The 115,343-nt window shown below is 64.2% G+C and carries 91 protein-coding genes (1 of these 91 running past the window's edge); 46 read left to right on the top strand and 45 right to left on the bottom strand.

The annotated features are described in order from the left end of the window. Positions 1-1,816: the 5' portion of a TonB-dependent receptor gene (locus tag ACODSP_RS11605; protein ID WP_488965754.1), read on the bottom strand. The gene continues 410 nt to the left of window position 1, outside the view; only the first 1,816 of its 2,226 coding nucleotides appear in the window; its start codon is at positions 1,814-1,816; its stop codon lies off the left edge, out of view. Between the two features lie 262 nt (positions 1,817-2,078). Next, positions 2,079-3,038, bottom strand: a complete 960-nt coding sequence (locus ACODSP_RS11600) for an alpha/beta hydrolase (RefSeq protein ID WP_488965753.1) — start codon at positions 3,036-3,038, stop codon at positions 2,079-2,081. A 176-nt stretch (positions 3,039-3,214) separates the two neighbouring features. Here ACODSP_RS11600 and ACODSP_RS11595 point away from each other — a divergent pair, with 176 nt between their 5' ends. Then, a complete protein-coding gene (locus ACODSP_RS11595; RefSeq protein WP_488965752.1) occupies positions 3,215-3,982 on the top strand; it encodes an AraC family transcriptional regulator in 768 nt (255 codons plus the stop codon). Between the two features lie 7 nt (positions 3,983-3,989). Here ACODSP_RS11595 and ACODSP_RS11590 read toward each other — a convergent pair whose 3' ends face one another. Genes ACODSP_RS11590 through araD form a run of 5 tightly spaced genes read right to left on the bottom strand, consistent with a single transcriptional unit; the run spans position 3,990 to position 9,049 of the window. Beyond that, the gene (locus ACODSP_RS11590; RefSeq protein ID WP_488965751.1) at positions 3,990-4,739 is read right to left on the bottom strand and encodes an SDR family NAD(P)-dependent oxidoreductase; all 750 of its coding nucleotides are present in this window, start codon (positions 4,737-4,739) and stop codon (positions 3,990-3,992) included. After that, complete coding sequence (locus ACODSP_RS11585) at positions 4,736-5,608, bottom strand: SMP-30/gluconolactonase/LRE family protein (protein ID WP_488965750.1); 873 nt, start codon at positions 5,606-5,608, stop codon at positions 4,736-4,738. The genes ACODSP_RS11590 and ACODSP_RS11585 overlap by 4 nt, the downstream gene beginning before the upstream one ends. Next, the gene (locus ACODSP_RS11580) at positions 5,605-6,492 is read right to left on the bottom strand and encodes an aldose 1-epimerase (protein WP_488965749.1); all 888 of its coding nucleotides are present in this window, start codon (positions 6,490-6,492) and stop codon (positions 5,605-5,607) included. The genes ACODSP_RS11585 and ACODSP_RS11580 overlap by 4 nt, the downstream gene beginning before the upstream one ends. Positions 6,493-6,494: 2 nt before the next feature. Continuing rightward, complete coding sequence (locus ACODSP_RS11575) at positions 6,495-7,298, bottom strand: HpcH/HpaI aldolase family protein (protein WP_488965748.1); 804 nt, start codon at positions 7,296-7,298, stop codon at positions 6,495-6,497. 8 nt (positions 7,299-7,306) lie between these two features. Next, on the bottom strand, positions 7,307-9,049 hold the full coding sequence (gene araD, locus ACODSP_RS11570; RefSeq protein WP_488965747.1) for an L-arabinonate dehydratase: 1,743 nt from the start codon (positions 9,047-9,049) through the stop codon (positions 7,307-7,309). 200 nt (positions 9,050-9,249) lie between these two features. On the opposite strand from araD, the gene ACODSP_RS11565 reads away from it, so the two are divergent. The 8 genes from ACODSP_RS11565 (at position 9,250) to ACODSP_RS11530 (ending at position 18,316) form a co-directional block, all read left to right on the top strand. Next, a complete protein-coding gene (locus ACODSP_RS11565) occupies positions 9,250-9,537 on the top strand; it encodes a UxaA family hydrolase (protein WP_488965746.1) in 288 nt (95 codons plus the stop codon). Positions 9,538-9,550: 13 nt separating this feature from the next. Then, positions 9,551-10,726, top strand: coding sequence for a UxaA family hydrolase (locus tag ACODSP_RS11560; RefSeq protein WP_054166165.1), 1,176 nt, complete (start codon positions 9,551-9,553; stop codon positions 10,724-10,726). Continuing rightward, entirely contained in the window at positions 10,723-11,727 is a 1,005-nt protein-coding gene (locus ACODSP_RS11555) for an Ldh family oxidoreductase (protein WP_488965745.1), read from the top strand. The genes ACODSP_RS11560 and ACODSP_RS11555 overlap by 4 nt, the downstream gene beginning before the upstream one ends. A 171-nt stretch (positions 11,728-11,898) precedes the next feature. Then, a complete protein-coding gene (locus ACODSP_RS11550; protein ID WP_488965744.1) occupies positions 11,899-12,825 on the top strand; it encodes a hydroxyacid dehydrogenase in 927 nt (308 codons plus the stop codon). Continuing rightward, complete coding sequence (locus tag ACODSP_RS11545) at positions 12,822-13,841, top strand: YeiH family protein (protein ID WP_488965743.1); 1,020 nt, start codon at positions 12,822-12,824, stop codon at positions 13,839-13,841. The genes ACODSP_RS11550 and ACODSP_RS11545 overlap by 4 nt, the downstream gene beginning before the upstream one ends. Positions 13,842-13,882: 41 nt before the next feature. Continuing rightward, positions 13,883-15,214: a spinster family MFS transporter gene (locus ACODSP_RS11540; RefSeq protein ID WP_054166169.1), complete on the top strand. Its 1,332-nt coding sequence runs from the start codon at positions 13,883-13,885 to the stop codon at positions 15,212-15,214. A 34-nt stretch (positions 15,215-15,248) separates the two neighbouring features. Beyond that, positions 15,249-16,751 (top strand): glycerol kinase GlpK, encoded by a 1,503-nt coding sequence (glpK, locus tag ACODSP_RS11535; RefSeq protein ID WP_488965742.1) that lies wholly within the window; start codon positions 15,249-15,251, stop codon positions 16,749-16,751. After that, a complete protein-coding gene (locus ACODSP_RS11530) occupies positions 16,748-18,316 on the top strand; it encodes a glycerol-3-phosphate dehydrogenase/oxidase (protein ID WP_488965741.1) in 1,569 nt (522 codons plus the stop codon). The genes glpK and ACODSP_RS11530 overlap by 4 nt, the downstream gene beginning before the upstream one ends. A 137-nt stretch (positions 18,317-18,453) precedes the next feature. On the opposite strand, the gene ACODSP_RS11525 is transcribed toward ACODSP_RS11530, so the two are convergent. Together ACODSP_RS11525 and ACODSP_RS11520 are read right to left on the bottom strand one after the other, a co-directional pair. Continuing rightward, entirely contained in the window at positions 18,454-19,170 is a 717-nt protein-coding gene (locus ACODSP_RS11525; RefSeq protein WP_488965740.1) for a GntR family transcriptional regulator, read from the bottom strand. 128 nt (positions 19,171-19,298) lie between these two features. Then, positions 19,299-20,744, bottom strand: coding sequence for an NAD-dependent succinate-semialdehyde dehydrogenase (locus ACODSP_RS11520; protein ID WP_488965763.1), 1,446 nt, complete (start codon positions 20,742-20,744; stop codon positions 19,299-19,301). A gap of 182 nt (positions 20,745-20,926) precedes the next feature. On the opposite strand from ACODSP_RS11520, the gene ACODSP_RS11515 reads away from it, so the two are divergent. Further along, on the top strand, positions 20,927-23,233 hold the full coding sequence (locus tag ACODSP_RS11515; protein ID WP_488965739.1) for a TonB-dependent receptor: 2,307 nt from the start codon (positions 20,927-20,929) through the stop codon (positions 23,231-23,233). A 365-nt stretch (positions 23,234-23,598) separates the two neighbouring features. Here the strand turns inward: ACODSP_RS11515 and ACODSP_RS11510 are convergent, their stop codons facing one another. Continuing rightward, positions 23,599-25,224 carry a long-chain fatty acid--CoA ligase gene (locus ACODSP_RS11510; protein WP_488965738.1) on the bottom strand — a complete coding sequence of 542 codons (1,626 nt, stop codon included), beginning with the start codon at positions 25,222-25,224 and terminating at the stop codon, positions 23,599-23,601. Positions 25,225-25,388: 164 nt separating this feature from the next. Here ACODSP_RS11510 and ACODSP_RS11505 point away from each other — a divergent pair, with 164 nt between their 5' ends. Together ACODSP_RS11505 and ACODSP_RS11500 are read left to right on the top strand one after the other, a co-directional pair. Next, the gene (locus ACODSP_RS11505) at positions 25,389-27,413 is read left to right on the top strand and encodes an alpha-glucosidase (protein ID WP_488965737.1); all 2,025 of its coding nucleotides are present in this window, start codon (positions 25,389-25,391) and stop codon (positions 27,411-27,413) included. Positions 27,414-27,583: 170 nt separating this feature from the next. Then, complete coding sequence (locus ACODSP_RS11500; protein ID WP_488965736.1) at positions 27,584-28,807, top strand: MFS transporter; 1,224 nt, start codon at positions 27,584-27,586, stop codon at positions 28,805-28,807. 4 nt (positions 28,808-28,811) lie between these two features. Here ACODSP_RS11500 and ACODSP_RS11495 read toward each other — a convergent pair whose 3' ends face one another. Genes ACODSP_RS11495 through ACODSP_RS11480 form a run of 4 tightly spaced genes read right to left on the bottom strand, consistent with a single transcriptional unit; the run spans position 28,812 to position 33,650 of the window. Further along, positions 28,812-30,257 carry an FGGY family carbohydrate kinase gene (locus ACODSP_RS11495; RefSeq protein ID WP_488965735.1) on the bottom strand — a complete coding sequence of 482 codons (1,446 nt, stop codon included), beginning with the start codon at positions 30,255-30,257 and terminating at the stop codon, positions 28,812-28,814. Next, positions 30,250-31,650, bottom strand: a complete 1,401-nt coding sequence (locus tag ACODSP_RS11490) for an FAD-binding oxidoreductase (protein ID WP_488965734.1) — start codon at positions 31,648-31,650, stop codon at positions 30,250-30,252. Before ACODSP_RS11490 ends, ACODSP_RS11495 begins: the two co-directional genes overlap by 8 nt. Position 31,651: 1 nt before the next feature. After that, a complete protein-coding gene (locus tag ACODSP_RS11485) occupies positions 31,652-33,220 on the bottom strand; it encodes a glycerol-3-phosphate dehydrogenase/oxidase (RefSeq protein WP_488965733.1) in 1,569 nt (522 codons plus the stop codon). Between the two features lie 55 nt (positions 33,221-33,275). Beyond that, a complete protein-coding gene (locus ACODSP_RS11480) occupies positions 33,276-33,650 on the bottom strand; it encodes a hypothetical protein (RefSeq protein WP_488965732.1) in 375 nt (124 codons plus the stop codon). Between the two features lie 72 nt (positions 33,651-33,722). On the opposite strand from ACODSP_RS11480, the gene ACODSP_RS11475 reads away from it, so the two are divergent. Beyond that, positions 33,723-33,995 carry a type II toxin-antitoxin system ParD family antitoxin gene (locus ACODSP_RS11475; RefSeq protein WP_488965731.1) on the top strand — a complete coding sequence of 91 codons (273 nt, stop codon included), beginning with the start codon at positions 33,723-33,725 and terminating at the stop codon, positions 33,993-33,995. Beyond that, complete coding sequence (locus ACODSP_RS11470; RefSeq protein ID WP_488965730.1) at positions 33,992-34,297, top strand: type II toxin-antitoxin system RelE/ParE family toxin; 306 nt, start codon at positions 33,992-33,994, stop codon at positions 34,295-34,297. The genes ACODSP_RS11475 and ACODSP_RS11470 overlap by 4 nt, the downstream gene beginning before the upstream one ends. Here the strand turns inward: ACODSP_RS11470 and ACODSP_RS11465 are convergent. The 3 genes from ACODSP_RS11465 to ACODSP_RS11455 are packed head-to-tail and all read right to left on the bottom strand — an operon-like array spanning position 34,264 to position 36,269. Then, positions 34,264-34,845 (bottom strand): hypothetical protein, encoded by a 582-nt coding sequence (locus ACODSP_RS11465; protein ID WP_488965729.1) that lies wholly within the window; start codon positions 34,843-34,845, stop codon positions 34,264-34,266. The two genes, ACODSP_RS11470 and ACODSP_RS11465, sit on opposite strands and share 34 nt — an antisense overlap. Further along, complete coding sequence (locus tag ACODSP_RS11460; protein WP_488965728.1) at positions 34,826-35,830, bottom strand: sterol desaturase family protein; 1,005 nt, start codon at positions 35,828-35,830, stop codon at positions 34,826-34,828. The genes ACODSP_RS11465 and ACODSP_RS11460 overlap by 20 nt, the downstream gene beginning before the upstream one ends. A 22-nt stretch (positions 35,831-35,852) precedes the next feature. Beyond that, positions 35,853-36,269, bottom strand: coding sequence for a hypothetical protein (locus ACODSP_RS11455; RefSeq protein ID WP_488965727.1), 417 nt, complete (start codon positions 36,267-36,269; stop codon positions 35,853-35,855). A gap of 157 nt (positions 36,270-36,426) precedes the next feature. Between ACODSP_RS11455 and ACODSP_RS11450 the strand changes: the two genes are divergently transcribed. Beyond that, complete coding sequence (locus tag ACODSP_RS11450; RefSeq protein WP_488965726.1) at positions 36,427-37,827, top strand: coniferyl aldehyde dehydrogenase; 1,401 nt, start codon at positions 36,427-36,429, stop codon at positions 37,825-37,827. Next, positions 37,824-38,735, top strand: a complete 912-nt coding sequence (locus ACODSP_RS11445) for a LysR family transcriptional regulator (RefSeq protein WP_488965725.1) — start codon at positions 37,824-37,826, stop codon at positions 38,733-38,735. The genes ACODSP_RS11450 and ACODSP_RS11445 overlap by 4 nt, the downstream gene beginning before the upstream one ends. Positions 38,736-39,103: 368 nt before the next feature. Here ACODSP_RS11445 and ACODSP_RS11440 read toward each other — a convergent pair whose 3' ends face one another. Then, complete coding sequence (locus ACODSP_RS11440) at positions 39,104-39,946, bottom strand: phytanoyl-CoA dioxygenase family protein (RefSeq protein WP_488965724.1); 843 nt, start codon at positions 39,944-39,946, stop codon at positions 39,104-39,106. A gap of 27 nt (positions 39,947-39,973) precedes the next feature. Here ACODSP_RS11440 and ACODSP_RS11435 point away from each other — a divergent pair, with 27 nt between their 5' ends. Together ACODSP_RS11435 and ACODSP_RS11430 are read left to right on the top strand one after the other, a co-directional pair. Next, complete coding sequence (locus ACODSP_RS11435) at positions 39,974-40,873, top strand: LysR substrate-binding domain-containing protein (protein WP_488965723.1); 900 nt, start codon at positions 39,974-39,976, stop codon at positions 40,871-40,873. An 87-nt stretch (positions 40,874-40,960) separates the two neighbouring features. After that, entirely contained in the window at positions 40,961-41,779 is an 819-nt protein-coding gene (locus ACODSP_RS11430) for a sugar phosphate isomerase/epimerase family protein (protein WP_488965722.1), read from the top strand. A 183-nt stretch (positions 41,780-41,962) separates the two neighbouring features. Here ACODSP_RS11430 and ACODSP_RS11425 read toward each other — a convergent pair whose 3' ends face one another. Continuing rightward, positions 41,963-42,598 carry a TetR/AcrR family transcriptional regulator gene (locus tag ACODSP_RS11425; protein WP_488965721.1) on the bottom strand — a complete coding sequence of 212 codons (636 nt, stop codon included), beginning with the start codon at positions 42,596-42,598 and terminating at the stop codon, positions 41,963-41,965. A gap of 148 nt (positions 42,599-42,746) precedes the next feature. Between ACODSP_RS11425 and ACODSP_RS11420 the strand changes: the two genes are divergently transcribed. The 4 genes from ACODSP_RS11420 to ACODSP_RS11405 all read left to right on the top strand — a co-directional run bounded on the left by ACODSP_RS11420 (position 42,747) and on the right by ACODSP_RS11405 (position 49,451). Beyond that, positions 42,747-43,919: an aromatic ring-hydroxylating oxygenase subunit alpha gene (locus ACODSP_RS11420; protein ID WP_488965720.1), complete on the top strand. Its 1,173-nt coding sequence runs from the start codon at positions 42,747-42,749 to the stop codon at positions 43,917-43,919. 31 nt (positions 43,920-43,950) lie between these two features. Beyond that, positions 43,951-45,555: a phytoene desaturase family protein gene (locus ACODSP_RS11415; protein ID WP_488965719.1), complete on the top strand. Its 1,605-nt coding sequence runs from the start codon at positions 43,951-43,953 to the stop codon at positions 45,553-45,555. 140 nt (positions 45,556-45,695) lie between these two features. Further along, positions 45,696-46,988, top strand: a complete 1,293-nt coding sequence (locus tag ACODSP_RS11410) for an amino acid permease (protein WP_488965718.1) — start codon at positions 45,696-45,698, stop codon at positions 46,986-46,988. Positions 46,989-47,114: 126 nt separating this feature from the next. Further along, positions 47,115-49,451 (top strand): Orn/Lys/Arg family decarboxylase, encoded by a 2,337-nt coding sequence (locus tag ACODSP_RS11405; RefSeq protein WP_488965717.1) that lies wholly within the window; start codon positions 47,115-47,117, stop codon positions 49,449-49,451. A 55-nt stretch (positions 49,452-49,506) separates the two neighbouring features. Here the strand turns inward: ACODSP_RS11405 and ACODSP_RS11400 are convergent, their stop codons facing one another. Further along, on the bottom strand, positions 49,507-50,292 hold the full coding sequence (locus tag ACODSP_RS11400; RefSeq protein ID WP_488965716.1) for a 2-keto-4-pentenoate hydratase: 786 nt from the start codon (positions 50,290-50,292) through the stop codon (positions 49,507-49,509). 165 nt (positions 50,293-50,457) lie between these two features. On the opposite strand from ACODSP_RS11400, the gene ACODSP_RS11395 reads away from it, so the two are divergent. The 3 genes from ACODSP_RS11395 (at position 50,458) to ACODSP_RS11385 (ending at position 55,635) form a co-directional block, all read left to right on the top strand. Next, entirely contained in the window at positions 50,458-51,237 is a 780-nt protein-coding gene (locus ACODSP_RS11395; protein WP_488965715.1) for an IclR family transcriptional regulator, read from the top strand. Between the two features lie 203 nt (positions 51,238-51,440). Continuing rightward, on the top strand, positions 51,441-53,546 hold the full coding sequence (locus tag ACODSP_RS11390) for a TonB-dependent siderophore receptor (RefSeq protein ID WP_488965714.1): 2,106 nt from the start codon (positions 51,441-51,443) through the stop codon (positions 53,544-53,546). A gap of 103 nt (positions 53,547-53,649) precedes the next feature. Further along, positions 53,650-55,635 (top strand): PepSY domain-containing protein, encoded by a 1,986-nt coding sequence (locus tag ACODSP_RS11385; RefSeq protein WP_488965713.1) that lies wholly within the window; start codon positions 53,650-53,652, stop codon positions 55,633-55,635. A gap of 21 nt (positions 55,636-55,656) precedes the next feature. On the opposite strand, the gene ACODSP_RS11380 is transcribed toward ACODSP_RS11385, so the two are convergent. Next, the gene (locus tag ACODSP_RS11380) at positions 55,657-56,775 is read right to left on the bottom strand and encodes a C45 family autoproteolytic acyltransferase/hydrolase (RefSeq protein WP_488965712.1); all 1,119 of its coding nucleotides are present in this window, start codon (positions 56,773-56,775) and stop codon (positions 55,657-55,659) included. A gap of 141 nt (positions 56,776-56,916) precedes the next feature. Between ACODSP_RS11380 and ACODSP_RS11375 the strand changes: the two genes are divergently transcribed. The 7 genes from ACODSP_RS11375 to ACODSP_RS11345 all read left to right on the top strand — a co-directional run bounded on the left by ACODSP_RS11375 (position 56,917) and on the right by ACODSP_RS11345 (position 65,853). Then, entirely contained in the window at positions 56,917-57,831 is a 915-nt protein-coding gene (locus ACODSP_RS11375; protein ID WP_488965711.1) for a GntR family transcriptional regulator, read from the top strand. A gap of 79 nt (positions 57,832-57,910) precedes the next feature. Further along, a complete protein-coding gene (locus tag ACODSP_RS11370; protein ID WP_488965710.1) occupies positions 57,911-59,470 on the top strand; it encodes an ABC transporter substrate-binding protein in 1,560 nt (519 codons plus the stop codon). A 5-nt stretch (positions 59,471-59,475) separates the two neighbouring features. After that, the gene (locus tag ACODSP_RS11365) at positions 59,476-60,417 is read left to right on the top strand and encodes an ABC transporter permease (protein WP_488965709.1); all 942 of its coding nucleotides are present in this window, start codon (positions 59,476-59,478) and stop codon (positions 60,415-60,417) included. 11 nt (positions 60,418-60,428) lie between these two features. Next, positions 60,429-61,250, top strand: a complete 822-nt coding sequence (locus ACODSP_RS11360; protein ID WP_488965708.1) for an ABC transporter permease — start codon at positions 60,429-60,431, stop codon at positions 61,248-61,250. Positions 61,251-61,261: 11 nt separating this feature from the next. Next, positions 61,262-62,986 carry an ABC transporter ATP-binding protein gene (locus tag ACODSP_RS11355; protein WP_488965707.1) on the top strand — a complete coding sequence of 575 codons (1,725 nt, stop codon included), beginning with the start codon at positions 61,262-61,264 and terminating at the stop codon, positions 62,984-62,986. A 78-nt stretch (positions 62,987-63,064) separates the two neighbouring features. After that, entirely contained in the window at positions 63,065-64,441 is a 1,377-nt protein-coding gene (locus ACODSP_RS11350) for an aminotransferase (RefSeq protein WP_488965706.1), read from the top strand. Continuing rightward, positions 64,441-65,853: an NAD-dependent succinate-semialdehyde dehydrogenase gene (locus ACODSP_RS11345; protein WP_488965705.1), complete on the top strand. Its 1,413-nt coding sequence runs from the start codon at positions 64,441-64,443 to the stop codon at positions 65,851-65,853. The genes ACODSP_RS11350 and ACODSP_RS11345 overlap by 1 nt, the downstream gene beginning before the upstream one ends. Positions 65,854-65,877: 24 nt before the next feature. On the opposite strand, the gene ACODSP_RS11340 is transcribed toward ACODSP_RS11345, so the two are convergent. From ACODSP_RS11340 to ACODSP_RS11325, 4 genes are all read right to left on the bottom strand, one after another. Then, entirely contained in the window at positions 65,878-66,984 is a 1,107-nt protein-coding gene (locus ACODSP_RS11340) for a glycoside hydrolase family 68 protein (RefSeq protein ID WP_488965704.1), read from the bottom strand. 43 nt (positions 66,985-67,027) lie between these two features. After that, positions 67,028-68,329, bottom strand: coding sequence for an alpha/beta hydrolase family protein (locus ACODSP_RS11335; protein WP_488965703.1), 1,302 nt, complete (start codon positions 68,327-68,329; stop codon positions 67,028-67,030). Continuing rightward, positions 68,319-69,824 carry an alpha/beta hydrolase gene (locus ACODSP_RS11330; protein WP_488965702.1) on the bottom strand — a complete coding sequence of 502 codons (1,506 nt, stop codon included), beginning with the start codon at positions 69,822-69,824 and terminating at the stop codon, positions 68,319-68,321. The genes ACODSP_RS11335 and ACODSP_RS11330 overlap by 11 nt, the downstream gene beginning before the upstream one ends. Before the next feature lie 69 nt (positions 69,825-69,893). Beyond that, positions 69,894-72,035, bottom strand: coding sequence for a TonB-dependent receptor (locus ACODSP_RS11325; protein WP_488965701.1), 2,142 nt, complete (start codon positions 72,033-72,035; stop codon positions 69,894-69,896). A 699-nt stretch (positions 72,036-72,734) separates the two neighbouring features. Between ACODSP_RS11325 and ACODSP_RS11320 the strand changes: the two genes are divergently transcribed. From ACODSP_RS11320 to ACODSP_RS11310, 3 genes are all read left to right on the top strand, one after another. After that, positions 72,735-73,979, top strand: coding sequence for an SGNH/GDSL hydrolase family protein (locus tag ACODSP_RS11320; RefSeq protein ID WP_488965700.1), 1,245 nt, complete (start codon positions 72,735-72,737; stop codon positions 73,977-73,979). Between the two features lie 132 nt (positions 73,980-74,111). Next, on the top strand, positions 74,112-76,451 hold the full coding sequence (locus tag ACODSP_RS11315; RefSeq protein ID WP_488965699.1) for a TonB-dependent receptor: 2,340 nt from the start codon (positions 74,112-74,114) through the stop codon (positions 76,449-76,451). An 80-nt stretch (positions 76,452-76,531) separates the two neighbouring features. Beyond that, complete coding sequence (locus tag ACODSP_RS11310; RefSeq protein WP_488965698.1) at positions 76,532-77,032, top strand: DUF3237 family protein; 501 nt, start codon at positions 76,532-76,534, stop codon at positions 77,030-77,032. 12 nt (positions 77,033-77,044) lie between these two features. Here ACODSP_RS11310 and ACODSP_RS11305 read toward each other — a convergent pair whose 3' ends face one another. Continuing rightward, positions 77,045-78,058: a LacI family DNA-binding transcriptional regulator gene (locus ACODSP_RS11305; protein WP_488965697.1), complete on the bottom strand. Its 1,014-nt coding sequence runs from the start codon at positions 78,056-78,058 to the stop codon at positions 77,045-77,047. 81 nt (positions 78,059-78,139) lie between these two features. Between ACODSP_RS11305 and ACODSP_RS11300 the strand changes: the two genes are divergently transcribed. The 4 genes from ACODSP_RS11300 to ACODSP_RS11285 all read left to right on the top strand — a co-directional run bounded on the left by ACODSP_RS11300 (position 78,140) and on the right by ACODSP_RS11285 (position 84,569). Further along, entirely contained in the window at positions 78,140-79,309 is a 1,170-nt protein-coding gene (locus ACODSP_RS11300) for a cytochrome P450 (RefSeq protein WP_488965696.1), read from the top strand. A 105-nt stretch (positions 79,310-79,414) separates the two neighbouring features. Beyond that, positions 79,415-80,614: an MFS transporter gene (locus ACODSP_RS11295; protein ID WP_488965695.1), complete on the top strand. Its 1,200-nt coding sequence runs from the start codon at positions 79,415-79,417 to the stop codon at positions 80,612-80,614. A gap of 137 nt (positions 80,615-80,751) precedes the next feature. After that, positions 80,752-83,640 carry a TonB-dependent receptor plug domain-containing protein gene (locus tag ACODSP_RS11290; protein WP_488965694.1) on the top strand — a complete coding sequence of 963 codons (2,889 nt, stop codon included), beginning with the start codon at positions 80,752-80,754 and terminating at the stop codon, positions 83,638-83,640. Positions 83,641-83,654: 14 nt separating this feature from the next. Next, on the top strand, positions 83,655-84,569 hold the full coding sequence (locus ACODSP_RS11285; RefSeq protein ID WP_488965693.1) for an alpha/beta hydrolase family protein: 915 nt from the start codon (positions 83,655-83,657) through the stop codon (positions 84,567-84,569). 131 nt (positions 84,570-84,700) lie between these two features. Here ACODSP_RS11285 and ACODSP_RS11280 read toward each other — a convergent pair whose 3' ends face one another. Genes ACODSP_RS11280 through ACODSP_RS11260 form a run of 5 tightly spaced genes read right to left on the bottom strand, consistent with a single transcriptional unit; the run spans position 84,701 to position 93,049 of the window. After that, positions 84,701-85,783 (bottom strand): amidohydrolase family protein, encoded by a 1,083-nt coding sequence (locus tag ACODSP_RS11280; RefSeq protein WP_488965692.1) that lies wholly within the window; start codon positions 85,781-85,783, stop codon positions 84,701-84,703. A gap of 15 nt (positions 85,784-85,798) precedes the next feature. After that, on the bottom strand, positions 85,799-87,241 hold the full coding sequence (locus ACODSP_RS11275) for an NAD-dependent succinate-semialdehyde dehydrogenase (protein ID WP_488965691.1): 1,443 nt from the start codon (positions 87,239-87,241) through the stop codon (positions 85,799-85,801). Between the two features lie 48 nt (positions 87,242-87,289). Next, positions 87,290-88,750, bottom strand: coding sequence for a carotenoid oxygenase family protein (locus tag ACODSP_RS11270; protein WP_488965690.1), 1,461 nt, complete (start codon positions 88,748-88,750; stop codon positions 87,290-87,292). Between the two features lie 37 nt (positions 88,751-88,787). Further along, a complete protein-coding gene (locus ACODSP_RS11265) occupies positions 88,788-90,116 on the bottom strand; it encodes a spinster family MFS transporter (protein ID WP_488965689.1) in 1,329 nt (442 codons plus the stop codon). Between the two features lie 59 nt (positions 90,117-90,175). Then, complete coding sequence (locus ACODSP_RS11260; protein ID WP_488965688.1) at positions 90,176-93,049, bottom strand: TonB-dependent receptor domain-containing protein; 2,874 nt, start codon at positions 93,047-93,049, stop codon at positions 90,176-90,178. Positions 93,050-93,624: 575 nt separating this feature from the next. Here ACODSP_RS11260 and ACODSP_RS11255 point away from each other — a divergent pair. Further along, positions 93,625-95,046, top strand: coding sequence for a carotenoid oxygenase family protein (locus ACODSP_RS11255; RefSeq protein WP_488965687.1), 1,422 nt, complete (start codon positions 93,625-93,627; stop codon positions 95,044-95,046). A gap of 45 nt (positions 95,047-95,091) precedes the next feature. On the opposite strand, the gene ACODSP_RS11250 is transcribed toward ACODSP_RS11255, so the two are convergent. Then, the gene (locus ACODSP_RS11250) at positions 95,092-96,438 is read right to left on the bottom strand and encodes an MFS transporter (RefSeq protein ID WP_488965686.1); all 1,347 of its coding nucleotides are present in this window, start codon (positions 96,436-96,438) and stop codon (positions 95,092-95,094) included. A gap of 300 nt (positions 96,439-96,738) precedes the next feature. On the opposite strand from ACODSP_RS11250, the gene ACODSP_RS11245 reads away from it, so the two are divergent. From ACODSP_RS11245 to ACODSP_RS11235, 3 genes are all read left to right on the top strand, one after another. Beyond that, on the top strand, positions 96,739-97,296 hold the full coding sequence (locus tag ACODSP_RS11245) for a MarR family winged helix-turn-helix transcriptional regulator (RefSeq protein ID WP_054169212.1): 558 nt from the start codon (positions 96,739-96,741) through the stop codon (positions 97,294-97,296). Positions 97,297-97,440: 144 nt separating this feature from the next. Then, complete coding sequence (locus ACODSP_RS11240; protein WP_488965685.1) at positions 97,441-97,995, top strand: nuclear transport factor 2 family protein; 555 nt, start codon at positions 97,441-97,443, stop codon at positions 97,993-97,995. Continuing rightward, positions 97,995-98,864, top strand: a complete 870-nt coding sequence (locus ACODSP_RS11235; RefSeq protein ID WP_488965684.1) for an alpha/beta hydrolase — start codon at positions 97,995-97,997, stop codon at positions 98,862-98,864. The genes ACODSP_RS11240 and ACODSP_RS11235 overlap by 1 nt, the downstream gene beginning before the upstream one ends. Here the strand turns inward: ACODSP_RS11235 and ACODSP_RS11230 are convergent. Then, the gene (locus ACODSP_RS11230) at positions 98,805-99,368 is read right to left on the bottom strand and encodes a VOC family protein (protein ID WP_488965683.1); all 564 of its coding nucleotides are present in this window, start codon (positions 99,366-99,368) and stop codon (positions 98,805-98,807) included. The genes ACODSP_RS11235 and ACODSP_RS11230 overlap by 60 nt on opposite strands. A gap of 15 nt (positions 99,369-99,383) precedes the next feature. After that, positions 99,384-100,505, bottom strand: a complete 1,122-nt coding sequence (locus tag ACODSP_RS11225) for an alpha/beta hydrolase family protein (RefSeq protein ID WP_488965682.1) — start codon at positions 100,503-100,505, stop codon at positions 99,384-99,386. A gap of 53 nt (positions 100,506-100,558) precedes the next feature. Between ACODSP_RS11225 and ACODSP_RS11220 the strand changes: the two genes are divergently transcribed. Continuing rightward, the gene (locus ACODSP_RS11220; protein WP_488965681.1) at positions 100,559-101,356 is read left to right on the top strand and encodes a helix-turn-helix transcriptional regulator; all 798 of its coding nucleotides are present in this window, start codon (positions 100,559-100,561) and stop codon (positions 101,354-101,356) included. Between the two features lie 14 nt (positions 101,357-101,370). Here ACODSP_RS11220 and ACODSP_RS11215 read toward each other — a convergent pair whose 3' ends face one another. The 7 genes from ACODSP_RS11215 to ACODSP_RS11185 form a co-directional block, all read right to left on the bottom strand. Further along, positions 101,371-102,321: an MBL fold metallo-hydrolase gene (locus tag ACODSP_RS11215; RefSeq protein ID WP_488965680.1), complete on the bottom strand. Its 951-nt coding sequence runs from the start codon at positions 102,319-102,321 to the stop codon at positions 101,371-101,373. Beyond that, positions 102,318-102,527 (bottom strand): DUF2783 domain-containing protein, encoded by a 210-nt coding sequence (locus ACODSP_RS11210; RefSeq protein ID WP_488965679.1) that lies wholly within the window; start codon positions 102,525-102,527, stop codon positions 102,318-102,320. Before ACODSP_RS11210 ends, ACODSP_RS11215 begins: the two co-directional genes overlap by 4 nt. A gap of 20 nt (positions 102,528-102,547) precedes the next feature. Then, positions 102,548-104,149 (bottom strand): FAD-dependent oxidoreductase, encoded by a 1,602-nt coding sequence (locus tag ACODSP_RS11205; protein ID WP_488965678.1) that lies wholly within the window; start codon positions 104,147-104,149, stop codon positions 102,548-102,550. Positions 104,150-104,272: 123 nt separating this feature from the next. After that, entirely contained in the window at positions 104,273-105,997 is a 1,725-nt protein-coding gene (locus ACODSP_RS11200) for an acyl-CoA dehydrogenase family protein (protein ID WP_488965677.1), read from the bottom strand. Positions 105,998-106,040: 43 nt separating this feature from the next. Then, positions 106,041-106,472 carry a YybH family protein gene (locus ACODSP_RS11195; protein ID WP_488965676.1) on the bottom strand — a complete coding sequence of 144 codons (432 nt, stop codon included), beginning with the start codon at positions 106,470-106,472 and terminating at the stop codon, positions 106,041-106,043. Further along, a complete protein-coding gene (locus ACODSP_RS11190; protein ID WP_488965675.1) occupies positions 106,469-106,837 on the bottom strand; it encodes a nuclear transport factor 2 family protein in 369 nt (122 codons plus the stop codon). The genes ACODSP_RS11195 and ACODSP_RS11190 overlap by 4 nt, the downstream gene beginning before the upstream one ends. A gap of 22 nt (positions 106,838-106,859) precedes the next feature. Further along, positions 106,860-107,348: a DUF3237 domain-containing protein gene (locus tag ACODSP_RS11185; RefSeq protein WP_488965674.1), complete on the bottom strand. Its 489-nt coding sequence runs from the start codon at positions 107,346-107,348 to the stop codon at positions 106,860-106,862. 157 nt (positions 107,349-107,505) lie between these two features. Here ACODSP_RS11185 and ACODSP_RS11180 point away from each other — a divergent pair, with 157 nt between their 5' ends. Together ACODSP_RS11180 and ACODSP_RS11175 are read left to right on the top strand one after the other, a co-directional pair. After that, positions 107,506-109,170 (top strand): CocE/NonD family hydrolase, encoded by a 1,665-nt coding sequence (locus ACODSP_RS11180; RefSeq protein ID WP_488965673.1) that lies wholly within the window; start codon positions 107,506-107,508, stop codon positions 109,168-109,170. A gap of 49 nt (positions 109,171-109,219) precedes the next feature. After that, entirely contained in the window at positions 109,220-109,702 is a 483-nt protein-coding gene (locus ACODSP_RS11175) for a DUF3237 family protein (RefSeq protein WP_054169199.1), read from the top strand. Between the two features lie 151 nt (positions 109,703-109,853). On the opposite strand, the gene ACODSP_RS11170 is transcribed toward ACODSP_RS11175, so the two are convergent. From ACODSP_RS11170 to ACODSP_RS11155, 4 genes are all read right to left on the bottom strand, one after another. Continuing rightward, a complete protein-coding gene (locus ACODSP_RS11170; RefSeq protein ID WP_488965672.1) occupies positions 109,854-110,033 on the bottom strand; it encodes an FAD-binding protein in 180 nt (59 codons plus the stop codon). A gap of 76 nt (positions 110,034-110,109) precedes the next feature. Continuing rightward, a complete protein-coding gene (locus tag ACODSP_RS11165) occupies positions 110,110-112,341 on the bottom strand; it encodes a TonB-dependent receptor (RefSeq protein WP_488965671.1) in 2,232 nt (743 codons plus the stop codon). Positions 112,342-112,549: 208 nt separating this feature from the next. Next, a complete protein-coding gene (locus ACODSP_RS11160; protein ID WP_488965670.1) occupies positions 112,550-114,367 on the bottom strand; it encodes a flavin-containing monooxygenase in 1,818 nt (605 codons plus the stop codon). 181 nt (positions 114,368-114,548) lie between these two features. Then, positions 114,549-115,199, bottom strand: a complete 651-nt coding sequence (locus ACODSP_RS11155) for a GntR family transcriptional regulator (protein ID WP_488965669.1) — start codon at positions 115,197-115,199, stop codon at positions 114,549-114,551. Between the last annotated feature and the right edge of the window lie 144 nt (positions 115,200-115,343).

Here is a 115,343-nt window from a genome sequence, read left to right as displayed (position 1 = left end):
CGCTGCTCTGGATATCCAGGTTGGCCGTCGCCTGCCAGGTGGCCGACATTTCCAGCCCCTTGATGGAGGCGGCGGCCCCGTTGGAGGCATAGTTGAAATTGTCGGGCGTCAGCAGACGCAACTGGATATCGGTCCAGTCGACATAGAAGGCGGTGGCGTCCAACAGCAACTGCCCATCGGCCAGGGTGGCGCGCAGGCCCGCCTCGTAGTTCTTCAGGCTGTCGCTTTTCGATCCGCTGGGGATCGGGAAAGCGGACAGGCCGGACCCGTTGGGTGTGCCGAAACGGAAACCCTCTGAATAGAGACCATAGACCATCAGCGTTTCGCTGGGCTTGTAGGTGATGGACAGCTTAGGCGAGAAGCCGTCTTCCTTGGTCTGGGTGCGTTCCACCAGCGGATTGCCGGGGTAGGTGGAGAAGCCGATTGTGGTGGAGGTGCTGGTCACCTCCATCTTGAACAGACGGCCACCCGCCGTGACCTTCAGTTCCGGGGTGATGGAATAGGAGGCTTCACCAAACAGGGCGCTCTCCTCCCCCTTCAGGTCGGTGTAGAAGGCGTTGAAGATGCTGCCATCGGGCGCGATGATCGCGCCCTTGCCGGGGCCATATTTGGGCGAGGCATCGAAGGCGGCGGCGGCACCATTGGCACCCAGCTGTTCATAAAGATGCTTGTCACTTTCGAAATACATGGACCCCAGCAGCCATTCAAAGGCGCCATCGCCGTTGGACGCCAGACGCAGCTCGGCTGACTTGCCGTCGCTGTCACCGCCCGACCGCACATAAAGCGGGTTGGTGATGTTCAGGCCCAGATCGGCATTATAGGCGGCGCGATAGGGGGTGAAGTCGAAGACAAAGCCCTGGTTCTTCTTCTGATAGGCACCCAGCGCCGTCAGGGTCGCAAAGCCCAGATCGCGGTCCAGGCGCAGGCTGTGGATTTCCACATCGGTGTCGTTGGTTTCCGGCAGGGCGCTGGAACGACCGAAGCTGCCATAGGTCGGGTTGCGGTAGGGCGCATCATCCGCCGCCGTCTTCTGATAAAGGCTGAGCCAGGAAACCTCCGTCAGGTCATCGGGCGTCCAGACAACCGACAGGCGGCCACCGCCGACATCGATATCGCTGGAGCCCTTTTCCCCCGTGCCGGCATTGTCCAAATAACCCGGATCGCGGCGGAAGGTGCCGACGGCGCGCACTGCCAGCTTATCCTCCACCAGCGGCATGTTCAGCATGGCCTTGCCGGTCCAGCCGATATCGGCGTTGCGGGTACGCGACAATGTGGTTTCGATGGCGGCGTCCGCCTTCGTGGCATCGGCCTTGTTGGCGATATAGTTGACGGCACCACCCATGGAAGCCGACCCGAACAGCGACCCCTGCGGCCCGCGCATCACCTCCACCCGGTCCACATCGAAGGCGTCGATATCGGGGATGACGATGGTCCAGCCGGGTTCAGTCAGCGGGACCTCATTGATGTAATAGCCCGTGGTGCCCTGCCCCTGCACATTGCCGGAATTGGTGGCGACACCACGGATCACGACATGCGACGTGCCGGGTTGGAACTCATTGAACACAACGCCGGGCGTGCGCTGGATATAGTCGGCGAAGCTCTGCGCGCCGATGGCTTCCAGCTGCTTGCCGGATACGGCGGAAACGGAGCCGGAAACGTCGCGCACGCTCTGCTGCCGCTTGGTGGCGGTGACGATGATTTCTTCCAGCAGAATGCTTTTATCGGTGGTGGCTGCCTCCTGTGCTGTCGCCGCCAGGGGCGCCAGCGCAGCGGTGCAGGATAGGATGAGGGTGCGGTACCAATGGCTATTGGTCATGTCGAGGATCCCTGTTCTGTTCATGGTCAGGGCCGTAGCCGGCCTCTCTTCATGGTTCAGCCTATGCCCTTCCCGGCGGCCCGGCACACCCGCGTAGGTCATTTACTCTCGCGTTTGGGCCAATTGGGAAACATCTGTATCGGGCCGCCACATGGCGTTGCAGCATGCAGATGCCCTCGCCGGTCGCAGGGCGACAGGATTGATAAAGCTGTGGTTTCACCAGATGCCATGCCGGATGGTGACATCCCCCTGCTGCAACGCGTCAGGACCTTTGCAGGTGCCGGGACAGCCAGGCCGACGCCTCTGTGAAGGCACGGTCGGCCAGCGGGGAAATGGAAACCGCCTCCAGGAAACTGTGGCTGGCGCCATCATAGAGGCTGGCACTGACCGGCACACCAGCACTACGGAGCAAAGCTGCCATGGCCAGATTGCCATCCACCAGGATGTCGCAAGCTGCGATGCACAGAAAGGCGGGCGGCAGGCCCGACAGATCGGCCCGCAGCGGCGCCGCCAGCGGGTTGTCATAATCCGCCGCCCCGCGCAGATAGGCATCCCAGAACACCACCATTTCGGCACTGTTCAGCATATAGCAATCCGAACCATACCGTTCGTGCGACGCCGTGACGGCATGATCGAAGGCACCATAATTCAGGACCATGGCATCCAGAACCGGCTTGCCCTGCCGCCGCAGCATCAGATTGGCGGCCACCGCCATATTGGCACCGGCACTGTCGCCACCGATGGCGATGCGGGCGGGGTCAAGGCCGGGTCCGGCGGCACCGGCGCGGACCGCGTCCACCACCTCCACAATCTCTTCCAGCGCGGTCGGGAACTTCGCCTCCGGCGACAGGCTGTAATCCACGCCGATGACGGCAATACCGGCCCGGGCCGCATATTCGCGCATCAGCCGGTCATGCGTATCCAGGCTGAACAGCATCCAGCCGCCGCCATGGATATAAAGCATGACGGGGAGGTCGCTACCGATGGACGGTTCATGGATGCGTGCGCGCACACCGCGATCCCCCAGACGCATTTCCCGCGTCCGGGCCATGACCGGGCCGCCCTTTGTCCAGGGTGCCCGCACCGTTTCCGCCACCTGCCGCCGGTCGGCCAGCGTCTGCCCCGGCAGCGCCGGGTGAGCGGCATAGCCGCTACTGATGGCCTGATGGAAACGACGGATATCGGGGTCCAGATCCTCGGCGGCCTTGATCACTTCACTCACAAACCAAACTCCCGGCTATCGGCATGGGCCGAATGCTACGGGAGGCGGCGGCACCCCTGCTTGCCGGAGCGGGCCAATCATTGATGCAAATGGGCCGTTCAAGCCCTGTGAGCTTGACCCGGAAGCCACGATCCCCATTCTTCTACCGTGTCCGGGCCATCATTCAGGGAAGGAAGATGAAACGCAGTGCCGATTATCTGACCACGCAGCGGCCCGTGATCGCGCTGCAGGACGAATATCCCGCCGGTTTCGTCGATCCTTTCCACAGCCATCAGCACACCCAGCTGCTGTACGCGTCTGCCGGCGTGATGTCGGTGGTGACCGACCGCACGTCCTTCGTGCTGCCGCCGCAACGCGCCCTCTGGCTGCCGGCGGGCACACCGCATGAAGTGTCCTGCCGGGGACCGGTATCGCTGCGCACCCTTTATATCGACCCGGCGCGCGACCGGCAGACGGACGGATGCCGGGTGATCGAGGTGTCGGATTTCCTGCGCGCCCTGATCCTGGAAACTGCCGGCTTTCCGCCCGATTATGATCTGGAGGGCCGGGAGGGGCGGATCGTCGCCCTGCTTCTGGACGAGATCGAGCGGATGCCCAACGCGCCCTATGAGGTGCGGATGCCCGTGAATGAACGGCTGCTGCGTGTCTGTCGCGCCATCCTGACCGAACCCGCCGACAACCGCGACCTGGATGATTGGGCACGGCTGGCGGGGATGAGCCGCCGCACCTTCACCCGCCTGTTCAAGCAGGAGACGGGCATGGGTGTCGCTGTCTGGCGACAGCAGGTGCGGCTGATGGAGGCGCTGTCGCTGCTGGCCAGCGGGCGGCCCGTGACGCTGGTCGCCTTCGATGTCGGGTATGACAGCCCCAGCGCCTTCACGGCCATGTTCCACCGCACCTTCGGCGTACCACCCAGCCTGTACCAGATGCGCGAAGGACCCTGACGGCGGATCAGTTCTGCGTCAGGCCCGCATCGACGATGAAATTGGCACCCGTGCAGCCGGCACTTTCATCGGATGCCAGGAACAGGGCCATGCGGGCCACATGATCCGCCGTCAGGCGGAATTTCAGGGCCTGCAGGTCGATGAATTGCTGGTTCAGCTCAGGCGTCAGCCACAGGGCCGACTGACGGTCAGTCAGGACTGCGCCCGGCACGATGCAATTCACCCGCACGCCCCCCGGCCCATATTCGCGGGCCAGCGTCCGGGTCAGGCCGTTGATGGCGGCCTTCGACGTCGTATAGCTGACCATGCCGGGCCGCCCGCGCATCCAGGAGATGCTGCCCAGCATGATGATCGCCCCCTGCCCGCGCGCCATCATGGCGGGGGCGGCGGCCTGACTGGCGAAGAACTGATGATCCAGGTTCAAGGACAGCATGCGGCGCCAGCTTTCGGGCTCCACCTCCCCCACCACCTGCCGGTCATCCTTGCCGGCATTGTTGATCAACACCCCGATCCCACCGCTGGCCTGTTCGATATCGGCGATGGCGGCGCGCAGGGCGGCAATATCGGTGATGTCGCAGGGCACGAAACGGGCGCCGGTACGGTCCGCCATGGCCGCCCCGGCATGGACGTCGATATCGATGAAGCTGACCCGTGCGCCCTGCGCCGCGAACGCCTCCACCATCGCCCCGCCGATGCCCGATGCGCCGCCAGTGATCAGGACGGAACGGCCTTCCAGGCTGTGATAGCGCACGTTCATGGCAGGCTCTCCGGGTTACAAAGTGTATTGGACAGGCCGGGAACATCGACCGGCATGGCGAACAGCGCGCCATCCATCGGCCCCTCAAAGCCGGCGGCCACACTGGTGACATACAGGGTCTTGGCGTCCGGGCCACCGAAACACGGCATGGTGGGGCAACGGGCCGGGGTGCGGTATTCCGCCATCAAGCGACCATCGGGATCATAACGCTGCACCCGCCCGCCCGCATAAAGGGCGGTCCAGTAACAGCCATCCGCATCCACCGCCGCCCCGTCGGGGCGTCCCCGGTCCGGGGCATCGGGGTCCAGTTGTGCGAACAGGCGCCTGTTGGCGACCTGACCACTGGCCGGGTCGTAATCATAGGCATGGATGGCGAAACGCGGCGTGTCGGAATGGTAGAGCGTGCGCCCATCGGGGGAGAAGGCCAGCCCGTTGGAGGTCAACAGGCCGCCGAACAGCAGACGCAAGCCCCCCTTTTCCAGACGGTAGAGACCGCCGCGCGAACCGGATTTCGGTTCATCAATGGTGCCGATGATCAGATGTCCCGCCGGATCGACGCGGCCATCATTGAAACGGGTATCGGCGGGATCGGTCGGGTTGGCGGCCAGCATCGGCCCCACCGTCCCATCAGCATCCAGCCGGTAGATGCCTGTCCGCATCCCGGCGACATAGCCGCCACCGGCCAGCGGTACGACACAGCCGGGATGTTCGGGCAGGTCCAGGCTGGACAGGGTCCCGTCGGCAGGGTGGTAGCGGTGAAGCTGCCGTCCCTGAATATCGACGAAGGACAGGACACCCGTCCCCCCATCCCAGACGGGACATTCCCCCAGCCGGGTACGCAGGGGAAGCACAGGGGTAAATTCACTCATGCCAAAGGCTCCGCATTGATACGAACCACCCCGGACAGGCTGGCACCGGGGGCCAGGATGGCCATGGGCGGCAGTTCGGGCTGGTTCAGGGCATTGGCGCCGTGGGTCACCGGCTCCACCGCGAAAAAGTCACGGCCCGCCGGGGTATAGACCCGCAAGGTGCCGAAAATCCGGTCTGCCCGCAGACTGACCAGCAGGCCGGGCACCGATCCGGTCATATGGGCGATGCCGGCCCAGCCGGGGAAATCACCATCCACGACGCTGTCATCCAGGTGCCGTCCGTGGCGGAAATCAGGGTCCGGCGGCATGATCACCCTTTCCGGCAATCCATCGGCCCCGCTGCGCCAATAGGACAGGGACGAAAAGCGCAGCATCGTTCCGGCACCCCGCCGGAAGAACGGGTGCAGGCCCATGCCAGCCGGGGCCATGCCTGGACTGTCATTGGTCAGGTCCAGACCGATTTCCAGGCCGGTATCGTCCAGCCGATACGCCATCCGCGCGGTGAAGGCATAGGGCCAGTCGCCCTGCCCGTCCGTTGCCGGCTGGTGCGACAGACGCAGACGGACATGGGTATCGGACTGTTCATCCACCACCCATTCACGCTGCCAGCCCAGCCCATGCAGCGGGTGGGTGATGTCGGGCGTGTTGCGCAGGACGTGGTGCCAGCGACCAGCGAACAGAAAACGGCCATCGGCGATGCGGTTGGCATAGGGCAGCATAGGATAGCAGGCGGTGCGCCGCACCTGCCCGGTCGCCACGGCATCGGCAGGCGTGGGCCGCATGATATCGGCGCCATCACGCGACAGCGACAGAAGCGCACCACCAATGGCGGGCGCCACTTCCGCCCGCATGCCGCCCGCCGCCAGCGTGATGACCGCCGCCATGGTCAGTAGGGACCTGTGATGACCGGGGCCGTCGGTGCCTGTCCGCACAGCGCCGCCTGCCATTCAACGGCGCGGCCCGTCATCATGGCAATGTCCGACGCTACGGCGGCGAAGCTGTAGCCGTAGGTGACGAAGCGCCCCACCATCTCCGGATTGGGCCCGACAATGCCGATCGGCTTGCCCGCCTGTTTGGCCAGGGTTGCGGCTTCCGCGATCTTGGCCTGCACCGCCTCGTGCCCCACCTGCCCGATCATGCCCATGGCGGCGGACAGGTCGCCCGGCCCCAGGAACAGGGCATCGACACCGGGCACGGCGGCGATTTCCGCCACGCGCGAGACAGCCCCCGGCGTTTCCAGCTGCACGATGACCGCAACCTCGTCATTGGCGCGCTTCAGATAGTCGGGCACGCGGCCATAGCGTGACCCGCGATGCACCGCCGCCACCCCGCGCACGCCATCGGGCGGATAGCGGGTGTAGGAGACGGCGGCCCGCGCTTCGTCTGCATTCTCCACAAAGGGCAGCATGACGGTGCGGGCACCGGCATCCATCACCCGCTTCACCAGCACCTGATCATTCCAGGCCAGCCGCACGATGGCCTGCGCCGGTGTGCATTCGATGGCGCGCAACAGGTTGGCGAGGTCCGGCATCTCAATGGGCACATGCTCCATATCCACGACCAGGAAGTCGAAGCCGCAATGGCCCATCGCCTCCGCCGTGCTGGGCGCGCCGGACATCAGCCAGGTGCCCGTCAGCAGGCGGGACGTATCGGCCATTTGCCGCTTTAGCGGGTTCAGGGGTTCGTGCATCGGGTTCCTCAATAGATCGGCGGTTCCGGAACCTTGGCGGTACCGGCCAGGAAATCGAAGTCGCAGCCCTGCGGCGCCTGGGTCACATGCGCCTTATACAAAGCCGCGTAGGAGCGTTCATAGAGATTGGCGGGCGGCGTCCAGGCCGCACGGCGGCGGGCCAGTTCGTCTTCATCCACCAGCATGTCGAGCGTGCCGGCCACGGCATCCAGCCGGATCAGGTCTCCCGTCCGGACCAGCGCCAGAGGGCCACCCACCGCCGCCTCCGGTGCCGCATGCACGATGCAGGCACCGTAATGGGTGCCCGACATGCGGGCATCGGAAATGCGCACCATGTCGCGCACGCCCTGGGCCAGCAGCTTCTTCGGGATGGGCAGATTGCCCCATTCCGGCATGCCGGGCGCACCCACCGGTCCGCCATGGCGCAGGATGATGACGCTGTCGGCATCGACATCCAGGGCCGGATCATCAATGGCGGCCAGCATCTGGGCATTGCTGTCGAACACGATAGCCTTACCCGTATGGCGCAGCAGGCGGGGATCGGCAGCCGATGATTTCATCACCGCCCCATCGGGGCAGAGATTGCCGCGCAGCAGCGCCAGGGTGGCCCCGCGTTCCAGGGGCACCACGGGGTTGGACGCGTCGCGGATAACATCGTCATCATAGCATTCGGCTTCCGCAATCTCCTGCCCCAGGGTCCGGCCCGTGACCGTCAGGCAATCCAGCGACAGGTGGTCCCGCAGCTTCCACAGCAGCGCCCGCATGCCGCCCGCGAAGAAGAAATCCTCCATCAGGGCATTGCCCGACGGGAACAGATTGGCGCAGACGGGGATGCGTTTGGCGGCGTCGGACAGATCATCCAGCGACAGCGCCACCCCGGCGCGGCCCGCCATGGCCATCATGTGCACGGCGGCGTTGGTCGATCCGCCCAGCGCCATATAGGCGGTAACACCATTCAGGAAGGCATCTCGGGTCAATATCTTCTGTGGCGTCAGATCGTCGGCCACCATCGCCACGATCCGTTCACCGCAGAGGGACGCCATGCGGCGATGGCCGCTATCGACCGCAGGGATGGAGGATGCGCCCGGCAGCATCATGCCCATGGCGTCGGCGATGCCCGTCATGGTCGATGCCGTACCCATGGTGTTGCAGGTGCCGATGGACCGCGTCATCCGCGATTCCAGGTCCAGCCAATCCGTCGGCGTGATGTTTCCGGCCCGCAGCTCATCCCAATATTTCTTGGTATGGGTACCCGCCCCCGTCTTTGTACCGCGCCATTGCCCATTGGCCATCGGGCCGGCAGGGCAATAGATGGCCGGCAGCCCGGCACTGATCGCCCCCATCAAAAGCCCCGGCGTGGACTTGTCGCACCCGCCCAGCAGCACGGCCCCGTCAATGGGGTGGGAGCGCAAAAGCTCCTCCACCTCCATGGCCAGGAAGTTGCGGTAGAGCATGGTGGTGGGCTTCACCATCACCTCCCCCACGCTGAGCGCCGGCAGTTCCACCGGATAGCCGCCGGCCCGCAGCACCCCGCGCTTCACGGCGTCGGCCACATCGCGCAAATGGATGTGGCAGGGGCTCATCTCGCTCCAGGTGTTCACGATGGCGATCACCGGGCGGTCCATGAACTCTTCCCGCCGCAGCCCCATCTGCTGCGTCCGCTGCCGGTGGGCGAAGCCGCGCATGTCGGGGGACGCGAACCAGCGGGCGCTGCGCAAGGGGCGTTTCGGGTCGGATGGCGGGTTCGTCATGTCACCAGCTCTTATATAAGACCAATGACAGATGGGGCGCTTTTCGGGGCAAAGTCAATGCGAAAATCGGCGGAATACCGCCATTCCTGAAAATCATCAAAAACCCATCTTGCCAAGCGCCAAACGTTGTGGGCTTATGTGTCTTATATAAGACTTCACAGTTCAAACGAACACCGCCAACGAACAAGGGGAGGCTCCAAGTGGGCGCACCACATCTTCTGGTCCATGACCGGCGCGACAATGTCGGCGTCGTCGTTGTGGAGGGGTTGCAGGCCGGCACCAACATGCTGTGCGTCGTGACCGAGGATAACAGCGAGTTCCGCACGACCGTGAACCAGGACGTGCAGATCGGCCACAAGGTGGCACTGCGCGATTTCGCGGTCGGCGAAACCGTCATCAAGTATGGCGAGGATATCGGCAAGGTGGTGCAGCCCATCACCAAGGGCGCCCATGTCCATACCCATAATCTGAAAACCAAGCGCTGGTAAGGGAACCCGGATCATGAATTATGCTGATCTGAAGATCTGGGGCTATCGTCGCGAGAATGGCCGCGTCGGTGTTCGCAACCATGTCGCCATCCTACCGCTGGACGATATTTCCAACGCGGCGTGCGAGGCGGTGGCCGCCCATATCCAGGGCACCATCGCCCTGCCCCACTCCTATGGAAGGTTGCAGTTCGGCGCCGACCTGGACCTGCATTTCCGCACCATCATCGGCACCGGCGCCAATCCCAACGTGGCCGCCTGTGTCGTGATCGGGATTGAGGAGGGCTGGACCCAGAAGGTGGTGGACGGCATCGCCGCCACGGGCAAGCCGGTCGCCGGCTTCTGGATCGAAGGCAATGGTGACATCGCCACCGTCGCCGCTGCTTCCCGCAAGGCCAAGGAATTCTCGCAATGGGCCTCTGAACGGGTCCGCACCGAATGCCCGCTGTCAGAGGTATGGGTGGCGGCCAAGTGCGGGGAGAGCGACACGACCACGGGTCTGGCCTCCTGCCCCACCGTCGGCAACATGTATGACAAGATGGTGGAGCTGGGCCTTTATGGCTGCTTCGGCGAGACGTCAGAACTGACGGGGGCCGAACATCTGGCCGCCGCCCGCGCCGCCAGCCCGGAAGTAGCCGCCAAGTTCATGAAGACCTGGCAATCCTATCAGGATGACGTGATCGAGGCGCACAAGACCTCCGACCTGTCCGACAGCCAGCCGACCAAGGGCAATATTGCCGGCGGCCTGACGACGATCGAGGAAAAGGCCCTGGGCAATCTCGAAAAGATCGGCAAGAAGACCAGCTATATCGACGTGCTGGAACCCGCGGAAGCGCCGGCCAAGGGGCCGGGTCTGTACTTCATGGACACCTCTTCCGCCGCCGCCGAATGCTGCACCCTGCAGGCCGCCGCCGGCTATGTCGTTCATTGCTTCCCCACGGGCCAGGGCAATGTGATCGGCAACCCGATCATGCCGGTCATCAAGATCACCGGCAACCCGCGTACCGTGCGGTTGATGAGCGAGCATGTGGACGTGGACGTGTCCGGCATTGTGCGCCGTGATATGACCATCGATCAGGCGGGCGACGCCTTGATCGACATGATCGCCCGAACCTCCAACGGTCGCCTGACAGCGGCGGAAGCCCTGGGGCATAAGGAGTTCGTGATGACCAAGCTGTACCGGTCGGCATGAGCACGGTCACGCTCAGCCTGGAAGAAGCACACCATCTGGCAATGGGGGCGCTGGTCAAGGCCGGCGTCGCCCCGGCCAACGCGGCGGCAACGGCATCCGCGCTGGTGGCGGCGGAGGTGGATGGGCAGGCCGGTCACGGAATGTCCCGCGTCCCCTCCTACACGCTGCATGCGCGGGTCGGGAAGGTGGATGGCAATGTCGTGCCGGTGGCCGTCACGGCGGGGGAGGCCGGGGTCCGCATTGATGCGGGCCATGGCTTCGCCTATCCCGCCGTCGATCTGGCCATTGAACGGCTGTTGCCGCTGGTGGCACGGACTGGTGTCGCGGCAGCCGCCATCCACCGTTCCCACCATTTCGGACAGGCCGGGCGGCATGTCGAACGGCTGGCCGAACAGGGTCTGGTGGCCTTCGCGTTTGCCAATACACCGGCGGCCATGGCCCTGCCCGGCGGACGGCGGTCGCTGATGGGCACCAACCCCATCGCCTTCGCAGCGCCTATGCCGGGACGCGCCCCGCTGGTCATCGACATGGCCCTGTCGGTGGCGGCGCGCGGCAAGATCATGGCGGCGAGCAAGGCCGGCAAACCCATTCCCGAAGGCTGGGCAATGGATGCCGATGGCAACCCGACCAATGATGCCAAGGCAGCCCTGGGCGGATCGCTGCTGCCCATCGGCGGGGCCAAAGGGGCGGCACTGGCGCTGATGATCGAGGTCATCTGCGCGGCGCTGGTCGGCGGCAATTTCGGCTGGAATGCCAGCGGCTTCTTCGATGGTGATGGCGGCCCGCCCGATTTGGGACAGTTGCTGATCGTGCTGGACCCCGCACGCTTCGGCGGTGACGGTTATGCCGACCATATGGCGCATCTGCTGCTGACGGTGGCCGGTGAGGCCCCGGCCCGTCTGCCGGGCGACCGGCGGCTGGCACTGCGGCAGAAGGCGGCGGCAGACGGGGTGACCATCCCGGCGGCGCTGCATGCGGAGATTTTGGGGCTGATGGGGTAACCCTCACCCTCCCATTGACTGGCGTCAATGGGCCCCTCCCTCTCCCACCTTCGTGGGCGAGGGGGTCAATTTCGCCCCTCGCCCGCCTGGCGGGAGAGGGAGGGGCCCAAGCCGGAAGGCTTGGGAGGGTGAGGGAGTACCCCGCCCGAACACCATATCGAGAGGCAAACCATGCCCGACATCGTCATTACCGAATTCATGGACGAGGATGCCATCGCCAATGTCCTGGCGGGCCATGACGTCCTGTATGATCCCAAGCTGGTGGATCAACCCGAAAGACTGGCCGCCGCACTGGTCAATGCCCGTGCCCTGGTGGTGCGGAACCGTACGCAGGTGCATCAAGCCCTGCTGGATCAGGCGCCGAAGCTGAAGGTCGTGGGGCGGCTGGGCGTCGGGCTGGACAATATCGACATGGCAGCCTGTGCCGCCCGCAATATCATTGTGCGGCCCGCGACGGGGGCGAATGATCTGGCTGTGGCCGAATATGTGATTACGGCGGCGCTGATGCTGCTGCGCCGGTCCTGGTTCGCCTCTGCCCGCGTGGCGGCGGGCGAATGGCCGCGCACCGACCTGATGGGACGGGAAGCGGCGGGCAAGCGGCTGGGTTTGGTCGGCTATGGCGCCATCGCCCGGCTGACGGCGCAGAAGGCCCGCGCCTTGGGCTTTTCCGTCGCCGCCTATGATCCGCACTTGCCGGAAAAGCATCCGGCCTGGGTGCAGGTGGAACGGCAATCGCTGGAAACCCTGCTGACCACCGCCGATGTGGTCAGCCTGCATGTGCCCCTGACCCCGTCTACCACCAACATTATCGACAGCGCCGCCCTGGCGCGCATGAAGAAGGATGCGATCCTGATCAATGCCGCGCGCGGCGGCGTGGTGGACGAAGCGGCCCTGTGCGCCGCGCTGATGGCCGGAAAGCTGGGCGGGGCGGCATTGGATGTGTTCGCGACCGAGCCGGTGACGGCGGCGTCAGGTGCTGTGTTCAAGGATGTGCCCAACCTGATCCTCACCCCCCATATCGCCGGCGTCACGGATGAGAGCAATGCCCGCGTCAGTGAGGTGACGGCGCGTGCGGTGCTGGAGGAACTGGGGACATGAGCGTGGCCGCCGCCCCTGCCCCCGGCAACCGTCTGGAATGGGCGCGCGGCGTCCTGCCCGGTCTGATCGCCACCATCGTCGTGGCCCTGGCGGCAACATACCTGTCCGACCATTACAACGCCCCGTCGATGGTCTTCGCCCTGCTGCTAGGCATGGCGCTGAACACTCTGCCGGGCGAACCGCGCTATGCCCCCGGCATTGCTTTGTCGGCCCGCACCTTGCTGCGGATTTCCGTGGCGCTGCTGGGACTGCGCATCACATTTGCGCAGGTCGGCGACCTGGGCTGGTCCACAGCGGCCATGGTGGCCTGCGCGGTGCCGCTGACCATCGGGTTCGGCTGGGTCCTGTCAAAGCTGACGGGGGTTGGTGGCCGGTTCGGCGTGCTGTCGGGCGGGGCCGTGGGCATCTGCGGCGCCTCCGCCGCCATGGCCATTGCCGCCGCCTGGCCCCGCCGGGATAGCGAGCGCGATACCGTCGTCATCATCGCCTGCATCACCAGCCTGTCGACCATGGCCATGCTGGCCTATCCGGCCATCGGCGGCTGGCTGGGGTTGGATGCTGTACAGGCAGGCCGGTTCTTCGGTGGCTCCATCCATGACGTGGCGCAGGTGGTGGGGGCCGGGTACAGCCAGTCACCCCAGGCCGGCGATACGGCGACGGTGGTCAAGCTGATGCGGGTGGCCATGCTGCTGCCCGTCGTCGTTGCCATCACCCTGCTGGCGGCCCGCCGCCGCACCGCCGATGATGGCGAGGCCAAGGTAACCCCCCTGCCCGGCTTTCTGATCGGGTTCGTGGTGCTGGCTTTCCTGAATGGCATGGGCTGGGTGCCCGCACCGGTCACCTCGGCCCTAACGGAACTGTCGCGCTGGCTGCTGCTGATTTCCGTCGCGGCACTGGGCATGAAGACATCGGCCAAGGACATCATGGAGGTGGGGCGCGCCGCCATTGCCATGGTTGTGGCGGAGACGGCCTTTATCGCCCTGTTCGTGCTGGGCTGGATCGAACTGATCGGCTGAATTCTGAACGATACAAATAAAAATCATCGGGAGGCAGAAACGTGCAGCAGAGCCAACAGGCCGGGCCCCCGCCCGTCAGTGACGGGTACCGACGCTACGCGCTTTGGGTGCTGCTCATCATCTACATCCTGAATTTCCTGGACCGGCAGATCGTCGCCATCCTGGCCGAACCCATCCGGCAGGAACTGCATCTGGCTGACTGGCAGCTGGGCGTGATGACGGGTCTGGCCTTTGCCTTGTTCTACACGTTCCTGGGTATTCCGATTGCGCGCGTCGCGGAACGCGGCAACCGCCCCCTGATCATCGCAGCGGCGGTGGGAACGTGGAGCGGTTTCACCATGCTCTGCGGTTTTGCGCAGAATTTCGTACAGCTGGTGCTGTGCCGGGTCGGTGTCGGGGTGGGAGAGGCCGGATGCACCCCACCCGCCCATTCCCTGATCAGCGATTATACGCCGCGTGAACGCCGCGCGTCGGCCCTGGCCTTCTATTCGCTGGGTACGCCGCTGGGCGGGCTGTTCGGCATGGTGCTGGGCGGATTGATCGGCGATGCCTGGGGCTGGCGCACGGCCTTTCTGGTGGCCGGCGCGCCGGGCATCCTGATGGCGATTGTCGCCGCCCTGACATTGCGTGAACCGCGCCGGCAAATGCTGGCCGCCGACCTTGCCGCCCGGCGGGCATCGGCACCCAGCCTGCGCGAGGCGCTGGTAGAGCTGAAGGGCAAGCGCGCCTTCTGGCTGATCGCCTTCGGGGCCGCCATCAAGGCCTTCATCGGTTATGGCGCCGCTTCCTTTCTGGCTCCCTTCTTCTTTCGCAATCATTCCGAAAGCCTGACCGACATGGCCGATGGTTTCGGGCTGGGCGTGGCGGGGTTTCTGGGCGTGGCCCTGGGTCTTATCCTGGGCCTGACCGGTGCCGTGGGCACCTGGCTGGGCGGATATCTGGCGGACAAGCATGGGGCCAAGGACCTGCGCGCCTATATGTCCATTCCCGCCGTATCGACGGCCCTGGGCATCCCTTTCTATATGGTCGGTCTGACGGTGGAGGATACGACGCTGGCCCTGATCATGCTGGCCTTCCCGCCCGTGTTGAACACGCTCTGGTACGGGCCGGGCTATGCGGCGGTGCAGGGGTTGGTGCGGCCACAGACGCGGGCGACCGCCACGGCAGTACTGCTGTTGATCATCAATCTCGTAGGGTTGGGACTGGGGCCGCTCGGCGTGGGCGCCGTGTCGGATCTGTTGAGCGGGCCGATGGGTCTGGGCAAGGCGGAGGGCGTGCGCTGGTCGCTGGTGATCTTTACCCTGTTCGGCTTTCTGGCCTCCACCTTGTTCTGGATGGCACGTAAGACCTTGCGGGAAGAGACGGTAAGTTGAGCGTATAAGGGACAGGCAAAGGGGAGGAACGACCATGACCGACCATATCCTGGCCATTGACCAGGGGACGACGGGAACGACCGTCATCATCTTTGACCGCGAAACGCATATTGTTGGCCGCGCCTATACGGAGTTCACGCAGTTCTATCCGCAGGCGGGATGGGTGGAGCATGATGCGGCGGAGATCTGGCGGGTAACGCTGGATACGGCGGGTAGGGCGCTGTCTTCTGCCGGACTGTCGGCGCGGGACCTTCGCGGGATCGGCATCACCAACCAGCGCGAGACGGTGCTAGCCTGGAACCGGCATACGGGCGAGCCGGCGCATCGCGCCATCGTCTGGCAGGACCGCCGCACCGCGGCCTTCTGTGACGATCTGCGGTCGCGCACAGGCGTGACGGAGATGATCCGTGCCAGGACCGGTCTGGTCATCGACCCGTACTTTTCCGGCACCAAGCTGCGCTGGCTGCTGGAGAACGTCCCCGGCCTGCGGGCAGGGGCGGAGAAGGGCGACATCCTGTTCGGCACCATCGACAGTTGGCTGATCTGGAACCTGACGGGCGGGGCCGCCCATGTCACCGACCCGTCGAACGCGGCGCGCACGCAGCTCTACAATATCCATGCCGGCGATTGGGATAGCGAGCTTCTGGCCCTGATGGATGTACCGGCGCGCGGCCTGCCGGAGGTGCGGTCATCATCGGCTGTGCTGGGCCATACCACACCCGACGGATTCTTAGGCGCCGGCGGCATTCCCATCGCGGGCGTGGCGGGGGATCAGCAGGCGGCCCTGTTCGGTCAGGCCTGCCATGGGCCGGGATTGGCCAAGAACACTTATGGCACCGGGTCCTTCCTGCTGATGCATACGGGTTCCAGTACGTTGCGTAACCCTGGCCCGCTGCTGTCGACCGTGGCCTGGCGCATCGGGGATCAGCCGCTGGAATATGCGCTGGAGGGGGCGATCTTTGTCACGGGCGCCGCCGTGCAATGGCTGCGTGACGGGCTGGGCCTGATTGCGGCGGCTTCGGAGACGGAGGAGTTGGCCCGCTCCATCCCGCAGAATGACGGGGTCTATTTCGTGCCGGCCCTGACGGGCCTGGGTGCGCCGCATTGGGACCCGTATGCGAGAGGCCTGATTGCCGGGCTGACGCGCGGCACGGGCCGGGCGCATCTGGCGCGGGCGGCCCTGGAGGCCATGGCCTATCAGACCCGCGACGTCACCCGCGCCATCGAGGCGCAGACGGGCATCGCACTTACCGAACTGCGCGCCGATGGCGGGGCCGTGGGCAACAGCTTCCTGATGCAGTTCCAGGCCGACCTTCTGGGTGTGCCGGTGGAGGTGCCGCGCGTGTCGGAGACGACGGCCCTGGGGGCGGCCTATCTGGCCGGGCTGGCCACGGGCCTGTGGCAGGACCGCGACGAAATCCGCGCCACCTGGAAACTGGCAAGCCGGTTCGAGCCTGGGATGAAACCGGCGGAGCGCGAGCAGCTTTATACGCAATGGACAAAGGCCGTAGAGAAATCACGCGGATGGGCGGCATGAACATGGGATTGAACCGGGCAAGCGGGATCGCTGCCCTGGCCGCTGGCGGCGTCTGGGACCTTGTCATCATTGGCGGCGGGGCCACGGGCCTGGGCACGGCGCTGGACGCCGCCGCACGCGGGTACCGTACGCTTCTGCTGGAAGGGCATGATTTCGCCAAGGGCACTTCGTCGCGCGCCACAAAGCTGGTGCATGGCGGGGTGCGCTATCTGGCGCAGGGCAACATCCCCCTGGTCCGCCACGCCCTGCATGAACGTGGCCGGCTGCTGGCCAACGCGCCGCAGGTGACACGGCGGCAGGGCTTTGTCGTGCCCTGCTATCGCTGGTGGGACATGGTCTTCTATGGCGCGGGCCTGTTCGCCTATGACCTGCTGGCAGGCAAACTGGGCCTGGGGCCCTCGCGCCTGCTGTCACGCAAGGAGGTCATGCGGCGGCTGCCGACCGTGAAGACCGACGGTCTGGTGGGTGGCATCCATTATTACGACGGGCAGTTCGACGACAGCCGCCTAGCCATCACCATCGCCGCCAGCGCCGCCGACCATGGCGCCACCCTGCTGAACTATGTCCGCGTCACGGGCCTGCTGAAGGCCGGCGGACGCATCGCAGGCGTGACGGCCAAGGATATGGAGACGGGTACCGACTACGCCATCCAGGCCAAGGCCGTGGTGAATGCCGCCGGTATTTTCATGGATGACATCCGGCACATGGACCGGCCCGATCTGGCCGAGGGTCTGTCGCTGAGCCAGGGTATCCATATCGTGCTGGACCCCGGTTTCCTGGCCAGTGATGACGCCATCCTGATCCCCAAGACCGCCGATGGCCGCGTGCTGTTCGTGCTGCCCTGGCTGGGCCGTACCGTGATTGGCACCACCGACACGCCGATCCCGACGGCCAGCCTGGAGCCGCGCGCGCAGGAGGCGGAAATCCAGTTCCTGCTGGACCATGCGGCGGAATATCTGACGCGGGCCCCGGCCCGGTCAGACGTGCTGTCGGTCTTTACCGGCATCCGCCCCCTGGTGAAGGTCAAGGGCGCCTCGGGCACGTCGGCGGTGCCGCGCGACCATGTGCTGATGGTCTCGGACAGCGGCCTTGTCACCATCACCGGCGGCAAATGGACCACCTATCGCGAGATGGCCGAACAGACGGTCGACGCCGCCGCAAAGGCCGGCGACCTCGTCCCCAGCCCCTGTTCCACGAAGGATCTCCGCCTGCACGGCTGGGCGCCGCGCGACAGCGCCGCCGGCGACCCGCTGGCCGCCTATGGTGCCGATGCCCCCAAGGTCCGCGCGGTCCTGGCCGAGCAGCCGGGCTGGGACGCCCCCATGCATCCCGACCTGCCCTATGCGCTGGGCGAGGCCGCCTACGCCGCCCGCCACTTGATGGCCCGCACGGTGGAAGACGTCCTGTCCCGCCGCACACGCGCCCTGCTGCTCAACGCCCAAGCCGCTGTTGCCGCCGCACCCGCAGTCGCACAGGTGTTGGCCGCCGAACTGGGCCGCGACGAGGCATGGGTGGAAGCGCAGGTGGCCGAGTTCACAGCACTGGCGGGGGTTTATCGGGCGTAGCGCGGATTAGCGAAGCGTAATCCGCGGAGCCAAACCGGAGAGCGGGTTTCCGCGGATTACGGCTGACGCCTAATCCGCGCTACGCAAAAGCCGAATGGATCGACGTGCAGATAGCGGCGTTCAAAATCGGGCGCAGGTCAGCTCAACGTCACCGAATAAGTGAGGTCGCGGGCGTAGACGCGGCTGAGGCGCCATTCAACGCGACGGTCCTGTAGTGACAGGGCTACGCGGTCGATGCACAGGATCGACGCGCCGACGGGTGCGTTCAGCAGGCGCTGGTCGTCGGGCGTCGACAGGTCCGCACGCAGTTCCTCATTGGCGGAGACGATATTGATGCCGAAATCGGTTTGGTAGAGCGAATAGAGCGTGTTGGGCAGCGGCATCCGGTCCTCGATCTTCGGGAACAGGGCCGAGGGCAGGATGATGCTTTCCCGGATCGTTGGTTTGCCATCGACCAGCCGGACGCGGTTGATCTCCACAACCTTGGCGCCCTTGGCCAGATCCAGCTTCTGCTGGTCGGCCACGCGGGCGGCGCGCACGCGCACGCTCTGCTCCCCCATGGTGGGGGTGACGCGTTCACCGCCGGGCCGCACCATGCGGAAGAACCGGAACAAAGACCGTTCCTGGGTATTTTCCGCAATGAAGGTACCCTTGCCCTGATGCCGGACCAGCAGTTTTTCCGCCGTCAGCGCATCCAGCACCTTGCGCATCGTGCCCTGACTGACCCCCAACTCGCGGGCCAGCGCATGTTCGCTGGGAATGGCTTCGCCCGGCCGCCAGACACCTTCCGCCACCTTGTTGACAATGATGTCGTACACTTGTCGATAAAGGGGACGGTAACCGGGGGCGTCCATGAGGCGGAGGCATCCTTTGCAACGGGATAAGACTTATATAAGATAAAACAGTTCTGACGCATTTCATCAAGGGTTTTGGGACCGGTGGCGGAGCGGACGGTGTCGCAGCCCGCTCCGCCGTGGACAGTTTATCCCAACCCACCGATGCAGGCATATTTCAGCGTGGTGTAATCATCGATGCCATGGCGCGAACCCTCCACGCCGACACCTGATTCCTTGTGGCCGCCAAATGGCGCGACCTCGGTGGTGATCAGCCCTTCATTGATGCCGACCAGACCGTAATCCAACCCCTCCATCATCCTGAATGCCCGGCCCAGATCCCTGGTATAGACGTAGGAAGCCAGCCCGTATTCGGTGTCGTTTGCCATGCGCAAGGCATCGGCCTCCGTCTCAAACCGGAAGATGGGGGCCAGCGGGGCGAAGGTTTCATCGCGCGCGACTGCCATGTCGGATGTCGCACCGGCGATCAAGGTCGGCTGGAAGAAGCTGCCACCCAGGGCATGCCGCGCCCCACCCGTCACCACGCGTCCGCCCTTGGCGACGGCGTCGGCGATATGTTCCTCGATCTTGCGAACGCCCCCCATGTCGATCAATGGACCCTGCACCACCCCATCCTGAAGCCCGTCACCGACCTTCATGGCCGACACAGCCGCTGCCATCCGTTCCACAAAGGCATCATGGATGCCGGACTGCACAAGGATACGATTGGCGCAGACGCAGGTCTGGCCAGTATTGCGGAACTTGGCCAGCATGGCGCCAGCCACTGCGGATTCCAGATCGGCATCATCGAACACGATGAAGGGCGCATTGCCACCCAGTTCCATGGAAACCCGCTTCATATGCGCCATGGCCTTGGCCGCCAGCGCCTTGCCCACCGAAGTGGAGCCGGTGAAGGTTATTTTGCGCAGCAGCGGATTCTCGCACATTTCCGCCGCGATCTCCGCCGCCGAGCCGGTGACGATATTCAGCACGCCAGGCGGGAACCCCACCTGCTCGGCAAGCACCCCGATGGCCAGGGCGGAATAGGGCGTCTGGGTCGCGGGCTTCACCACCATGGTGCAGCCCGCCGCCAGGGCCGCCCCCAGCTTGCGCGCGATCATGCTGTTGGGGAAGTTCCAGGGCGTGATCGCCCCCACCACCCCCACCGGTTCACGCACCGCCAGCAGACGGCGGTTCTTCCAGGGGGACGGAATGACATCGCCGTAAACGCGCCGCGCCTCCTCCGCGAACCAGCGGATATAGGCGGCACCCAATGTCACCTCGCCCACGGCCTCGGCCAGCGGTTTGCCCATTTCCAGGGTCAGCAGACGGCCCAGCTCGGCCTTGTTGGCCAGAATGGCATCATGCAGCTTCATCATCAGATTGGCGCGGTCCGCCGCCGTCCAGGTCCGCCAGTCCTGAAAGGCACGGTGGGCGGCGTCGATGGCGGTCTTCGTCTCTGCCCGGCCACCACGCGGTATTGATCCCAGCACATCACCTGTTGATGGATTGGAAACAGCGATTGTGGCGCCATCCATGGCATCCTGCCAGACGCCATTGATGAGGCATTGCTGGCGCAGCAGCGGGTGGGACATCGGCATCTCCGGTCTTCCTTCTTCCGTGTGGCGGGCGTCGCGGCGCCCCATAATCGGGCTGGACGAGTATCTATTCCAACTCTTATATAAGATACAACTCTTGTCTTACCCAAGACCATGCGGTAGGAATGATGCAACCCCGCCAACAAGGGGAGCCGACAATTGAACAGGGAGGAAATGACATGCAGCATGCAAAGCATCTGAGACGGCTTGCGGCCGGCACGGCCATGGCGGTGATGGGCCTGTCCGGCTCCGCTGTCGCGCAGAACAGTGCCGATGGTGGCTTTCTTCTGGAAGAAATCATCGTGACGGCCCAAAAGCGCGTCCAGAACCTGCAGGACGTGCCCGTCGCCATCAGCGTGGTGACCGGCGATCAGCTGGAACAGGCCAACATCAATTCCGCAGAACAGCTGTTCCAGCGCGTACCGACCATCACCTTCCGCAAGGGCAACACCAACAAAGACAGCGCCATCTCCATCCGTGGTGTGGGCACGATCTCCTTCGCGTCGGGTGTGGAGCCGTCGGTATCGACCGTCATTGACGGCGTCGTCTATGCCCGCGCCGGACAGCAGACGGCCGACTTCCTGGACCTGGAACGGGTTGAAGTGCTGCGTGGTCCGCAGGGTTCGATCTTCGGCAAGAACGCGTCAGCCGGTGTGGTGAACATCACCACCCGCTCCCCCTCCTCCACGCCCAAGGGCTTTGCCGAGGCCTCCTATTACGAGGGCAACGAATACCGCCTGAAGGCCGGCGTCTCCGGCCCCCTGTCGGACAAGCTGTCGGGGCTGGTCACGGGTTTCTTCAGCCATTTCGATGGAAACGGCAAGAACGTGTTCAATGGCCATGACGTCAACGGCTACGAACGCTATGGCGCCCGTATGAAGCTGGTGCTGGATGCCACGGAGAATGTGACCTTCACGGCCATCGCCGACTATGCCAAGGGTAATGACAATGGCTATGCCGACAGTATCGGCACGGTTTTCCCCGGCGCCTATCAGGACCAGATTTTCAAGCCGTCGCTGGCCCCGCTGACGCCGGGTGCCAAGAACAAGGATATTGACAACGATCTGGACCCCAAGACGCGGGACAAGAATTCCGGCGTCTCCTTGCAGGCCGATATCGACCTGGGCGCGGCGGCCATCACCTCCATCACCGCCTACCGCCACTGGTATAATTATCAGCAGCGCGATGGTGACTTCCGTTCCGACGCACCGCTTTACGTCGCCACCGGCGCGGCGGCCAGCGATGTCCGCTCCCACGACCGGGGCGACCTGTCCTTTGATCAGTTCACGCAGGAACTGCGTATCGCCTCCACGGGTCAGAACTTCATCGATTACGTGGCCGGCGTTTACTACTACACCACCAAGGAAGTGGACTTCTTCAACCGTACTGTCACCGCCTGTACCGCAACCACCCTGGCGGCGGTGAATGGGTTGCTGCCCTGCCGGGCAGGCGCATCGACCTTCACCACCAATGAAGGCAATGCCGATTTCACGACCAAGCTGAAGAACTATGCGGCCTTCGGTCAGGCGACGGTCAATTTCACGGATGATTTCCGCGCCATCCTGGGCGGTCGCTATACGGAGGACAAGGTCTCCTTCGACTTCGCCCGCCGTTCCACCTCCACCGCCGCCTTCCCCGGCGTGCGTCCGGCCTTCGCCGCCAGCGGCACCACCAAGCAGGATGGCATCTCCGGCAATGCCGGCCTCCAGTATGATTTCGCCGACGATATCATCGGCTATGCGACATATACCCGTGGCTATAAGGGTCCGGCGCTGAATGTCTTCTTCAACATGATTGGCACTGACACGCTGCCCATCTCGGAAGAGACGTCCAACGCCTATGAAGCCGGCCTGAAGACCCGTTTCCCTGAAGCAGGCCTGATGCTGAACCTGGCTGCCTTCAAGACCGTCTATGACGGGTATCAGGCCAATAATCTGGAACTGGTGGCAGGGCAAGTGGTGACCCGCCTGACCAATGCCGGCTCCGTGTCGACCCGCGGTCTGGAAGCCGACTTTACCTGGGCCGCCAGCCGCGACCTGGAATTCAATGGCGGCGTTTCCTACACCAAGGCACGCATCGACAAGTTCAAGTGCCCGACCACCAACCCCACCTGCGCCGACGCCATCAATGGCAAGCAGCTGCCCTTCTCCGCCAAGTGGAAGGGATCGGTCACCGCCGATTGGCGCCTGCCGGTCGAACTGCCCAACGGCGATCTGAACCTGTCGAACACGGTACAGTTCACGTCCAAGCAGGGGTTCGACATCAACCAAAACCCCAATGCGGTCCAGAGCGGCTATTCCACCTGGGATGCCGTTCTGGCCTGGACGTCGGATGATGACAAATATCGTCTGTCGCTGGTCGCCAAGAACATCACCGACAAGCAGTATGTGATCCTGCGTATTCCGAACGGCACCGCCTTCATGCGTCAGATCACGCCGCGCGACGCCGAGCGTTATTTCGGCGCCTCCGCCCGGGTCAATTTCTGATCCGGGGTTCAGTCCCAACAATATGCCTTCTCCACCCCCGGTGCCGTCCCTGGCACCGGGGGATTTTTTATTGGAGCGTATTCCTCAATCGCCGTCGCTGCATCCGCAGCTCGGGCTTACGCCGCACGTGCGGCGCGGCGGCGGTCGCCGCCGGAGCTGTTTCCGGTCAACCGAAAACAGCTCTAGAGCGAACTTCTTTTGACTGGAACCGCGTTTTCATCGTCATCCCGGCGAAAGCCGGGACCCAGCGTGAGGCGCGGTCAGCGCCGATATGACTCTCGTCGCGGCAGACGCGGCTCTACGCTGGGTCCCGGCTTTCGCCGGGATGACGATAGGGGGGCGATTCCAGTCAACGTAAACCCGATCTAGCGGGTGGCGAGCATGGCGCGCAACACCTTCTTGTCGATCTTGCCCGTCGCACCCAGCGGCATGGCGGATACGAACATCACATCATCGGGGATCTGCCATTTCGACAGGCGTCCCTGAAAATGCGCCAGGAATTCCGCCGCCGTGGCATCCGTTTCCGGCTTCAGCTGCACCACAAGCAACGGGCGTTCATCCCATTTGGGATCGGGGATGGCGATGGCGGCGCAGAGGGCGGCCTTGGGATGGCTGGAGGCGATATTCTCGATCTCCAGCGAACTGATCCACTCGCCGCCGGACTTGATCACATCCTTGGCCCGGTCGGCGATGCGCATGAAGCCGTAGCCATCGATATCGGCGATGTCGCCCGTATCGAACCAGCCATCTGCGTCCAGCACCTGCCCGCCATCGCCATGCAGATAGCCACCGGCCACCACAGGGCCGCGCACCTGCAGGCGTCCCATCTGCTGCCCGTCATGGGGCAGATAGGTGCCGTCCTGTCCGCGCAGGGCCAGATCGATGCCCAGCGGCGGGCGGCCCTGGCGGATGCGATAAGGCATCTGTTCCTCAAACCCCGTCCCCGCTAGTTCGGGGACCAGCTTGAAATGCGTACCGATGGGGGAGGTTTCGGTCATGCCCCAGGCGTGGCGCGCCTCCAACCCATAATCGTGCAGCCGGCGCAGCACCGCTTCGGGACAGGCGGCACCGCCGATGATGACCCGGCGCAACGGCCCGAAATCGCCGCCATGCCGCTCCAGATGCTGGATGATGGCCTGCCAGATTGTGGGCACGGCGGCGGCAAAGGTTACCCCCTGCCCATGGATGAGGTCCAAGAGCGAGGCCGGGTCCAGCCGCGATCCCGGCAATACCAGCTTGCATCCCACCGCCGCCGTGGATAGGGGAATGCCCCAGGCATTGGCATGGTACATGGGCACGATGGGCAGGGCCACGTCACGCACCGACAGGCCCATGACATCGGGCTGCAACGTCATCCACATATGGATCATGGTGGAGCGGTGGGAATACAGCACCCCCTTGGGATTGCCCGTGGTGCCGGAGGTGTAGCAAAGGGCCGCCGCCTGACGTTCATCGAAATCGCCCCAGGGGCGCCCATCATCACCATGCGCGGCGATCCAGTCCTCGTAGGCGATGGCCTGTGGCAGCAGGGCGCGGTCCACATCCCCCTCGCCGCACAACAGAACCACATGGGTAACGGTGGGGCAGTCGGGCAGTATATCAGCCACCAGGCCGGCAAAGACCGGATCGGCCAGGATCACGCGATCGCCGGCATGGTTGATGATGAAACGCAGCTGGTCCTTGAACAGGCGCGGGTTCAGCGTGTGGCAGACGGCCCCCAAACCCATGATGGCGAACCACGCCTCCAGATGCCGGTCGCTGTTCCAGGCCAGTGTCGCCACCCGATCACCCAGCCCCACGCCCAGCCCGCGCAGAGCCGTGGTCAAGCAGCGGGCACGGGTGCGCAGGGTGGCATAATTTGTAACGGACAGTGCCCCGTCCGCCGAAGCCTCCACCCGCCGCGACACCACGGGCCGCGCCCCATCCCAGCGCGCGGCATGATCGATGATCCGGTTCACGGTCAGCGGCCAGTCCTGCATCAGCCCGAACATGCGTTCCTCCCTTTAGCTTTTCGCCCTCATTTCCTCATTCCCAACCCGATGGCTGGACAGGGTGGCTTCTTAAGTCTTATATTAGACATAAGAGTACGGATAAATAGAAAGCCAGACGCCGGGCGCACCCCGCCGCGCATGGACTATTGAGGGAAGGGAACGACATGCAATTGGTTGAGACGGATGGCGGCTTCGACCTGATCCTGGCAGGTCGCAATATCCTGCGCCACCGATCTGATGCGCCGTGCCTCTATGTCGGTCGGGGTGACCCGCGTGTGGAGATGTATCACGGCCATTTCGACATCGAGGATAATGTCGAGGAGCGGGTGGGCCTGCGCCACGCGACCCTGACACGTGACAGTGATGGCAATGCCCGCATCGCCCTGTCCATCGCCTCGTCCCTGCCGCCGCTGGTCACCCTGACCCTGTCGGGTGGCGCGCAGGATGCCCGCATCCGCATCGACGCCATCGACCCTACGCTCAACCGCCTGTGGCTGAGGGTTGTGGCGGAAAAAGGTGAGCATGTCTGGGGTGGGGGTGAACAGCTCTCCTATTTCGACATGCGTGGCCGCCGCTTCCCGCTCTGGACGTCGGAACCCGGCGTGGGCCGGGACAAATCCACCCTGCTGACCTTCCAGTCCGATCAGAAGGGCAAGGCCGGCGGCGATTATTACAAGACCAACTATCCGCAGCCGACTTACCTGTCGTCACGCCGCTACGCCCTGCATATCGACACTACGGCTTACAGTGCCTTCGATTTCCGCAAGGACGGCTGGCACGAGCTGGAAATCTGGGCCGCACCGGTGACGATCGAGCTGTGGGCGCGCGATGCCTTCACCGATCTGGTCACGGCCCTGTCCGACCGGTTCGGGCGGCAGCCTCCCTTGCCCGACTGGGTGCTGAAGGGCGCCATCGTCGGGTTGAAGGACGGGGCGAAAAGCTTCGAACGGCTGGAGAAATATGCCGCATCCGGGGCCGCCCTGTCCGGCCTGTGGTGCGAGGATTGGGTGGGCTTGCGCATCACCAGTTTTGGCAGCCGCCTGTTCTGGGACTGGAAATGGAACGCCACGCGCTATCCGGGCCTGGATGTGAAGATCAAGGAGCTGCATGAACGCGGCATCCGCTTCCTGGGCTATGTGAACCCCTATCTGTGCGTTGATGGCAGCTTCTTCCCGGAAGCGGAAGCGGCGGGGTATCTGGCCAGGAAGCTGGACAGCGACGAGACCTATACGGTCGATTTCGGGGAGTTCGATTGCGGCGTGGTGGATTTCACCAACCCTGCCGCCGCCGCCTGGTTCGCCGAACGCGTAATCGGGCAGAATATGCTGGATTTCGGCCTGTCCGGCTGGATGGCGGATTTCGGGGAGTATCTGCCGACCGATGTCCGGCTGCATGACGGCACGCCCGGCATGCTGGCCCATAATGCCTGGCCCGTCCTGTGGGCAGAGGTGAATGCCCGTGCCGTGGCCAACCGGGGCAAGACGGGTGAGGCATTGTTCTTCATGCGCGCCGGCTATAGCGGGGTGCAGCGACACTGCCCGCTGCTCTGGGCCGGTGATCAATCGGTCGATTTCAGCCGGCATGACGGCATCGGCACGGTCATCACGGCGGCCCTGTCATCGGGCCTGCTGGGCAATGCCTATCATCACAGCGATATCGGCGGTTACACCAGCCTGTTCGGCAATGTCCGCACACCGGAACTGATCATGCGCTGGTCGGAAATGGCCGCCTTCACCGCCGTGATGCGCGGTCATGAAGGCAACCGCCCGCGTGAGAATGTGCAGATCGACGAGGATGAACAGGTCCTGGCGCATTTCGCCCGCATGACCCGCCTCTATGCCCATATGGCCCCCTATCTGCGATCCCTGTCGGAAGAGGCGGTGGCGACGGGCCTGCCGGTGCAACGTCCACTGTTCCTGCATTTCCCCGACGATCCCGCCACGTATGCCCTGCAGGAAAGCTATCTCTATGGCGCCGACCTTCTGGTTGCGCCCGTCATTCAGCCGGGTGTGGACCGTTGGACGACATATCTGCCGGCCGGAACCGATTGGGTGGAGGTCTGGACGGGCAGCGTGCATGCCGGTGGGCAGACGGTGACGGTGGATGCACCGTTGGGCAAGCCGCCATTATTCTACCGCCAGGGCAGTGCCTGGACGGCGCTGTTCACGGGCATCAGGGGTATAGGCTAATCCACTCCCCGTCATCCCGGCGAAAGCCGGGACCCAGGGCCGTAGGATCCAACCTCAACGCCGCTAAGATCAAAGCTGCCGAGAGATCGGGCTTGTGGCCCTGGGTCCCGGCTTTCGCCGGGATGACGAAAAGAAGATTGCATCAGCAAGCCAACGACAAGGACGACCCCATGCGTTTCGGCATTCACCGTACCCTGCTGCTGGCGCTCGTCATGATGGCGGGCATCCTGAACTACACGGACCGGCAGATCATCGCCGTGCTGAAACCCATGCTGGAAAAGGAACTGGGATGGAGCGATGCAGACTACGGCACGCTGGTCGCCCTGTTCCAGGGGGCGGCAGCCGTCGCCTTCGTCTTTGCCGGCTGGATGATCGACCGCATGGGCTGGCGCGTTGGCAATCCCGCTGCGGTCGGGTCGTGGAGCCTGGCCGCCATCGTCCACGGCATGGCGACCACCCTGACGGAGTTCAAACTGGTCCGCGTGGCCCTGGGTGCGACCGAGGCTTTGGGCACACCGGCAGCCATCAAGACCGTGTCTATCTGGTTCCAGGCCAACGAACGGTCGCTGGCCTTGGGTTTCGTCAATGCGGCGGGCAATATCGGGGCCATCATCGCCCCCCTGGCGGTGCCCGTCATCGCGCTGACTTATGGCTGGCGGTCGGCATTCTACATCATGGGTGGGCTGGGTCTGGTGTGGGTCGTCGCCTGGTGGGCCTTGACCCGCCTGCCCTATTTCCAGACACCCCCGACCCCTGTCGCCGTCACAGGCGGGGCCAAGGTGTCGTGGGGTCAGGTCCTGACAGACCGCCGCACCTGGGCCTTTGCCGGGGCCAAAGTGTTTTCCGATCAGGTCTGGTGGTTCCTGCTGATGTGGATGCCGGACCTGTTCACCCGCGTCTTCGGGCTGGACATGCGCAGCTTCGGTGTGCCGCTGGCCACCATCTATGCCATCGCCGCCTTCGGGTCGCTGACCGGCGGCTATGTGTCGGGCCGCATGCTGGCGGCGGGCATGAGCATCAACCGTGCCCGCAAGCTGACCCTGCTGATCTGCGCCTTGCTGGTTCTGCCGGTGCCGCTGGTCCTGCTGGTGCAGAATTACTGGCTGGCCGTGGCGCTGCTGGGCCTGACGCTGGCGGCACATCAGGGCTTCTCCGTGAACCTGTTCGCCACGGCCACCGACATCATCCCGCAAGGCCGGATCGCCACCGTCATTTCCATCGGTGCGCTGTGTGGCAATCTGGCGGGCATGGCGGTCCTGCAGGCCGCCGGCTGGGTGCTGGCGACGGGCGGGTCCTACTCCCCCATGTTCGCGCTGGTGTCCGTGTCCTACCTGCTGGCACTCGGCTGGCTGCATCTGATGCAACCGGTGCTGAAGCCAGCGGAGGCGGAGTAAGGGGTCAGGCTAGGGCGACCTTGGCCCAGGCCTGATAGGTGGCTTCCGCTTCGTCCCGGCTCATGCGCGGCGTGAATTCCGCATCATAGCGGGCGAAGCTGGGCAGATCGCCGATCTCAATCACGCCGACACCCAGGCCGGCGGCGATGGCGGCACCATAGGCCGTTGCCTCCTTCACAAGATGCCGGCGGACGGTCAGGCCCAGTGCATCCGCCTGCATCTGCAACAGTGGCGCGCTGGCGCTGACACCCCCATCCACGGGCAGGTGATCGGGTGTTGAAAGACCCGGCGTGGCGGCCACGGCGCGGGCAATTTCCATCATGCGGAAGGCAAGGCCCTGCAAGGCCGCGCGGGCCACATGGGCACGGCAAGCCCCGGCATCCAGGCCGGAGATCAGGGCGCGTTCATGAAACCGCCCGTGCGGTGCGCCCAGCCCCTGCAGCGAGGGGCGAACGATAACGCCGCGCGTGTCCGGCACGCTGGCGGCGGCATCCGACAAGGCGGCGGCATCGGCAAACATGCCCATCTCCTGGCACAGCCAGGTCAGGAAGGCGCCGCAACTGATCACCATGCCCTCCACACACCAGGAAATCTGGTCGCCCGCCTTTGTCATGGCCTGGATGGGTATGGTGCGATGCGGGCTGACCGGGTTGGCACCGGTGGACGCCATCAGGACGCCCGATGTGCCATAAGTGGCTTTCCAGGCCCCCGCCGACAGCCGCCCATGGGCCAACATGCCCGCCTGCTGATCCGCGATGACCGCCGTCACGGGCACGGATGCGCCGAACAGCGATGGTTCGGTCCTCCCGATGGGGCCCCAACTGTCGGTGATGGCGGGAAACAGGCCTAGCCCCAGCCCCTGATGCGCGATCAGGGTGGGGTTCCAACCGGCATGGTCAGGATAGCCAATATAGCCCGACAGCCACGCCGATCCGATATCGGTGACATGTGCCCCGCCACCCGTCAGGCGGAAGATCAGATAGCTGTCCAGCGTGCCCCAGCACAGGTCACCCCGCCCCATGCGGGCACGGCCATCGGGGACGAGATCCAGTGCGGCTTCCAGCTTCGCCGCCGGCACCTGCGGCCACAGCATGAAGCCGGCAGAGCGCAGCTGCTTGTACCGGTTCATGCCGCGCAGATCGCTCCAGACCAGGATCGGGGCCATGGGACGCCCGGTGGCGCGATCCCACAGGACCGTGCTGGACCGCTGCGACGTCACGCCGATGGCGGCCACGTCCTGCATGGAACGCCCTGCCTGATCCAGTGCGCGGGCGATGACCGCCCGGCAGATGGCCCAGACCTGTTCCCCATCCTGTTCCACCCTTCCAGGCGCCGGGAAAGCGGATGGGATAGGCTGCTTGGCCCCCGCCAGCACGGTGCCGCCCGCATCGATCAGCAGGGCACGGGCACCCGTGGTGCCGCAATCAAGGGCCAGCAGCAGTTCAGGCATCGGGGATCAGGTTGCCTGGGTTCATGATCCCGTTCGGGTCCATTGCCGCCTTCAACCGGCGCAGCAGGGCCACGCCACCGGACCCCAGATCATGAGCCAGATAGGGTTTGCGCAGCCGGCCCGCACCATGATGGTGCGCCACCCCGCCGCCATGGCGGGCCGTGGCCTCCATAATGCGGCGCCAGCATTCGAAATAGGCGGGTTCCATGGAGCCTGTATCCTCGAACGTCGCGGCGAAGGAGAAATACAGATTAATCCCGGAACGGTAGACATGGGAACTGTGCGCCGATGCATTGATGACGCCGTCAACCCCGTTCAGGTCGTGGATGACATCATTGTAGATGTCGGCGATCTGTGTCCAGGTGCCAGAGATTTCGGCGGTATCGGCGACATAGCCGCGTTCGAACATGTCCTTCCAGGTGGGCACATGGTTACGGCGCGCCAGCCATTGTTCGGCCGCCGCCGGATCACCCGGTTCCAGCCCCGCCGCCGCCGCGATGACGGCGATGGCGGGCATCTCCGCCTCCACCCGTTCGCGCGGACCTTCATGCACCATCAGCAACAGGGACTGGCCATCGCGTTGAAAATCCTTGAACAGTCGGCGAACCTCCCGACCATCATACTGGCGCATCACGGGCGGCTTCCAGTCGGCCTGGATGATCCGCCGCTGCGCCTCGAACCCCGCCTCCATGTCCTTGGCGAAGAAGATGGAACATTGGCGGAAGGGTGCGGCCCGGCGCAGCGACAGGGTGACGCCGGTGACCACGCCCATCGTCCCCTCCGCCCCCATCAGCAGGTGGCGCAGGTCCGGCCCCGCTGCTGCGCGCGGTGCCTTGCCCATTGTGACGATATCGCCATTGGGCATCACCGCCTCCACGGCATAGATCATGTCCTCGATATTGCCATAGGCGGTGGAGAACTGGCCCGAGGCGCGGGTGGAGACCCAGCCGCCAACGCTGCTGATCCCGATCGATTGCGGCCAATGACCGATGGTTAGGCCATGGGCCGCCACCGTTTCTTCCGCCAGCAGCCCGTTCATGCCGGCATCGAAGCTGGCCAGCAGGTTCGTCTCATCAATGAACCGCACCGACGCCATGCCGCCCATGTCCAGCAGGATGGCCTCCGGCGTCGGCTCCACCCCGCCGCAGACACCACTGCCCAGACCGAAAGGGATCAGGGGAATGCGCCGTTCATTGGCAAACAGTACGACCTGACGGACATCGGCCACGCTTTCGGGCCGGACCACGATGCCGGGGGCGGGCACAGGCTCACCGCGCCAGTCGCGCAGATGCTTCACGCACCATTGATCATAGCGGCGGGCGCGCAGCGTTTCGGCGTCGCCCAGCACCTTGTCGCGGCCAATCCGTTCGGCCAGTTGGGTAGCGATAGTCATGTCATTCTCCCCCCGGTCCGGGCGACAGGGCCCGCCGGCTGTTCCGGTCCAGTTGCAGGCAATGATGGATTTCGGTGGCCCGGCGGCGTTCATCCCAACCCAGCAGCCGGCCCATGGCCTCTGCTGCCGGGGCCAGGGCTGCGCGGCCCGCGTCGGTGTCGAACCATGCCCTGGCACTGCGCCGGACCCAATAATCCTCCAGCGTCGCGGCCCCTTCATGCAGGACGGCCTGGCGGGCCTCCGCCGCCACATCACCGCCGGCGGCACGGATCAACGTGGCCTCCGTGCCGTAAAGACGGTCCAAGCGGTCATCGCCATCCAGAACGCGCTCCCCACCGGGCAGGGGCAGGTCCGCCGTCAGGCAGGGCGGCGAACGCCGGCCCAACCGCCCCGCAACCTCATCCACAATGCGAGACGCCATGGCGCGATAGGCCGACAGCTTGCCGCCCGCGATGGCGATGACACCGCTGGGGCCGACCCACATCTCATCCTTGCGCGACACTTCCGTCGCCTTCTTTCCCGCCTCCCCGATCAGGGGGCGGATACCGGCCCACAGGGAAACGATATGCTGGTCCCGGATGGTGGGCACATCTATAGCGGCCTGGGTGGCATTCAGCAGATAATCGATATCGGCACGGCCAATCTCCGGCCAGTAATCGACACCGGGCTGGAACTGGTCCGTGGTGCCCAGATAGGTGAAGTCCCCACGCGGGACAGCAAAGATATTGCGCTTGTCCGGCGCGCGCAGGATCAGCGTGGATGCCACCGGCAGCACACCGCGCGGCAGCACGATATGGATGCCCTTGGAGATGGAGAGCCGGCGGTCGCCATCTCCCGCCGCCAACGCCCGCACCCCATCCACCCAGGGGCCGGCGGCATTCACGACGACCCGCGCCCTGACGCGGGCCGCCTTGTCCTCACCCACCAGGGTGGAGCGGGCGATCAGGCCGACGGCCCGCCCGCCCTCCTCCAGCAGGCTTTCCACCCGCGCATGGTTCAGGACCAAAGCCCCGGCAGCGGCGGCAGAGCGCACATTGGCCAGGGTCAGGCGGGCATCGTCGGTCAGGAATTCCGGATAGGCGACGGCACCGTTCAGCCGATCGCGGCGCAGACGCGGTTCCCGCCGCGCCAGTTCCTCCAGGCCCCAGACCTCATGCTGCTCCGCCGCTGGCACCGCACCCAGCTTCTCAAAGCTCCACAGGGCGGCACGCAGCTTGGCCTGCGTGGTCAGCGACGTGGTGGGAATGACGAAGGGTGTGATGCGGGCCAGATGCGGGGCGATGCGGCGCAGCACCTGCCGCTCGGACGCACTTTCTCGGACCAGGGCCACATCGCCCTGGGCCAGATAGCGCAGGCCGCCATGGATCATCTTGGATGACCGGCTGCTGGTGCCCGACGCGTAATCCTGCGCCTCCAGCAGGGCGACGGACAGGCCGCGCAGGGCGGCATCACGAGCGATCCCCGCCCCTGTGATGCCGCCGCCGATGATAACCAGATCGAAGGTTTCCACCTCCAGCCGGGCAAAGCTGGCGGCGCGTTCGCCCGTATTCAGGCTAGCCCCCGTGCCCATCGCTTTCCCTCCGTCCCTGGTTGCTGTCCGTCAGACGTTAGGGGAATTGCGATACCTATGGTGATGCGTTCTGGGAAACAGCCCGGTCCCGCCGCATGGCCAGTGCCGTCCAGATGGCGCCTGAGAAATCCACCAGCCCGAACAGGATCAGCAGGCCCGGCGCCAGACCGGCCAGAACCAAGCCCGAAAAGCCCACCAGGACAATGACCCGCGTGACCACCGTGATCCGCTGGAACGCCACCCCATCGGCACCGGCATGATAGTAAAGCGCCAGATTGAAGACGATGATCCCCAGGACCCGTATCCAAGGCTCTTCCGTCGGGGCCAGTCCCAGCAGGGCCAATAACAGGTTGGGGACCAGCAGCAGGATCAGACCATTGGCCCCCAGATAGAGGGCGAACAGACGCAACGACAGGGCAGCACGGGTCAAGGCAGGGTCTCCGTCTTGGCAGGCTTTGGCAAAAAATGGCATGATAGGGATCGGATTGAGAGGGAGGCCGCGATGGCGACCATGAACGTTTCGGTGCCCGACCGCATGCGCGACTGGGTCCAGTCCCGTATCGACAGCGGCCAATATGCCAGCGTCAGTGACTATATCCGCGACCTGATCCGGCGGGATCAGGTGGAGCAGGTGGATGCCTTAGTTGAAATCGAAGCTGCCATCACTGAAAGCCTGGAAGACGTCGCGGCCGGTCGGGTGGAAACGGTCGAGGCCGTTCGTGCAAGACTTGAAGCGAAGTATCTTGCCATGGCGAAGGAGCGTGAACAGGCGTGAGGGTCGAACTCTCCCAACGCGCCAGTCGCGATCTCGAAGAAATAGCGAACTATATCGCTATCGACAATCCGCGCCGTGCCGCGTCATTCGTCAATGAACTGACAGCTAAGGCGGAGGCTATTGGCCTGCAACCTCACAGTTGGCCCCTGCTGCGAGTTCGAGTGACAAACGACATCAGGCAGCGCATCCATGGAAGCTACCTGATCCTTTATCGCGTTGAAACGAAGAGAGTATTGGTACTCCACATCCTGCACGCAGCCCGAAACATTCAGGCTATCCTGGCGGCAGAGGATGATGAATAATCCCGCACCCCCATTGCCAGCGTCGCCACCCACAGCGCCAGCCCCAGATGCAGTCCGATGATGCGGGCGTCCGGCCCCATCAGTCCCGGTACCCGCGTGAGCGCAGCAAGGACGACACCCAGGATTGACATGCCCAGCCAAAGCCGCGTCGTCCGCGTCAGCAAACGCAGGGTGCCGGCTAAGATGAAGAGGCTGGATAGCGGCCCAACCAGTGCCTTCTGCCCCGCCAAGGTCAGCCCACCGACAAGCACAATGCCGATCCCCACGACCCAGGAGGCGCGGCGAGTGGCGTGCAGCAGAAACAGGGCCATGGCAATGGTGGCGAAGCCCAGCAGGGCGTAAATCTCCGACGCATCCCGATGCAGGATGGTCAGCCATTCCGGCTCCCACCCTGCAAACTTCAGGGCGCCCAGGGTGGACGGTATGGCCAGGGCCAGGATCGCGGCGGCCAGCAGACGGACAGGCCCCGTCGCCAATTCCGTCAGCAGGGTCCAGCCAGCCCAGAGGCAGGCCAGCGCCAGGATTGCATCACTGACCGCCAGCAGCATCAGCCACCTCCCGCCCCATCATGGGCATGCCCGCACCGGTGGCCGGTGGCAGGCCCGGCGTACCGGCCTGTTCCGGATGACGGCGCAGGAAGGCCGCCTTGATCTTGTCGGTGTCGTCGCGGCTGCCATCATGGCTCCACCCTGGCGGGCCGAACAGGTAGAGGAAGCGGTCGCGTAGCGACAGGCCGCGCTGCGCCTGATCCTTGGCGATGCCGAAAAATTCATGAAAGGCGATGCGCAGCGGGTTGAAGGTGCCCAAATCACGCACCAGCCCGAACCGCACCGGATCATCATCCTGTTCCGGCACGAAGGTCCCGAACAGCTTGTCCCAGATGATAAGGGTGCCGGCATAGTTGCAGTCCAGATAGCGGGGGTTGGAGCCATGGTGGACGCGGTGATGGGAGGGCGTGTTCATCACCGCCTCGAACCAAGCCGGCATGCGGCGGATGGATTCCGTATGGATCCAGAACTGGTACAGCAGGTTAAGGGACGACGCGAAGATCAGGATGGCCGGGTGGAAGCCTAGGAAAGCCAGGGGTAGCTTCAGCACGAACAGGCCCATGATGGCGCCGGTCCAGGGCTGGCGCAGGGCCGTGGCGAAGTTGAAATGCTGGCTGGAATGATGGACGACATGGCTGGCCCAGAGCCAGCGGATACGGTGCATGAACCGGTGCGCCCAGTAATAGCGCATGTCGTCGATCAGGAAGCAGGCGACGATAGCCCAGACCGACGTTCCGATATCGAACAGGCGATGGTCATAGACCCAGAACATGATGGCCGAAATGCCGCCACCAATCAGCAGGCCGGAGAACAGGCCGGTGATGACATAGCCGACCCCCATGGCCAGACTGGCGGCGCTGTCCCGCGTCTCATAATGTGCGCGCAGCAGGTTCAGGCGCATCAGCAGCAGTTCAAGAACCAGCAGCAGCAGATAAACCGGGCTGGCCAGGGTGGCGACATCGGGATAGCTCAGGTTGTCCGGCATCGTTTCTTCCCAGATATTGTCGTTATTTATTGCGCAGCGCTTCCAGCAGCGCCCGCCAGTGCGCCGCCTCCGCCGGATCGGCGAAGGAAAGACGGAAGGACGGGGCCGTGAAATCGGCCAGCGACAGGGTCAGAACATTATCCCGCAGGTCCCAACCGGTCACATTCTCCGCCCCAACCACCCGCGCCGTGGCGTACCGGCCCATGGTCAGCAGCAGGCCGAAGCGGCTATCCGCCCCCAGGTCGATCAGGGCGGACAGCCCGTCACGGGACAGGGCCGCACCGGCAGCGGGCACATCCGGCAGGATGTCGCGGAAACGGTTCAAGGCCGCTTCCCGGTCCGGTATGCCTTCCCGTGCGGTCTGGCCCAGAAGATGGTGCAGCAAAATGATGAACAGGATGAACAGCAGGCTGCCCACAATCAGATATGGAAGTGTCATCGGGTTCCGCCCTTGCAACTTCGGCGATGATATTCGGGGCGGTCCAATGGTGATCTTGCCAAAAAATCATCACCTGATGATTTCCATGGACGCATCAACAGACCCTTGGTCATGTATGTTCGGGATAAGCAATTGAACGAAATCTTGAGGAAACGTGATGGACGGGGTGCCGGACCTGCAAGGCCTGCTGGCGCGCCAGCAAGAGGCGGTGAAGCGTCACGGTGCGCCGGACCTGAAGGCGCGGCTGGCCGCCCTTGATGGTCTGGCCCGCCTGGTCCGCCGGCACCAGGGGGACCTGATCACCGCCGTCAGCGCCGATTTCGGCAACCGCGCCCGTCAGGAGACGGAGTTGGGCGAGCTGATGCCGCTGTTGAACGGTATCCGCCATGTCCGTCGGCATCTGAAGGACTGGATGCGGCCCCGGCGACGGATGGCGGGGCTGGCGTTCCAGCCGGCATCCGCGCGGGTAGAATATCAGCCGCTGGGCGTGGTCGGCATCCTGTCGCCCTGGAACTACCCGCTTTTCCTGACCCTGGGGCCGCTGGTCGATGCGCTGGCGGCGGGCAACCGGGTGATGATCAAGCCGTCGGAACAGGCACCCCTGACGGGGGAGTTGCTGCGCACCTTGCTGGGCACCCTGTTTGCGCTGGATCAGGTGGCGGTGGTGACGGGTGGGGCGGACATGGCCACCGCATTCTCCCGCCTGCCCTTCGACCATCTGGTCTTTACCGGGTCCACCCGCGTCGGGCGGGCGGTGATGCAGGCGGCGGCGGACAATCTGACGCCCGTGACGCTGGAACTGGGCGGTAAGTCGCCGGTCCTGATCCTGCCCGATTATCCGCTGGACAAGGCGGCGCGCACCATCGCCATGGGCAAGTTCTTCAATGCCGGCCAGACCTGCGTGGCGCCCGACTATGTGCTGGTGCCGCGCGACCGGATGGAGACCTTTGCGCAGGTGTTGATGCGACGGGTGGAGGACATGTACCCCACCATCACCGGCAATCCCGACTATACCAGCATCATCACCGACCGCCATCACGCCCGCCTGTCGGCGATGGTGGCCGACGCCGGCGGGCGGGTGGTCAGGCATCGTGATGCCGGCGACACGGCCCAGCGCCTGTTCCCGCCGACCCTGCTGATCGACCCGCCCACCGACAGCATGGCCATGCGGGAGGAGATTTTCGGACCGATCCTGCCCATCCTGCCCTATGACCGGGTGGAGGATGCGCTGGCCTTCATCAATGACCGGCCCAAGCCGCTGGCCCTTTACTGCTATTCCGACGATGGCAGCCGCGTGGCCGAAGTGCTGAACAGCACGCGGTCGGGCGGGGTGACGGTGAATGCCACCATGCTGCATGTCGGGCAGGAGGATCTGCCCTTTGGCGGTGTCGGCGAAAGCGGGACCGGCGCCTATCACGGGCATGAGGGCTTTCTGCGCCTGTCCCATGCCCGCGCAGTCCTGCGCATGGGCCGCTTCAACCAATCCCATCTTGTCGCCGCCCCCTATGGAAGGCTGACGGGCTGGATCACCCGGTTCTTCATCGGAGGGGCGTCATGAACCTGCGCCGGCTTCAGCATTTCGAGGCGCTGTACCGTCTGCAAAGCTTTGCGCGGGCCGCCGACGAACTGGCCATCACCCAGTCGGCGTTGAGCCGCAGCCTCCAGAAGCTGGAGGAGGAACTGGGTGCCGTCCTGTTCGACCGCACCACCCATTATGTCCGGCCCACCGATGCCGGCGACCGGCTGATCCGGCCCGTGCAGGATGTGCTGGCCGCCGCCGGCAACCTGGACAGTGCCGCCAACCAGTTGACTCGACCAGGGTCGGGCACGGTCCGGGTCGGTGCCGGCCCCTATCCCATGAACCCGCTGCTGACCCGCGCCATCGGGCGGTTCGGGGCGGTGCATGAGGGGGTGCGGGTCACCGTGACCGGCGGGACGGCGGATGTGCTGCTGCAAGGTCTGGTCGACCGGTCGCTGGACCTTGTCGTCTGCGATATCAGCAAGTTCGACGGGTCCGCCTATGCCGACGAGGTGGTGGTGACGGCCCTGCCGCGTGAACCGCTGATGATCGTCACCGCCGCATCCCACCCCCTGCCGGAGGGCCGGGGACGGCGCGACGCGGTGGAGCAGCGGCCCTGGGCCCTGCCCCGCCCGGCACCAGGCAGCGAGCACCGCTTCGCCCCCGCCATCCGCACCCGCATCGCCCAGCGCAGCTTTCCCGACTATGAGCTGGACAGCACGCTTGCCTGTCTGGAGGTGGTGCGGCAGGGGCCGGCCATCACGGTCGTGCCGCGATCCCTGGCCCTGGCGGCCAGCCAGGACGGGAGCCTGACCTGCTATGCCATGGCGGCGGGCGAACAGACCAATGACGGCATCCACCTTCTGCGCAACCGCAGCCAGAGTGCGGCGGTCACGGCGTTCGTGAAGGCCTTGCGGGAAGCGGCACAGGTGGTGGTGGCGGGGTGACGGTTGGGGGTTATTGGGTGCCCTCACCCTCCCAAGCCTTGGCAGGCTTGGGCCCCTCCCTCTCCCACGTTCGTGGGCGAGGGGAGAAGTTTTTGCCCCTCGCCCGCTTGGCGGGAGAGGGAGGGGCCCGAGCGCGTCAGCGGTCGGGAGGGTGAGGGAACGACGCAGGTCTTTCAGAGACGCGCACGGGCCCGCTCCGAAAAGTCTGTGCAACCGAATGAAACACAAAATAAGGGGGTGTTTCGCGGGTGCGCGCCTTTCCCGAGCCGAAAACGTGCAGCATCAGATCGGGAAAGACGGGAATGGTCATGATGTGGACAGCATAGCAGGAAGCGGGCGGAAAGTCAGCAATTCCGCCCGCCGTCCCCTCACGCGAATGTCACTTGCTTGCCATTGCGCAGGACCGGGATGGCGTTGCGGCGCAGCTGTTTGGTGCCGGGGTTCAGGATGACTTCCGGGCTGTACTGAGCCAGATAGACGCGGCGCATGCGGTCGGTGCGGTTGGCGCCGGTGGCGTGCAGCAGCAGGGAGGAGAAGGCGACGATGCTGCCGGCCGGCACTTCCACCACCACCCCTTCCTCATCCCCCGTCCAGCCGACCAGATCGTTGGTGCCGAGCTGGCGCACATGCGGGACGATGCCGTCGCGGCTGGCGGGAACCTGGCTGAAGGGCAGCACACGGACGGTGCCGTTTTCGATGGTGGTGTCGTCCAGGGTACACCAGCAGGTCAGGTAGGGCTTGTGGTCCGGCGGGCCGCCATTGCCCACGACATAGCCGCTATCCTGATGCCAGCTGAAGGACATGCCGCCGCCGGCCCCCTTCACCACATACTGGTCATAGAAGAAATAGGCGTCGTCGCCGATGGTGGCGCGGCAGATATCGGCCATCACGTCGGAGAACAGCATTTCGCGCAGTTCCGGCTGCACCCGCTGGCATTCGCCTGCGAAATAGCGGTTGCCGCGATGGGTGATGCCGTCGACATCGACGCCCAGCGCGTCCAGCCGCGCATCCTCCCGCTCCACCATGCGGCCACACTGCGCACGCAGGATATCCAGCAATTCGCCTTCCAGCACGCGTTCGAAAACCGCGTAGCCTTCACGCTGGAACTGTTCGCGCTGCTGTTCGTACTTCATGGTTTCCTCCGGGTACGGGCTGTTGTTGAAACCATTCTGCCGCCGGACCAGCCATCGCATCCAATCGAATTGCGTCACGAGTTCATTCGTGAATACTATATCCCCATGCGGATGCGACAGATCGAGGCGTTCAGGGCGGTGATGATGAGCGGCGGAGTGACCGCCGCATCCGCCATGCTGAACATCTCCCAGCCATCGGTCAGCCGCCTGATCGCCGACCTGGAATATGCGGTGGGCTTTGCGCTGTTTGAACGGCGGGGCGGGCGGGTGCATCCCACGGCCCAGGCAGAGACGCTGTTCGAGGCGGTGCAGCGATCCTTCACGGGCCTGGACCTGCTGACCCAGGCGGCGCGTCGCATCCGGGCCCATCCCGTGGGAACGGTGCGTATCGCCTGCCTGTCGGCCCTTGCCACCTCCATCCTGCCGCCTGTGCTGCGCCGGTTTCGGGAACGGCATGCGGAAGTGAAGGTGACGGTGGAGGCGCTGGGGCAACGCGCCATCGAGGACAGGGTGTTCCTGGGTCAGGCCGATCTGGGCATCGGCGTGGCGTCCAGCCCGCGTGAGGGTATCCGCGTCACGCCCCTGATCCGCGCCGATTATGTCTGCGCCCTGCCGCCCGGACACCGGCTGACCGGGAAGGATAGTTTGCAGGTGAGCGATCTGGCCGGCGAAAGCTTCATCGGCCCGATGCATGAGGCCGATGCCCTGTGGAACGGCATCGATGCCGCCCTGGCGGCGCATGGGGTGATGGTGGAACGGCTGCTGGAATGCCAGCAATCGCTGCCCATCTATGCCTATGTGGAGGCGGGGCTGGGTCTGGCCATTGTGGAGCCGTTTTCGGCCCGGCTGTTCCGCCGGCTGGGCGTGGTGGTGCGGCCTGTGCTGCCTGCCATCGGCTTTGACTTCACCCTGCTGGAACCCGATATCGGCCCTACCCCGCCGCCGGTTTCCTGGCTGGCCGAGGCCGTACGGCAAGAAGCGGCCTCCTGTCTGGCGGGGTTATAGCATCCGCGCATGGGTTGTTGAGCGATTGCGATTGGACGGGAAAGCCGGAAGGGACGAAGCAGGAGCATCGGCCACCGGGAGGGTTCCATGCCCCGTCTTCTGATCCTGCAATCCGTCTGGGGGATGGATCAATGTCCAGGCTTCGATGTCTGGAACGATCTGGAAACGGCATTGCAGGCCATGGTCGATGCCGGGTTCGACGGGGCGGGCACCAATCTGGCGCGCAAGGAACGCACCGCCATCACATCCCGCTTCATGAATGAACGCGGTCTGGCCTGGGAAGCACAGGTTCTGGTAAGCAGCGCCGACGAACTGGACCGGTTCGCGGACGAGGCGGCGTCATTGTCGGCCCACCATCTGAATGTGCAGATCGCGGGGCCGATGGACCGGGTGGCCGATGCGGTCCGGCTGATGGAAGGCCTGGAGCGGGCGCGCGAGCGGGCGGGGCTGCCGATCTTTTACGAGACGCACCGCGCCCGGCTGACCCAGGATTTGCCGTTCTTCCTGCGCATGCTGGACGCCCTGCCCCACATCCCGCTGACCGCCGACCTTTGCCATTATGTGGTGGCCGGGGAATGGGACCTGCCCGTCGATGAGGCCAAGCACGCCGCCATCGCCCGCGTCCTGCGTCAGGCCAAGGCCTTTCATGGCCGCATCGCCACCGCGCATCAGGTGCAGGCCCCCGTCGGCGGGCATCACCAGCCCTGGCTGGACCTGTTCCTGAGTTGGTGGCGGCAGGGCTTTGCGCAGTGGCGGGAACAGGCCGCAGCGGACGATACGTTGAGCTTCATGGTGGAGTTGGGGCCACCCCCCTATGCCGTGGTTGATGGGGCCGGACGGGAACTGACCGACCGCTGGGCCGAGGCGCGGCAGATGATGGCGCTGGTGCGCGGGCTGTGGGAGTAGAGCGGCTTTCCAGTGACCGGAACACTCCCCTTTCGTCATCCCGGCGTAAACCGGGACCCAGTGCCCAGGCGCGGTTAGCGCCGATATGAGTCATGTCGCAGCTATCGCTGCTCTCGCTGGGTCCCGGCTTTCGCCGGGATGACGAGGAGTTGGCTTCCGATCACCCAATATTCGATCTACCGCTCAGGCCTTCAGCCGCTCAACAAGCAGGCCCACGGCGAAGGCGTCCACCCAGCCCTCGCACATGGCAACCCCCTCCTCCACGCTGAAATCAGCGGGGTTTAGGCACCAGGTGAGCCAGAGACCGTCCAGCAGGGCGTTCAGCGCGGTGGCCGCCGCCCGGATATTCATGGCCGGCAGGCCCTTCTGTTCGGCCAGCGCCCCCAGATGGCGTTCAAGGGCGGCGCGATATTGGCCATAGGTGCGCTGCTGTACGGCGGCCATGTCGGCGGAATGGCGCACCATGCTCCAGAACACCACCCACACGCCCAGCATCTTGGGGTCCAGGATGGCCGGGCCGAAGCTTTCCGCGATGAAGCGGGACAGGCTGTCGCGCGGGTCGGTCCCCGCCTCCGACGCTTTCAGCAGGCCATCGGCGATGCCGCCGGACAGCGTCTCATAGGCGTGGCTGATCAGTTGGTCGATGCTGGGATAGTAATGGTTGATCAGGCCGATGGAGACATCGGCAGCCGCCGCGATCTTGCGCACCGACACGCCGGCATGACCATGTTCCGCCAGACAGCGCAGGGTCGCCGCCACCAGATGTTCCCGGCGCAATTCCGGCTGGATGCGGGAAAATTTCCGGGGGCGCGTGGTCATGCAACTCTCCATTTCCGGCAGCGTGGTCGTTTATCATGCCCCCTTCGGCCCTGTCGCGCGCAAAGCGGCGATGGCAGGCCAGTTGACAGGCGCGCGCTGCTGCACGAATGTTCAACAAGCTGACACGCTGCGCTGAAGGAATGGTTCCATGGCCGATGCGATCCCCGACGCCGACAATGATGTCAGCCTGCCGGGATGGATCTATCGCGACGCGGATTTCCTGGCGGTGGAGCGGGAGGTGATCTTCCGCCGGGCGTGGCAGATCGTCTGTCACAATAACGATATTCCGCAGCCGGGCGATTATCACAGCTTCGCGTTCATGGGCGAAAATATCGTGGTGCTGCGGGGCGATGACGGCGTGGTCCGTGCCTTCCACAATCTGTGCCGCCACCGCGCGGCCCGCCTTCTGGACGGGGAGGTCGGGAATTGCGGGCGGCGCATCACCTGCCCGTACCATGCCTGGACCTATGGCACCGACGGCACCCTGCTGGGTGTGCCGCATCGCCGGGAATTCCCGGATTTCCAGCTGGCCGACTACCCGCTGCTGGCCGTGGAGCATGAGATCTATCACGGCTTCATCTTCATCCGGCTGGAGGCCGGCGGGCCCAGCGTGGCCGAGATGATGCGGCCCTATGAGCATGAGATCGAACCCTACCGCCTGTCCGAACTGGTGCCGCTGGGCCGGGTCACGCTGCGGCCACGGGCCGTCAACTGGAAGAATGTCGGCGATAATTATTCCGACAGCCTGCATATCAATGTCGCCCATCCCGGCCTGACCCGCCTGTTCGGCCAGGGCTACGGGCTGGAGGCGCAGGAATGGGTCGACAAGATGTGGGGCCATCTGATCGACGTGCCGTCGAAGAACCGGTCGGAACGGTTCTATCAGACCTATCTACCGGCGGTGCCGCACCTGCCGGCGGAACGGCAGCGGCTCTGGACCTATTTCAAGCTCTGGCCCAATCAGGCGTTCGACATCTATCCCGACCAGATCGACTTCATGCAGTGGATCCCCACCTCCCCCACCGACAGCGTGATCCGGGAAATCGCCTATGTGCATCCCGATGCCCGGCGGGAGATGCGGGCCGCGCGCTATGCCAACTGGCGCATCAACCGGCAGGTCAGCCTGGAGGACAAGACGCTGATCGAACGGGTGCAGCAGGGCATGGGCAGCCGTGCCTATACGACCGGTCCGCTGGGCCGCAACGAGATGTCGCTGCGCAGCTTTGCCCGGCGTATCCGCACGCTGATCCCCGAAAGCCGCCTGCCCCACGCCCCGGCACCGGGATGGAGCGGGCGCATCGGGAGCGGGCGCATCGGTTGATCATGATTTTCCCTTCAGAAGGACAGGTTCCATGCGCGACGTCGTGATCATCGGGGGCGGCCATAATGGTCTGGTCTGTGCCACATATCTGGCCAAGGCCGGCCTGTCGGTAACGGTGCTGGAACGCCGGCATGTGGTGGGCGGGGCGGCGGTGACGGAGGAATTCCATCCCGGCTTCCGCAACTCCGTCGCCGCCTACACCGTCTCGCTGCTAAACCCCAAGGTCATCCACGACATGGATCTGGCGGCCCATGGGTTAAGGGTGGTGGAACGGGAAGTGTCGAACTTCCTGCCGTTCGATGACGGCACCCACCTGATGACGGGCGGCAACGGCCTGACCAAACAGCAGGTCGCGAAATTCTCCGCCCGGGATGCCGAACGGCTGGATGATTACGACCGGGTGACGGGGGCCATTGCCGATGTGCTGCGTGATCTGGTGCTGCAAACCCCGCCGAACGTCGTGCAAGGCGGGCTGTTCGCAGCCCTGCCGGAACTGTTGAAGACGGCGCGGCTGGGCGGGCGGCTGAACCGGCTGGATATCGACCTGCAGCGCGAATTGCTGGACCTGTTCGCGATGTCCGCCGGCCATTATCTGGACCGCTGGTTCGACAGCGTGCCGGTGAAGGCGGTGTTCGGCTTTGACAGTATCGTCGGCAATTTCGCCAGCCCCTATACGCCCGGCTCGGCCTATGTCCTGCTGCATCATGTGTTCGGGGAGGTGAATGGCAAGAAGGGGGCCTGGGGCCACGCCATCGGCGGCATGGGCGCCATCACCCAGGCCATGGCGAAATCGGCGATGGCGGCAGGCGTGGAGATCATCACCGATGCGCCGGTGACGGAAGTGATCATCGAGAAGGGCCGGGCCGTGGGGGCCGTCACCGCCAATGGCACCGCCGTGCGCGGCCGGCTGGTCGTGTCCAACCTGAACCCGCGCCTGCTGTTCGGCACGCTGGCGGCCGCCAATGAGCAGCCGGCGGAATTCAACCGCCGCATCAATAGCTGGCGCTGCGGATCCGGCACCTTCCGCATGAATGTGGCCCTGTCGGAACTGCCCGATTTCACCAGCTTGCCCGGCAAGGACCGCGCGCCCCACCATACGGCGGGCATCATCATCGCGCCGGGGCTGGATTACATGGACCGCGCCTTCATGGATGCGCGCCGCGACGGCTGGTCCAAGAACCCCATCGTGGAGGTGCTGATCCCTTCCACCCTCGACAGCACGCTGGCACCGCAAGGGCAGCATGTGGCCAGCCTGTTCTGTCAGCATGTGGCCCCGGAACTGCCCGATGGCGCCTCCTGGGACGATCACCGCGAAACGGTGGCCGACCTGATGATCGACACCGTCAACCGCTACGCCCCCAATTTCAAGGCGTCGGTCATTGGCCGGCAGATCAACAGCCCGCTGGACCTGGAACGGACCTTCGGGCTGGTCGGGGGTGATATTTTCCATGGCGCCCTGGACCTGAACCAGATTTTCTCCGCCCGCCCCATGCTGGGCCATGCCGATTACCGCACGCCCATCAAGGGCCTGTACCAGTGCGGGTCCGGCACCCATCCGGGCGGCGGCGTCACCGGTGCGCCGGGCCACAATGCCGCGCGGGAGATCATTGCCGATATCCATGCCCGGCGGATTTAGGGGGCAATGCTCCCCTGAACCGTGGACGGATGCGGAATAACGGGTAGGCTTTTCACGGGGCCCCGGCGGGCCGGACGATACGGGAGGTTTGGCATGCGACAGGCTGGCCAGGATTTCTACCCTCCGCACGGGGCCGGCCCATGAGAAACCGCAGCCAGAAGATCGGCCCCCTGGGGGCCGGGGCCATCGTCGCGGGCAATATGATCGGGTCGGGCATCTTTCTGCTGCCGGTCAGCCTGGGCGCCATCGGGTCCATCACCCTGATCGGCTGGATCGCGGTGCTGCTGGGATGCCTGATCCTGGGCTGGGTCTGTTCACGCCTAGCCATGCTGCGGCCCGGCGGGCTGGGCCTGACAGGCCAGGTGCATGATGCGCTGGGCCGCTATCTGGGCTTCCAGTCGGCCTTCGTCTACTGGATCGCCACATGGTTCGGGAATGTCGCCATCGCGCTGGCCGTCACCGGCTATCTGGGCACCTTCTTCGCGTCGATCAAGGTGCCGATGGTGCTGGCCGGGGTGACCATCGCCATCATCTGGCTGATGACCTTGGTCAATCTCTGGGGTGCGCGCCTGATCGCGCGGTTTGAGGGGGTGGCCCTGGTTCTGGGGCTGGCGCCGGTGCTGCTGGTCGGCGGGCTGGGCTGGGCGTGGTTTGATCCGGAGATATTCCGGGCCTCCTGGAATGTGACGGGCGGGTCCGACCTGTCGGCCATCACCGCCTCGCTGGGCCTGATCATCTGGGCCTTCCTGGGCCTGGAAAGTGCGGCCATCGTGGCGGCGGTGGTGAAACGCCCGGAACGCGATGTGCCGCTGGCCACGGCGGGCGGCATCGGGGTGGCGGGTGTCACCTATATCATCGCCTGCACCGCCCTGTCGGGCGTAATGCCGGCGGCGGAACTGGCAGCCTCCACGGCGCCGTTCGCAGAAGTGGCGGCCCGCATCTGGGGACCGGTGGCGGCCAGCATCCTGGCGCTGTGCGCCATGGTGAAGGCGGCGGGCACCCTGGCCGGATGGATGCTGGTGGGGGCCGAAACGGCAGAAGCCGCCGCCGAACTGGGCCTGTTCCCGCGCATGCTGTCGCGCATCAACGCCCATGGCGCACCGTCGCGCAACCTGATCGTCACCGCCTTGCTGATGACCATCGTCTGCATCTCCACCCTGTCGGCCACGCTGGGCGAACAGTTCAGCATGGTGATCAACATGGCGGTGATCCTGAACGTGCTGGTCTATGTCTATGCCTGCCTGTCGCTGCTGCGCCTGTTGGGGGAGGTGCCGGCGGGGACGGAACGGCTGCGGGTACGGCTGGCCGCCATCGCGGGGCTGGCCTTCGGCATCCTGATCATCGCCCTGTCGGACGGGTGGATGCTGGGGGTGGCTGCACTGATCTTGCTGCTGACGGTGCCGCTTTATCTGCTGCGGCGGCGGGCGGGGTGATCGACGGCGGCATGCCGCAGCACCATAAGACATTTCTTTGTAACTTCTTTTACGGCGATGAACGGGGCATTGTGCAGCCGCTGATTTTCGTTCCCTGTCACATGCGTGGCTTCTGGAGGCTCACCGATGGATTTCTTCCGCCGCTTCAATTTCCTGGTCTGCGCCCCCGCCTTCGAGGCGGATGAGCTGGAGGGATCGCGGCTTCAGGACATTATCGGGGAGGTGGAGCGTCTGGGTTTCGAGGTGACCAAGGCGCGCCGCATCGAGGACGCGGAGCTGGCCATCCGCACCGATGCCGCCATCGGCTGCATGGTGCTGGACTGGGGCAAGCGCTGGTCGGAGGGCAAGGCGGCCGCCCTGATCTCCCTGGTGCGGGCGCGCGGGCTGGAAATGCCCATCGTGCTGCTGGTGCGGCGCAAGCGGCTGGAGGATATCCCGGTGGAGGTGATGCGGGAGATCGACGGCTATGTCTTCCTGGCCGAGGAAACCCCGCAATTCATCGCCAAAAACCTGATCAGCCGCCTGCGCCAATATGCCGAGACCCTGAAGACGCCGTTCTTCGGCGCTCTGGTCGATTATGCCGAAGAAGGCAACCAGATGTGGACCTGTCCGGGCCATAATGGCGGCATCTTCTATAGCCGCAGCCCCATCGGCCGCATCTTTGTTGAACATCTGGGCGAGGCGATTTTCCGCGACGATCTGGATAATTCCGTCGTCGATCTGGGCGACCTGCTGGTGCATGAGGGGCCGGCGCTGCGCGCGCAGAAGGAAGCCGCCAAGATTTTCGGGGCGGAGCGCACCTATTTCGTGCTGAACGGCACCTCGGCCTCCAACAAGGTCGTGCTGGGCGCGCTGGTGGCGGAAGACGACCTTGTCCTGTTCGACCGCAACAACCACAAGGCGGCCCATCATGGCGCCCTACTGCTGGGTCAGGGCACACCGATCTTCCTGGAAACCGACCGCAACGCCCACGGCCTGATCGGCCCCATCGATTACGAGGCGCTGGACGAGGACAAGATCCGCGAGAAGATCCGTACCAGCCCCTGGGTGAAGGACCCCGATGCCTGGAAAAGGCCGCGCCCGTTCCGCGTGGCCGTGATCCAGCAATGTTCCTATGACGGCACCATCAACAATGCCGACATGCTGGTCGAGAAGCTGGGGCCACTGTGTGACTACATCATGTTCGACGAGGCCTGGGCCGGCTTCATGAAGTTCCACCCGCTGTTCCAGGGCCGATACGGCATGGGGGTGAAGGGACTGGGTCCCGACAGCCCCGGCATCATCACCACCCAGTCCACGCACAAGCAGTTGGCCAGCTTCAGCCAAGCCTCACAGATCCATGTGAAGGACAAGCATATCGGTGATATCGAACGCCGGGTGGAACATCGCCGCTTCAATGAAAGCTTCCTGCAGCACGCCTCCACCAGCCCCTTCTATCCCATCTTCGCCTCCCTGGATGTCGGCGCGCAGATGATGAAGGGCAAGTCGGGCGAGGTATTGTGGGACGATACGATCCGGCTGGGCATCGAGACCCGCAAGAAGCTGCGCGCCATCGCGCGGGAATTCATCGACAAGGAAAGCGATCCCGCCCGGCAATGGTTCTTCGACCCGTTCGTGCCCGATGTCACCCGCTTCGACGGGCGTGACGTGCGGTGGGAGGAGGTGCCGACCGATGAGCTGGCCCGCGATCCGTCACACTGGATGCTGGAACCAGGGCGCGGTTGGCACGGGTTCAGCCATCTTGGCCCCAACTATGCCATGACCGACCCCAACAAGCTGACCATCCTGACCCCCGGTTTCGACCGGCGTACGGGCGCCTATCTGGATCAGGGGATACCGGCACCCGTGGTGGCCGAATATCTGCGCGAAAATCAGATCGTGCCGGAAAAGAACGACCTGAATTCGCTGTTGTTCCTGCTGACGCCGGGTGTGGAAAGCAGCAAGGCCGGCGGGTTGATGAGCGCACTGATCTTCTTCAAGCGGCTGCATGACGATAATGCCCTGCTGGACGATATCATGCCCGATTTCGTGCGCCGGCGGGCCCCGCGCTATAACGGCGTGCGGCTGGGCGATCTGTGCCGCGACATCCACGCCTTCTATCGCGAACATAATATCAGCGCGTTGCAGCGTGCGCAGTTCCGGCCCGAACATCTGCCGGAAATGGCCATGCTGCCGCACAAGGCGGCCAAGCAACTGGTCCGCAACAAGGTGGATTTCGTCACCCTGGACCAGTTGCCGGGCCGGATTGCCACCACCTTGATGCTGGTCTATCCGCCCGGTATCGCCACCATTCTGCCGGGCGAACGGCTGACGGAAGCCGCCCGCCCCATGATCGATTACCTGAAAGTGTTCGAGAAGGGGGCCAACCTGTTCCCCGGCTTCGACAATGAAATCCAGGGCGTCTATCGCAAGCAGGATGCCGATGGGCGCATCCGCTTCTACACCTATGTCGTGCGGGAATAGGACTGGACCATAGCGGGTGCCCGATACCGGGGGTCAGGGTTTCTGACCGCCGGTATCACCCGGCGGCATAGGTGAAGGAACAGCTGCCAAGCCCGCCCACCTTTGCGGTGACTGTCTGCCCCGGCACCAGCGGCACCATCGGCCCCAAGGCACCGGTCAGCAGGATATCGCCGGCCTGCAATGGCTGCCCACGGGCGGCCAGCGTACTGGCCAGCCAAGCCGCCGCATTCAGCGGATGGCCCAGACAGGCGGCCCCCGCCCCCAATGACGCAACGGCCCCATCCACCTCTAGCACCATGCCGCAGGTGTAAAGGTCCAGCCCCGTCAGGGGCCTGCCCTCCGCGCTGATCACGAAGAAGGCCGAGGAGCCGTTATCGGCAACGGTATCCGCGAAGGTGATGGCCCAATTGGCGATACGGCTGTCGACGATTTCAATCGCGGCATGCACGCTGGCGACCGCTGCCGCCACATCGGCGGCGCTGGTGGTCGGGCTGGGCAGGGCCTGACCCAGGATCAGCGCCACTTCCGCCTCTGCCTTTGGCTGCAAGGTTCTGGCCGGGTCCAGGAAGCCGCCATCGGCAACGCGCATATCATCGAACAGCACGCCGAAATCCGGCTGGTCCACCCCCAGCTGCTTTTGCACGGCCTTGGCCGTCAGGCCGGCCTTGCGCCCCACGATTTTACGGCCCTGTCCCTGCCACCATTGGGTATTGAGGGCCTGAATGGCATAGGCCCCGTCGGCGTCAAGCGGGTCCAGCGCGTCGCGCAGCGGTGCGATGGCGGTGCCATCATGGGCCTGACGCAGACGCCGGGCGACTTCCTCATATGTGGGCGAGACCATCTGGCCGTTTCCTCAAATTATCATGGGGTTCCGCCGGGCACCCGCCGGCGGCAAGCAACGCGTGATCCATGCCGGCAGGGGGCCGTTGCCCCCGCACAGCATAAGCGCACCATATCCGATGGTGCCGCTGGTCACCAGCCGACGCCTGCGGTAATTTCTTACATCATGAGAAACGGAACCCCTCACCTCTCCTCCTCCCTGCGGGCGCTGACGATGCTGGACAGCGTCATCAATGGCGGTGGGGGACGGTCGATCACCGATCTGGCGCGCCAGCTTGATATCCCGGTATCCACCGCCCACCGTCAGATCGCGACGCTGGTGGCGGCGGGCTATCTGTCGCCCGATCCGGGGGGTGGGTATATGGCGGGCAGCCGGCTGCTGCTGCTGAATGCCCGGATTGATGAGAAGCAGGTCATCGTCAGCAAGGCGGCACCGGTCCTGCCGGGTCTGGCCCGGCAGATCGGCTGCATCGTTCAGCTTGGCACGCTGGAAAATGACATGGTGACCTACCGGTTGAAGGCCGGGCGCAGCGCCGATGCCCTGTTCACCAAGGTCGGGCAGCAGTTGGAGGCCTATTGTTCGGGCATGGGCAAGGTGCTGCTGGCCAACCTGCCGGAGGATGAGCGGGAAAAGTACCTGGCCCTTGGCCCCTTCGTTCCCCTGACATCCGCCACCATCACCGACCCCGATCACCTGCGCAGCACCCTGCGGCAGATCGCCATGACGGATGTCGCCCGGGATGAGGGGGAGATCGTGCCCGATCTGCATTGCGTGGCGGTGCCCATCAAACGGCCCGACGGGAAGGTTCTGGCCGCCATTTCCGCCTCATATCGGGTGACAGAAGGCGAAACGCCGGGGCGGTCGGACCTGATCGCCCCGCTGACCGCCGCGGCAATGACAATCAGCGCCCAGGTCTATGGCGATCCACCGGATACCGTGGGCTGACCACCAAACAGGTACACAACCAACAGGCAAATATCCCCGGTCCGGCAATGAGACCGCGCCGGCGGCTGCCGCCCCCTGCTTTCGTCCCTCCAAAGCATATTGTATTCTATAAGTACATAATGCTATCTTGCCTTCAGAACATCGCGACCCGGCAAGGGGAGCGGCCGACAGGTAGGCACAGACACAAATACGGGGATTCTGACATGAGGACGATGAAGGCTGGGGTGGCGCTGGGATTGGCACTGACAGGCCAGATGCTGTATTTTAACAATTCAAATGCTCAAGAAAAGGCGGATAGCAGCGGCCCGCTGCTGGAAGAGATCATTGTGACCGCAGACCGCAAGAACAGCTTCGGCGCCGATTATGTGCAGGCCGGCACCTTCCGGGGCGCGCGCATGATGGACACGCCGTTGACGGTGAACATCATGCCGCGCGACCTGCTGGATGCGCAGCAGGTGACCAGCATGGGCGATGCCGTGCGCAACACCGCCGGTGTCACCTTTTCCCAGGTCAGCCCCGCCGTTTACGCCAATCTGGCCATCCGCGGCATTCCCGTCGAAAACCGCAGCAATTACCGCATGAACGGTTCCCTGCCGATCGTGAACCAGATCGACCTGCCGATGGAGGATAAGGAGCGGATGGAGGTGCTGAAGGGCGTCGCCTCGCTCTATTACGGGTTCACCACCCCCGCCGGCATCGTGAACCTGACCATGAAACGGCCAACGGCAGAGGCGCTGAACGAAATCACGCTCAGCGGCAATCAGTTCGGTGGCGTCGGCGTCCATGCCGACATGTCCCGCCGCTTTGGGGAAGAGGATGAATTCGGTCTGCGCGTGAATGCCGTGCAGGGCTGGCTGGAAACCGGGGTGGACGCGGTCGAGGGGCACCGCAGCGTGGGCGCCGTCGCCTTTGACTGGGACCCGGTTGAAACGGTGAAAATCCGCCTGGATGCCGAATATATCGACAAGAAGATCACGGAGACGGCGACCATCACCCTGCCCGCCGCCGTCAATGGCGTGACCATTCTGCCCCCGATGTGGGACCCGAAGAAAAGCCTGTCGTCGGAATGGATGTATTCGGATGCCAACGAACTGAACCTGATGGCCCATGTCGAATGGCGCTTTGCCGAAAACTGGTCGATCACGGGTCAGGCGGGGCGGTCCGACCTGTCGCGCGACCGGCATTACAACACCTTCCGCAATTATAACCTGACCACCGGGGCCGGCACGTTGCAGGTGCTGTTGTCCAACGGCAATGATTATGTGAACGAGAATTACCGCACAGAGCTGGCCGGCGCCTTTGAAACCGGTCCCCTGACCCACCAACTGTCCGTGGGCGGCACCATCAATACCCGCACGGCGGAAGCACCCAGCAACCCGACCGTCAATTACGCCCAGAATTACTATAACCCCGTGCGTGTGGCTGAAACGCCGCTGCCGGCCCGTGTGGTGCCCAACCCGTCCAAGATCACGGACCAGGGCGCCTATATTTTCGACCGCATATCCTATGAAAGCTGGATCGACCTGCTGGTCGGCGCCCGCTACACCGACTATCAGAACAAGTCGAAGACGGGCACGCCGTACAACACCACCAAGACCTCGCCTTCCTATGGCCTGGTGGTGAAGCCGCAGGACTGGATCAGCCTCTATGCCACCTATATCGAAGGGCTGGAAGAAGGCGGCGTCGCCCCGCTGACCGCCGCCAATGGCGGTGAGGTGCTGCCCCCTGCCATGTCGAAGCAGAAGGAAGCCGGCGTCAAGATCGAGCCGCAGAAGGGTCTGATGGTCTCTCTGACCTATTTCGACATTGACCGCGCCTCTTCCTTTCTCAACAGCGCCAACCGTTTCGTTCAGGATGGCCGCACCATCTACAAGGGCTGGGAAGCCAGCGCCACGGGTGAGGTGAGCGAACGCCTGTCGGTCTTTGCCACGGCCATGTATCTGGATGCGGCCCAGGAAAAGGCCGCCAGCACCGCCGTCATCGGCAAGCGTCCGGAAAACACGGCCAAATACACGGCGTCCCTGTTTGCGGAATACAAGCCGGAGACGGTGGAAGGTTTGGGCGTCTCCGCCGGCCTGTTCTATGTCGGCAATCGCGCCATCAACAATCAGAACACGGCCTTCATCGACGGCTATACCACCTATAATGCCGGCATCCGTTACAGCACCGACATTGCCGACCATCCCGTCACCTTCCGCCTGAATGGGGAGAACCTGACGGGCAAGAAATATTGGGCGGCGACGGGCGCCAATCTGTTGAGCCCGGCCCTGCCCATGACGGTGAAGTTCGCGGTCACCACCCGGTTCTGACCCGCCGGTCCGGCATAGTCTGCTGTCATGGGGCCGCCTTCGGGTGCCCTGTGACAGCAGACTATTTTATTCATGCTTCATTCTGCATGTCTTCGGGGGTGCCATGAGGCTGCTGGCATGGGCGCACCGCTGGCTGGGCCTGCCCTTATCGCTGTTGCTGCTGGTGCAGGCACTGACGGGCGCCATCGTCCTGTTCAAGCATGAGGCGAATGATCTTCTGCACCATGCGGCCCTGACCGCCGATGGCGCCCCGCCCTTGCCGCTGCAAACCCTGATCGGCAGGGTGCTGCGCGACCGGCCTGATGCAAGGCTGCTGCGGATCGATTACCCGGAGACACCGGACGGTACCTATATCCTGCGGCTGGACCGGGGCGGCACAGAATGGCGCCTGTCGGTCGATCCCGGCACCGGACAGGTGAAGCGGGAGGCCACCGTCGCCGGCTGGCCCGTCGAGTGGCTTTTCGATCTTCACTACACACTGCTGCTGGGCAAGGACGGACAGACCATTGCGGGGCTCAGCGGTCTGGGCCTGCTGATCCTGTCCATCACGGGGCCTGTCCTCTGGTGGCGGGGGCGTCCGCGTGGGCGGGGCCTGTTCGTGGTTGCCGGCGGGGGCGGGCGGGTCCGCCTGTTGCGCGACCTTCACCGCCTGACCGGCATCCTGGCCGCATTGCCCCTGATCACCCTGTCCTTCACCGGGGTGATGGTGGCGCTGAAGATCTGGACCTCCGTCCTGGTCGGTGTCATCGCGCCTGTTTCGGGCAAGCCGGCGCCCCTTGTCGTTGCCCGTGCCGACCAACCATTACTACCCCTGGACCAGATCATCGCCGCCGCACGGGCCGACCGGCCCGGCGCCCCCATCCGCAATGTCCGCTTTCCCGGCGGCAGTGGCCGGGTGGTGCTGGTGTTTCTGGAGGATGAAACCGCCACCCGGCCCAACGCCACCTGGCAGGTCTGGCTGAACGCCTATGACGCCAGCATCCTGGCCCGCTACAGCGACGCGACCATGCCGGCGGGCAGCCGTTTCATTGAATGGATGCTGCCCGTCCATACCGGGGCTGTCGGTGGTCTGGCGCTGCGCCTGTTCTGGTGCCTGACGGCCCTGGGTCTGGCGGGCCTGCTGGTCACCGGCGCCTGGGGTTGGCTGACGCGACGGGGTGGATCGCCCCGTACCATGCACGTGGCCACCGCCGACCTGCTGTCGCCCGGCGTCATGGGACTGCGTCTGCGCCGGCCCTTCGGCCTGCCCGTGCGGGCCGAACCCGGTGCCCATATCGACCTGCATCTGGCCGGCGGTCTGATCCGGCAATATAGCCTGACCAACGCGCCCGGCGACCGGTCCGCCTATGCCATCGCGGTGCAGCTGGAACCCGCAGGGCGGGGCGGGTCGCGCGCCATGCATGCGCTGCGCGTCGGGGATCTGGTGCGTGCGGGATCCCCGCGCAACAGTTTCCCACTGGACCGCAGTGCGCCGCATCATCTGCTGCTGGCCGCCGGCATCGGCATCACGCCAATCATCGCCATGGCCGATGCCATGGCCGGGGATGGCGCGTCCTTCACCCTGCATTACGCGACGCGCGATGCTGCCGGTGTGCTGTTCGCCGACCGGCTTTCCCGCCTGGGGGACCGGGTGCATCTTTATCCCGCCGACGCCGTGCCCCGCCAACGCCTGGATATCCGGGCCGTGATGGCATCGGCCCCGCCCGGCACCCATGTGCAGGCCTGCGGCCCTGCCCGTTTCCTGGCCGACATAAGACAGGCCGCGCATGATCTGGGCTGGGACGGCGCGCGGGTGCATCTGGAGGGGTTTGCCCCCACGGGTCCGGGGGCCGATGCACAGCCGTTCCGCGCCTGGCTGCCCGATGGCCGCATCATCCAGATCCCGGCGGATCAAACCTTGGCCCAGGCCCTGACCACCGCCGGCCTGCCCGTTGCCGTATCCTGCGGCCAGGGTGTGTGCGGCACCTGCACCCTGCCCCTGCGGTCGGGCCACGCCCTGCACAAGGATCAGTGCCTGTCGCAAACGGAACGCCGGACCCTGATCACCCCCTGCTGCTCACGGGGGGTAGGCGACATCGCAGTGGGATGAAAGAAGGGGGCCGAAGCCCCCTTAATCCAGATCATACCGCGTGTAGGAATGCGGACCATAGGGACGTGGTGCCACCCACATCCGTCGTGCCGTGACATCCATCAGGATGGTGGCAACGGTGGAGGATGTCCGCCCCCCAGGCCCCATGACGACCGAGCGGCAGACCGCGCGCGGCGCGCCCCAGCGGTCCTGGAACGCTGCCTTCAGCGTCTCCAGCGTGATCGACCCGGCGGCGGCGCGCAGGTGCGCCTCCACCCGTCGGTCGCGATACAGGCTGTCGGCATTGACCAGCAGGCTGCGGTCCTGCAGCTTGGCACGGGCCGGCGCGCTGACGAAATGGTTGGCGTGGACCAGAAGCCCACCCTCGGGCGCGATCCAGAACGCCTCATCCGGCGTGGTTTCCAGATCGATGGCATCGCCATCGGCGTGGCTGACCATCAGATTGTTGGAAAAGGCGCGCGGGCTTTGCAGCACCGTCAACAGCGCGTCCGAAAGATGCGTCTGCGACAGGACCGCGCGCCGGATCAGGGGGATGGGCACACCGTCGCGGCTGCCATCCTTTTCGCATTCCAGGAAATTGCCGGTGATGGCCACGCCGGCACTGTTCAGGCCGGCCCGCGCCATCATACCCGCTTCGACGAAGGTCAGAATGCGCGGCCCTTTTTCCGGGATGATGCGCAGCACCACGCCGCAATCGGCGCATTCATCGCGCCAGTCCCAGTTCTGCCCATGCAGAAGATGCCCGTCCGCCGTCACCGATGGCAGAGCGATGGCCCCGGTACAGCCATCGGGTTCCGATTTCGCCACCGCCGCTTTCGACAGGCCGTAGAGCAGTTCGGTGCGGGCATTGATGGCGACAATATCCTCCACCGGTTCCCCCACCCCTTCGGCAATGCCGCGCATCTCCGCCATCTGTTCGGGATGGGATTTTTCCAGCCGTTCCTGGATACGCCGCGCGACGGCGCGGGCCTTTTCCCATTCCACGCCCTTGGCGTCGATAGCGGCGCGATAGATGGCAAGACAGACCGCGATCCGTTCCCCCGCCTGCGCCCCATATTGGCGGCCACGCTCCATTGCGGGGCCTTCCAGCGTGATCAGGGGAAAGGGGACGGTTTCTACCTGTGGCGACAAGGGTTCCATGGCGCATGCCCGACGGAGGTGAAAAGGATCGAATTGTATTATGATGAAACACAGTGCAAGTCAATTGGCCAGCGCCGATCAAATTGGATTTTATCACGACAAGATACTAGACTGGCGGGGAACAAGCACCGGATACCCCTTATGACCACCGACATTGACGATCAGGATGAACCGGAAACCGGCGGCCCGTCAAAGCTGCAGGCCGACCTGGCTGGGCAGATTGTCGATCATATCCGCCGTCACCGCCTGCCCGTCGGCCACCATTTCACTGAATTGGGCCTGGTGGATGAGTTCAAGGTTTCCCGCACGCCGGTGCGCGCGGCGCTCCGCCATCTGGCCGATATGGGCATCCTGGAAACACAGCCGCGCCGTGGCTTTTTCCTGAAGGTGCCATCGGACGCTATCGAATGGCAGGGCGGCGGCGGCCGCGCGGATGAGCTGGAGGATCTGTATCTGGCAATCGCCGCCGACCGCATGAAGGGCAATGTGGATGGCGAGGTGTCGGAGGCCGACCTGATGCGCCGCTACGGCGTGCCGCGCGGCGCCCTGATCCGGGCGCTGAACCGCATGGCACAGGACGGTATCGTCGAACGCAAGATGGGCCATGGCTGGCAGTTCATGCCCACGCTGAACAGCGATGAGGCGCATGACGAAAGCTACCGTTTCCGCCTGCTGGTGGAGCCGGCGGGCCTGTTGGAACCGACCTTCACCCTGGACCGTGCCTGGGCACGGCAGGTGCGTGAGGCACATGAAAAGGTGATGTCGGGAGAGGTCAAGCCCACGGCCATGGAGTTTTTCGACATCAACGCCGAATTCCATGATTTCGTGGCCGCCTGTTCCGGCAACCGCTTCATCCACCAGTCGGTGCAGAACCAGAACCGCCTGCGCCGCCTGCTCTCCTACAACTGGTCCTATGGCGAGGATCGGGTGGTGGACAGTTGCCGCGAACATCTGGAAATCCTGCACGCCCTGGAACGCGGCGATCAGGAATGGGCCGCCGCCCTGATGCGCCGCCATCTGACCGTCTCGTCAAAGGAACGGCCGGAGTTCGGGTGAGCGTCCCCTACAAATCATATTGCATTTCATAAATACATAGTACAAAGTGCCTCCAACGAACAACACGGGGGTACAGGGCATGTCGCGCGGCTGGACAAGGGGTGCCTGGGCATTGGCGGCGCTGGCGGGCATGGTCCCAGTGGCGGCGGCATCCGGCACCCTGACGGTTGCGCTGAATGCCGATATCCGTTCCACCGAACCAGGCGTGAACCGCGATACCAACAGCGACATGGTCCTGGCGCAGGTGGTGGAGGGGCTGGTGGCCACGCGCGCCGACCTGTCGGTGGCGCCCATGCTGGCCGACCGGGTGGACATGGCCGATGAGGGCCGCACCTATATCTTCCATCTGCGCGATGGCGTGCGCTTCCATGATGGAAGGGTGCTGCGGGCGGGGGATGTGCGCTGGTCCTGGGACCATTGGATGGACCCGGCCCGCAACTGGACCTGCCGCAGCTTTTATGACGGTACGGGCCGGGGGGTGAAGGTCCTGTCCGTGGACACGCCCGATGACCTGACCGTGCGCTTCACCCTGGACCGGCCCTCGGCGGTCTTTCTGGCACAGATGGCCAGCACGCAATGCCCGCTTTCCATCCTGTCCCCGTCCAGTGTCGGGGCTGACGGCCACTGGATCGCCCCCATCGGCACCGGCCCGTTCCGGCTGGGCGAATGGCGGCGCGGGCAATATGTGATGCTGGACCGGTTCGACGGCTACAGCACGCGCAGCGATGATGCTAGCGGTCTGGCCGGCGCCAAACAGGCACTGGTCGATCAGGTGAAGTTCCTGATCGTGCCCGACGTCACCACGTCGCAGACAGCGCTGCTGTCGGGCGGGGTGGATATCATCCCGGCCCTGCCCGCCGCCGCCGGACAGGATCTGAAACGCTTCGACACTGTGCGGGTTTATGAACAGGAACTGCTGAGCTGGACCGTCCTGCTGCTGCAAAGCGATGATCCCGTCCTGTCGGATGTGCGTATCCGCCGTGCCATTGCGCACGCCATCGACCGCGACGGCATCGCCATGGTGGCGACAAACGGTCTGGTGACGCCCAACCCGTCCGCCGTGCCGCGCGTGGCGCCGCAGCATGGGCCGGCGCATGATGAATGGCCCGCCTATGATCCGGAAAAGGCCCGCGCCCTGTTGCGGGAGGCGGGCTATGCCGGGCAGCGCATCGTGGTGCAGACCAACCGCCGCTTTCCCAACATGTTCGACAATGCCGTCCTGATCCATGCCTATCTGCGCGATGCCGGCTTCAATGCCGATCTGGCGGTGCTGGATTGGGCCAGCCAATTGTCGAACTATCAGAAGGGGCGCTATCAGCTCTCCTCCTTCTCCTATTCCGCCCGCTTTGATCCGGCCCTGACCTATGACGCACTGATCGGTGACCGCAGCAAACGGGCAACGGCGCAATGGCACAGCGCACAGGCCGCCGCCCTGCTGGACCGCGCCAACCGCAGCGCGGATGAGGCCGAGCGTCAGGCCGCCTTTGATGCCCTGCATCGGCAGATGGAAGCCGATGTGCCGATCATAGGGCTTTATAACGGGGTCGCCATCGCGGCCACGCGGGCCAATGTCACCGGCTTTCACAATTGGGCTGCCAATCTGCCCGTCCTCTGGGGCGTCGCGAAGGAGGAGGAGTAACCGCCATGGGTGCCTATCTCCTGCGCCGCTGCCTGATGACGCTGCCCACCCTGCTGATCGTGGCGGTGATCGTCTTCCTGCTGATGCGGCTGGTCCCCGGTGATCCCGTATCGGTGATGGTGGGTGACATGGCCGATCCGGCCACCATCGCCGCCATCACCCGCAATCTGGGCCTGGATCAGCCTTTGCCGGTGCAGTTCCTGCGCTGGCTTGGCAATATCCTGACCGGTGATTTCGGCACCTCCATCACGACGGGAGAGGCGGTACTGCCCGCCATGCTGCACCGCCTGGGCGTGACGGCGCAGATCGTGCTGATCTCCATGGCGCTGGCCATGCTGATCGCCGTGCCCGCCGGCATGCTGGCCGCGTGGCGACAGAATAAAGCCACCGATATGGTGATCACGGGCCTGCTGGTCCTGTTCATTTCGGTGCCCAGCTTCTGGGTCGGCCTGCTGCTGATCCTGCTGTTCGGGGTGCAACTGGGCTGGCTGCCCACCGTCGGCTATGTCGCCATTACCGATGATCCGGTACAGGGGCTTTTGTACCTGATCCTGCCCTGCGCCTCCCTGGTCCTCGTGGAAATGGGGGTAGTGGCGCGCATGATGCGGTCGGGCATGATCGATGTGCTGCGCCTGGACTATATCACCCACGCCCGCGCCAAGGGCCTGGCCGAAGGGCCGGTGCTGTGGCGCCATGCCTTCCCCAATGCCTTTGCCCCCACGCTGACCTTCATCGGCCTGCTGCTGGGGTCGCTGCTGGGCGGGGCGGTGGTGATCGAAACGGTCTTCACCCTGCCCGGCCTGGGCCGCTTCCTGGTCGATGCGATCGAAGCGCGGGATTACCCGGTGATCCAGGGCTGCCTTCTGCTGGTGGCGATGATCCGCATCCTGGTCAATCTGGCCGTCGATCTGGCCTATCCGCTGCTGGACCCGCGGGTGCAGCTATGAGGAATTCCGCCATGACCCGGTTCCTGTCGCGGCCCAACGCCGCCCTCGGGCTGATCTTCTTCTCCTTCATGCTGCTGGCCGCCGGCTGGGGCCTGCTGGCCACACCCTATGACCCTCTGCGCCCCGATGTCTGGGCGCGGTTGCAGGCACCATCGGCACTGCACTGGCTGGGCACCGACGGGTTTGGCCGCGATGTGTTCAGCCGCCTGCTGGTCGCCGCCTGGGTCAGTGCCGGGGTCAGCATGGCCACCGTCGCCCTTTCCGTCACCCTGGGCACCGCCATCGGCGCCATTGCTGGCTATCTGGGTGGGCGGGTGGATGATGGGGTGACGGTGCTGATGGATGCGCTGATGTCCTTTCCCGCCATCCTGCTGGCACTCGGCATCCTGGCCGCCATCGGCCCGTCGCCCGGCGGCGTGGTCCTGGCCCTGGGGCTGGCCTATACGCCGTCGGTGGTGCGGGTGGTGCGCGGGTCCGTCCTGTCGCTGAAGGAACGGGAATTCATCGATGCGGCCCGTGTGCTGGGCCATGGCCCCCTGCGCACCCTGCTGACCCATGTCATCCCCAATTGCCTGACGCCGCTGACCGTGCTGGCCACCGCCATGTTCGGCAATGCGCTTTTGTCGGAAAGCGCGCTTAGCTTCCTGGGCGCCGGTGTGCCCCCGCCCGCCCCCACCTGGGGCGGCATGCTGGCGGAGGGGCGGCAGCATGTGCAGGCGGCCCCCTGGCTGTGCATCTTTCCGGGTCTGGCCATTTCCATGGCGCTGCTGGGCATCAACCTGTTGGGCGACGCGCTGCGCGATCTGCTCGACCCCCGCATGAACAAGTTGTGAAGGGGGCCGCCATGACCACATCGCTTCTGTCGATTGAGGACCTGCGCATCGGTTTTGCCGGCAGCGACCGGCTGGCCGTCAAGGGCATCGACCTGGCCATCGCGCCTGGCGAACGGCTGGGCGTGGTCGGGGAAAGCGGGTCGGGCAAGACCCTGTTGGCCCGCGCCATCCTGGGCCTGCTGCCGCCGGGGGCGCAGCGTCGGGCCGGGCGCATCCTGTTTGATGGGCAGGACCTGACCGCCCTGTCCCCCGCCGCCCTGCGCCATGTGCGGGGCCGGCGCATCGGCATGGTGTTTCAAGAACCCATGGTCTCCCTGAACCCGGCGCTGACCATCGGGCGGCAGTTGGGCGAAGGGCTGATCCTGCATGAAGGCCTGTCGGCGGCAGAGGTGCGGCGACGGTCGGTGGAGATGCTGGACGCCTTCCACATGGTGGATGCCGCCGCCTGCCTGGACAAATACCCGCATGAATTTTCTGGCGGCATGCGGCAACGGATCATGATCGCATCGGCCCTGCTGCTGCGCCCGGCCCTGCTGATCGCCGATGAGCCGACCACGGCGCTGGACGTGATCGTGCAAAAACAGGTGCTGGACCTGACCCTGGCCGCCTGTCGCGATCTGGGCACCGCCCTGCTGCTGATTACCCATGATCTGGGGGTGGTGGCCGATTGCTGTGAACGGGTGCTGGTCATGCGCCATGGCGATCCGGTGACGCAGGGGCCGGTGGATACCGTGCTGCTGCGCCCCAGCGATCCCTACACACGCCAGCTGCTGCACAGCCTGCCCCGCAGCGCAGGGGCGGACCCTGCCCCACCGGTCGCCGCCCCGCCACTTCTGTCCATCAAGGACCTGCGTGTTGCCTATCCCGCCCGCCGGCGTGGCCTGTTCCGACGACCGCCGGCCCGGCCTGTGCTGCACGGGATCGACCTGTCCCTGGCGCGCGGCGAAACCCTGGCCCTGGTCGGGGAAAGCGGGTCGGGAAAGACCACGCTGGGCCGCGCCCTGCTGGGTCTGGCGCCGGTGGCGGGCGGGCATGTCACCCTGGACGGGCGCGATATCGCCACCCTGTCGGCACCTGAACGCCGCGCCCTGGCCCGGCGGGTGCAGATGGTGTTTCAGGACCCCTTCTCCTCCCTCGACCCGCGCTGGCGCATCGCCCGCATCGTGGGGGAAGGGCTGACCGGCGTCACGGCGGCGGAACGGGCGACCCGTGTGGCCGCCGCCCTGTCCGATGTCGGGCTGGGCGATGGTTTCGCCGACCGTTTCCCCCATGAATTGTCGGGCGGGCAGCGTCAGCGTGTGGCCATCGCACGGGCCATCATCATGAAGCCCGATCTGATCGTGGCCGATGAACCGGTCTCCGCCCTGGATGTCACGGTGCAGGCCCAGGTCCTGGCGCTGCTGAAGGATTTGCAGCGCCGCCACGGCTTTTCCTACCTGTTCATCTCCCACCATCTGGGGGTGGTGGAACAGGTGGCCGACCGGGTCATGGTGCTTTATCGCGGGCATGTGGTGGAGGAAGGGGCACGCGACGACCTGTTCGACCGCCCCACCCATCCCTATACCCGACGCCTGATGGCGGCTGTGCCGGAAATCCTGCCCGATGGTGACGGGTTCCGTGCCGGCCATCGCCCGCTTCCCGACCCCGTTCCCCTGCCCGGCCTGACGCCGGTGGAACAGGGTGGTGTCCTGACCCTTCTGCAAGGCGGGCACCGCGTGCGCTGCGCCGCCCCCTGATCCCTGGCCGTACCGGGCTGTCGGCGCGACCATGAATGTACTTTATCATAACAAAGATCGCACGATCCGAGGTGTAGCATGTTTCCCAATCCGCAGGCCCTGTCCCAGGCCGCCCTTGACCATTATGTCCATTCCAACACCGATCTGGAAAAGCACCGGCAGACCGGATCGATGCTGATGGTGGAAGGCGACGGCGTGCGTGTGAAGGATGCGCAGGGGCGCTCCTATATCGAAGGGGTGGCCGCCCTGTGGTGCGCGGGCCTGGGCTTCAACGAACCGCGTCTGGCCGATGCGGCGGCCCGGCAGATGCGGCGCCTGTCCTATTATCACAACTTCGCGGCCAAAAGTGCCGATGTACCGGTGGCGCTGGCCGAACGGCTGGCGGAAATGGCGCCGGGCGACCTGAACCGGGTGATGTTCGCCACGTCGGGGTCAGAGGCGAACGACACCGCCGTGAAACTGGCCTGGTACTATCACAACGCCCTGGGCCAGCCGGCTAAGAAGAAGATCATCGCCCGGCGTCAGGCCTATCACGGCGTTACCGTGGCCAGCGGCAGCATGACCCAGCTGGCGGCCATCAATGGCGGTTTTGATCTGCCCATCGACCGCTTCATCCATACCGACTGCCCACATTTCTGGCGCTTTGCCGAACCGGGGGAGAGCGAGACGGATTACGCCACCCGGTTGGCCGACAGCCTGGAACGGTTGATCCTGGCGGAAGGGCCGGACACCATCGCCGCCATGATCGCCGAACCCATGATGGGCGTGGGCGGCGTGCTGTTCCCGCCCGAAACCTATTTCCCCAAGATCCAGGCGGTCCTGCACAAATACGATATCCTGCTGATCGCGGATGAGGTGATCTGTGGGTTTGGTCGGCTTGGTACCATGTTCGGATCGACGTATTTTGGCGTCACGCCGGACATCATGACGCTAGGTAAGCAGATCACATCCGCCGCCTTCCCCCTGTCTGCGATCCTGATGACCGACCACGTGTTCGACGTGATCGCGGCGGAAAGCGGCCGGCGCGGCACCTTCGGCCATGGCTATACCTATGCCGGCCATCCGGTGGGGGCCGCGGTCGCGATGGAGGTGCTGGATATCTATCAGGAACGCGACATTCTTTCCCATGTCCGGCGCATGGGCCGCGTCCTGCATGACCGTCTGGCCGCCTTGGCAGATCACCCGCTGGTGGGGGAGGTGCGGGGCGATGGTCTGGTCGCGGCGGTGCAGCTGGTGGATGACAAATTCGCCCGCCGCTTCTTTGATCCGGCCCAGGGTGTGGCCAAGGGTGTGGCCGCACACTTGCAGGAAAATGGCGTCATCCTGCGGGTCCTGTCCAATGACAGCATCGCCATCGCCCCGCCCCTGATCATCGGCGAACATGACCTGACCTTGCTGCTGGATCGTCTGGAATCCTCGCTCAACTGGGCCGCCCGCAATCTGGGGAGGATGTAATGCGTCAGTATCAGCAGTTCATCGGCGGCGTCTGGCGCGATGGTACCGGCCCCGGAGAGACAGATGTCCTGTCACCGGCAAACGGTGAAGTCGTCGGGCGCATCAAACATGCCGGCACACAGGATCTGGCGGATGCCACAGCCGCCGCCGCGCGGGGATTTGCCCAATGGTCGCAGATTTCCCCTCTGGATCGCAGCCGCATCCTGCGCCGGGCGGCGGACGGGTTGCGCACCCGGACAGAGGAAATCGCAGCCCTGATCATGACAGAACAGGGCAAGCCCCTGTCCGAGGCGCGGACGGAAATTGCCGCCTGTGCCGATGTGATCGATTGGTTCGCGGAGGAAGGGCGGCGTACCTATGGGCGCGTGATACCGGGCCGTCACCCCGATCAGCATCTGGAGGTACGGCAGGTGCCGGTCGGCCCGGTCGCCGCCTTCACCCCCTGGAACTTTCCCTTGTCGCAGGCCGTCCGCAAGATCGCCCCGGCCCTGGCCGCCGGTTGTTCCATCATTCTGAAGCCGTCGGAGGAAGCGCCGGGCGCCTGTGTGGTTCTGGCCGACCTGCTGATCGAGGCGGGGTTGCCGGGCGAGGTGCTGTCGCTTGTCCTGGGTGACCCGGCCAGTATCTCCCGCACCCTGATCGCCGATCCGGTGGTGCGGAAGGTTTCCTTCACGGGATCGGTGCCGGTGGGCAAACATATTGCGGCCCTGGCGGGGGCCGCCATGAAGCCCTGCACCATGGAACTGGGCGGGCATGCGGCGGTCATCGTGGCGGCGGACGCAGACCCGGTGGCCGCTGCCAGGGCGCTGCTGCCCATGAAGTTCCGCAATGCCGGGCAGGCCTGTATCGCGCCCACGCGGTTCCTGATCCATCACAGCCTGTATGACGCCTTTGTCGCTGCCCTGCTGGACGGGGCGGCGGCGCTGAACCTGCCGCCGCTGATCAATCCACGCCGGGCGGCGGCAGTATCGGCCCTGGTTGATGAGGCGGTGGACAGGGGGGCACGGCTGCTGCTGGGGGGCGGCCCACCGGAACGGTGCCGGTATCCCGCCACCTTCCTTGCCGATGTGCCCGCCGAGGCGGCCATCCTGCGCGAAGAACCGTTCGGTCCCGTCGCTACCCTGCAGCGCTTCGACAGTGACGAGGACGCGCTGGAAATTGCCAATGCCCTGCCCTTCGGTCTGGCCACCTATCTGTTCACCGACGATGCGCGGCGCCAGGCCTATTTCGCGGACCGGGTCGATTGCGGCATGCTGTCCATCAATGCCGCCCCCATCGCGCTGCCCGAAACGCCGTTTGGCGGCGTGCGGGACAGCGGTTTCGGACGTGAAGGCGGCATGGAGGGGCTGGCCCCGTATCTTGCCCCCAAACTGGTAACGGTTCATCACCATCGCGGTCCCCGCACCGCATGAGCAGCAGGTGATGCCCAGCGCCCCCTATCGGCAGACATGCAGGCGGTCGAACCCGTCCGGTTGCAGGCGAAGCATCGGCGCGAAGGTGGCACCGAACCGCCGCGCCCCGCCCTGGTCGGCCCCACGGCCCCAATCATCCACGAAACTGGTGACCTGAAGGCCCGGCATGACCAGCCAGCTATAAGCCTGACGGGGGGCGCCGGGTGGGTTCATCATGACCAGCCCGTTGCCATTCAACGGGGTCCAGGGACCATCGATGCGGGTACCGGCCATGCCGTACAGACCGGTCGGGCCAACCGGTCCGTCGGGATTGAAGACATGGCGCTGCGTCGACCAGAACAGGTAATAGACCCCGTCCTGATGCACGATATGGGGCCGCTCCAGTTCATTGTTCACACCGGTCGCCGTGATGACGGGCGGACATGGGGTCCAGGTGACAAGGTCCGCCGACACCGCCCGCCCCACCACACCATTGAAGGCAGAGGTAGCGCCCGCCTGTGAGCCGGCAAAGAACACATGATGCAAACCCGTGGCCGGATCGCGGAAATAGGCCGGGTCACGGAAGGCCTTGATCGTGTTTACCCGCCCCGATCCGGAATTACTGGCCATGTAATGCGCCGGGTCGCGCAACACGAATTCCCGCAGGTCGCGCCAATTGATCAGCCGGGCCTGCTCCCCCATCATCGAAAGATCGGCATCGGCGGAAAAGAGGCGCTGTTCGAATGTCGTCTCCGCCTCCCCCCGCCGGCCCGCCGCCGTGAAATAGAGCGTCAACCGCTGTCCATCCGGCCACAGCACCGCCGAACCGGACCATTCCCGGCTGCCGGGGGAGAAACCATCCGGCATGGCCGGCCCCAGGACCTGCCATTGCCCGCGGCATTCCCGCAGAAGATGGATACGGGCATGGCCATGGCGTTCATCGGGATCATCAAAGCGGGGAGCGCCAAGGGCCATCCACAGGCTGTCACCACCGGCAAAGCCGACGACGCTGCCGTCAGGATGCTGAACCGGCCAGGCGTCCCAGATATCGATGTCCGGTGAGACGCGGCGGATATCGCCCTCAACGATCAGTGGTGCGGCCATGCGGGCATTGTCCACCCCGCTGAAATCGGGCTGCCATTGCTGCATCATGGATGCATCTCCGTAAAAGTCCTGATTTGGTTGCCCAGGCCGATCATTCGCACCGCCCATCCTGCAGGCAGGGACGCAGCATGGGGGCGATAGCGGCCTGGATGGCGCCCGGTACCGGAATATCGGGCCATCGCCCCTCCACAACCCGGCCTGCCAGCCGGTCGAGCGCCGCCATCGCCTGATCGTCGCTGAAGGTACAGTGGCCGGCGGCATCCAGCCAGATCGCCTGTGCCAGGGCGGCGGACGCCTGCTCAACATAGAAACGCTGCAAGGATGGGGAGGTCAGACCATCGCCCACCGCCTGCAAGGAGATCAGGGGAACCCGAGGCTTCGCGGTCGGGGTATAGTGCCGCATCATATACTGGACGGCCTTCGGGTCCGCCGTGATCCGTGGCGTGGATGCCAGCCGGTCAAGGTCAGCTTCGATATCCAGGCCCGCGCGCTGATACAGCGCCCGGACCATGGCACCGCGCCCGGACCGGTCAAGCTGCTGGCGGTAATCCACCTTGTCGTTCCAGGAAAAGACACCGCCGGCGCGCCGTTCCTGATCCACCCGTGGCAGGAAAACACCCATCACGAAGCTGGCGGCCATTTCCGCGACCTGACCATCCAGGTCGTCCGGGTGTGGTTGCGGATGGTCGGGGCGTGTCCAGCCGGGAAGACCGGCCAGTATCCCCGCCAGGGCGACACGGGCGCGGCCCGGCGCCGTCTGCATAGCCACGTCAAGGGCGGCACGGGCACGGGCGGAATTGGCGAAATCGTCCGTCACACGCACCAGTTCCAACCCCGCCTGCGGGGCCAGCAATGTCTGAAAGGCAAAGGCGCCGTCGAGCGCCATGTTCATCATGCCGATGCTGCCGCCGATGGAAGGGCAGAGGGCCAGACCAGCATCGATCACCGGATCGTCCTGTTCAGCCAGGGCCGTGGTGATCAGGCCCCCCATCGACGTGCCCCAGGCCAGGGTGCGGGATGGCTTGCCGATCTGTTCGGTGAAGGCGATCACGGCCTGCCGCTGGCTGGGCACAGCCTGTTCGATGGACCAGCCGGCCGCCCCGAAATCGGATGCCAGCAGGGCATAGCCACGCGCCAGCAGCTTTTCCCGGATGGGATCCGGTGCAACATCGGGCGGAAGGATGCGCGGGGAGTAACCATGGCTCCAGAGCAGCAGCGTGCCGTTCCAGTTGGCCGGCACCTCCGACCGCCAGCGGGCACCGCCGGCCAGGGTTCCCTCAATAATTCTGGCCTCATTGCTGGTCAGGGGCAGTGCGGCGCCAGCACTCCCACCCGCAGCCAGACCGCCGCACAGGGCGGCAGCCAGGACCCAATGACGCAGATCAGCGCGCATCAGCCGGCCCCCGCCGCTTTATGGTCCAGGACGGATCGGCGCACAGGCCGCAATCCTTGCCATCGAAGGCCGCCGCCGCCCTGGCATCGCCCTTCAAACGCCAATCCAGCCAAAGCCGGGCGGCCTGCGCCCACACCCCGCCATGCGGCTGCCAGAAGGTGCCGCTATGCCCGACCTCCCGGCTCAGGAGATAGGCGGGCACCTTGCTGATCCGACTGAAATCGTCGGTACCATTGCCATAGGCGACGTCCGTCGGCCCGCCCAGCAGATAGAGAACGGGGGCGTGAAGCTGATCAAGGGTCGATTTGGAGACATCCATGCCCGGCATACCGGGACTGTCGGCGCCGAACAGGCCGCTATTGAAGATGATCGTGGCCTTGACCCGTGGATCGGGGGAATTGGCCAGTGCCTGCAAGCCACCGCAGGACCAGCCCGAAACAGCGATCCGCCCGGCATCGACATAGCGTCCCCAACCGTCCTTGCTGGCCGCCACCTTCTCCACCCAGTCGATCGCGGCCTTCATATCAGCGGCACTGGTGCCGCGACCGGGGGGCGGATTGTCGAGTTTCAACAGGTCGGGATAGGCGGCAAGGCCCCCCGGACCGGATTTGAGCTGTCCCAGCGTGATGACGAGATAGCCATGCGATGCAATCTCCGTCAGAAGCGGGCGGGCATTCGCGGCATCATCAGCGCAGCCACCATTGCCGAAGATCAGAACCGGAAGGCGCTGCTTTTCAAACAAGGGCAGATTGGCGGGACGGTAGAAACTGTGGGTCGGCAGGGCGGGATCGATACCGGCAATGGCGCGGAACGGCCCGCTTCCTTCATCATAGGGGGTGGCTTCGAAAGCCTGCATCAAGCGCCCGAACTGTTGTTCGGCGGGAATACCGGGCGTGAAGCGAAAGGCACTGTCCAAGGCGCCACGGATGCCATTGGTCGACATGGCCAGATCCGCCGGCTTTTTCAGCCGCAGATCGGGATGGAAATCAATCCGGTTGGGATCGCTGTAGATCGCCTGACCATCCTGCGCCAGTTGCTGCATCCAGGCCGCCAGCGCATCATCCGCCGCCGCCGATGTGCCGCCATAGGCAACCGCGCGGGCCAGGATCACGACCGCGCCCTGGGCACGCGCCGTCTTCAGCAGCAACGTCACCTGTTCCTTGGCACGGTCCACCGCATCCCCGGCATTGGAAAGGCGGTCGGCCAGGAAATAGATGACATGCGGGCGGTGGCCGGCGATCAGCGTGGTCAGATCAGGCTGCTTGCGTCCGCCAAGATCGAAACCGCCCGAATTCCTGAACAGGGGGGCCGTGAAGAAGCCTGGGTCCGCCTTTCGCCAGTTCGCCAGTTCCCGGTCACCCAGGAACAAGACCCGCCGTTCCAATGGGGCCGTCTGGGAACCGGCATCCGCCGTCCCCTGCCCCGCCGCCGATGCCCATAACGGGGTCCCTGCACCGATGGCCAGGGCCAGCAGGGCTGCTACAGCGCGCTTCATGTCCATCCTCCCGGATCGTCATTGTTATGGGGCGGGCGCTGTCTTGGCGCCCGCCCCGTGTCAGGTCGTTCAAAACCGATAGTTTAAGGTCACGCCATATTCGGCGGGATTGCCCAGCGTGTAGCCGCCGACGCCGTTGTTCGTCTGGAAGACGTTGGAAATGTAATCATCATCAAGCAGGTTGTTGGCATAGGCGGCCAGGCTCCACCCCTCGTCGGACTGATAGGCGATGCGGGCATTCACCAGCGTCCGTTCCGGTATCCGCTGATAGGGGGCCTGGAAGAACGTTACCCATTGCGCGCCCACATGGCTGACGCGGATGCTGGGCGTCAGGCTGCCGCCATCCATCGCGGCATCATAGGAAAGTCCCAAACCGCCGGAGAATTTCGGCGCATAGGGAATGGTCCGGCCCTTCAGATTTGCGGTGGTGGCGACCGTCGGCCGGCCATTGCCATAAAGGCCCGCCGGCTCCACAATCGTCAGGTCCCCATAGGTGGCATCCAGGACCGAGAAATTGCCATCCAGGGTGAAGCCATTCTGGCGCAGCGCGAACTGCCCTTCGACACCCTTGATCTTGGTGCCATCGACATTGCGGGTGATGGCGCTGGTGGGATTGTTGACGTCGGGCGTGTAGGTCGTCTGATACCCGTCATAATTCATATGGAACACGCTGACCGAGGTGGTCAGGCGGTCATCCAGGAAAGACGCCTTCCAGCCCGCCTCATAGTTCAGCACGGTTTCCGAGCCATAGCGCAGGCTCATCGGTGTGGTGCCACCCGGCTTGTACCCCTTGCTGACCGTGGCATAGAGGAAATGATCCGGGGTGATTTCCCAGTTCAGGACGGCACGACCGGTCGGTTCCTTGAAATCGATGATACCGGGGGTGAAATTGAGGGCGCGGAAGCCATCCATGCCGCCAATGGCCAGATAGCCATCATTGGTGAAACCGGCATGGTCCCAATTGTACCGCCCGCCCAGGCGCAGTTCCACGCCATCCATAAGGTCCATGGCGGCCTCACCGAACACCGCCTCATTCTTGCGCCGCGCATTCACATAGATATAGGCACCGCCACCCGTTTGAATAACACCCGGCTGGGTATAGTCCAGGAAGGTGGCACCCGCCGTCCAGCGGACGCTCTGGTCATCGGGAGAGATCAGGTTGACCTCTCCGGTGTAGTAATGATCACGCAGCCGGATGCTGGTGCTGCCGGCGGCCAGCGCGGGGTACAAGGTGGCGGTCGTCAGGTCGTCGTCACTGCGCAGGTTCTGCTTCGTTTCCTGGTAGGCCCCGGAAACCCGCACATCGAAAGCGTCGAAACCCTTGTAATCCAGGATCGCCGTGGTGCGGTGATAGGAGACGTCAAGGCGCGTTTCCGCGTCATAGGCGATGGTGCGGTTGGGCGGCGGTCCCACATCGAAACGCTGGTTCGGCAAACCGTCGGAGTTATTGTCGCTGACCTGATGCATGACCAGCAGGTCGATATCCTCGCTGGGGCGGAAACGCACCTGCGCCCGGCCCAGAAAACGCGACAGGTTGCCGGGCTGCGACAAGGCCGAGACCTGGCCCTTCTTTCCGGCGGGACCCAGATTGGTATAGGCAGAGTCGCGGCGTTCCAGCTGGCCCGATATGCGGGCGGCCACCGTGTCCGACAGCTGGAAGGTGACGCCAGAGCCAAGCTGCCGGCGCCCGAGATTGCCGATGGTCGCCTCGGCAAAGCCGCTGGTGCCTTCGAAGTCCGGACGGACGGAGTTGACGTAAAGCGCACCGCCGCTGGCATTCTGGCCGGTATAGGTTCCCTGTGGACCGCGCAGCACCTCGACGCTGGCAATGTCAAAGAATGAGTCCCCGAAGACAAATTCACGGGCGACATAGGTGCCGTCCCAATGAACGGCAACACCGACCGTCTGGTTCGGGGCGGATTCGGAAATACCGACGCCGCGGATATTGAAGTATTTGGTGTTGCCATTGTCCGTGTAGGACAGGGACGGTGTCTGCGCGGCCAGCGTATTGATATCGGTGACGCCGCGTTCCTTCAGATCCTCGCCAGTCAGAACGACGATGGAGATCGGGGTCTTCTGAATATCCTGGCTGCGCCGTTCCGCCGTTACGACGATCTCTGCCAAAGGCTCGCTTTCGGTCGTCTGTGCAAAGGCCATCGCCGGCATGGCGCAGGTGGCCAGCAGACACGCCATGTGAATCCGTGCTTTCATCGGAACCTCCCATTCCCCGTTTTTGGCGCCAGTACATGGCGTTGATTGAAAACGATTGTATTTGTGAGCTAAAAACGCCCGTCTGCTTGATCGCAGGGACGGGAATTGCGGTGGAAACCTCATGAACCTGCGGGCAGGTAACGGCGTACCACCGTCCACATCGACGGCCAGAGCAGCCCTTTCCCCTGTCCGCAGCGGAAAATCCGCAGCGAACCGAACCGGGGTTCAGAACACCTTGTTCCAGGCTTCAAACAGAGCTGGGCCATGAGCGGCCAAGGTTACCTACCCTACGACAAGATGCTGACTTTGTTACGATATTGACCCATGACCGCCCCCTGAATCAGCGATCCTGTTCTTGTTCATGATTGTTGTTGTTTCCAACCATATTCACATCCTGCAACCGATTGCAAATGTATTTTGGGGGCGGGCGAGCTTTTCAGTTTTTAGCAATCTGGAGTGAGCTGGACATTCGCTGAGGAAGGGTGGCCCCATCCGGCAGTCTTCTTCCAAAAATGCATTTGCAATCGTTTGTAATGCGTGATTATGATCATGCCCAAGAACGAAACTGGGTAGTTTGGGAGTGCCCGGCACAGGGGCCCCACCAGCAAAGCGGCAGAGCCTATCCGATCCATGCACGGCATGGATGCACGGAATCCAAGGAAGCCAATGAGAGCTTCCAGCTTCAGGGAGTGAAAGAGCATGAAGTCTCGTATTCTCAAACGATGGCTGGCCGCGTCCGCGCTTGCGCTGCTGCCGGCCATGGCCGCCATGGCGGCACCCGATGGAAACTGGGTGCAGAGCTGGGCGTCCAGCCCCTCCCTGGCGGTTGAGAAGCTGCCCTTTGATTTCTGGCGACCGCCTGCGGAAATCCAGGGTACGGTTCGCTACAAGATGCGGGTCAGCGCGGAAGGGGACGCCGTGCGCGTCCGCCTGTCTGCCGAGACGCTGGGCCGGGATGTGCGGATCGGCGCCGCCACAATCGCGCTGGCCGATGGATCCGGGCGGATCGACACGGCGTCGATGAAGCCGCTGGCCTTTGACGGGGCCGCATCGGTCCGCATGCCGGCGGGCACACCGCTGTTGAGCGACCCCGTAACCGTGCCGGTCAAGGCCGGGGCCATCCTTTACGTCACCTTGTATCTGCCCGATGGCGTGGCCGTGCCGCAGGCCGATCCCCTGCATGTCGCAGAGGTGCTGACCGGTGCCGACCGGACGGGCGCCGGCACGCTGAACGGTGCGCAGGTGGTGACAGGGCGGGAAATCGTGTCGGCGATCCTTGTCCGGTCGGCAAAGGATGCGCGCACCATCGTCACCTTCGGAGATTCCATCACCGATGGGGCCGGTGCCCAGGACCCGATGATGCGGGGATGGCCCGATCAGTTCGCCACGATTTTGCGCCAGCGCGGCCTGACACAGGTGGCTGTCGCCAATGCCGGTATCGGCGGCAACCGCGTGCTGCGCAACGAGGTGGGAGAGGCGGCCTTGGCGCGGTTCGACCGGGACGCCTTGTCGGTACCGGGCGTCACGGATGTCGTGCTGTTGGAAGGGATCAACGATCTGGGGCTTAGCGGATTGCCCAACCCGCGCGGCCCCGGCGCCCATCCGGAGGTCACGGCAGCCGATCTTATCGCCGGGTACCGGCAACTGATTGCGCGGGCCAAGGTGCGGGGCGTGAAGATTCATGGCGCCACCCTGACGCCGTTCCTGGGCTCGACATTTCCCGGCTATGCCACGCCCGTGAAGGAGGTGGTGCGGCAGGAACTGAACCGCTGGATACGCGAAAGCGGGGAGTTTGACAGCGTCATCGATTTCGATGCCGCGCTGCGCGATCCAGCCAATCCGCAAACGATCAAATCCGCTTTCGACAGCGGCGACAAACTGCACCCGTCCGACGCGGGCTACCGCGCCATGGCCGAAGCTGCCGCCGCCATCCTGTTGAAATAGCTCACCACGCAAGCACCCCGTCAGTATCAACCCGCCCCCCCCTGGTGCGGGAACGGGGGCTTCTGGCCTTGATTTCACCGAGCGCAGAACAACGGGCCCACAGGCCATAAACAATGAAAAGGGGAAGGGAACATGAAACGATCATGGAATGCCGCCAGGGCCGCCTTGCTGCTGTCCACCAGCGCCCTACTGGTGGCACCCGCGGCGATGGCAGCCGAAGCCGGTGACGATGTGCTGGCCGAAATCATCGTGACGGCCCAGAAGGTCAAGGAAACCCTGGCCAAGGCGCCCATCGCCATTTCGGTCCTGGGTGCCGATGCGCTGGACCGGCAGAACATCACCGCCGCCGATGACCTGATCACCACGGTGCCCAACCTGCAGTTCAGCCAGAACGGCTTTTCCATGCGTGGCATCGGCAGCAATAACGGCTTCAGTGGCTATTCCACGGTTGCGACGCAGATCGACGGCATTTACGCCCCCTTCCCCACCACCCTGACGCTGGGCATGTTCGATATCGCCGCCATCGAGGTGCTGCGCGGTCCGCAGGGCACCGTCCATGGCCGCAACGCGACCGCCGGCGTGGTCAATATCAACACGGTCGATCCGGGACGCGACATGGCCGTCGCGGGTGACGTGCAATATGGCACGCATCAGGACCTGCAGGTCCGGCTGAACGCCGATCTGCCCGTCAATGATGATCTGGCCATCCGCGTTTCCGGCTTTCGCCGCGTCAATGACGGGCGCTATGCCAGGCTGGCGGCACCGGAACGGTTCGACAAGACGGACCAGACGGCGCTGCGCCTCACATCGCTGTGGAACCTCAGCGATACCGTCACCTGGCGCCTGTCGCTGAACTATGGCGAGGATGAGGGGACGACCCCCTTCCTGTTCCTGTCCAGCTATAACTACTACCCCAATGCCAACCTGCGGACAGGCAGCTTTGGCCCCGTGGAGATCATCAAGACCCACGAGCCCAATCCCGGCATCTGGAACGTCAAGGAGAACCGCAAGGATATTCAGGACTACGCCGCCCGCACACGCCTGACCTGGGAAATGTCGGACGCCGTCACGGCCACCTATATCGGCGGTTTCTCCGTCCTGAAGAATGACGGCCTGGAAGCCAGCACCGGCGTCTTCTCCATGGAGTATCTGGACCTCCGCCAGGAATCCAGCTCGCACGAGATCGACATCAACTATGAGAGCGATAAGCTCTCGCTGGTCGGTGGCGCCTATTATTATTGGGATGACAAGCCGTCGGGACAGCGCCTGCTGCACGCGGGCAATACGGCACCTGCCCCGTTCGGCAGCGTCTTCAACGCCTTTGGCCCCCTGTTCGCGGGCACCGGCAAGCAGATCTCCACCATCAACGCCGTCGATGTCGTGAACACCTACAGCGACTGGGGCAGTGAATCGATGGCCATCTTCGCCCAGGGGACATTGCGGTTGACCGACCGGTTCCGGCTGCTTGCGGGCATCCGCTCCACCTGGGACACGGTCCATGGTGGGCAGGAGGAACTGGTCTGCTTCGGTGGCACCGTCACACGCCAGAACATCAATAACGCCACCTGCCCCGCCGGCGGCCTCGGCTATTCCGACGACCGCAACCGCGCGTCGGAAGAGTTCAGCAAGATCAGCTGGAAGGCCGGCCTGGACTATGACATCACCGAGGAGGTGATGGGCTATGCCACGGTCAGCAGCGGCTATCGCGCCGGTGGCCTGCAAGCCAGCACCAACCCCGCCCCCTATACGGGCTACAAGCCGGAAACGGTGACAAACTACGAGGCGGGGCTGCGAGGCAACCTGCTGGACCGCAAGCTGTTTGTGTCGGCCACCCTGTTCAACATGGATTACAAGGACCTGCAGGTCTCCAGCATCATCGGTACGGCCAGCGGGCCGACAGCCGTCACCACCAATGCCGCCAAGGCCAAGATCAAGGGGGTGGAACTGGAGACGCTGTTCCGACCGACCCGCAATGACCGGCTGTCGGCCTATGTTTCCTTCCTGGATGGCAATTACACTTCCTTCGCCAACGCGTCGGACAACATGAACAGCGCCGACGTCATGTACAATATCTTCGCTCCGATCCTGGGATATGCCACGATCCCCAGCGCCGTGGCGGATTTCTCTGGCAACCGGCTGGCCAATGCCCCGCGGTGGAGCGCGCGGGTGGGCTATGAACATATTTTCGATCTGGCCGGCGGCAGCACCCTGACCCCCGCCATCGATTTCTATGTGCAGTCCAAGACCTATGCCGACAGCGCCAACTATATCCAGGGCATCAGCGACGGCTATACCAAGACGGATGTCAATCTGCGCTGGGACAGCCCGGATCAGCGCTTCTACATCAACGCCTTCGTGAACAATCTGGAGGATGAGCGCGTGGCCAGCTCCGTCGGCGTTGTCTGGAGTTCGACCACCGCCACCTATAATCCCGGTCGCACGATGGGCGTGCGGGTCGGGGCCAGCTTCTGATCTCTCCCTTGGCCCCGCCATCCGGACAACCGGCATGGCGGGGCTTCTTTTTCCACGACACGATGAAGATAGGGACGAATATGCACCATGATCGCCGTTCCCTGCTGGCCGCCCTACCGGCCCTGGCCGTTGCGGGTGTGGCACAGGCGGAAACAAGGCCCGGGCCAGCCGACCTGCCGAAGACCGAATTTGTCTATGAGTCACTGGTGACACTGGGGCCGGTTCAGGAGGTTGGCGATAGCCCGTATGGCCGGCGTGTCCGCATCCCCATCACGGGCGGCACCTTTGCCGGGCCGCGCATCCGGGGAACCATCCTGCCATCGGGCGAGGATTGGCAGTTGCAGCGTCCGGACGGGTTCACGGTAGTGGAGGCCAGCTACTGGTTGCAGACAGACGATGGGGCCATCATCCACATCGTCAACAAGGGCGTGGCCGGCAAGGATTATGCCCACACGACCCCCTGGTTCGAGGCCCCGAACGGCCCCCACCAATGGCTGAACGAAGCCATCTTCACAGGCACCCTGGCCCCCGCTCCGGGACGGACCGACGCCGTCATCATCCGGGTTTTCAAGATCGTGTAGGCGCCATTCGGATCAGGCGCTGGCCCCGACGACGATTTCGAAACCGACATCGACCCGCACGGCATCGTCCGGCTTGCGGGCCGCACCCGTTGCGCGGCGGCGCAGGATCGCCACCGCCTCCCGACCGATCCGGGCGCCATCAATCCTGACCGTGGTCAAGGCCGGCTGCATCTCCGCCGCGAAGGGCAGGTTTCCAAAGCCGATGACAGCCAGATCGTCGGGCACCCGAAGCCCCGCCGCCTCTGCCTGCGCGATCAGCCCGTGGGCCAGCCAGTCAGAGCTGCAAATGACCACGTCCGGCATCGGAGTGGCGGCACGGAGCTGTGCAAAGGCTGTGCGGCCCATGCCGAAACGTGTCGGGCTGGGCAGCACGGTTTCCCCCGGCGCTGTCCCCGTTTGCGCCAGCCAGTCGGCAACAAAGCCGTTGCGCCGGGCCGTGGCACGGGGGCTGTCGGCTGTCAGCAGGAAGGGGCGGCGGTATCCACGCTGCCGCACGAACCTGGCCACGGCCTCACCGACCTCCGTGTGGGAGAAGCCCACCGCCGCGTCGATGGAACGGTCCGGCAGGTTCCAGGTTTCGATCACCGTTGCGTCGTCCCGTTCAAGCCGGGCCCGCAATCGCGGATCGGCCACGCTGCCCGTCAGGATGATGCCATCGGCACGCCGGGCCAGCGCCGCCTCAATCAGGGCCGGCGCGCGGGCATCGTCCGCACCCGTCAGGCCCAGCATGACGACATAACCATCATCGGACAGGGCGTCGGACATCGCCTCGATGGTGAGATTGTAAATCGAATGGGTAATGTCCGGCACCAGCAAGGCGACAAGCCGGCTGCGGCGCGATGCCAGCCCACCGGCCAGCAGGTTCGGAATATAGCCGGTACGGTCAATCGCCTGCCGGATACGCTCCGCCGTTGCCTCCGCCACCACATCGGGCGCGTTGATATACCGTGAGACGGTGGCGGTGGAGACACCGGCAAGCCGGGCCACATCATCAAGCCGCGCGATCTTTTTTTCATTCATGCTCATGCGATGACCCTAGCGTCCGCGAAAGTCTCCGGCTATTCTTTGTAAGCGCTTGCATTGCTGTTAAATCAAGGGGACAGTTCTGTGCCTTCCGATTTCGACCCCCTCCTGCCGGAGGATTTCGACAGTCCGCACGCGGACTATCGCCGGCTCCGTGAACAATGCCCTGTCGCGCATAGCGACGCCTGGGGTGGTTTCTGGGCGCTGATGAAACATGCTGATGTCGCGGCGGCGGCGGCGGATAGCGCGACCTTCATCACCTCCAAGCAGAATGTGGTGCCCAAAGTGGCGTTCACGGGACGCCGCCCGCCCCTGCACCTGGACCCGCCGGAACACACGCCCTATCGCCGCGCCCTGGCGCCACTGCTCACCGAACGGCGCCTCCAGAAGCTGGAGCCGATGATCCGCCGCATCTGCGGGGAATTGCTGGACCCGATGATCGCCAAAGGGCATGGCGACATCTGTGCGGAGTTTTCGTCCCGGATGCCGGTTCTGGTCTTTGCGAACTGGATGAACCTTCCCCCCGATCAGGTGGACGAGTTGGCCGACCTGGGCCGCCGCTACAATGTCGCGGTCCAGTCCGCCGACATGGACGAGACCAAGGAAACAAGCCTGCTGCTCTATGATATGGCATGCGCCATCGTCGCCGACCGCAAGGCCAATCCCCAGGACCCGACAGAGGATGCAACCAGCGCCCTTCTGGCCGTTCGGGTGGATGGGGAGCCCTTGCCGGAAGAGATGATTGTGGGCTGCATCCGGCAGGTTCTTGTCGTCGGCATCATCGCGCCGACGGTGATGGTCGGTTCCATGGCGGTGCATCTGTCGCGCCACCCCGATCTGCAATCTTATCTGCGGGCCAACCGGGACAAGGTGCCGGCAGCGACCGATGAGTTCCTGCGTCTTTATACGCCTTATCGCGGCTTTGCCCGGACCGCCACCCAGGACGTGACGATCCGGGGACGGACCATCCCCGCCGGGGAGCCGATTGCCCTGGTCTATGCCTCGGCCAACCGCGACGCCGACGTGTTTGCGGAGCCGGAGACATTCCGGCTGGACCGACCGAACATGAAGGAATCGCTGGCATTCGGGCGTGGCACGCACAGCTGCGTCGGGGCCGCCCTGGGCCGGCTGGAACTGTCCATCGCCCTGGATGAGCTGCTGGCCCGGACAAAGGGTTTCAGCGTGGATGGCCCCATCGTACCCACGCGCTTTCCCGAGATCGGGGCCTTGAAGGTGCCGCTGCGTTTTGAGTGACCCTTCATTCGGGTGATGACCGGAGCGGGCCATCGGGTAAGTTATGCAGCATATCATAAAAACAATAATCGAAGGCCGGGTTCACCGGTTCTGGGAGGAGAAACGATGGCCTATCTTGGCGAATTCCGCCTGAACTGGCGCCCGGTCACCGCCGCTGCCTTCGGCCTTGGTGCCGGGATCAGCCTGACCAGCTTTGTGGCCAGCCTGTTTGTTCCGGCCCTGGGACAGGAGTTCGGGTGGACCGGCGCCCAGTTCGCCCTGACCAGCCTTGGCCTTGTGCTGGCCATGGTCGGGGTGCTGATCGCGGGGCGGCTGGCCGACACTTTCGGCGCACGGCGGGTGGCGACGGCAGGGGTCATCTTGCTCCCCCTATGCTATGCCGCGTTCAGCCGGATGGGCGGCAACATCCTGGAATATTACGCAATATTCGGGGTTGTGATGTTCGTCGGCGCCACGACGTCGGCCACCGTGTATACCCGCGTGGTGGTAGCGCGTTTTTCCGCCGCGCGCGGTCTGGCGCTGGCCATCGCCGCATCGGGTGCCCCGGTTGTCGGGGCCGTGCTGTCGCCGATCCTGACACGCATCATCGCCGACCATGGCTGGCGCAGCGGATACCTGGCCCTGGCCGCCGTCACCGCCCTGCTGGGTCTGCTGGCGCTTACCCTGCTGCCTGCGGAAGGAGCCGGCAATGCAACCAGCCGTGCCGCCCGCACGGGAACGGCCAAGGCGTACGGTCTGGTCCTGCGGTCACCCGCCGCCTGGGCAATTCTGGGCGGCATGTTCCTATGCAACCTGCCGTCCATTGTCACGGGCTATCAGTTCAAGCCCATGCTGGTCAGCCTCGGCATCGGCTCCGCCGAGGCGGCATGGTTGATCTCGCTCTACGCCATCGGTGTGATTGCGGGACGGTTCGCCTGCGGGCTGGCCCTTGACCGGTTCCCTACACATATCGTGGCCGCCCTTGGCATGGGGTTGCCGGGTCTGGGCTTTGCGCTGATCGCGTTGCAGCCCGATGGCCTCTGGCCCTTCATCCTGGCCGTGGGGCTAATGGGCCTTGCCCAAGGCGCGGAACAGGATATCGGGGCCTATCTGGCGGCCGGCTGGTTCCCCCGCGATGTGTACAGCACGGTCTTCGGCCTGATCACCGCCAGCATCGTGGCGGCGGGTGCCGCCGGCGGGCCGATCCTGTCGCTTCTGTTGGGCCTGTCGCCCAGTTTCGTGCCCTTCCTCATTGGAAGTGCGGTCAGCGTACTGATGGGCGGCACATTGTTCCTGCTGCTTTCAAAGCGACCGTCAACCGTCTGATCCAGGGTCGTTCAGGTGCCTTCAGACCATGGCAATTTGAAAATGAAAGCGCTTGCATGACCTGACAACTATGGTATGTCTTATAACAAAATAAGCCCGTGTGACGCAGTATCCGGGCCAATCCCAGGGAGGTGACGATGCGTAAGCCAACAACCAAGGGTGAAGTGCGTCTGCTTGCCGGAAGTGCGATCGGCCTGGCCGTGATCGCGATGGCCGGGGCGCCCGCCATGGCGCAGGAAGTGGTCAAGACCCCTGCCCGTCAGCAGCAGCCCGCCACCAAGGCAGATCAGGCGGCGGCCAGTACCCCCATCGAAAGCGCCCAGGAAATCGAAGAAGTCGTCGTCATCGGCACCAGCATCCGTGGGATTGCCGCCGTCGGCGCCTCCACCGTCACTGTCTCGCGTGAAGACCTGGCCGCAACCGGCCGCAACTCACCCGTCGATGTCGTGCGCGAACTGCCACAGCTTCAGGGCCTGGGCTTTGATGATGCGCCGCGGGTGGGCCAGAATGCCGGGGGCAATATCCAGCGTGGCCGTTCGGTGAATATCCGTGGCCTGGGCAGCAACGCCACCTTGCTGCTGATCGATGGTAACCGCGTCGCCCCGTCCGGCAACGTCTTCTCCTTCACCGAAGCCGATCAGTTGCCCGTCGCCGCCATTGAGCGGATCGACGTCATGACCGACGGCGCCTCCGCCATCTATGGTTCCGATGCGGTGGCGGGCGTCATCAACTATGTGACGCGCAAGAACTTCAAAGGTGTCGAGGTCACGGGCCGCCATACCTTCACCGATGGTTATGAGCAATCGGGCGGCAGCATCATCGGCGGCCATGCCTGGGACAGCGGCAACATCGTGGTCGCCTTCGACCATGATGTGCGGGGCATGATGATGCAGGGGGAAAGCCCCTATCTGCGCCAGGATCTGCGTCCGCTGGGCGGACCGGATACCCGCATCCGCACCAATAATGCCACCGCCGGCACACCGGGCAACATCGTGGTTCCCCGCAGCACCAACAATCCCACCCTTCCGACAGCGGGCCGCTTCGACTATTACGGCATTCCCGTCGGGTCCAGCGGTACGGGCATTACGGCGGGCCAGCTTCTGCTGAACCAGCCCAACCTGGCCGATCAGGCGGATTACACGTCCTACCTGCCAAAGACCGTGAAGGACCAGGTCTCCATGACGGCCCGGCAGGAGATAACGCCTTGGCTGACAGCCAATGTACTGGCCTTCTACAACAAGCGCGACAGCACGCTGTACAGCTATCCGCAATCCGGCGTGCGCACCCTGCCCGCCACCAGCCCCTACTATGTTCAAGGCGTACCGGGCGTGGCACCGGGCGCGCGGCAGACGGTGGTCTTCTCGCTTTACAAGGATATCGGGGTTGGTGAGACCAGCATTACCGACGAGCAGACCCAGTTCAGCGGCAATCTGCGCGCCGACCTGACCCATGACTGGGCCGCCCAGTTCATCGCCAACTATTCGCGCAACAAGAACTGCGCCAACTGTATTGATGCGCTGAACAACAATGTCAGCGCCACGGCGCTGCAGCGCGCATTGGACAATGGCACCTACAATCCGTTCAGTTCCGCCCCTGCATCGCAGGATGTGCTGCGCACCATCCTGCCATCCGCATTCGACCGCAATAAATCGACATTGCAGGAATATACGCTGCGGTTCGACGGCCCCTTGTTCGAGTTGCCGGCCGGCACCGTGAAGGCCGCCGTTGGCGCCAGCTACCTGGAACTGACCCAGTGGCGCAGCGCCATCGGTGTTCAGGCATCCTCCGACGTGCCCCTGGCTGATGCCGACCGCAATATCCGCGCCGCCTATGCCGAGATCTACCTGCCGCTGGTCGGGGCGGAGGCCGGCGTTCCGCTTATGCAGAGCCTGGATTTCAACGTGGCCGTCCGGACGGAACGCTATTCCGATGTCGGCACCACCACCAACCCGAAATTCGGCGTCAATTGGGGTGTCGCGGACGGGGTCAAGCTGCGTGGTGTCTGGGGCCGGTCGTTCCGCGCGCCCAATCTGATCGAAAGCAATCCTGAAGTATTCAGCCGTGTCAGGCTGGAAACCATCGCGAATGCCGCACGCGACAGCACCCTTCCGCCCGGAAACACGGCCGCAGGCACCAGCAATGTCGTCAATGTCACTGGCAGCAACAACAACCTGACGCCGGAGAAGGCCACCAGCTATTCCCTCGGCTTCGATTACGAGCCGGAATGGCTGCGCGGCCTGCGGGCGTCGGCAACCTACTACAACGTCAAATATTCCAATCAGATCATCGGCTTGCAAGGATTCGGCGCGACCTTCCTGGCCAGCCCGACCAACCGCGCCCTGTTCGCACCCTATATCACGGTGGCGCCGCAGCCATCGACCTGCGTCAATGGCAATCCCGCCACTTACAATTCCGCCTATCTTGTCGCGCTCAGCCGGCCCTCGGTGGCTACCATCGATCAGAGCAATTTCTGCTCCGCCCAGGCGATCACCGACACGCGCAATGCCAATGCGGCAGCGGTGAAGCAGGACGGGATTGATATCACGCTGAACTACCGGTTCGAGACGGGCGAAAGCAACTGGATGCTCAGCCTGAGCGGCACCAAGATCCTGAACAATGACCTGCAGCTGACCAGGACCGGCAGCTATACCAACGCCCTGGACGTGATGAACCAACCGATCAGCGAGCGCGGGCGGGCGGGCATTAGCTGGAATATGGGTCCGTATACGGTGGCCCCGGCCCTCAATTATGTCGGTTCCTATACCAACAACATTCCCATTACGGTGAACGGCGTCACCCTGCCGGTCGAGAAGGTGCCCGCCTGGGTCACGTTTGACCTGATGATGGGTTACGAGTTCTCGGAACTTGGCGGCTGGGGGGATGGTCTGCGCGCCTCCTTCAATGTCCGCAATCTGATGGACCGCAATCCGCCCATCGTCCTGTCAGCCAACGGCAATGGCTTTGATCCGCAGGGCGCCAATGTCTTTGGCCGGATCGTGAGCTTCCAGCTCAGCAAATCCTTCTAACGGGGGTACCGATCATGACAAAGCGTATGTCCCTTACCGCAGCTTTCTTCGCATTGTCGCTGCCGCTGACAGCCATGGCGCAGACGGCGCCGATGCCGGCAGCGCCCCCCAATCCCGCAGCGGTGATGGAGGCGGATGCCGGCCTGCCAGCACACACATTGTACCGCCCCGCAAACCTGTCGGCGGTGAAAGGCAAGTTGCCCATCATCGCCTGGGGCAATGGCGGCTGTGCCGATATCGGCAACGCCTTCAAGACATTCCTGAGCGAGCTTGCGGCACAGGGCTATCTGGTGCTGGCGGGCGGTCCCATCAATCAGGCGCTGGAATCCGGTGCCAGCATGCGGGACCTTCCGCGCACGCAGAATAATACCGATCAGATGTTCCGTTCCATCGACTGGGCGATTGCCGAGAATGACCGGAAAGGCAGCCCCTATTTCGGTCGTCTCGATACGAAGAAGATCGCCGTGATGGGACAGAGCTGCGGCGGGCTTCAGGCCATCGCGGCGGGTGGGGACAAACGGGTGTCAACCGTGGTCGTCCTGAACAGCGGTATTATCCGGGGGGGTATTCCCAACCCTGATGGCACAATCCGGCAGCCATCCGGCGTCGTGCCCGCCACCGGACCCGACCTGCTCAAGCTCCACACCCCGGTGCTTTACCTGATCGGTGGCCCGAAGGATCAGGCCTATAAAAGTGCGGAGACCGATTTCGACGCCATTCAAGGCCTGCCCATTTTCAATGGCAACCTGGATGTCGGGCATGGCGGCACCTGGCGAGAGGCAGGCGGCGGCGCGATGGGTTCAGCCGTCATCGACTGGCTGAACTGGCATCTGAAAAATATCGACAAGGCCAGCGCCACCTTTACCGGCACCGACTGCAGGCTCTGCAAAGATTCAAAATGGACGGTGAGGAAAAAGAACATGCCATGAGGCGGCAGGGTCGCACACCTACAGCCTGTCAGGTGTTTCCATGAGCGCCTGACAGGCTGTAGGCCCTTCGGATGGAGTTACGTTCCACGCGCCGTACGCTGCGCCGGAACGCCCTTGGCGGCGAGAGAATGTCAGGGAGTTACCGTCGCCGGCGACGGGTTGATCTTGAAAAGCCTTTCCGCATTGGTCTGGAAGAATTTCCGCTTCACCTCCAGCGGCATGTCCATCGCGTCCATGGCTATCACCTCTTCCACCGGGCACTGATAGGGATAGTCCATGGCATAGAGGACGCGGTCATCGCCCATTACCTTCTGCGTGAACTTGATCGCGTCTTCCCAGGCCATGCCGGAATTGGTGATGTGGAAATGTTCACGCAGATAGGTGGACACCTTGCCCTTCTTCAGCGGCTTCATGCTTTCATAGCGGCCCGTGCGCACGCCGGCCCCATGCATGAAATCCAGACGATAGAGCCAGAAGGGCAGGGCCTCACCCATATGGCCGATCACGATCTGAAGCTTGGGGAACCGGTCCAGGGCGCCTGACGTGATCATGCGCAGCGCATGCATGCCCGTCTCCACACCAAAGCCGAAGATCGCCCCGTCCAAGCCGGCCTCCAGCAGCGGGCCGATCATGGATGCGGGTGGCGTATTGGGGTGGATATAGAGGGGGACATCCATCGCCTCAATGGCTTCCAGAACCTCACTGAACTTGGGATTGTCCAGATACTCGCCCAGGATGTGGCTGTTGATCAGCACGCCGGACAGGCCCAGCTTGCCGATGGCGCGCTCGATTTCCCGCGCCGCCGCCTTGGGGTTCTGCGGGGCGCAGGCAGCCATGCCGCTGAAGCGGGTGGGGTATTTGGCGATGGCTTCGGCCAGCCGGTCATTCGCGGTTTCCGCCACCATGGTGGCGCGGTCGGCATTGCGGATGACATTGGTGCCGGGTGCTGTCAGGCCCAGAATCTGGCGGTCGATGCCGCGTTCATCCATATGCGCGATGCGCTGTTCGCCCAGATCCATCAGGGCGTTGGCCACGAAGCGTGGCCGTTCCGCCGGGTGGTCCAGGTAATAGCCGATCAGGCTGAGGAAGCCGGGATCGACATCCGGTGCCGCCAGTTCCTCACGGAAAGCCGCGATCAGTTCGGGCGTGGTGAAGGCTTCCTCGGTCGCGATGCGCAGATAGCCCTGGGCGCCGCCGGTCTTGGGCATGGTCATGATCGACCCCTGTCTTCAATGCTGATGGATGGTCTTGGTGACAAGGCAGGCGGCCAGGCCTTCCGGCCCGTCTTCCGAACCGTGGCCGCTTTCCTTCACCCCGCCAAAGGGCGCGTCGGACGCGGCCAGCGCGGTGGTGTTGATACCCACCATGCCCGCCTCGATGGCATCGCCGATCAGGTTGGCGCGGCGCGCATTCTCCGTAAACGCGAAGGAGGCCAGGCCATAGGGCAGTCGGTTCGCCTGTTCCACCGCCTCGTCCAGCGTGGCGAAAGGCGTTGCGACGACCACGGGGCCGAACGGCTCCTCATTCATGATGCGGGCAGTGACCGGCACATCGGACAGGACCGTCGGCTGCCAGAAGAAGCCCTTGCCGTCGATGGCCTCCCCACCCGTCCGGATGCGGGCGCCATTGCCGACGGCATCCTTGATCAGGTCGGCAATGGCGGCGGGGCGGCGGGCATTGGCCATCGGCCCCATATTGGTGTCGGGGGCCAGACCGTCGCCAACCTTCATCTTCGCCATGCGCTGCGCATAGGCTTCCACGAACCGGTCATAGATGCCCTCCTGGACATAAAACCGGGTGGGAGAGACGCAGACCTGACCGGCATTGCGGACCTTGCTGTTGGCCAGCATCTCCACCGTCCGGTCGAAATCACAATCATCAAAGATGATCACGGGCGCGTGCCCACCCAGTTCCAGGGTCGTGACCTTCATCGTGTCGGCACACAGCCGCATCAGATGTTTGCCGACCACCGTCGATCCCGTGAAGCTCAGCTTGCGGATGATCGGGCTGGCCAGCAAATGGCGCGACACCTCATCCGGGACGCCGAAGACTAGCTGCACGATATCGGACGGGCAGCCGGCATCGATCAGCGCCTGGACCACGGCCATGGCCGAGGCCGGGGCCTCCTCCGCCGGTTTCAGAATCACCGAACAGCCGGCGGCGATGGGGGCGCCCAGCTTGCGGCCCGGATTATGGACGGGGAAGTTCCAGGGGGCGAAGGCCGCCACCGGTCCCACCGGTACCTTCATCACCAGCGAGCGCTGGCCAGCCGGGCGGACAAGCACCCGGCCATAAACCCGGCGCGCCTCCTCCGCATAGAAATCGAACAGACCGGCGCAGGCGATGGTCTCGATCCGCGTCTCGGCCAGGGTCTTGCCTTCCTCCCGCGTGGCATTGCGGGCGATGACTTCGACCCGTTCGCGCAGCAGCCGGGCGGCATCACGCAGCACGCGCGCCCGTTCATCGACGGATGTCTTGCTCCAGCTGCGAAAGCCGCGGTCGGCGGCGGCCAGCGCCCGGTCAAGATCGGCGGCACCGGCCAGCGGCAATTCGCCCAGCGTCTCACCATTGGCCGGGTTGATGACGGCATGGGTGCGGTCGGCCCGCATGATCCACTCGCCGTCGATATACATGCCGAGTTTGGGATAGTCGGCGGAAGTCTGGTCAACCAAAATTGATCCTTTCGGTCGCGCAAACCTTTCGGTCGCGCAAAGGGGAGATCAGGCGGCGCTGGCCTGGGCCGGTACCCAGTTGCCATGCAGTCCCTGACGGATACGGAAAGGCAGGCCGATGGTCGCAATGGGGCCGGCTGCCAGATTGAGGGCGTTGAACATCAGCAGCCGGGAGGCGTGCTCCACCAGCCGGTTCTCGATCACCACGATGTAGCCGTCGCCCTCAGCGTTGGAGCCGGGGCGCGGGATGAAGGCCGGTTCCTGGAAGGAGGACGTGGAACCGATCCACCAGGTATCGGTCTCCCCCGTTTCCAGGTCGATGCGACCCAGCGTGTTCATCATCAGGCCCGACGCGCTGCGCCCGCCCGGCAGGTCCACGGGCTTGGTCATGTCCTGGACCAGCTGCCAGCCATAGCGGTTCTTCTGACCGGCGAAACGGTCGTCGATGCGGGGAAACTCGCCGACCAGATTGGCCAGCGGCGCCATATGGATGTCGTCGCTGTTGGCACTCATGTCGACGGTCCAGCGCGTCATGGTCGCGGCGGCTTCATGCGGCTGGAACGGCGCCCCTTCGGTATCGGGGAAGAAAGGGAACATGTTGCCCTTCGCCATCGGCACATCGAAATGCACCTTGCTGCCATCCTCATGCGCATTCATGACGTGACTGGCAAAGCAGGTGGGGGCGGAGAACCAGCGGATATCCGCCGCCTTGCCATTGCGCGGCAGCACGCCCAGATGCACGGGCCGCCCCCGGTCAAAGCCGAAATGCGGCAGGCCGGCCTTCAGTCGTTCCCAGGAACCGACAATGGGCACGACATGGAAGACGACGTAATTCTCGGTGAACCCGAAGTCGTGCATCATGCAGTAATAGGGGATCTCGAACCAAACCTCGTTCGTGATCTTCCCCTCCGGACTGATCGTGTAATAGACCATGTCGCGGGTACACAGGCCCTTGGCGGCATAGCCGAAGCTCAGCATCTCACCCGTGCGCGGGTCGATCTTGGGATGGGCGGAGAAGGTCTGTGAAATCATGGCCCCGCCGAAATCATAGGTCGGGTCCAGTGTCTCCAGCGTTTCCGGGTCCATGATCACGGGCGGGCTGTCCTCCTTCAGGGCGAACAGCTTGCCGGCATGAACGACGACATTGGTGTTGGCGGTGCCGCGCACCTCCCCCTGTACGCTGTCATCATCGGTCAGGGGGTTGCGGTAGGCGCCGAACAGGGCGCGGCCTGCCTCACGTTCCCGCGTGAACTTGTCGGTACGGACCCAGCGCTGCTGCAGGGCGACATTGCCGTCCTTGAAGCGGAACCGCGTCACCATGCCATCGCCGTTGAACCAGATATCGTCGCCGGCCAGCGGCGGGAATTGCGGGTCCGGCGCCACGCGGTAGAAGCTGCCATCCAGGTCGGCGGGAACGGCGCCATCCAGCACGGGCAGATGGCCGACCTCCGCCTCCACACCAGACGGGGCGAAGAAACCGGTGAAGTTGGGGGTGTTTGGAAACTTCATGATGTGCCCCTTGCATGCAGAATGTCAGGACGGATGGTCATGGGCGATCCTCCGCCGCGATGGCGCGGGCGGCCAGCCCGTAATGCAGGGCAGCCCAGGCATAGAGGCCGACACTGGCCAAAAGCGCGCTGCGCACCCCGATGGCCGAGGCGGCGGCCGCGTCGGTGAGCCCCGAGGCGCCGGCAAACAGATCGCTGAGCAGGCCCAGCAAGGGCGGACCGAAACCCACGCCCACCATGGTGGAGACGAAGAAATAGACGAAGGCCGCCGTGGTCCGCTGCTGCGGCGCCACCATGTTCTGGAAGGCGACCAGCGTCGGCACCGAATGAAAGAACAGGAATACCCCGGCGATGGTGATCAGGGTCACCGCCGCGACATGATTGTCCAGCCCATAACCGGCCAGATAGAGCGGCACGCTGATGGCGATGCCCAGGCAGGGCAGCAGCGCGTACCAGCGCTTGCCACGCCTTGCGATGAAATCGATGCCGAAGCCACCCAGGCTCATGCCCGCCGTCGATGCCGTGGTGCTGAGGATCGCGACATAGAAGGCCGTGGTGGTCAGCGGCAATTCATGAACGCGCATGAAAAAGGGTGCGGTAAAGGCCCCGCCCGCGAACAAGGCCATGCTGGCCAGCGCCAGACCGGCCAGCATGTGGCGGAAGGCCGGGCGGCGGAACATCTGCGCAAACACTTCACGCGTCCGGGGCGGTGTGGCGGCGAATGCGGCGACATTGCCCCCGGCCAGCCGGTCGCTATGCCCGCGCGGCGGATCGCGTAGCAGCAGGCGGAACAGTATCGCCACCACCAGGCCCGGTGCGCAGACCAGCATCAGGGCCACGCGCCAGCCATAATCCCGCGCCAGCCAGGCCGCCACGACGGAACCCAGCAAGGCCCCCACCGGGGCACCCAGCCGCATCACGGTCAAGGCGAAACCCCTGCGATGCGGCGGGAAATGGTCGCCGATCAGGGACGTGCAAGGTGCCTGCACCCCCGCCTCCCCAATGCCGACGCCGATGCGGCACAAGAACAGCGTCCAGATATTGGTCGCCATGCCGCACAGCAGGCTCATCACCGAAAAGACGGCGACGGACACGGAAATGATGGTGACGCGGTCGCGCCGTTCGGCCAGTCGCGCAATGGGGAGGCCCAGCGTGGAATAAAGAATGGCGAAAGCCAGGCCGCCCAGCAACCCGAACTGGAAATCGGTCAGCCCCAGATCCTTCTTGATCGGTTCCGCCAATGTCTGAACGATGACCCGATCGACATAAGCAAAGGCCGATACCAGCAGGATCAACACCAGCAGGGTCGCGCGATAGCCGCGTCCGAACAGCGGATCATCGGTCGCCTTCTGTACCGCAGAGGTCATATCGGCTCCACTTTCTTAACCGGAAGTGAGGGGAGGTCTGGCGACCTCCCCTGGCTGGATCAGAAGGAGAAGCGGAAGCCGGCCTTGAAGGTACGCCCGATGCTGTCATAGAGGACGGGGTTGGTCACACCGAAGCTGGACGGCAGGTCGTTGGGCGGATCGCGGTCGAACAGGTTGTTCACGATGCCGAACAGCTGCACCTTGGTGTCGTTGAAGGTCAGGTCATACTGGGCATTCAGGTTGAACAGCCAGTAATCGCCGACATAATTGTCGCTGATGCTGTTGGCCGCCGTCGCGCTGTAACCCGACTGGTGCGGGCCGATCAGTGTGGCGTTGTAGACACCGCGCGAGATATAGCGTGAGGTCAGGGTGCCGCTGAAATCACCCTGGGCGTAGGTGGCGCTCAGCGTGCCGGTGAAGGTCGGCAGGCCCGACGGCTGCGACGTGGGCGACCCGTTCATGCCGGCCCGGTTGACCGAGGCGCCGGTGGCATCGATGGTGATCAGATCGAACAGATAGGTGCCGAGCGCGCGCAGGGTCAGGTCCCCCTCCCCCAGCGCGATCTTGTAACGGGCCTCGACATCCACGCCACGCGTCTTCAGCGTGTTCAGGTTCAGGTTGGCGTTGTTGACACTGGTGATGGTGCCCGCCGCATTGCGGGTGATCAGGGCGCAAAGATCGGTCGCGCCGGCATTGCAGCGGTTGATGATGATCTGCCCGCCCAGGGTGGTGATGGCACCATCCAGGCTGATGTCGAAATAATCAGCGGAGAATTGCAGATCATCAATGGGGGTGACGACAGCACCGCCCGTCCAGGTCTTGGCGATTTCCGGGCGCAGCTTGGTATTGCCGCTCAACACGACGGAGGTCAGGGCGCTGCCGCCGGTGCGCGGGTCGGTCAGGAACTGGAAACTGGTGCTGGCCGGGGCGTTCAGTTCGAAGAAGTTGGGCGCCCGGATGTCACGCGACCGGGTGCCGCGCACCCGCAGGAAATCCGTGGGTTCCCAGGACAGGCCGGCCTTCCAGCTCCAGACCGAACCGCTGGTCGAATAGTCGGTCAGGCGGACGCCGCCATTGACCGACAGGCTTTCGGCAAACGGCACCGATTTCAGCAGCGGCACGCCCAGTTCGGCATAGCCTTCCTTGACCTTGATATTCGGGCCAGAGATGGCCTGGCCGGAGCTGGTGATGAAGCGCAGGGCCGATGAAATCTGGTCGGCACTGCCGGCCACGCTTTCCACACGGTATTCCGCGCCCGTCGCGAAAGAGACCGGGCCAGCGGGCAGTTCCGCAACGGTGCCGGAGACGTTCGCCGACGCCACCTGCTGGATCAGGTGCGTCTTCTGCCAGGCCGTGCCATAGGCATAGGCAACAGCCTCTGGCGAGAAGCGGTTCTGCCCGAACAGGTTCAGCGGCTTGCACCCCGCCACCAGCGGGTTGGTCGGCGTGGTCAGGGTCGAACGGCAGACGATATTGCCGTTGGCGACACCATTCTGGAACAGGCCCTGATCGACCGCATCCACCGCGCGGGCGAAATTGTCGGTGATCTGGGTGTTGCGGGTTTCCTGTTCGTAATTGGTGCGGCCATACTGGTAATAGGCATCCCACTGCCAGCCATCGCTGAAATCACCACGGGCGCCGGAGACAAGGCGATAGGTCTCGCGCTCCACCTCCGCCACCGGCGGGCCAATATCATTAGACACGCGACCGAAGGAGAAGCTGGTCTGGTTGGCCGTCACCAGCTGCGCGCGCAGGGCCGCCGGCAGATAGGCATTGTCACGCTGGATGGTGATGTTGCCGGTATTGCGGGCCGACGCGCCGATGGTTTCCGCGTTGGCGCGGCCATAGGAGGCCTCCATGAACAGTTCGACACTGTCCGTGGCCTGATACTTGGCATGCATCATGCCGGAATAGCGCTCGACCGGCGCCACCAGCGGGAAGTTATTGTAGAAGCCGTTGACAGGATCGGCACTGCCGCCCGACTGGAACAGGCCGCCATTGGAGAAGGCGGGGCCGGTGGCGTAATAGGTGCCGTAATCATGGTTGAAATAGCTGCCGTCGGGCCGGAACTCAATCCCGCGCAGCGCGCCCGTGGTGATCAGGCCGTTGAAGGACGATGTTGCCGTGCGGGCATTGGGCAGCAGGATCTGACGCGCCAGACCGTTGGTCTGCGGCGTGGGGTTGGAAATGGTATTGTAGCTTTCGGCACACCAGGACCGGCTGTAACAGTCACCCATGCCCTTGTTGTTGGAATATTCGCCGCCGATCACGACATGGCCGCGACCATCGGCAAAGTCGGTGCCGCCGGCCAGGGTGGCATAGACTTCACGATTGTCATCTTCCTGCGACAGACCATACTGCACGCTGCCGCGCACGCCTTGCAGGCTGGTATTCAGGATGACGTTGACGACACCGGCCACCGCGTCAGAGCCATAAGCAGCAGAGGCGCCGCCGGTGACCACTTCGCTGCGTTCGATCAGGACGGTCGGGATCAGGTTCAGGTCGACGGAACCCGACGGGGAATTGCCGCTGCCTGCGATGGTGCTGGCGACAAAGCGGCGGCCATTGACCAGGACCAGCGTGCGCTGCGCGCCCAGGCCGCGCAGGTCGGCCAGATTGGCGCCGGCATTGCTGGAGAAGATGCCGACGGTGGCCGGCGTGGATTGCGGACGGAAGGAAGGCAGGGTGTTCAGCATGTCGGCGACATTGGAAACGCCCTGGCGCTGCAACTCCACCTCGCCCACCACCGTCACCGGCGTCGGGGCCGCAAAACCGGTCACGGGCAGGCGCGTGCCGGTCACAATGATCTCTTCCAGAGAGTCCAGCGTCTGCGGCGCGCCGGCGGCGTCCTGTGCGGTGGCGGGGTTGGCCAGGGCGGCAAGGACGGCCAGGATGCTGGCGCCGGTCAGCCGGTGCGCCGTTGAATGCCTCATGTGGATTTCCTCCCCCTGCGCTGCGCCGGATAGACACGGGACACGGCGGCGCGAGCGCTTGTTGATTTATCAATGAGATTATTGATAGCTCAATGATGTGCGCCTTGGCAAGTGGTTGATCGGGTAAATTGCTCACACCTGCATGGTTCTGTGTGGGGCTGGCTTTTCTGGACGGGCTGCGGGTACAGGCGGATTGAACGGCCCCAATCAACACATTGTATTAATTTGATATTTTATCGAATTCTCCATCACGCCTTCGCATCCAATGGTATGCGATCCCGCTCTCACCTGCCACTGAATTAAAGGCTGTCCGGACATTGGGGTCGTGGACGTTCGACTTCCAGCGCAGAAACGGCGCCGGTTATGTCCGGCCTTTCCGGCTTTGCCACCGATGGACTGAAATTCCGGGCTTTGCACATTGACAGCGGGACCATAATATTGATCATTCAATGACCAATCACATTGGGGCCGCGATTCGCGTTGTGTCCGGGGCTGTCCCTGGGCTGCTGCGGGCCGCAATCCCGTTCCAATCACGGTCACCCGTGAACCCGCGATTGCCCCGAGGGGAGAAAACAATGGAAGTCCGTTTTCCCGATATCCCGGCCTATCACGGCTGGGCAAAGCCGCTGCGTCTTGAATCAACGGTCGAGGGGCTGGAACTGATCGAAGGGACGGTACCCGCCGGCTTGGACGGCACCTGGTACCGGGCCGGGCCAGACCGTCAATATCCCCCCATGCTGGGCACCGATATCTTCATCGATGGCGAGGGCATGGCGCACATGTTCCGCATCAAGGACGGCGTCGTTTCCTACCGCAGCCGCTGGGTCCGCAATGACCGTTACATGGCGCAGGCCAAGGCTGGCCGATCGCTGTTCGGCCTCTATCGCAACCGCTTCACCGATGACCCGTCGGTCAAGGATGTCAGCGGCGGCACGGCCAACACCAATATGATCTTCCATGATGGACGCCTTCTGGTCTTGAAGGAGGATGACCTGCCGTTCGAGGTGGACCGCGACACGCTGGACCCTATCGGACGCTATGATTTCGGCGGCAAGGTTCGGGCTACATCCCTGACGGCGCATCCGAAATGGTATCCCGACGATGGCCGCCTGCTGACCTATTCCTATCAGGCGCGCGGTGACGGCACGCGGGATATCGTGTTCTACGATATCGATGACCAGGGCCGCATCCTGGACGAAATCTGGTTTGAGATGCCCTATGCCTCACTTGTCCATGATTTCGCGGTGACGCCCAATTGGGCCATCTTCCCCTTCATGCCGTTGATCACGGATGTGAAAAACCTGAAGCGCGGCGGCACCTTCTATGAATGGCATCCCGACGAACAGGTCGTGGTGGCCCTGGTGAAGCGTGGCGGCACGAAGGAGGATATACGCTGGTTCCGGGGCCCCGCCGGCTGCCTCAGCCATATGATGAACGCCTGGGAGGAAGGCAGCACGATCCATCTGGATACATGCTATTACGACGGCAACTGTTTCCCGTTTTTCCCCACACCTGATGGACAGCATGTCGAAGGCTGCCCACCCTTTCTGTCGCGCCTCAGCTTCGATCTGACCAGCGACGGGGACGGGTTCGCGCGGCGGCGCATCATCAACACACCGGGTGAGATGCCGCGCACCGATGACCGCTACCAGGGACAGGAATGCCGCCACGGCTTCCTGATCGTGGGGCGTGGCCCGGACGGGTCGTCGGCCATCGGCTGCGTCGACCTGCGCAGCGGAGAGGTCACGCGCTGGCATCCCGGCCCTGGTGCCTCCGTCCATGAACCACAGTTCGTGGCCCGTTATCCCGGCGCGCCGGAGGGGGATGGCTGGCTGCTGGTCATCGTCAACCGGCTGGAAACCAACCTCAGCGAGTTGGCGATCCTGGATGCACAGGATGTGGCGGCGGGGCCGGTGGCCCGGCTGTACATGCCGATGCGGGTACGGACCACCTTCCATGGCACCTGGGTGCCGGGGGAAAGGTTGCGCAGCCGTTGAAGGTTTGCCCCGGTCTGGCGGCGGATACCGCCAAACCGGGAAATGTCACGCTACGGCGGGCTTTGCCGCCGGTGCGCCATCGCGGCGGATCGGCTTCAGCAGCAATACCAGTAGGGCCACAGCAACCGGCGGGATGGCGATCATGGCCAGCGTCACCTCCAGCGTGAAGGACGACGCCAGCGCCATGCCGCCGAACAGCGGGGCGATGATCCCGCCGATACGGCCTGCCCCGCCGGCCCAGCCCACGCCCGTGCTGCGCAGGGCCGTCGGATAGATCTGGGTCATCAGCATGTTCAGCCCTGCCTGTCCGCCCGACTGACAGAAGCTCCAGCAGACCAGCAGCAGCACGAAGCCCACGGTGCCGAACGGCACATGGCCCATCAGGATCAGGGTCGCCGCAATCCCGATATAATAGAGCGGAATCAGGCGGGTGGCCCCGATCCGGTCCATCAGGAAACCGATGGTCACAGTGCCGACCATGCCGCCGATAAAGCCCGTCATGGAAACGATGGCAAAGCGCTGGATCGTGATGCCGCCCATTTCCTGGAAGAAGGTGGGCAGCCACGCCGCCAGCAGCGCGATATTACCCATGGACAGGACACAGGCCGCAAACAGGATGGCGCTGGTGCGCGCACGCCCATCGCGGAACACGTCGATGACATGGGCCTTCACCTTCTTGCCGCCGGTTTCCGCCGTCACGAACCGCTCTTCCCCCGTCAGGACGAGGCTGCGGTCCATCCAGCGGATGGTGCGGGCGATGGCAGGATGGCTGGGGTCACGGCCCACGCGGTAGGTCAGGGATTCCGGCAGGAACAGCAACAGAACCGGCACCATGACCAGCGGCATCAGCCCGCCCACCCAGAAGCCGCTTTCCCAGCCATAATGCGGGACCAGCAGAGCGATGGCGGCACCAGCCGCGCTGCCGGCGCTGTAACCCGCGATACCGATGGCGATGAACAGCGAGCGCCAGCGCTTGGGCGTGAATTCCGCCAGCAGCGCCATGGTGGTGGGCACGACGCTGGCCAGGAACAGGCCCGACAGGCCGCGCAGGATGGCCACCATCATCAGCGACGTGGAAAAGACGGTGATCGTCGTCAGCACGCCGAAGATGATGAAGGCGATGATCAGCATCCGCTTGCGCCCGTAATAGTCCGACAGCGGACTGATGACGAAGGCGCCGATGGCCAGCCCGGTCTGTTGCAGGACGAAAACGATGGTCATACTGGCCGGTGTAACACCGAAATTCCCGGCGATGGCGGGTGCGATCTTGCCCACCATGAAAATGTCGAACCCGTCGATGAACATGGCCAGCGTGGTCAGCGCCAGCACAAGGCATTGCGGAAAACCGATCTTGCGCTGGTCGATGAAGTTTTGGACGTCGAACGCCGACATGAAGCTGCGCTCCCTCCCTCAAGGGCGCCGGACCTTGATCCGGCAAGGTTTTATGATGGGGATGCCGGCCTGTATACGCACGGGTTAAGGGGCCGCGCGCTCCGACCAGTCTTTGAGGAATCAATAATATCGCCTGTCCCGGTTTCGCGCCAGCCCTCTTGAGCATGTAGCATCAAAATGTCGGCGTTGCAGTCCGATGGTGCTGGCGCGCTGCCAGAACGCTGGAATAACATTGAATGATCAACTAACAATGGATCGGATCAGCCTTCGCTGACACATCATCGGGATGAAAGAAGACATATGAAACGGCAGGCCAGATCGGACGCGAGCCCGGCCAGCGGCGAAGTGGAGGGCGAGGTGCCCGGCGCGGAAAACGCAGTGCCGGCCCGCGCCAAGCTTGAGCTGCCGGGATGGAATGTCTCCAATCTGCAGTTCTCTACCTTCCGCGTAACCCTGATCGCCAAGGTGATCGACCGCCTGACAATCAGGCGGCTGGCGGAGCGCGGGGAACTGACCTACGCGGAATGGCGCGTGCTGGCCCGGCTGGGCACCATGCCCGACGGTGGCACCGTGGGCCAGGTCGCCGACTTAGCCTGGGTTGACCGCGCAGAGGTCAGCCGGGCCGCCCGCTCGCTGGAGGAACGGGGATATACGCGGCGGCGGGAGAATCCCAACGACTTGCGCACGCCCATCCTCTACCTGACCAAGACCGGACAGAAGCTGTACAAGGCGACGCTGAAGGAACGTGTCGCCTTCCATGAATCGCTGCTGGTCGATCTTTCGCCGGAGGAACGTGTGGTGCTGGATGAGCTTCTGTCCCGCATCGGCGAACGGCTGGCCCATCTGGTCAAGACGTGAGATGGATCGAAGCGGGAATTTCAAACATCATTGATCCTTCAATATAAAAGTTCATTGAACTATCAATGAATCGATGATACCCCTGGCTTCTGTTCCGCCCGGCGCCTTGGATGCGCGCGCGGGCCGTTTCCAGGAGAGATATCGATGGTCGAGGTCTGCTGGCCGGGCGGTGTCCCGGCTTTGATGCCTGCCGAGGATCGCGCCGAAATCACCGAGCTTTTCGCACGCTATGCCTGGGGCCTGGATCTGGCCGATGAGGAGCAGGTGCTGGACACGTTCGCCGAGGATGGGGAGTTCGATCATCTCTGGCAGGGCAAGGCCCAGGGCCGCGACGCCATCCGCGCCCATCTGCGCGGCCTGTGGTATGACCGGCAGCATTGGTGGTTCGGTCGGCAGCATCTGTTCAACCATTTCATCATGGACCCGCGTCCGGAAGGCGCGCGCGTGCGCTGCTTCTTCCAGATCATCCAGTTCAACGCCGATTACGGCACCAATTTCATCTTCGGCATCGGCACGCGCGATGACCGGCTGGTCAAACGCAATGGAAGCTGGAAATTTCATCGCCTGCACGTCAATGCCTGGACAAAGGCGGATCAGGTGCCCTGGAAGGGCGACCGGACCATGGTCCCCCGCCCCTTCAATGCCCCGCCACCCGTCGATTGCCGACCCTTCAGCGTGCAGTCGCAGGACCCCTGGTGATGCAAACCTCCTTCCATGACCGTATCCGCGCCCTGGGCACAGCGTTCTCGGTGGCACAAATCCAGGGTTCCATGGCGCTCTTCGCCCCCTTACAGCCCCCTGTCGATGAAGCCCTGGTTCAACGCGACCTGTCCTATGGACCGGACGCACGTCACCGGCTGGATCTGTTTGGTGCCGGTGGTGACGCAAGGCGCCCGGTGCTGGTCTTCCTGCATGGCGGCGGTTTTATCGGCGGTGACAAGGGCGCGCCCGGTGCGCCTTTCTATAACAATGTCGGTGCCTGGGCGGCGGCGCAGGGCTGGCTGGGCATCACCGCCACCTACCGGCTTGCCCCTGCCCATCCCTGGCCGGCGGGCGCGCAGGATGTGGCGCGGCTGGTGGCCTGGCTGAAGGCGGAGGTCGCGAACCATGGCGGCGATCCGGACCGCATCATCCTGATGGGGCAATCGGCAGGCGCGGCGCATGTCGCCTCCTATGTCGGTGGACAAGGCTTTGCGGAATTGGCGGCCACATCCATCGCGGGGGCCATCATGCTGTCGGGCCCGTATGATGTGCCCAGTGCGGCCCGCAACCCCTATCAGGATGCCTATTTCGGCACCGACCCTTCCCGCTTTGCGGCCCAATCCAGCATCGACGGTCTGGCCGAAACCAGCGTGCCCTGCCTGTTCACCGTATCGGAGAATGATCCGGCGGATTTCCAGCGTCAGGCAGCCCTGCTGGTCTCCCGCCGGGTGGCCGCCACGGGCAAGTGGCCGGATTTCCACTGGCTGGAGGGGCATAACCATATCAGCCCCGTCCACCAGATCCATTCATCCGTCGATGCGCTGGGTCCCGTCCTGGCCCGGTTCGTGGCACGGGTGGTGGGATAGGGTCGCCTTTTCGATGACCCAGCGGGCCAGTTCGCCATGGGCGGTCTTGGCCGCCGCCTGCATGTATTCGTCCGACACGCTCTGTGCCGTCAGTTCGACACGCAGGCCGTTGGGATCGAAGAAATAAAGGGACTGGATGATGTGATGATCGGTGATGCCGACAACCTCCACCCCCGCCGCCTTCAGGCGGGCCATGGCCTGTTCCACGTCCGCCACTGTGCCGACACGCAGGGCGATATGGTTGACCCAGGCCGGCGTGTTGGGCGACGGCGCCGCCGCCACATCATCCCCCAGGTCGAAAAAGGCGATGTAGGAGCCGTCGCGCATCTGGAAGAAGATATGGACATAGGGGCAATATTCGCCCGTGCTGGGCACATGGTCACTGCGCACGATATGGACCAGCGGCAGGCCCAGCAGATCCTCATAGAAATGCCGTGTCTCCTCCGCATCGCGGCAGCGCCAGGCGAAGTGATGAAGGCCCTGGATGGGAACGGGGGGCTGCATGCGCTGTCTCCTGTGTCAAAGCCGGTTGCACCAGCCGGCGATATGGTCGGCCACCTCATCCACCAGATGCGGCTGACCGCTGAGATAATGGTTGCCGCCCTTGATGGCGTGACGCTGCACCCTGCCCTTCGCGGCCTCTGCCCAGATGGCATTGTCAGACGGGAAGACCGACGGATCGGCGGTATATTCCAGCAGCAGCACCGGCACGCGGGTACGCGCCAGATTGGCCGGGCCGTCGCCCCGGCTGCTGGGCGACCATTGGCTGAGATATCCCGTCAGCGAGGTATAGCGCCCCATGCTGTTGGCGGCATAGTTCTGCGCATGAGGCGGTCCCCAGACGGTGGTGCCGGGGATACGGTCATTGGGGTCGATGGACGGGTCCAGGCAGCGCGGATCGGCCAGGGTGCGGTGAATGACGAAGGCTTCGTCACGCATGCCATCGGACCGTGCGCGCAGCTGGCTCAACCGGTCCCGCGCCCAGGCCTCGATCCCGGCATTGCGGGCGCGCTGCGCGGTGCGGTAGCGCTCCATGAAGGCGGCGCTGTAAGGCGGGCCATTGTCCGGGTTGAACATGTCCAGCTGCGCACAGGACGGCATGGGATCATGTTCATCCACCACGGCGGGATCGATCCAGGTATCCATCAGGCGCGACCGGCCCAGATGGGCAGCGGCCAGCACGATGCCGTCTGCCGGCGGCAGGTCATCGGGCCGCAGGTCGACCGGGTCGCCCGCCGGCGTATCGGTGATGGTCAGCTTCTCCGCCTGCCCCTGATAGAAAGCCGACAGGGCCGCACCGCCGGAATTACCGATCAGGGCCACGCGGTCGAACCCCTGCCGACGCAGCCACGCGACGCCGGCCCCCATATCCTGGATCACCCGTTCCAGCAGCAGCACCGCATCATTACCCATGTAGCGGGAGTTCAGCGCCAGGGTGGCGATGCCGCGCGCCGCCAGCGGGGCCAGCAGGTAATGGCCCATGAAATTGCTGGTCGGATGCATGATCAGGGCGGCGGTGCGCGCACCCGGTGGCCGGGCGAAGGCGCCATAGATACGGGGGCGCAGCATCTGCAGCCCCGACTGGCTTTCCATCGCCGCACCGGGCCGCACATCGATCACCACCAGTTCCAGTGTCATCATCTCCCCCTCTGGCTTTATCGGTTTATGGTTCTGCCGCACCGGGAGGCCCGGCGATGACGGATATCGCGGTCAGGCTTTGCGCCCTGTCTGAGGCCGTGGCCGCCATTGGCCGGCCCCGTTTCGACGATGCGCTGCTGGCGGCTGTGGCAAGGCTGATCCCCGTCGACCATTGCACCATCCTCTGCTACTCGCAGGCAGCGGGGCTGAAACAGGTAGGCGGGGCCAGCCTGCAGGACCGGGCGACGGTGCTGTCGCTGGGGCGCGACTATGTCGCCGGCCTGCATGCGTTCGATCCTAATTTCGAAGAATTGTCGCGCATATCCAGCAGCCGCAAGGTCATCTTCCGCCGGCACGATCCGGCCCGTGTGGCCATGCAGGATTATCTGCGCCGCTTCTATACGACCGTCGGTATCGTCGATAAGGTGTCCTATATCTGGCGCACGTCGGACATGGCCTTCTACCTGAACTTCTACCGTTCGCTGCGCGCCGGGACGTTCACGGATGCGGAGGTCGATCTCCTGTCCGCCATCACGCCCCTGCTGACCAGCATCGTGCGTCAGCACTGCGCCCATTACATCGTGCAGTCGGACATCAATGCCGGGCGGACCCTGCCCTTTGTCGAACGGCTGGTCGAACTGGCCGACGAGACGTTGAGCACGCGGGAACTGGCCGTATGCTGCCGGATCGTGCTGGGATACCAGACGGACGGGATCGCCGCCGACCTGGGCGTGCGCCCATCGACGGTCATCACCCTGCGCAAGCGCGCCTATCACAAGCTGGGCATCGCGTCGCAGGCGGAACTGTTCGCGCTCTGCCTGCGCAACCTGCCGCGTCTGATGCGCCCCGTCTGATCCCGGCATCAGTATCAGCTCCGCAGCAAGGCCCAAAGGGCCTGATCACGCTCTGCGGTCCAGGGGGTGGGGTGCTGCCCGCCCTGCAACTGTTCCAGCATGCGTGCCACATCGAAGGGCAGCACATGGGCAAAGACCGGCCAGTCACCATAAAGCGGGGTCATGACCTGTTCCGCCGCGTTGAAGCAGGCTTTCAGGTCGGCCCCTTGCGCATGGGCATGGGCGACCACGTCGCGCAGGGTGGTGAGGAAACCCTGGGTCGCCTCAACCGCACCCACCACCGCGTCGCGTGACCGCAGGGCGGCGCCCCGGCCCGGCACCATGGTCGTGGCCGGCAGGTCGCGCAGCCGGGCCAGGGTGTCGATCCAGTCAGCGACATAGCCGTCGCCGGCATAGACGCCGCAGCGGTTTTCCACCAGATCGCCGGAGAACAGCACCCCGCAATCCGGTATCCAGCAGATGGAATCCCCCGCCGTATGCCCGCGCCCCAGATGCCGGAAATGCAGGTCCCGGTCCCCCAGACGCAGGGTCAGCCCCTGATCGAAAACCAGATCGGGCCAGGTCAGGCCGGGAATTTCTTCCACGCCCCGGAACAGGCGGGGAAAGCGACGTACTTCGGACTCGAAATCATCGGGCCCGCGCTCGGTGATCAGGTCCAGCGTCGCCTGACTGGCGATCAGGGCCGCGCCGTCAAACGCCGACGCCCCCATGACCCGCACCGCGTGGTAATGGGACAGGAAGACATAGCGCACCGGCTTGTCCGTCACGCTGCGGATGGCGGCCAGCATCTCCCGCGCCAGGGCGGGGGTCGCACGGGTGTCGATGGCGACGACATAGTCCGGGCCGACCACGAAGCCGCAATTCGGGTCGAAATCGCTGATATAGCCATAGACGCCGCTGGCCAGTTCGACCAGTTGCGGGGTCTGCTGCATATTGTCGGCGGCGGACGCAAAGGATTGGGTCACGGATCATTCCTCCGGTGGGCAGCGCTTGTGTCGCGCGCCGTTTCAAGACAGGACAGCAACACGCCCTGGTCACCGATCTGATTGGCCAGCAGCAGGACAAGGCGGGCGTTCAGCGCGTGGCTTTCCGCCGCCGGCAGCCCGGCATGCATGTCCAGCAAGGCCTCGTAAAAGGCATCTGGGTCGGGAATGTTGGGGGTGGTGCGCATGTTATCGTTTCCTCCCTGTTTCATATCCAGCCAATGGCCCGCGCCAGGGCCCGGCGCACCTGATCCCCATCAGCATCGGCCAGACGGGCGGCAAGGTGCAGGTCGGGGCGGATCAACAGCACCTCCCCCGGCGCCATGCCCAGCGCCCGCCGGTCATCGGCACCGACACCCTGGACATGCAGGGGCAAGCCCTCATGCGACAGGTGCGACAGGGCACTGCCCAACCCATCCTCCCCATCGCGCGAGCACCAGAGGGCCAGGAAGCCGGCCCCCTGCCCCCGCAGCATCCCGCCCAGCGACCGGCTGCCCAGGGCGAGATTGGGCATGGCCTGTCCTGCGTCACCGGTGGTCAGGGGTGAGGCCCCATAATGACAGGGCACGCACATCCGCCCGGTATTCAGCAGCAGCCGGGCGAAGGGATGATCAACCGCCAGATCCATCACAGCGGTACGGAACATCCGCTCAACCTCCGTGCGCGGGGCCAGGAAACGGCCCGACCGGCGGGTGACGGCAATATTCTCCACCGCCGCCGGGCGGCGTTCGGTGTTGTAGCTGTCCAGCAGCCCTTGCGGCGCCTGACTGTTCAGGACCAGGGTCAGCTTCCAGGCCAGGTTTTCCGCATCCTGAATGCCGCTATTGCCGCCACGTGCGCCGAACGGGCTTTTCACATGGGCCGCATCGCCGATGAAGAATACCCGTCCATGCCGGAAATCATCCATCAGCTGCGTGCGGTAGGCATAGGCACCGACCCAGACCAGATCGAATTCCACATCCGGCCCCAACTGGTCGCGCAGCCGGGCCGCGGCCACCTCCGGCCGGCTGGCCTCATGGGGATCGGTATTGGGCAGCATCTGGTAATCCATGCGCCAGACGCCGTCCGCCATCAGGTGCTGCCACACGGCCCGGTTCTCATTGAACGGCGCTTCGACCCAGGTCCAGCGCTCCACCGGCAAATCCTTGCGGAACCGCACGTCGGAGATGCACCAGCGATCCTCCCCCAACTCCCCCTTGGTGTGCAGGCTCAGGGCATGCCGGATCGTGCTGGCATGGCCCGACGCGTCGATCACCCAGTCAGCTTCCAAACTGTAGGAACCGTCGGGCGTTTCCACGGTCAGGACGGCGCCGTCTTCATCCTGCCGGATGCCGGTCACCCGGTTCTTCCAGCGCAAATCCGTGACGCCCAGTTCCCGGATACGGTCGACCAGAAACCATTCGACATAGAATTGCTGGATATTGATGAAGGGCGGCTGCGCCGACCGGCTGCCCACGGCCAGATCGAACCGGTACAGCGCCTCATGGCCGCGCAGCACCTTGCCGACGGACCAGGTGACACCCTTGTCGCGGATACGCGGGTAAATGCCCAGCCGGTCGAAAATCTCCAGGCTTTTCTGGGCGTAACAGATGCCCCGGCTGGACGCGCCGCGCACGCCCACCGTGTCATCCTCGTCCAGGACAATGGCCGAAACGCCCCGGCTGGCCAGATCACAGGCCAGCGTCAGCCCGGCCAGACCGGCACCGACGATGACCACCGGATACCGGCCCCGGCCCGTTCCCGACAGTTCCGGTGGCTTTACATAATCATAGACGGGCAGGTCATAGCCCGTGGGTGACAATCCGCTCACGTCCCCCTCCCGATCCCTTGGCGCCGGGTGTGTCCCCGGTTCGATGGGCCAACTATGCGGATGGGGAAGAAAAACATCTGTCCCCCTTATGGGGGACATCGACGACGGCGGAAGAGATGGTGTCTATGCAGAAACCGGCGGCAGCAGCGCTGCACCCTGACGGACCAGCCGGGCAATGGCCGGGACAGGGGCCAGATATGTCCAGCAGAAATGGCGGGCGAGCCAGTGGATATCGGCAGGCGTTTCCGGGGTCGGATTCATCATGCCCCCCCGCAGCAACAGGGCCGCCCCCAACGTCCGGCCCAGCATGTCCAGGAAAGGCGTGGCACCGGCCAGCCGGTCGGCGTCCGTCCGTTCCTTGTCCAGCAGCCAGTCGACCGTGCCCGCAATGGCATCCAGCGCATCGGTCAGCAGCGGCACGCAATCGCGCAAGGCCGGTTCATCTGTGGCGGCCGCCGCGCCTGCCTCCATGCGCAGTTCCGCCAGCAGGGCCCGGATGGCCGATCCACCGGCCTGCACAATCTTGCGCTGGACAAGGTCGATGGCCTGGATGCCATTCGTACCCTCATAGATGGCGGTGATGCGGACATCGCGAAGGTGCCGGGCCACGCCCGTCTCCTCCACATAGCCGGCGCCACCATGCACCTGGATGCAGGTGGAGGCGACATCGATGGCCGTGTCGCTGCAAAACGCCTTCACGATTGGCGTCAGCAGCGATGCGCGGTCAAGGGCGGCCTGACGCTGGTCGGCATCGCCGGCATGATGTGACCGGTCAATGGCCATTGCGGCGCTGTAGGCGATCAGCCGGATGGCCGTGGTCCGGGCGCGCATATCGGTCAGCATGCGGTGCACGTCCGGGTGGGCCAGGATCGGGGCCGGTGCACCGCCACGGCTTGCACTGCCCTGAACCCGTTGCCGTGCGTAGGTTTCGGCAGCGTGCGTGGCCCGCGCGGCCACCGCCACGCCCTGCAGGCCGGTGGCAAGGCGGGCACGGTTCATCATGGTGAACATGCAGGAAAGCCCCTGATGCTCCCGACCGATCAGCCAGCCGATGGCACCCCCCTGTTCCCCAAAGCCCATGGTACAGGTGGGTGACGCGTGCAGGCCCATCTTATGTTCGATGCCCAGGCAATGGACATCATTGCGTTGCAGCAGGTCGCCTGCCGCGTCCGGCAGCCATTTCGGAACCAGGAACAGCGAAAGCCCCCTGCTGCCGGGCGCCCCATCGGGCAGGCGCGCCAGCACCAGATGCGCAATATTGTCGGTCAGATCATGGTCGCCATAGGTGATGAACATCTTCTGTCCGAACAGCCGGTAGCGGCCATCACCGGCCCGTTCCGCCCGCGTGCGGATCAGGTTCAGGTCCGACCCGGCCATCGGTTCGGTCAGGGCCATGGTGGCCATGCAGGTACCCGCCGCCAGCGACGGCATCCAGGCGGCCTGCAAGGCGTCATCGCCATGGGCAAGCAGCACCTCCATGGCACCCTGGGTCAGCACCGGCGCCAACCCGAACGCCATGCAGGCCGATGTCCAGACCTCCATCAAGGGCGCGGCAACTGACAATGGAAGGCCAAGGCCGCCCCATCGTTCCGGAACATCGACAAGGTTCCAGCCGCCTTCGACCCATTGGCGATAGAAAGCCACGAAGCCCGGTGGCATCGTTACCGTTCCATCGGCAAAGGCGGCACCGATCCGGTCCCCGACGGGATCAAGCGGACCCAGTTCCGTTTCCGCCAGCCGGGCCACCGGGGGCAGCAGATCGCGCAGCACGGCCTGATCCTCCGCCGGTGCGTTGGCGACCTGCAGGGCGAACAGCATGTCCTGCTGCGCGATCCGGAAATCCGTCATTCTTTCCCTTCCAGGATAGGGTTCCTGTGCTGTGCGCCGGCGTTCAGGAACAATCCGCGTGCCGCTTCCAGACCCGCCGGAACACGGTCGCGCGGATACAGCTGAACCGGCCCTGGTCGATATTGTAGAAGGCGAAGCTGTTGATGTACATCCGGTCGCCCTGGCGCATCGGGCCGGAGGTAAAGTCCGGCACATCGGTAACCGCCAGGAATTCGGATTCCAGTTCGGCGGCCAGCAAGCTTTCACTGGCAAAGCAATCCAGAACCGTGATGGTACGCCGGGTGACAGCGCGCACCCCGGTATAGAAGCTGACAATTTCCGACCGCCCCCGCAATGCGCGGCCATTGCCGATGGTCAGGCGGATATCGTCGGCATAGTAGGAACAGGCCGTTTCAAAATCGCCTGCGTTGAAGGCGGCGATATAGCGGGCAAAGGCGATGGCGGCATCGGCTGGGCTTGTGGATGGCTGTGTCATGGGGCGGCCCTGCACGGCGCCGAACGGATACGCGTGAAGCGACCGTCAGCGATGTCGATCATGGTGAAACTGGTCCAGGTTCGTGTCTCTCCCGTCACCACGGGATCGGTCGGATGCTCGCGTGCGTGCAGGGTCCACCGGATTTCCGCTGCGATCCGGCCCGGACGGTCAACATAGTTCAACAATTCCAAGCGGGATGCGAAGCGGCGATGGAATGCCATCACCGCTTCACCCGACCGCAGATCCACCTGATCGTCGGTCATGTGCAGATCAGGGGCATAGCAGGCGGCCACACCCTCCATATCGTCACAGTTAAGGGCGTCGACATAGAAGTCGAACCGCTGGCGCTGGCTGAAATCATTCATGGCCGCTGCTCCGCCACACGGGTCACAGCACGGCGTAATAACGGAACAGCGAATGGTCGGGATCATCCTCCGGCTTCACCTTTGGCCGGCGCTGCCCCACGCCCACGATCACGGTGCGGTTCAGCCATTCATGCGGCCCGTCGGGGGCGCGGAAATAGGGGGTGCAGCGGAAATAGGATGTCAGCGGCTTGTAGCCGGGCCGTTGCAGGGGGCCATGCACATAACCCAGGTTGCGGATATAGATCAGCGCCCCGTCATCGGCCTGGATCATGTAGTGCGCGTTCAGTTCGACCACGCCGTCGGCGCGGACCGCGGGCCAATCGGCGCCGCTGTGATCGACCAGTTTGCCGTTCAGGCGCGGGCCGCTGACGGTGCATCCCTCTCCGACCGAGGTATAGCCATGATTGGGGCCGCCCGGATGGATCGGCCCCGTCATCCAGCGGCGGTCGAAATTGATGCGGATATCGAACACATGCTCGTGCCGCAGGGCCAACGGATGATCGTCATTCATGATCTTGTTCTCCCATGATTCATTGAGAAATCAATATTCCGGTCGATCGGCTCTTGCAAGAGGGTGATTTTGAATTATGATGATTAATCAATGAATGAAGGGCCACGCGGTCGGATGACCACCGGACAGGGCCGAAAAACAAGGGACGGAGACGGGCATGCCCGATAGTTTCGAATTGAAGATGCTGCCGGGCCGCGACCCGGCGACGAACCCTTATAAGCCGCCCCTGCCGCCAAAGGATTATGCGCGGATCGTGGAAGATGGGCTGGTCTTCGAACGTAATCTGCCGGTCAGGATGCGCGATGGCGTGACCATTTATGTCGATCTCTACCGCCCGGAAGGGGCGGCGGGGGAGCGTGACCTGCCTGTGCTTCTGGCCTGGAGCCCCTATGGCAAGCATGGCAAGGCTGCCAATCTTTGGCCGCCGGCAGGGATTGCGGATGGCTGGAACTCCCGCCACACGGCGTTTGAGGCGCCGGACCCCGCCTATTGGTGCCGCCACGGCTACGCCATCTGCTATCCCGACCCGCGCGGCGCCTGGCTTTCCGAAGGGGAGCTTCGCCATAACGGCATTGGCGAGGGGGAGGATTGTTACGACCTGATCGAATGGCTGGGCGTGCAGCCCTGGTGTAATGGCAAGGTCGGTATGACGGGCGTGTCCTACCTCGCCTGCATCCAATATCTGGTCGCACCGCTGAAGCCGCCGCATCTGGCAGCCCTGAACCCGTGGGAAGGCTTTTCCGACTGGTATCGGGAATTCGCTTTCCATGGCGGCATCCCCGAGACCAACTTCGTCGAACGCGCAACCATGAGCCTGAACTGGTCCACCACCCGCACAGAGGATACGGCGGGCAATGTGAGGGCGCATCCCCTGATCGATGCCTATTGGCGCAGCAAGGAACTGGACCTGGCGGCCATCGACCTGCCCACCTTCATCGTGGCCAGCTGGTCCGATCACGGCCTGCACACGCGCGGCACGTTGGAGGCGTACAAGCAGATATCGTCGGATCAGAAATGGCTGCTGGTGCATGGTCAGAAGAAATGGCGGCATTATTACATGCCGGAAAATGTGGCCTTGCAGCGCCAGTTCTTCGACCAGTTCCTGAAAGGACAGGATGCGGGCGTCCTGCAATGGCCGCGCGTGCGTCTTCAGGTGCGCGAGGCCGGCAGCGAGGGGGCTTTCCGGAATGAAGCCGAGTGGCCCCTGGCCCGGACGCAGTATCAGCCGTTCCACCTGGATGCGACCGACGGCACGCTTGATCCCTCCCCTCCCGTGCAGGAGGCGGAAACGCGGTACGATGCCCTGACCGGGCGCGCCAGCTTCGACATCGTGTTCGACAGGGAAACGGAGCTGACCGGCCATTTCAAGGTACGCCTGTGGGTGCAGGCGGATGGGGCCGACGACATGGACCTGTTCGTCGGGCTGGACAAGATAGACCGTTCGGGCAACTGCGTGCCCTTCACTTTCTACGCGCTTTACGATGACGGGCCGCTGGCGCTGGGCTGGCTGCGTGTTTCCCACCGGGAACTGGACATGGACAGGTCTACCCCCTGGCAGCCCGTTCACCGCCATGACCGGGAAGTGCCCCTGCCGGCAGGTGCCCCGGTGCCGGTGGAGATCGAGATCTGGCCCACATCCGTGCGCTTCGCGGCGGGTGAGGGTCTGCACCTGACGGTGCAGGGGCGCGACATCTATGACCAGGACCGCTACGGCCTGGCCTTCGCGCGGCATGAGGATCTGCGCAATCGCGGACAGCATGTCGTGAAAACCGGGGGTGCCTATGATTCACACCTTCTGGTGCCCCTCATCTCCGTTGAATGAATGCCGCCACCGCCGTTACCACCGCGCTTATGTCTGACAAGGAAACAACATGACCGAACCCCATCCCTTCGCCCCGCGCTTTGAATTCGCCTTCTCCATCGGCATCACGCTGACCAAGCCCCATTGGCTGCGTCCCACGACGATGGGGGCGACGCGTGCGGCCATCTATGCCGCCGACGGCACGGTTGAGGGGCCGGGCATCAAGGGACGCGTTGTACCGATGAGCGGCGGCGACTGGCCGCTGCTGCGCCCCGACGGTGTGATCGATTTCGATGCCCGCTATCTGCTGGAACTGGATGACGGGACGATCATCTATCTCCAGAACCGTGGCTATCGCTGGGCCTACACGCCGGAAGTGGCGGAACGCATGTCCCGCAACGAACCGGTGGACCCGTCGGAATATTACATGCGCGTCTGCCCGAAATTCGACGTGCCGGCAGGCCCCTATGACTGGCTGGCCAAACATGTCTTTGTCGGGGTCGCCGAAAAAATCCCCGGCGCCAACCGCATCCATTACTTCAAGCTTTTATAAGATCGACCGATCCGTCTCAAATCTCTACATTTCCGCGACCGTGTAACCTTGCCTGGAAGCAGGGAGGGCGGATTGAAATGATCGCCGTAGCCGGAGGTTATCAGGTAGCGATTTTGGACATAAGCCCCTGACCTCTTACGAGGTCAGGGGCTTAGGCGTTGGATGCCGGGGCCACCATCTTGCCGGTCTGGCCGACCTGATAATCGTTGGGTACGAAACCGGCATTCACCAGCGTACGTTGACAGTCAACGGGGCCGCCACGCACCGGGCCAGGTTCTTGCCAAAGGTCGTAGCGGTGAACAGCACATGGCTGTAGCCGCCTTCCATACATCAGCCCGGTTGGGCATCCGTTCAGCGATAAGAAAGGCCCGCAGCGGGAAAGAACCCGCTGCGGGGCCACCCCACGACTACCAGCTCTTGGAGACCTGCAAGACCCAGGTGCGGGGGGCACCGGCAAGACCGGCGGGAACCAGGCCGTTGGCGGCAACCGTGATCAGATACTGCTCATCGGCCAGGTTCTTGCCGACCAGTTGCACGCCCCAGCCACCCTCATCGCTGTTCCAACCGACCGAGGCATTGATCAGGTCGTAGGGTTTCTGAGCGAAGATATCGGCGTTGGAGGCATCGTAATAGACCTTGCTCTGCCGGAAATACTCACCCCGGACAAAGGCCGTGCCCGGCCCCACATCGACATTATACTGACCATAGGTGGACAGGGAGCTTTTGGGAGCCGCGTTCAGATGGTTGCCCGTGGCATTGAAGGTGCGGGTGGCCGCGTTGTAGCGCGGGTCCGTCGCCACGAAATTCACCAACTGGTTCGGTACGCTGGACGTCGGGAACGACCGGTATTTGGTGTCCAGGAAGGACAGGTTGCCACCCAGTTCCAGCCCCGCGACAGGCCGGGCCGTCACCTCGAACTCCACGCCGCGCACGCGGGCATTGGCGGCGTTGCGGATGGCCACCACGCCGGGCGCGATCAGCGACTGTACCTGCAAATCCTTGTAATCATAATGGAACAGGCTGGTGTTGAAGCGCAGGCGCCGATCGAACAGGTCGCTCTTGATGCCGCCTTCATAGGCCCAGATGGTTTCCGGTGCGAAGGACAGGTCGGTGGCATTGTTGGCGAAAATGCTGGTACCGCCGCTCTTGAACCCGCGCGTGGCCGACGCATAGAGCATCACGTCATCGGTCACCTGGTAGTCGAGGCCGAATTTCGGGGTCACCGCGTCAAACTTCCGCTTCAGCTCATAGACGAAGGGGAAGCCGGGGGTGGAGGCGTTGGTGGCCAGCGACACACGGTTGAAATTCTGCTCGATCCGCTTGGTATCCTGGGTGAAGCGCAGGCCCGCTGTAAAGCCCAGATCGTCGGTCAGCTTGTAGGTCCCCTGCGCGAAGGCCGCATAGGAGGTGGTGAAGCTGTCGGGCTCGGTGCGGATATAGAAGGCGTTGGCCGGCGGCAGGACGGGACTGGCATAGTTGGTGGATTGCAGCAGGGTGCTGGTCTTGTCATGGAAATAGAACAGACCCACGACGCCGCTGAACCGGTCCATATTGGCCGTCAGGTTCAATTCCTGGCTGAACTGCTTGGACCATTCATTCTGGTTGCTGATTTGGGCCAGCAGTTCGGTGCCGTCGCTGTCCACCAGCAGATTGTACCGGCTCTTGCGGAAGGCGGTCAGCGACTTGATGGCGAATTCGTCTGACAGGTCGACATTCACCTCCTGCGCCACGCCCCACAGCTTGGTGTCGTTGGTCTGCGGCGAATTCAACGCGACCCTGGAATAGTCGCCAACGATGCTGGAGGCTTGCGGCGCCGGGTTGGTGCCGGCGGGACGGAAGGGCACCAGCAGGTGGCTGTAGCTGTCAAACCGCTCATCGCTTTCGCTGTAATCGAAGCGGGTGATCATCTCCACCTTGTCGGCAGGTACGAAGCGCAGCTGTCCGCGCACGCCACCGCGATTGGCATTGTTGGTGCCCGGCTGGCCAGCGGCATGGATGTTATCGATGTAATCATCGTGGCGGATATAGGTGCCGGACAAGCTGGCCTGCAGCTTCTCCTCCACCAAGGGACCGCTGACATAGAACTGCGCCTGGCGGCGTTCATAGTCGCCCACGGTCAGTTGCAGCTTGCCCGTGGCCGTATCCGACGGCTTCTTGGAGATGATGTTGATGGTGCCACCGACCGCGTTGCGGCCATACAGCGTGCCTTGCGGCCCGCGTAGCACCTCCACCCGCTGGATATCCACGAAATCCTGGAACTGGCCGAAGGCTCGGGCGATATAGACGCCGTCGATCTGCGTCGTCACGCTGGGGTCGGATCCGCCGAACACGTTGGAACTGCCGATGCCGCGCATATAGATGACGGCGCTGGCCGTCACCTGCGCCACCGACAGGTTGGGCGTGACCGCTACCAGATCCTTGACGTTCAGGACCAGGGAACTGTCCAGCTTGTCGGCGGAAAAGGCGCTGATGGCCAGCGGCGTCTTCTGCATCGTCGTCTCGCCGGCCTTGGTGGCCGTGACGATGATCTCGTCCAGCATGTCACCCGCCTGGGCTACCTGTGTCTCCGCCGCTTGCGACAGCGCCGGCATCAACAGAGCCATTGCGCAGACAGCACCCTTCATCTTGTGGCTAAACATGGCTTCCTCCTCCCGTTCTTTGATCATTGTCGGGTTTCTCGCCAATCCTCCGGTGGATTGGACTTGATAAATTCTAGAATGTCAGTTGTGGATATAGAGACTGTAGGTCAGGTCGAGCGCAAGCGAGCCCTGACAGGACAGGCTTAAAGCTTATTCTGTCAGGGCTCGGCTCACGCCTCGACCTGACCTACGGCTGGCCGGCCTGCCCCTACTCCGCCCCGCGACCCAGGACGCGGATGTCCAGATCCTGAGACAGCCGTTCCGCGCGCCATGCGGTGATCACGGCCTCATATTCCAGCGGCCCGCCGCCATAGGTGCCGCCGACATAGGTCGGGCGGTCCTTGAAAGCGCCTTCATTGTTGAGGAATCCTGGCGTGCATTCCTCATAGAAATGCTCGTGATCCACATGCCTGGCCTCGATGGTGGCCAACCAGTGCTCCTCGGCCTCCGGCGTGGCCTCCAGGGCGGCGACGCCATTGCGCAGGCCGTAATGGATGATCTCCACGGCATGCGTGGCCTGGATGTCCAGCGTGTGCGTGAAGTTGAAGGCCGTCGTCCCTTGCTCCGCCCCGCCCACGACGTGGAAATTGGGGAAGCCGCTGAACATGGTGCCGTGCAGACAGCGCAGGCCGCCCTGCCACTTCTCCGCGATGGACCTGCCCCCGCGCCCGATCACCGTGTACCCGCCGACCTTGTGCGCGGCTGCACCGACATCGAAGCCGGTGGCGAAGATGATGCAGTCTGCGGGGTATTCGGTGCCGTTGACGATGACGCTGGTTTCCGTCACCGCCTCAACCCCGTTCCCACCGGTATCAACGAGCGTGACATTGGGGCGCTTGAAGGCAGGCAGATATTCGTCGCTGAACAGCGGGCGCTTGCACAAGAAATTGTACCAGGGCTTCAACGCCTCCGCCGCCGGACCATCGCCCAGGGTCTCGGTGACGCGCGCGCGGATCTGCTCCATCTTTTCGAAATCGGCCTGCTGCATGGCCTGGGGCGGGGCAACCTTTCCCTGGCCCTGTGCCATCAGGGCGCCCATGCGCTCCCACAGGTCGGTCCAATGGTCACCCACCAAGTTTTCGCCCTGCGGTCGGCCATTGATGATGGACAGGAAATTCTCCATACGGCGGCGCTGCCATCCCTTGGGCTGGGCCTTGAACCAATCCTTGTCGGTGGGACGGTTGTTGCGAACATCGATGGCCGAGGGCGTGCGCTGAAAGACCAGCAGCTGCATCGCATGTTCGGCCAGGTACGGTACGATCTGCACCGCCGTGGCACCAGTGCCGATAATGGCCACGCGTTTGTCTGCCAGCTTCACCTGACCGCCCGACGCATCGCCACCGGTATAGTCGTAATCCCAACGGCTGGAATGGAAAATCTTGCCCTTGAAGCTCTTGATGCCGGGGATTCCCGGCAGCTTCACCTTGGCGAGCGGCCCCTGGCTGACCGATACGAAGCGGGCGCGGATGACATCGCCGCGATCAGTGGAGATAAGCCAGCGAGAGGCCGCCTCATCCCATTCCAGTCGCTGCACCTTGGTCTGAAAAAGCGCGTGGGGATAAAGGCCATAATGCCGGCCAACGGCCTGGGCGTGGGCAAAAATCTCTGCCCCAGTCGAATATTTCTCAACCGGAACGGTACCAACTTCTTCCAGCAACGGCATATAAATATAGGATTCGATATCGCAACGAACCCCCGGATAGCGGTTCCAATACCAGGTGCCACCGAAATCGCCGGCCTGTTCCACGACACGGAAGGACCGGATGCCCCGGTCACACAGCTTGGCCGCCGTCAGCAGGCCGCCGAAGCCGCCACCGATCACCAGCACGTCCACATCCTCCGTCACCGCGTCGCGGGTGAAGCCAGGCGTGACATAGGGATCATCGGTGAAATGGGCGAACTCGCCGGCGGCGTCCAGATACTGCCTTGCGCCGTCCTGGTGCAGGCGCTTGTCCCGTTCGGCACGATATTTGGTTCGCAGGGCGTCGGCGTCATAGGCCGGTTCCTGGGCAGGATGATCTTGCATGTGGCGCACTCCCCGTGCCGGTCCGGCGCTGCCATCGGCCGGCATTTCGTTAAGGGCCGATCATTCCGGCCCCTTGTCTGGCGAAGCGGCTGGGCCTTTCCGGCCCTTCCCGCTTCATCACGGGGATACTGTTACACATCGCGAACTAGCATGCAAGCATGTCAGTTCAGAAAATGAATAGTTATCGCGCCCACTTGGCGCGCAAGCCGGATGCGACGGCGGACGCGACGCCGGCAATGTGGCTTTCCGACAGGGAGCGGGCCCGCGACGGCGATTTCGACGCGATGGCATCGATGATCTCCTCATGCTCCTGCGCGGCCCCGCCCATGAAGGCGGAGAAGCCGATGGCCTGATTGATGAAGAAATCCGACATGTTGAAATTGCTGCTCTGTCGCTCATCGACGAAGGGCGATTGGGCCATGTCATGGATCAGTTGATGAAAGGCGCGGTTCAGCTCCAGATAGGTCTGCGCCGCCTCTGCCTGGGCGAAGTCGATGGCGGTGATGCGGGCCTGAATATCGCGCAACTCTTTAAGTTGCGCCTCTGTCCGGCGGGCGGCGGCCAGTTCGGCCAACAGCCCCTCCATCCGTTCGAACATCAGGTAGAAATCAGCGATCTGGTCACGGTCGGGATTGACCACCTCGCATCCGACCTGCGGAATGATGCGCACGAAGCCTTCCGCCGACAGGCGGTTCAGCGCGGCCATGATGGGCTGGCGGCTGGCCCCGGTATCGGCGGCCACCTCCTTCACCGACAGTTTCTGTCCGAACGTGTATTCCGCCCCGACCAGCCGGCTGACCAGCAACTCGTAGACCTCGTCCTTCTTATTCACCGGCTTATCCCCTTTCACAGGCCCTTCCCCGAATCCCTACAAGCCGGAGTGCTAGGATGCAACATCGAAATGAATTTTAGCGCCGCAGGTCGCGGGTGAGCGACAACGAACCCCGACATTTATCGGTGGAGTCACTTGTCGGGG

The sequence above is a fragment of the Niveispirillum sp. FG156 genome (assembly GCF_057809555.1).
This window is presented reverse-complemented; position numbering and strand designations above follow the sequence as displayed.

Excerpts from the sequence above, each read along its gene's own strand:
- ACODSP_RS11315 (WP_488965699.1), top strand. The coding sequence starts at position 74,112 with ATGAAACGATCATGGAATGCCGCCAGGGCCGCCTTGCTGCTGTCCACC.
- ACODSP_RS11270 (WP_488965690.1), bottom strand. The coding sequence starts at position 88,750 with ATGAAGTTTCCAAACACCCCCAACTTCACCGGTTTCTTCGCCCCGTCT.
- ACODSP_RS11505 (WP_488965737.1), top strand. The coding sequence starts at position 25,389 with ATGCAATTGGTTGAGACGGATGGCGGCTTCGACCTGATCCTGGCAGGT.
- ACODSP_RS11575 (WP_488965748.1), bottom strand. The coding sequence starts at position 7,298 with ATGCACGAACCCCTGAACCCGCTAAAGCGGCAAATGGCCGATACGTCC.
- ACODSP_RS11380 (WP_488965712.1), bottom strand. The coding sequence starts at position 56,775 with ATGGAACCCTTGTCGCCACAGGTAGAAACCGTCCCCTTTCCCCTGATC.
- ACODSP_RS11420 (WP_488965720.1), top strand. The coding sequence starts at position 42,747 with ATGGCCGATGCGATCCCCGACGCCGACAATGATGTCAGCCTGCCGGGA.
- ACODSP_RS11355 (WP_488965707.1), top strand. The coding sequence starts at position 61,262 with ATGACCACATCGCTTCTGTCGATTGAGGACCTGCGCATCGGTTTTGCC.
- ACODSP_RS11430 (WP_488965722.1), top strand. The coding sequence starts at position 40,961 with ATGCCCCGTCTTCTGATCCTGCAATCCGTCTGGGGGATGGATCAATGT.
- ACODSP_RS11240 (WP_488965685.1), top strand. The coding sequence starts at position 97,441 with ATGGTCGAGGTCTGCTGGCCGGGCGGTGTCCCGGCTTTGATGCCTGCC.
- ACODSP_RS11490 (WP_488965734.1), bottom strand. The coding sequence starts at position 31,650 with ATGACTATCGCTACCCAACTGGCCGAACGGATTGGCCGCGACAAGGTG.
- ACODSP_RS11210 (WP_488965679.1), bottom strand. The coding sequence starts at position 102,527 with ATGCGCACCACCCCCAACATTCCCGACCCAGATGCCTTTTACGAGGCC.
- ACODSP_RS11220 (WP_488965681.1), top strand. The coding sequence starts at position 100,559 with ATGACGGATATCGCGGTCAGGCTTTGCGCCCTGTCTGAGGCCGTGGCC.
- ACODSP_RS11170 (WP_488965672.1), bottom strand. The coding sequence starts at position 110,033 with ATGTATGGAAGGCGGCTACAGCCATGTGCTGTTCACCGCTACGACCTT.
- glpK (WP_488965742.1), top strand. The coding sequence starts at position 15,249 with ATGACCGACCATATCCTGGCCATTGACCAGGGGACGACGGGAACGACC.
- ACODSP_RS11230 (WP_488965683.1), bottom strand. The coding sequence starts at position 99,368 with ATGCAGCCCCCCGTTCCCATCCAGGGCCTTCATCACTTCGCCTGGCGC.
- ACODSP_RS11385 (WP_488965713.1), top strand. The coding sequence starts at position 53,650 with ATGAGGCTGCTGGCATGGGCGCACCGCTGGCTGGGCCTGCCCTTATCG.
- ACODSP_RS11405 (WP_488965717.1), top strand. The coding sequence starts at position 47,115 with ATGGATTTCTTCCGCCGCTTCAATTTCCTGGTCTGCGCCCCCGCCTTC.
- ACODSP_RS11260 (WP_488965688.1), bottom strand. The coding sequence starts at position 93,049 with ATGAGGCATTCAACGGCGCACCGGCTGACCGGCGCCAGCATCCTGGCC.
- ACODSP_RS11555 (WP_488965745.1), top strand. The coding sequence starts at position 10,723 with ATGAGCACGGTCACGCTCAGCCTGGAAGAAGCACACCATCTGGCAATG.
- ACODSP_RS11295 (WP_488965695.1), top strand. The coding sequence starts at position 79,415 with ATGGCCTATCTTGGCGAATTCCGCCTGAACTGGCGCCCGGTCACCGCC.
- ACODSP_RS11545 (WP_488965743.1), top strand. The coding sequence starts at position 12,822 with ATGAGCGTGGCCGCCGCCCCTGCCCCCGGCAACCGTCTGGAATGGGCG.
- ACODSP_RS11400 (WP_488965716.1), bottom strand. The coding sequence starts at position 50,292 with ATGGTCTCGCCCACATATGAGGAAGTCGCCCGGCGTCTGCGTCAGGCC.
- ACODSP_RS11200 (WP_488965677.1), bottom strand. The coding sequence starts at position 105,997 with ATGACGGATTTCCGGATCGCGCAGCAGGACATGCTGTTCGCCCTGCAG.
- ACODSP_RS11500 (WP_488965736.1), top strand. The coding sequence starts at position 27,584 with ATGCGTTTCGGCATTCACCGTACCCTGCTGCTGGCGCTCGTCATGATG.
- ACODSP_RS11320 (WP_488965700.1), top strand. The coding sequence starts at position 72,735 with ATGAAGTCTCGTATTCTCAAACGATGGCTGGCCGCGTCCGCGCTTGCG.
- ACODSP_RS11595 (WP_488965752.1), top strand. The coding sequence starts at position 3,215 with ATGAAACGCAGTGCCGATTATCTGACCACGCAGCGGCCCGTGATCGCG.
- ACODSP_RS11350 (WP_488965706.1), top strand. The coding sequence starts at position 63,065 with ATGTTTCCCAATCCGCAGGCCCTGTCCCAGGCCGCCCTTGACCATTAT.
- ACODSP_RS11175 (WP_054169199.1), top strand. The coding sequence starts at position 109,220 with ATGACCGAACCCCATCCCTTCGCCCCGCGCTTTGAATTCGCCTTCTCC.
- ACODSP_RS11225 (WP_488965682.1), bottom strand. The coding sequence starts at position 100,505 with ATGATGACACTGGAACTGGTGGTGATCGATGTGCGGCCCGGTGCGGCG.
- ACODSP_RS11415 (WP_488965719.1), top strand. The coding sequence starts at position 43,951 with ATGCGCGACGTCGTGATCATCGGGGGCGGCCATAATGGTCTGGTCTGT.
- ACODSP_RS11335 (WP_488965703.1), bottom strand. The coding sequence starts at position 68,329 with ATGCGCGCTGATCTGCGTCATTGGGTCCTGGCTGCCGCCCTGTGCGGC.
- ACODSP_RS11365 (WP_488965709.1), top strand. The coding sequence starts at position 59,476 with ATGGGTGCCTATCTCCTGCGCCGCTGCCTGATGACGCTGCCCACCCTG.
- araD (WP_488965747.1), bottom strand. The coding sequence starts at position 9,049 with ATGACGAACCCGCCATCCGACCCGAAACGCCCCTTGCGCAGCGCCCGC.
- ACODSP_RS11550 (WP_488965744.1), top strand. The coding sequence starts at position 11,899 with ATGCCCGACATCGTCATTACCGAATTCATGGACGAGGATGCCATCGCC.
- ACODSP_RS11580 (WP_488965749.1), bottom strand. The coding sequence starts at position 6,492 with ATGGCGGCGGTCATCACGCTGGCGGCGGGCGGCATGCGGGCGGAAGTG.
- ACODSP_RS11445 (WP_488965725.1), top strand. The coding sequence starts at position 37,824 with ATGAACCTGCGCCGGCTTCAGCATTTCGAGGCGCTGTACCGTCTGCAA.
- ACODSP_RS11180 (WP_488965673.1), top strand. The coding sequence starts at position 107,506 with ATGCCCGATAGTTTCGAATTGAAGATGCTGCCGGGCCGCGACCCGGCG.
- ACODSP_RS11360 (WP_488965708.1), top strand. The coding sequence starts at position 60,429 with ATGACCCGGTTCCTGTCGCGGCCCAACGCCGCCCTCGGGCTGATCTTC.
- ACODSP_RS11510 (WP_488965738.1), bottom strand. The coding sequence starts at position 25,224 with ATGTTCGGGCTGATGCAGGACTGGCCGCTGACCGTGAACCGGATCATC.
- ACODSP_RS11390 (WP_488965714.1), top strand. The coding sequence starts at position 51,441 with ATGAGGACGATGAAGGCTGGGGTGGCGCTGGGATTGGCACTGACAGGC.
- ACODSP_RS11560 (WP_054166165.1), top strand. The coding sequence starts at position 9,551 with ATGAATTATGCTGATCTGAAGATCTGGGGCTATCGTCGCGAGAATGGC.
- ACODSP_RS11255 (WP_488965687.1), top strand. The coding sequence starts at position 93,625 with ATGGAAGTCCGTTTTCCCGATATCCCGGCCTATCACGGCTGGGCAAAG.
- ACODSP_RS11325 (WP_488965701.1), bottom strand. The coding sequence starts at position 72,035 with ATGAAAGCACGGATTCACATGGCGTGTCTGCTGGCCACCTGCGCCATG.
- ACODSP_RS11245 (WP_054169212.1), top strand. The coding sequence starts at position 96,739 with ATGAAACGGCAGGCCAGATCGGACGCGAGCCCGGCCAGCGGCGAAGTG.
- ACODSP_RS11195 (WP_488965676.1), bottom strand. The coding sequence starts at position 106,472 with ATGACACAGCCATCCACAAGCCCAGCCGATGCCGCCATCGCCTTTGCC.
- ACODSP_RS11475 (WP_488965731.1), top strand. The coding sequence starts at position 33,723 with ATGGCGACCATGAACGTTTCGGTGCCCGACCGCATGCGCGACTGGGTC.
- ACODSP_RS11265 (WP_488965689.1), bottom strand. The coding sequence starts at position 90,116 with ATGACCTCTGCGGTACAGAAGGCGACCGATGATCCGCTGTTCGGACGC.
- ACODSP_RS11235 (WP_488965684.1), top strand. The coding sequence starts at position 97,995 with ATGCAAACCTCCTTCCATGACCGTATCCGCGCCCTGGGCACAGCGTTC.
- ACODSP_RS11495 (WP_488965735.1), bottom strand. The coding sequence starts at position 30,257 with ATGCCTGAACTGCTGCTGGCCCTTGATTGCGGCACCACGGGTGCCCGT.
- ACODSP_RS11345 (WP_488965705.1), top strand. The coding sequence starts at position 64,441 with ATGCGTCAGTATCAGCAGTTCATCGGCGGCGTCTGGCGCGATGGTACC.
- ACODSP_RS11425 (WP_488965721.1), bottom strand. The coding sequence starts at position 42,598 with ATGACCACGCGCCCCCGGAAATTTTCCCGCATCCAGCCGGAATTGCGC.
- ACODSP_RS11515 (WP_488965739.1), top strand. The coding sequence starts at position 20,927 with ATGCAGCATGCAAAGCATCTGAGACGGCTTGCGGCCGGCACGGCCATG.
- ACODSP_RS11450 (WP_488965726.1), top strand. The coding sequence starts at position 36,427 with ATGGACGGGGTGCCGGACCTGCAAGGCCTGCTGGCGCGCCAGCAAGAG.
- ACODSP_RS11285 (WP_488965693.1), top strand. The coding sequence starts at position 83,655 with ATGACAAAGCGTATGTCCCTTACCGCAGCTTTCTTCGCATTGTCGCTG.
- ACODSP_RS11290 (WP_488965694.1), top strand. The coding sequence starts at position 80,752 with ATGCGTAAGCCAACAACCAAGGGTGAAGTGCGTCTGCTTGCCGGAAGT.
- ACODSP_RS11250 (WP_488965686.1), bottom strand. The coding sequence starts at position 96,438 with ATGTCGGCGTTCGACGTCCAAAACTTCATCGACCAGCGCAAGATCGGT.
- ACODSP_RS11585 (WP_488965750.1), bottom strand. The coding sequence starts at position 5,608 with ATGAGTGAATTTACCCCTGTGCTTCCCCTGCGTACCCGGCTGGGGGAA.
- ACODSP_RS11410 (WP_488965718.1), top strand. The coding sequence starts at position 45,696 with ATGAGAAACCGCAGCCAGAAGATCGGCCCCCTGGGGGCCGGGGCCATC.
- ACODSP_RS11305 (WP_488965697.1), bottom strand. The coding sequence starts at position 78,058 with ATGAGCATGAATGAAAAAAAGATCGCGCGGCTTGATGATGTGGCCCGG.
- ACODSP_RS11525 (WP_488965740.1), bottom strand. The coding sequence starts at position 19,170 with ATGGACGCCCCCGGTTACCGTCCCCTTTATCGACAAGTGTACGACATC.
- ACODSP_RS11330 (WP_488965702.1), bottom strand. The coding sequence starts at position 69,824 with ATGAAGCGCGCTGTAGCAGCCCTGCTGGCCCTGGCCATCGGTGCAGGG.
- ACODSP_RS11340 (WP_488965704.1), bottom strand. The coding sequence starts at position 66,984 with ATGATGCAGCAATGGCAGCCCGATTTCAGCGGGGTGGACAATGCCCGC.
- ACODSP_RS11485 (WP_488965733.1), bottom strand. The coding sequence starts at position 33,220 with ATGGGCACGGGGGCTAGCCTGAATACGGGCGAACGCGCCGCCAGCTTT.
- ACODSP_RS11375 (WP_488965711.1), top strand. The coding sequence starts at position 56,917 with ATGACCACCGACATTGACGATCAGGATGAACCGGAAACCGGCGGCCCG.
- ACODSP_RS11165 (WP_488965671.1), bottom strand. The coding sequence starts at position 112,341 with ATGTTTAGCCACAAGATGAAGGGTGCTGTCTGCGCAATGGCTCTGTTG.
- ACODSP_RS11460 (WP_488965728.1), bottom strand. The coding sequence starts at position 35,830 with ATGCCGGACAACCTGAGCTATCCCGATGTCGCCACCCTGGCCAGCCCG.
- ACODSP_RS11185 (WP_488965674.1), bottom strand. The coding sequence starts at position 107,348 with ATGAATGACGATCATCCGTTGGCCCTGCGGCACGAGCATGTGTTCGAT.
- ACODSP_RS11455 (WP_488965727.1), bottom strand. The coding sequence starts at position 36,269 with ATGACACTTCCATATCTGATTGTGGGCAGCCTGCTGTTCATCCTGTTC.
- ACODSP_RS11370 (WP_488965710.1), top strand. The coding sequence starts at position 57,911 with ATGTCGCGCGGCTGGACAAGGGGTGCCTGGGCATTGGCGGCGCTGGCG.
- ACODSP_RS11590 (WP_488965751.1), bottom strand. The coding sequence starts at position 4,739 with ATGAACGTGCGCTATCACAGCCTGGAAGGCCGTTCCGTCCTGATCACT.
- ACODSP_RS11395 (WP_488965715.1), top strand. The coding sequence starts at position 50,458 with ATGAGAAACGGAACCCCTCACCTCTCCTCCTCCCTGCGGGCGCTGACG.
- ACODSP_RS11530 (WP_488965741.1), top strand. The coding sequence starts at position 16,748 with ATGAACATGGGATTGAACCGGGCAAGCGGGATCGCTGCCCTGGCCGCT.
- ACODSP_RS11520 (WP_488965763.1), bottom strand. The coding sequence starts at position 20,744 with ATGTCCCACCCGCTGCTGCGCCAGCAATGCCTCATCAATGGCGTCTGG.
- ACODSP_RS11465 (WP_488965729.1), bottom strand. The coding sequence starts at position 34,845 with ATGCTGCTGGCGGTCAGTGATGCAATCCTGGCGCTGGCCTGCCTCTGG.
- ACODSP_RS11310 (WP_488965698.1), top strand. The coding sequence starts at position 76,532 with ATGCACCATGATCGCCGTTCCCTGCTGGCCGCCCTACCGGCCCTGGCC.
- ACODSP_RS11280 (WP_488965692.1), bottom strand. The coding sequence starts at position 85,783 with ATGACCATGCCCAAGACCGGCGGCGCCCAGGGCTATCTGCGCATCGCG.
- ACODSP_RS11160 (WP_488965670.1), bottom strand. The coding sequence starts at position 114,367 with ATGCAAGATCATCCTGCCCAGGAACCGGCCTATGACGCCGACGCCCTG.
- ACODSP_RS11435 (WP_488965723.1), top strand. The coding sequence starts at position 39,974 with ATGCGGATGCGACAGATCGAGGCGTTCAGGGCGGTGATGATGAGCGGC.
- ACODSP_RS11190 (WP_488965675.1), bottom strand. The coding sequence starts at position 106,837 with ATGAATGATTTCAGCCAGCGCCAGCGGTTCGACTTCTATGTCGACGCC.